The organism is Micromonospora sp. PTRAS2 (genome assembly GCF_054052245.1).
The window spans coordinates 1-115,343 of sequence record NZ_JBSWBU010000014.1 but is presented as its reverse complement, the minus strand read 5'-3'; the positions used below and the strand labels follow the sequence as shown (position 1 = coordinate 115,343).

Annotated in this window: 88 protein-coding genes and 10 pseudogenes; 57 read left to right on the top strand and 41 right to left on the bottom strand. The window is 70.8% G+C overall.

What is annotated here, in order from left to right; genetic code table 11:
* Window positions 1-86: 86 nt before the first annotated feature.
* From ACVMYR_RS28995 to ACVMYR_RS28965, 7 genes are all read left to right on the top strand, one after another.
* On the top strand, window positions 87-1,523 hold the full coding sequence (locus ACVMYR_RS28995) for a sugar ABC transporter substrate-binding protein (RefSeq protein WP_077939324.1): 1,437 nt from the start codon (window positions 87-89) through the stop codon (window positions 1,521-1,523).
* On the top strand, window positions 1,520-2,470 hold the full coding sequence (locus ACVMYR_RS28990; RefSeq protein WP_077939323.1) for a carbohydrate ABC transporter permease: 951 nt from the start codon (window positions 1,520-1,522) through the stop codon (window positions 2,468-2,470). The genes ACVMYR_RS28995 and ACVMYR_RS28990 overlap by 4 nt, the downstream gene beginning before the upstream one ends.
* On the top strand, window positions 2,470-3,381 hold the full coding sequence (locus ACVMYR_RS28985) for a carbohydrate ABC transporter permease (RefSeq protein WP_457123328.1): 912 nt from the start codon (window positions 2,470-2,472) through the stop codon (window positions 3,379-3,381). The genes ACVMYR_RS28990 and ACVMYR_RS28985 overlap by 1 nt, the downstream gene beginning before the upstream one ends.
* Complete coding sequence (locus ACVMYR_RS28980; protein ID WP_457123327.1) at window positions 3,381-4,448, top strand: ABC transporter ATP-binding protein; 1,068 nt, start codon at window positions 3,381-3,383, stop codon at window positions 4,446-4,448. Before ACVMYR_RS28985 ends, ACVMYR_RS28980 begins: the two co-directional genes overlap by 1 nt.
* A complete protein-coding gene (locus tag ACVMYR_RS28975; protein ID WP_457123326.1) occupies window positions 4,448-5,524 on the top strand; it encodes an ABC transporter ATP-binding protein in 1,077 nt (358 codons plus the stop codon). Before ACVMYR_RS28980 ends, ACVMYR_RS28975 begins: the two co-directional genes overlap by 1 nt.
* A gap of 97 nt (window positions 5,525-5,621) precedes the next feature.
* On the top strand, window positions 5,622-7,082 hold the full coding sequence (locus tag ACVMYR_RS28970) for an NAD-dependent succinate-semialdehyde dehydrogenase (protein WP_457123325.1): 1,461 nt from the start codon (window positions 5,622-5,624) through the stop codon (window positions 7,080-7,082).
* A gap of 126 nt (window positions 7,083-7,208) precedes the next feature.
* On the top strand, window positions 7,209-8,438 hold the full coding sequence (locus ACVMYR_RS28965) for an iron-containing alcohol dehydrogenase (protein WP_457123324.1): 1,230 nt from the start codon (window positions 7,209-7,211) through the stop codon (window positions 8,436-8,438).
* A 60-nt stretch (window positions 8,439-8,498) separates the two neighbouring features.
* Here the strand turns inward: ACVMYR_RS28965 and ACVMYR_RS28960 are convergent.
* Together ACVMYR_RS28960 and ACVMYR_RS28955 are read right to left on the bottom strand one after the other, a co-directional pair.
* Window positions 8,499-9,331, bottom strand: a pseudogene (locus ACVMYR_RS28960) (IS5 family transposase).
* A gap of 220 nt (window positions 9,332-9,551) precedes the next feature.
* Complete coding sequence (locus ACVMYR_RS28955; protein ID WP_457123323.1) at window positions 9,552-9,857, bottom strand: response regulator transcription factor; 306 nt, start codon at window positions 9,855-9,857, stop codon at window positions 9,552-9,554.
* Between the two features lie 26 nt (window positions 9,858-9,883).
* Between ACVMYR_RS28955 and ACVMYR_RS28950 the strand changes: the two are divergent.
* The 14 genes and pseudogenes from ACVMYR_RS28950 to ACVMYR_RS28885 form a co-directional block, all read left to right on the top strand.
* Window positions 9,884-10,360 (top strand): annotated as a pseudogene (locus tag ACVMYR_RS28950) (MMPL family transporter); the annotation flags it as partial.
* A gap of 121 nt (window positions 10,361-10,481) precedes the next feature.
* Window positions 10,482-10,727, top strand: a complete 246-nt coding sequence (locus ACVMYR_RS28945; RefSeq protein WP_457123322.1) for a hypothetical protein — start codon at window positions 10,482-10,484, stop codon at window positions 10,725-10,727.
* A gap of 103 nt (window positions 10,728-10,830) precedes the next feature.
* A complete protein-coding gene (locus tag ACVMYR_RS28940) occupies window positions 10,831-11,232 on the top strand; it encodes an alpha/beta fold hydrolase (protein WP_457123321.1) in 402 nt (133 codons plus the stop codon).
* A gap of 421 nt (window positions 11,233-11,653) precedes the next feature.
* On the top strand, window positions 11,654-12,619 hold the full coding sequence (locus tag ACVMYR_RS28935) for a hypothetical protein (RefSeq protein ID WP_457123320.1): 966 nt from the start codon (window positions 11,654-11,656) through the stop codon (window positions 12,617-12,619).
* 28 nt (window positions 12,620-12,647) lie between these two features.
* Window positions 12,648-14,057, top strand: a complete 1,410-nt coding sequence (locus ACVMYR_RS28930) for an NDP-hexose 2,3-dehydratase family protein (RefSeq protein WP_457123319.1) — start codon at window positions 12,648-12,650, stop codon at window positions 14,055-14,057.
* Window positions 14,047-15,033, top strand: a complete 987-nt coding sequence (locus ACVMYR_RS28925; RefSeq protein WP_457123318.1) for a Gfo/Idh/MocA family protein — start codon at window positions 14,047-14,049, stop codon at window positions 15,031-15,033. The genes ACVMYR_RS28930 and ACVMYR_RS28925 overlap by 11 nt, the downstream gene beginning before the upstream one ends.
* Before the next feature lie 21 nt (window positions 15,034-15,054).
* The gene (locus ACVMYR_RS28920; RefSeq protein WP_457123317.1) at window positions 15,055-15,822 is read left to right on the top strand and encodes an NAD-dependent epimerase/dehydratase family protein; all 768 of its coding nucleotides are present in this window, start codon (window positions 15,055-15,057) and stop codon (window positions 15,820-15,822) included.
* A gap of 62 nt (window positions 15,823-15,884) precedes the next feature.
* Window positions 15,885-16,127, top strand: coding sequence for an acyl carrier protein (locus ACVMYR_RS28915; RefSeq protein ID WP_457123316.1), 243 nt, complete (start codon window positions 15,885-15,887; stop codon window positions 16,125-16,127).
* 7 nt (window positions 16,128-16,134) lie between these two features.
* Window positions 16,135-18,213 carry a carboxyl transferase domain-containing protein gene (locus ACVMYR_RS28910; protein WP_457123315.1) on the top strand — a complete coding sequence of 693 codons (2,079 nt, stop codon included), beginning with the start codon at window positions 16,135-16,137 and terminating at the stop codon, window positions 18,211-18,213.
* 7 nt (window positions 18,214-18,220) lie between these two features.
* Window positions 18,221-19,628: pseudogene (locus tag ACVMYR_RS28905) on the top strand (acetyl-CoA carboxylase biotin carboxylase subunit).
* A complete protein-coding gene (locus tag ACVMYR_RS28900) occupies window positions 19,619-20,380 on the top strand; it encodes an SDR family oxidoreductase (RefSeq protein ID WP_457123314.1) in 762 nt (253 codons plus the stop codon). The pseudogene ACVMYR_RS28905 and the gene ACVMYR_RS28900 overlap by 10 nt, the downstream one beginning before the upstream one ends.
* A 3-nt stretch (window positions 20,381-20,383) precedes the next feature.
* Window positions 20,384-21,640, top strand: a complete 1,257-nt coding sequence (locus ACVMYR_RS28895; RefSeq protein WP_457123313.1) for an FAD-dependent monooxygenase — start codon at window positions 20,384-20,386, stop codon at window positions 21,638-21,640.
* Window positions 21,637-22,440, top strand: a complete 804-nt coding sequence (locus ACVMYR_RS28890; protein WP_457123312.1) for a cyclase family protein — start codon at window positions 21,637-21,639, stop codon at window positions 22,438-22,440. The genes ACVMYR_RS28895 and ACVMYR_RS28890 overlap by 4 nt, the downstream gene beginning before the upstream one ends.
* A complete protein-coding gene (locus ACVMYR_RS28885) occupies window positions 22,440-22,877 on the top strand; it encodes a nuclear transport factor 2 family protein (RefSeq protein WP_457123311.1) in 438 nt (145 codons plus the stop codon). The genes ACVMYR_RS28890 and ACVMYR_RS28885 overlap by 1 nt, the downstream gene beginning before the upstream one ends.
* A 74-nt stretch (window positions 22,878-22,951) precedes the next feature.
* On the opposite strand, the pseudogene ACVMYR_RS28880 reads toward ACVMYR_RS28885, so the two are convergent.
* The 4 genes and pseudogenes from ACVMYR_RS28880 to ACVMYR_RS28865 form a co-directional block, all read right to left on the bottom strand.
* Window positions 22,952-24,049, bottom strand: a pseudogene (locus tag ACVMYR_RS28880) (IS630 family transposase).
* Window positions 24,050-24,212: 163 nt separating this feature from the next.
* Window positions 24,213-25,745 (bottom strand): annotated as a pseudogene (locus ACVMYR_RS28875) (ISL3 family transposase).
* Between the two features lie 135 nt (window positions 25,746-25,880).
* Entirely contained in the window at window positions 25,881-27,092 is a 1,212-nt protein-coding gene (locus ACVMYR_RS28870; protein ID WP_457123310.1) for a ketosynthase chain-length factor, read from the bottom strand.
* Entirely contained in the window at window positions 27,089-28,357 is a 1,269-nt protein-coding gene (locus tag ACVMYR_RS28865; RefSeq protein WP_457123309.1) for a beta-ketoacyl-[acyl-carrier-protein] synthase family protein, read from the bottom strand. Before ACVMYR_RS28865 ends, ACVMYR_RS28870 begins: the two co-directional genes overlap by 4 nt.
* Window positions 28,358-28,539: 182 nt before the next feature.
* Here ACVMYR_RS28865 and ACVMYR_RS28860 point away from each other — a divergent pair, with 182 nt between their 5' ends.
* Both ACVMYR_RS28860 and rfbB read left to right on the top strand, forming a co-directional pair.
* A complete protein-coding gene (locus ACVMYR_RS28860) occupies window positions 28,540-29,607 on the top strand; it encodes a glucose-1-phosphate thymidylyltransferase (protein WP_457123308.1) in 1,068 nt (355 codons plus the stop codon).
* A complete protein-coding gene (gene rfbB / locus ACVMYR_RS28855) occupies window positions 29,604-30,572 on the top strand; it encodes a dTDP-glucose 4,6-dehydratase (RefSeq protein ID WP_457123307.1) in 969 nt (322 codons plus the stop codon). The genes ACVMYR_RS28860 and rfbB overlap by 4 nt, the downstream gene beginning before the upstream one ends.
* A gap of 24 nt (window positions 30,573-30,596) precedes the next feature.
* On the opposite strand, the gene ACVMYR_RS28850 is transcribed toward rfbB, so the two are convergent.
* On the bottom strand, window positions 30,597-31,490 hold the full coding sequence (locus ACVMYR_RS28850) for an AfsR/SARP family transcriptional regulator (RefSeq protein ID WP_457123306.1): 894 nt from the start codon (window positions 31,488-31,490) through the stop codon (window positions 30,597-30,599).
* A gap of 654 nt (window positions 31,491-32,144) precedes the next feature.
* Here ACVMYR_RS28850 and ACVMYR_RS28845 point away from each other — a divergent pair.
* From ACVMYR_RS28845 to ACVMYR_RS28825, 5 genes are all read left to right on the top strand, one after another.
* On the top strand, window positions 32,145-33,170 hold the full coding sequence (locus ACVMYR_RS28845) for a methyltransferase (RefSeq protein WP_457123305.1): 1,026 nt from the start codon (window positions 32,145-32,147) through the stop codon (window positions 33,168-33,170).
* 78 nt (window positions 33,171-33,248) lie between these two features.
* The gene (locus ACVMYR_RS28840; RefSeq protein WP_457123304.1) at window positions 33,249-34,292 is read left to right on the top strand and encodes a methyltransferase; all 1,044 of its coding nucleotides are present in this window, start codon (window positions 33,249-33,251) and stop codon (window positions 34,290-34,292) included.
* Window positions 34,293-34,338: 46 nt separating this feature from the next.
* A complete protein-coding gene (locus ACVMYR_RS28835) occupies window positions 34,339-35,478 on the top strand; it encodes a nucleotide disphospho-sugar-binding domain-containing protein (RefSeq protein WP_457123303.1) in 1,140 nt (379 codons plus the stop codon).
* Window positions 35,479-35,507: 29 nt separating this feature from the next.
* Window positions 35,508-36,995 (top strand): FAD-dependent monooxygenase, encoded by a 1,488-nt coding sequence (locus ACVMYR_RS28830; protein ID WP_457123302.1) that lies wholly within the window; start codon window positions 35,508-35,510, stop codon window positions 36,993-36,995.
* Between the two features lie 77 nt (window positions 36,996-37,072).
* Window positions 37,073-38,293: an AMP-binding protein gene (locus ACVMYR_RS28825; protein WP_457123301.1), complete on the top strand. Its 1,221-nt coding sequence runs from the start codon at window positions 37,073-37,075 to the stop codon at window positions 38,291-38,293.
* A gap of 25 nt (window positions 38,294-38,318) precedes the next feature.
* On the opposite strand, the gene ACVMYR_RS28820 is transcribed toward ACVMYR_RS28825, so the two are convergent.
* The 3 genes from ACVMYR_RS28820 to ACVMYR_RS28810 are packed head-to-tail and all read right to left on the bottom strand — an operon-like array spanning window position 38,319 to window position 40,655.
* Complete coding sequence (locus ACVMYR_RS28820) at window positions 38,319-39,080, bottom strand: ABC transporter permease (protein ID WP_457123300.1); 762 nt, start codon at window positions 39,078-39,080, stop codon at window positions 38,319-38,321.
* A gap of 16 nt (window positions 39,081-39,096) precedes the next feature.
* On the bottom strand, window positions 39,097-40,065 hold the full coding sequence (locus tag ACVMYR_RS28815) for an ATP-binding cassette domain-containing protein (protein ID WP_457123299.1): 969 nt from the start codon (window positions 40,063-40,065) through the stop codon (window positions 39,097-39,099).
* Window positions 40,062-40,655, bottom strand: a complete 594-nt coding sequence (locus ACVMYR_RS28810) for a PadR family transcriptional regulator (RefSeq protein WP_457123298.1) — start codon at window positions 40,653-40,655, stop codon at window positions 40,062-40,064. The genes ACVMYR_RS28815 and ACVMYR_RS28810 overlap by 4 nt, the downstream gene beginning before the upstream one ends.
* 83 nt (window positions 40,656-40,738) lie before the next feature.
* On the opposite strand from ACVMYR_RS28810, the gene ACVMYR_RS28805 reads away from it, so the two are divergent.
* Window positions 40,739-43,213: an excinuclease ABC subunit UvrA gene (locus ACVMYR_RS28805; RefSeq protein ID WP_457123297.1), complete on the top strand. Its 2,475-nt coding sequence runs from the start codon at window positions 40,739-40,741 to the stop codon at window positions 43,211-43,213.
* 51 nt (window positions 43,214-43,264) lie between these two features.
* Here ACVMYR_RS28805 and ACVMYR_RS28800 read toward each other — a convergent pair whose 3' ends face one another.
* The 3 genes from ACVMYR_RS28800 to ACVMYR_RS28790 are packed head-to-tail and all read right to left on the bottom strand — an operon-like array spanning window position 43,265 to window position 47,066.
* Window positions 43,265-44,455 (bottom strand): nucleotide disphospho-sugar-binding domain-containing protein, encoded by a 1,191-nt coding sequence (locus tag ACVMYR_RS28800; protein WP_457123296.1) that lies wholly within the window; start codon window positions 44,453-44,455, stop codon window positions 43,265-43,267.
* Between the two features lie 5 nt (window positions 44,456-44,460).
* Window positions 44,461-45,819, bottom strand: a complete 1,359-nt coding sequence (locus ACVMYR_RS28795) for an acyltransferase family protein (RefSeq protein WP_457123295.1) — start codon at window positions 45,817-45,819, stop codon at window positions 44,461-44,463.
* Window positions 45,819-47,066, bottom strand: a complete 1,248-nt coding sequence (locus tag ACVMYR_RS28790; RefSeq protein WP_457123294.1) for a glycosyltransferase — start codon at window positions 47,064-47,066, stop codon at window positions 45,819-45,821. Before ACVMYR_RS28790 ends, ACVMYR_RS28795 begins: the two co-directional genes overlap by 1 nt.
* A 173-nt stretch (window positions 47,067-47,239) precedes the next feature.
* On the opposite strand from ACVMYR_RS28790, the gene ACVMYR_RS28785 reads away from it, so the two are divergent.
* From ACVMYR_RS28785 to ACVMYR_RS28740, 10 genes are all read left to right on the top strand, one after another.
* Complete coding sequence (locus ACVMYR_RS28785) at window positions 47,240-48,373, top strand: nucleotide disphospho-sugar-binding domain-containing protein (protein WP_457123293.1); 1,134 nt, start codon at window positions 47,240-47,242, stop codon at window positions 48,371-48,373.
* Between the two features lie 89 nt (window positions 48,374-48,462).
* Window positions 48,463-49,335 carry a dTDP-4-dehydrorhamnose reductase gene (gene rfbD / locus ACVMYR_RS28780; RefSeq protein ID WP_457123292.1) on the top strand — a complete coding sequence of 291 codons (873 nt, stop codon included), beginning with the start codon at window positions 48,463-48,465 and terminating at the stop codon, window positions 49,333-49,335.
* A gap of 3 nt (window positions 49,336-49,338) precedes the next feature.
* Window positions 49,339-49,995 (top strand): dTDP-4-dehydrorhamnose 3,5-epimerase family protein, encoded by a 657-nt coding sequence (locus ACVMYR_RS28775; RefSeq protein WP_457123291.1) that lies wholly within the window; start codon window positions 49,339-49,341, stop codon window positions 49,993-49,995.
* The gene (locus ACVMYR_RS28770; protein WP_457123290.1) at window positions 49,992-51,593 is read left to right on the top strand and encodes an FAD-dependent monooxygenase; all 1,602 of its coding nucleotides are present in this window, start codon (window positions 49,992-49,994) and stop codon (window positions 51,591-51,593) included. Before ACVMYR_RS28775 ends, ACVMYR_RS28770 begins: the two co-directional genes overlap by 4 nt.
* The gene (locus ACVMYR_RS28765; RefSeq protein ID WP_457123289.1) at window positions 51,574-52,329 is read left to right on the top strand and encodes an SDR family NAD(P)-dependent oxidoreductase; all 756 of its coding nucleotides are present in this window, start codon (window positions 51,574-51,576) and stop codon (window positions 52,327-52,329) included. The genes ACVMYR_RS28770 and ACVMYR_RS28765 overlap by 20 nt, the downstream gene beginning before the upstream one ends.
* 90 nt (window positions 52,330-52,419) lie before the next feature.
* Complete coding sequence (locus ACVMYR_RS28760; RefSeq protein ID WP_457123288.1) at window positions 52,420-53,334, top strand: SRPBCC family protein; 915 nt, start codon at window positions 52,420-52,422, stop codon at window positions 53,332-53,334.
* 172 nt (window positions 53,335-53,506) lie between these two features.
* Complete coding sequence (locus tag ACVMYR_RS28755; protein WP_457123287.1) at window positions 53,507-54,163, top strand: NUDIX hydrolase; 657 nt, start codon at window positions 53,507-53,509, stop codon at window positions 54,161-54,163.
* Between the two features lie 42 nt (window positions 54,164-54,205).
* Complete coding sequence (locus ACVMYR_RS28750) at window positions 54,206-55,750, top strand: class I adenylate-forming enzyme family protein (protein WP_457123286.1); 1,545 nt, start codon at window positions 54,206-54,208, stop codon at window positions 55,748-55,750.
* Between the two features lie 9 nt (window positions 55,751-55,759).
* On the top strand, window positions 55,760-56,056 hold the full coding sequence (locus ACVMYR_RS28745) for an antibiotic biosynthesis monooxygenase family protein (RefSeq protein WP_457123285.1): 297 nt from the start codon (window positions 55,760-55,762) through the stop codon (window positions 56,054-56,056).
* 243 nt (window positions 56,057-56,299) lie between these two features.
* A protein-coding gene (locus tag ACVMYR_RS28740) for an IS5 family transposase (RefSeq protein ID WP_457123341.1) occupies window positions 56,300-57,177 on the top strand; the annotation gives its coding sequence in 2 pieces (ribosomal slippage) (window positions 56,300-56,693 and window positions 56,693-57,177; 879 coding nt in all).
* Between the two features lie 98 nt (window positions 57,178-57,275).
* Here ACVMYR_RS28740 and ACVMYR_RS28735 read toward each other — a convergent pair.
* Window positions 57,276-58,164 (bottom strand): IS5 family transposase gene (locus ACVMYR_RS28735; protein ID WP_457123284.1). Its coding sequence is split into 2 segments (ribosomal slippage): window positions 57,276-57,803 and window positions 57,805-58,164, totalling 888 coding nucleotides; the frame shifts between segments, so codons are not numbered across the junction.
* Between the two features lie 118 nt (window positions 58,165-58,282).
* Here ACVMYR_RS28735 and ACVMYR_RS28730 point away from each other — a divergent pair.
* On the top strand, window positions 58,283-59,524 hold the full coding sequence (locus ACVMYR_RS28730; RefSeq protein ID WP_457123283.1) for an IS701 family transposase: 1,242 nt from the start codon (window positions 58,283-58,285) through the stop codon (window positions 59,522-59,524).
* A 126-nt stretch (window positions 59,525-59,650) separates the two neighbouring features.
* Here ACVMYR_RS28730 and ACVMYR_RS28725 read toward each other — a convergent pair whose 3' ends face one another.
* The 6 genes and pseudogenes from ACVMYR_RS28725 to ACVMYR_RS28700 all read right to left on the bottom strand — a co-directional run.
* The gene (locus ACVMYR_RS28725) at window positions 59,651-60,583 is read right to left on the bottom strand and encodes an alpha/beta hydrolase fold domain-containing protein (RefSeq protein WP_457123282.1); all 933 of its coding nucleotides are present in this window, start codon (window positions 60,581-60,583) and stop codon (window positions 59,651-59,653) included.
* 109 nt (window positions 60,584-60,692) lie between these two features.
* Window positions 60,693-61,487 carry an IS630 family transposase gene (locus ACVMYR_RS28720; protein ID WP_457123340.1) on the bottom strand — a complete coding sequence of 265 codons (795 nt, stop codon included), beginning with the start codon at window positions 61,485-61,487 and terminating at the stop codon, window positions 60,693-60,695.
* 25 nt (window positions 61,488-61,512) lie between these two features.
* The gene (locus tag ACVMYR_RS28715) at window positions 61,513-61,785 is read right to left on the bottom strand and encodes a helix-turn-helix domain-containing protein (protein ID WP_457123281.1); all 273 of its coding nucleotides are present in this window, start codon (window positions 61,783-61,785) and stop codon (window positions 61,513-61,515) included.
* Window positions 61,786-61,970: 185 nt separating this feature from the next.
* Window positions 61,971-63,211: pseudogene (locus ACVMYR_RS28710) on the bottom strand (ISL3 family transposase); the annotation flags it as partial.
* Window positions 63,208-64,123 (bottom strand): IS5 family transposase gene (locus ACVMYR_RS28705; protein ID WP_457123280.1). Its coding sequence is split into 2 segments (ribosomal slippage): window positions 63,208-63,762 and window positions 63,764-64,123, totalling 915 coding nucleotides; the frame shifts between segments, so codons are not numbered across the junction. The pseudogene ACVMYR_RS28710 and the gene ACVMYR_RS28705, both read right to left, overlap by 4 nt.
* 97 nt (window positions 64,124-64,220) lie before the next feature.
* A pseudogene (locus ACVMYR_RS28700) lies at window positions 64,221-64,523 on the bottom strand (transposase family protein); the annotation flags it as partial.
* Between the two features lie 84 nt (window positions 64,524-64,607).
* On the opposite strand from ACVMYR_RS28700, the pseudogene ACVMYR_RS28695 reads away from it, so the two are divergent.
* Both ACVMYR_RS28695 and ACVMYR_RS28690 read left to right on the top strand, forming a co-directional pair.
* Window positions 64,608-64,733: pseudogene (locus tag ACVMYR_RS28695) on the top strand (IS5/IS1182 family transposase); the annotation flags it as partial.
* Between the two features lie 185 nt (window positions 64,734-64,918).
* Window positions 64,919-65,497, top strand: coding sequence for an IS5 family transposase (locus ACVMYR_RS28690; protein ID WP_457123279.1), 579 nt, complete (start codon window positions 64,919-64,921; stop codon window positions 65,495-65,497).
* 416 nt (window positions 65,498-65,913) lie between these two features.
* On the opposite strand, the gene ACVMYR_RS28685 is transcribed toward ACVMYR_RS28690, so the two are convergent.
* Window positions 65,914-66,492, bottom strand: coding sequence for a PadR family transcriptional regulator (locus ACVMYR_RS28685; RefSeq protein ID WP_457123278.1), 579 nt, complete (start codon window positions 66,490-66,492; stop codon window positions 65,914-65,916).
* A gap of 296 nt (window positions 66,493-66,788) precedes the next feature.
* Here ACVMYR_RS28685 and ACVMYR_RS28680 point away from each other — a divergent pair.
* A pseudogene (locus tag ACVMYR_RS28680) lies at window positions 66,789-68,302 on the top strand (ISL3 family transposase).
* 366 nt (window positions 68,303-68,668) lie between these two features.
* Here the strand turns inward: ACVMYR_RS28680 and ACVMYR_RS28675 are convergent.
* The 5 genes from ACVMYR_RS28675 to ACVMYR_RS28655 form a co-directional block, all read right to left on the bottom strand.
* The gene (locus tag ACVMYR_RS28675; RefSeq protein WP_457123277.1) at window positions 68,669-70,261 is read right to left on the bottom strand and encodes a beta-1,3-glucanase family protein; all 1,593 of its coding nucleotides are present in this window, start codon (window positions 70,259-70,261) and stop codon (window positions 68,669-68,671) included.
* A gap of 199 nt (window positions 70,262-70,460) precedes the next feature.
* Entirely contained in the window at window positions 70,461-72,356 is a 1,896-nt protein-coding gene (locus ACVMYR_RS28670) for a CocE/NonD family hydrolase (RefSeq protein WP_457123276.1), read from the bottom strand.
* Window positions 72,357-72,493: 137 nt separating this feature from the next.
* Window positions 72,494-73,405: a sulfotransferase family protein gene (locus ACVMYR_RS28665; protein ID WP_457123275.1), complete on the bottom strand. Its 912-nt coding sequence runs from the start codon at window positions 73,403-73,405 to the stop codon at window positions 72,494-72,496.
* A gap of 3 nt (window positions 73,406-73,408) precedes the next feature.
* Window positions 73,409-74,464 (bottom strand): sulfotransferase family protein, encoded by a 1,056-nt coding sequence (locus ACVMYR_RS28660; RefSeq protein ID WP_457123274.1) that lies wholly within the window; start codon window positions 74,462-74,464, stop codon window positions 73,409-73,411.
* Window positions 74,461-75,705 (bottom strand): glycosyltransferase, encoded by a 1,245-nt coding sequence (locus ACVMYR_RS28655; protein ID WP_176734393.1) that lies wholly within the window; start codon window positions 75,703-75,705, stop codon window positions 74,461-74,463. The genes ACVMYR_RS28660 and ACVMYR_RS28655 overlap by 4 nt, the downstream gene beginning before the upstream one ends.
* Before the next feature lie 239 nt (window positions 75,706-75,944).
* On the opposite strand from ACVMYR_RS28655, the gene ACVMYR_RS28650 reads away from it, so the two are divergent.
* The 3 genes from ACVMYR_RS28650 to ACVMYR_RS28640 are packed head-to-tail and all read left to right on the top strand — an operon-like array spanning window position 75,945 to window position 79,154.
* Window positions 75,945-76,880 (top strand): sulfotransferase family protein, encoded by a 936-nt coding sequence (locus tag ACVMYR_RS28650; protein WP_091284735.1) that lies wholly within the window; start codon window positions 75,945-75,947, stop codon window positions 76,878-76,880.
* Complete coding sequence (locus tag ACVMYR_RS28645; RefSeq protein WP_077939312.1) at window positions 76,873-77,673, top strand: sulfotransferase family protein; 801 nt, start codon at window positions 76,873-76,875, stop codon at window positions 77,671-77,673. The genes ACVMYR_RS28650 and ACVMYR_RS28645 overlap by 8 nt, the downstream gene beginning before the upstream one ends.
* Window positions 77,670-79,154 (top strand): hypothetical protein, encoded by a 1,485-nt coding sequence (locus tag ACVMYR_RS28640; protein WP_457123273.1) that lies wholly within the window; start codon window positions 77,670-77,672, stop codon window positions 79,152-79,154. Before ACVMYR_RS28645 ends, ACVMYR_RS28640 begins: the two co-directional genes overlap by 4 nt.
* 12 nt (window positions 79,155-79,166) lie before the next feature.
* On the opposite strand, the gene ACVMYR_RS28635 is transcribed toward ACVMYR_RS28640, so the two are convergent.
* The 11 genes from ACVMYR_RS28635 to ACVMYR_RS28585 all read right to left on the bottom strand — a co-directional run bounded on the left by ACVMYR_RS28635 (window position 79,167) and on the right by ACVMYR_RS28585 (window position 95,222).
* Window positions 79,167-80,012: a sulfotransferase family protein gene (locus ACVMYR_RS28635; protein ID WP_457123272.1), complete on the bottom strand. Its 846-nt coding sequence runs from the start codon at window positions 80,010-80,012 to the stop codon at window positions 79,167-79,169.
* Complete coding sequence (locus ACVMYR_RS28630; RefSeq protein ID WP_431894912.1) at window positions 80,009-81,577, bottom strand: oligosaccharide flippase family protein; 1,569 nt, start codon at window positions 81,575-81,577, stop codon at window positions 80,009-80,011. Before ACVMYR_RS28630 ends, ACVMYR_RS28635 begins: the two co-directional genes overlap by 4 nt.
* Before the next feature lie 6 nt (window positions 81,578-81,583).
* Window positions 81,584-82,639 carry a Wzz/FepE/Etk N-terminal domain-containing protein gene (locus ACVMYR_RS28625; RefSeq protein ID WP_457123271.1) on the bottom strand — a complete coding sequence of 352 codons (1,056 nt, stop codon included), beginning with the start codon at window positions 82,637-82,639 and terminating at the stop codon, window positions 81,584-81,586.
* 26 nt (window positions 82,640-82,665) lie between these two features.
* Window positions 82,666-84,165: an O-antigen ligase family protein gene (locus tag ACVMYR_RS28620; RefSeq protein WP_077939307.1), complete on the bottom strand. Its 1,500-nt coding sequence runs from the start codon at window positions 84,163-84,165 to the stop codon at window positions 82,666-82,668.
* Window positions 84,166-84,229: 64 nt separating this feature from the next.
* Window positions 84,230-85,456 carry a glycosyltransferase family 4 protein gene (locus tag ACVMYR_RS28615; RefSeq protein ID WP_091284748.1) on the bottom strand — a complete coding sequence of 409 codons (1,227 nt, stop codon included), beginning with the start codon at window positions 85,454-85,456 and terminating at the stop codon, window positions 84,230-84,232.
* A gap of 305 nt (window positions 85,457-85,761) precedes the next feature.
* A complete protein-coding gene (locus tag ACVMYR_RS28610) occupies window positions 85,762-88,980 on the bottom strand; it encodes a ThuA domain-containing protein (protein WP_457123270.1) in 3,219 nt (1,072 codons plus the stop codon).
* Between the two features lie 380 nt (window positions 88,981-89,360).
* A complete protein-coding gene (locus ACVMYR_RS28605; protein ID WP_228986305.1) occupies window positions 89,361-90,473 on the bottom strand; it encodes a sugar phosphate isomerase/epimerase family protein in 1,113 nt (370 codons plus the stop codon).
* A gap of 423 nt (window positions 90,474-90,896) precedes the next feature.
* On the bottom strand, window positions 90,897-91,478 hold the full coding sequence (locus ACVMYR_RS28600) for a TlpA family protein disulfide reductase (protein WP_052503910.1): 582 nt from the start codon (window positions 91,476-91,478) through the stop codon (window positions 90,897-90,899).
* Window positions 91,475-91,927, bottom strand: a complete 453-nt coding sequence (locus tag ACVMYR_RS28595) for a hypothetical protein (protein WP_457123269.1) — start codon at window positions 91,925-91,927, stop codon at window positions 91,475-91,477. The genes ACVMYR_RS28600 and ACVMYR_RS28595 overlap by 4 nt, the downstream gene beginning before the upstream one ends.
* Before the next feature lie 77 nt (window positions 91,928-92,004).
* Complete coding sequence (locus ACVMYR_RS28590; RefSeq protein WP_077939302.1) at window positions 92,005-94,050, bottom strand: M6 family metalloprotease domain-containing protein; 2,046 nt, start codon at window positions 94,048-94,050, stop codon at window positions 92,005-92,007.
* A 254-nt stretch (window positions 94,051-94,304) separates the two neighbouring features.
* Window positions 94,305-95,222 (bottom strand): dihydrodipicolinate synthase family protein, encoded by a 918-nt coding sequence (locus ACVMYR_RS28585; protein ID WP_457123268.1) that lies wholly within the window; start codon window positions 95,220-95,222, stop codon window positions 94,305-94,307.
* A gap of 221 nt (window positions 95,223-95,443) precedes the next feature.
* Between ACVMYR_RS28585 and ACVMYR_RS28580 the strand changes: the two genes are divergently transcribed.
* From ACVMYR_RS28580 to ACVMYR_RS28565, 4 genes are all read left to right on the top strand, one after another.
* Window positions 95,444-96,676 (top strand): PucR family transcriptional regulator, encoded by a 1,233-nt coding sequence (locus ACVMYR_RS28580; protein WP_396788036.1) that lies wholly within the window; start codon window positions 95,444-95,446, stop codon window positions 96,674-96,676.
* A gap of 382 nt (window positions 96,677-97,058) precedes the next feature.
* Window positions 97,059-99,494 carry a M14 family metallopeptidase gene (locus ACVMYR_RS28575; protein ID WP_396788035.1) on the top strand — a complete coding sequence of 812 codons (2,436 nt, stop codon included), beginning with the start codon at window positions 97,059-97,061 and terminating at the stop codon, window positions 99,492-99,494.
* 428 nt (window positions 99,495-99,922) lie between these two features.
* Window positions 99,923-101,422 carry a SulP family inorganic anion transporter gene (locus ACVMYR_RS28570; protein ID WP_457123267.1) on the top strand — a complete coding sequence of 500 codons (1,500 nt, stop codon included), beginning with the start codon at window positions 99,923-99,925 and terminating at the stop codon, window positions 101,420-101,422.
* Entirely contained in the window at window positions 101,422-101,874 is a 453-nt protein-coding gene (locus ACVMYR_RS28565) for a MerR family transcriptional regulator (RefSeq protein ID WP_457123266.1), read from the top strand. The genes ACVMYR_RS28570 and ACVMYR_RS28565 overlap by 1 nt, the downstream gene beginning before the upstream one ends.
* Window positions 101,875-101,938: 64 nt before the next feature.
* Here ACVMYR_RS28565 and ACVMYR_RS28560 read toward each other — a convergent pair.
* A pseudogene (locus tag ACVMYR_RS28560) lies at window positions 101,939-102,052 on the bottom strand (IS982 family transposase); the annotation flags it as partial.
* Here ACVMYR_RS28560 and ACVMYR_RS28555 point away from each other — a divergent pair.
* Window positions 102,051-102,305, top strand: coding sequence for a hypothetical protein (locus ACVMYR_RS28555; RefSeq protein WP_457123265.1), 255 nt, complete (start codon window positions 102,051-102,053; stop codon window positions 102,303-102,305). The pseudogene ACVMYR_RS28560 and the gene ACVMYR_RS28555 overlap by 2 nt on opposite strands.
* Window positions 102,302-103,657: a S8 family peptidase gene (locus ACVMYR_RS28550; RefSeq protein ID WP_457123264.1), complete on the top strand. Its 1,356-nt coding sequence runs from the start codon at window positions 102,302-102,304 to the stop codon at window positions 103,655-103,657. The genes ACVMYR_RS28555 and ACVMYR_RS28550 overlap by 4 nt, the downstream gene beginning before the upstream one ends.
* Here the strand turns inward: ACVMYR_RS28550 and ACVMYR_RS28545 are convergent.
* Complete coding sequence (locus ACVMYR_RS28545; protein ID WP_457123263.1) at window positions 103,636-104,514, bottom strand: alpha/beta fold hydrolase; 879 nt, start codon at window positions 104,512-104,514, stop codon at window positions 103,636-103,638. The genes ACVMYR_RS28550 and ACVMYR_RS28545 overlap by 22 nt on opposite strands.
* Before the next feature lie 303 nt (window positions 104,515-104,817).
* On the opposite strand from ACVMYR_RS28545, the gene ACVMYR_RS28540 reads away from it, so the two are divergent.
* Window positions 104,818-107,658, top strand: coding sequence for a PQQ-dependent sugar dehydrogenase (locus tag ACVMYR_RS28540; RefSeq protein WP_457123262.1), 2,841 nt, complete (start codon window positions 104,818-104,820; stop codon window positions 107,656-107,658).
* Between the two features lie 65 nt (window positions 107,659-107,723).
* Window positions 107,724-109,841, top strand: a complete 2,118-nt coding sequence (locus tag ACVMYR_RS28535) for a ThuA domain-containing protein (protein WP_457123261.1) — start codon at window positions 107,724-107,726, stop codon at window positions 109,839-109,841.
* A gap of 169 nt (window positions 109,842-110,010) precedes the next feature.
* Here ACVMYR_RS28535 and ACVMYR_RS28530 read toward each other — a convergent pair whose 3' ends face one another.
* Window positions 110,011-111,864: a serine hydrolase domain-containing protein gene (locus tag ACVMYR_RS28530; RefSeq protein ID WP_457123260.1), complete on the bottom strand. Its 1,854-nt coding sequence runs from the start codon at window positions 111,862-111,864 to the stop codon at window positions 110,011-110,013.
* Between the two features lie 258 nt (window positions 111,865-112,122).
* On the opposite strand from ACVMYR_RS28530, the gene ACVMYR_RS28525 reads away from it, so the two are divergent.
* The 3 genes from ACVMYR_RS28525 (at window position 112,123) to ACVMYR_RS28515 (ending at window position 114,855) form a co-directional block, all read left to right on the top strand.
* Window positions 112,123-113,280, top strand: a complete 1,158-nt coding sequence (locus ACVMYR_RS28525; protein WP_431893769.1) for a sensor histidine kinase — start codon at window positions 112,123-112,125, stop codon at window positions 113,278-113,280.
* Window positions 113,196-113,930, top strand: coding sequence for a response regulator (locus ACVMYR_RS28520; protein ID WP_431893771.1), 735 nt, complete (start codon window positions 113,196-113,198; stop codon window positions 113,928-113,930). Before ACVMYR_RS28525 ends, ACVMYR_RS28520 begins: the two co-directional genes overlap by 85 nt.
* Before the next feature lie 433 nt (window positions 113,931-114,363).
* A complete protein-coding gene (locus ACVMYR_RS28515; protein ID WP_457123259.1) occupies window positions 114,364-114,855 on the top strand; it encodes a hypothetical protein in 492 nt (163 codons plus the stop codon).
* A 43-nt stretch (window positions 114,856-114,898) separates the two neighbouring features.
* Here the strand turns inward: ACVMYR_RS28515 and ACVMYR_RS28510 are convergent.
* Window positions 114,899-115,343 (bottom strand): ThuA domain-containing protein (locus tag ACVMYR_RS28510; RefSeq protein ID WP_457123258.1); only part of this gene is annotated, 445 nt, incomplete at its 5' end.

The window sequence follows — 115,343 nt, the reverse complement described above, 5'->3', positions numbered from 1 at the left end:
CCCGGCAACACGCCTGAACGACCCGGCACCTGCTCGGCGAAGCACCTAGCGAGGCTCCACACCCCCACCAGAAAGCAGGCCAGAAGATGCGGCATCCGAAGCTGACAGGACGATTGTCCGTTCCCGGGCGAAAGGCGCGGCTGGCGACGGCGGCCATGCTGCTGGTCGCCACGACCATGGCGGCCTGCGGCGACGGCCAGGACGACGGCGACGCGAAGGCGGGCGCCCCCAAGGCACCGGCGACCATCCCGGAGCTCACCAAGGACCCGCTGACCCTCAGCTTCATCTGGTTCGACTGGCCCCCCGCTCACGCCCTGGAAGACTTCGCGAACGCGGAGTACAAGAAGGAGCGGCCGAACGCGACCATCAAGGTCAACACCGTGCCGAACGCGAACTGGCACGACGCGATGTTCACCCAGTTCGCCGCGCACAAGACCGACTTCGACATCGCGATCCTGGACTCGCAACACATCGGCGAGGCCGTGACGAACGGCAACATCCTCGACCTCACCGACTTCGTCAAGAACAACATCGACGTCAAGGCCTACAACCCCTACCTCCTGGCGGCCTACGGCCAGTTCCCCCAGGCGGAGACCGGCAAGCGCGACGAGAACGCCAGCCTGTACGGGCTGCCGCTGCTCGGCGACACCTGGACGATGATCTACCGCAAGGACCTGATCGGCGACAAGCCGCCGCAGACCTGGGACGAGATGATCTCGGTCGCCGGTAAGTGCCAGGCGGACAACCCCGGCGTCAGCGGGCTGGCGTTCCACCAGGCCAACGGCTCCGACGCCGCGGCCGTCACCTACAACACGGTCAACGGCATCTACGGCGGCAACCTCTGGGACCCCAAGACGCGCAAGATCGACGGCGTCCTCAACGACGCCGCGGGCCAGGAGGCGATGGACGTCCTGGTCAACAAGATGAAGCCGCTGACCGCCAAGGGCTCCGGCAACTGGTTCATCGACGAGGTGAACGCGGCGGTCGCCCAGGGCAAGGCATGCATCGCGTTCAACTGGATCGCCGCGAGCGGCGGCCTGCTCGACCCGAAGCAGTCGACGCTCGGCACCACGCGGGAGCAGATCCTCGACAAGCTGGGCTTCGCCACCCTGCCGAGCCAGAAGACGAACCTCGTCCCCCTCGGCGGCATGGGGATGCACGTGTCGGCCTACTCCCCCGCGGCGAACCAGGCGGAGGCGCTGAACTTCATGAAGTGGTTCGAGCGGCCCGACATCCAGAAGAAGTGGGCCGCAGCCGGTGGCGTGCCGGCGCGTACGGACGCCCTGGAGTCGCCCGAGTTCCTCAACGCCGGGCCGTTCAACAAGGTGTACGCCGACTCGGTTCCCCGGATGCGGGACATGTGGAACGTGCCCGAGTACGCGCGCCTGGTCGACATCGAGAACACCAACGTGAACGCGGCCCTCAACGGCGCGAAGAAGCCGAAGGACGCGCTCGACGACATCGCCCGGGAGCAGCAGAGCGTGCTCGACTCGAGCGGTCGCAAGGGCGGCGGCGGACTGTGAGTGAGCCCGTCCCTCTGACGACCGACGGCCCCGGGCAGGTGGCGTCCGCGACACCGCCTGCCCGGGGCCGGTCCCCCCGGCTGGGCGACCGCGGGCTCGCCGTGGCCTTCATCTCCCCCGCGCTGCTGCTGTTGCTCGCGATGTCGGTGTTCCCGTTGCTGTGGGCGTTGTACCTGTCGTTCACCGACTACTCGGCCACCCGCGGCGGGCCCGCCAACTTCGTCGGGTTCGGCAACTACACCGCCATCCTGACGTCGGCGCAGGTCCACACGAGGGCCCTGACGACGTTGATCTACGTGGTCGGCGCGGTCTCCCTGCAGACCGTGCTCGGCTTCACCATCGCCTACCTGATCTCCCGGCGTACGCACGGGCGAGGACTGCTGACCACACTGTTCCTGGTCCCGATGATGCTGTCGCCGGTCGTGGTCGGGCTGTTCTGGCGATTCATGCTCGACGCGCAGTTCGGCGTGGTCAACAGCATGCTCGGCTCGATCGGCCTGGAGCAGGTGGAGTGGCTCACCCGGCAGCGGACGGCACTGGTCTCCCTGATCGTGGTCGACACCTGGCAGTGGACGCCCTTCATCATGCTCATCGCACTCGCGGGCCTCACCGCGGTGCCCAGGTATCTGTACGAGGCCGCCTCGATCGACCGGGCGTCCGAGTGGTTCCGGTTCCGCACCATCACCCTTCCGCTGGTGTGGCCGCTGCTCCTCATCGCCGTGTTGTTCCGGGCCATCGAGGCGTTCCGGCTGTTCGACCTCGTCTACATCCTCACCAACGGGGGCCCGGGGGTCTCCACCGAGACGTTGTCGTTCCACGTATACAAGGTCGCGTTCCTGGGCTTCAACACCGGCACCGCCTCGGCGTACGGAATCCTCATGGTCCTCGTCGTCGTCGTCCTCACGCAGCTCTACCTGCGCTACCTGAACAAGCTCAAGGAGGGCTGATGGCCGTCTCCGTCGACGAGGCCGTGTCCGCAGCTCCTACCCGGGATCACACGCCCCCCGCGCGCCGCTTCGGCGGCCGGGGCCGCCCCGCGCTGGAGGTCGTGCTGCTGACCGTGCTGGCCGTCGTGATGCTCTTCCCGGTGCTGTGGATGATCGAGACGTCCATCAAGGACAACCGGGACGTCTACGCCATCCCGGCGAAGTTCTTCGACTTCAACGTCACCCTGGATCACTTCAAGGACGTGTTCGTCGCCCCCGACGGCGGTCGCTCGGCCCTGTCCGTCTCGTTCCTCAACTCCGTGGTGGTCGCCGGGGTCTCCACGGTGCTGGCCACCGTGCTGGGGGTCCCGGCGGCCTGGGCCTACTCACGGTTCACGCTGAAGGCCAAGAAGGACCAGCTGTTCTTCATCCTGTCCACCCGCTTTATGCCGCCCGTGGTGGTCGTGATCCCGATCTTCCTCATGTACCGCCAGGTCGGGCTCATCGACAGCAAGCTCGGCCTGATCCTCATCTACGCCGCGTTCAACGTCCCGTTCACGATCTGGATGATGAAGGGGTTCGTCGACGAGGTGCCCGCGGAGTACGAGGACGCCGCGATGCTCGACGGCTACACCCGTCTGCAGGCGTTCTGGAAGTTCACCCTCCCCCTGCTCGTGCCCGGCATCGCCGCGACGGCGGTCTTCGCCCTCATCTTCTCCTGGAACGAGTTCGTGTTCGCCATCTTCCTCACCTCCAGCGACGAGGTCCGCACGGCCCCACCCGCCATCGCCGGCCTCATCGGCGGCACCACCGTGGACTGGGGTCTGGTGGCCGCCGCCTCCGTCGTGTTCGCCCTGCCGGTGCTCGTCTTCGCCTATCTGGTGCGCAAGCACCTCGTCGCCGGCGTGACGCTCGGGGCGGTGCGACGCTGATGGCCGGCATCGAGGTGACCGCCCTGCACAAGCGCTACCCGGACGGAACGGTCGCGGTCGAACACGTGGACCTGTCCATCGGCGACGGCGAGCTGTTCGTGATGCTCGGCCCTTCGGGCTGCGGCAAGACGACCACGCTGCGGGCCATCGCCGGCCTGGAGCGGCAGACGACGGGCGACATCCGCATCGGCGACACGCTGGTCAACGACCTGCCGCCCGCCGAGCGCGACATCGCCATGGTGTTCCAGTTCTACGCGCTCTACCCGCACCTGAAGACCCGCGACAACCTGGCGTTCCCCCTGCGCGCCGAGGGGCTGCCCAAGCCGGAGGTGCAGGCGCGGGTCGCCGAGGCCGCCCGGCTGATGCGGCTCGATCCGCTGCTGGACCGGCGACCGCGCCAGCTGTCCGGCGGGGAGCAGCAGCGCGTGGCGCTGGCCCGCGCCCTGGTGCGACGACCACGCGCCTTCCTCATGGACGAACCTCTCACCAACCTGGACGCGGAGCTGAGGGCGGACATGCGTACGGAGATCAAGCACCTGCAGGGGGAACTGGGGGCGACGATGGTCTACGTCACCCACGACCAGGTCGAGGCGATGTCGCTCGGTCATCGGATCGCCATCCTCAACAAGGGCCGCGTCGAGCAGGTCGGCACTCCGCTGGAGGTCTACGACCGTCCGGCGAGCCTCTTCTGCGCCGCGTTCATCGGCTCCCCGCCGATCAACCTGATCGAGGTGGAGGTGGCCGACGGGAGCCTGCGCGGTCAGGGCGGCCTGGCCCTCACGCCACCGTCGGGCCTGCCGCGCGACCGTCGCCTGGTCGCCGGCGTCCGGCCGGAGGCGCTGGAGGTCACCGCGCCCGGGGCGGAACGTTCGATCCCGGCCCGCGTGGTCTCGGCCGAGTGGCTGGGCGACGAGATCATCTACGTGGTCGACCACGGCGGCCAGCGCGACGTGCGGGTTCGGATGCCACCGACCGTCCGGTTCGCCGCTGACGCACCGGTCGGGCTGCGGCACACCGGCGGAACCCCGGCGGTCTACGACGTTCGCACGGAAGAGCTGGTGGCCTGATGGGTACCGTGGCAGTGGACGGGCTGCGCAAGTCCTTCGGCAAGGTCCAGGCCCTCGACGGGGTGACGCTGGACGTGCCGGACGGTTCGTTCTTCGTCGTGCTCGGGCCCTCCGGGGCAGGCAAGACGACGACCCTGCGGGCGATCGCCGGCCTCGACAAGCTCGACGCAGGGTCGGTGCACCTGGACGGCAGGGACGCGACCGGTGACGCCCCGGCCGCACGCGACCTGGCCATGGTCTTCCAGAACTACGCCCTCTACCCGCGACGCACGGCGTACGAGAACATCGCCTCGCCGCTGCGGGCCCGCCGCTGTTCCGCGAGCGAGATCGCCGCTGCCGTCGAGCGGATGTCGAGCCTGCTGCACATCGAACGTCTGCTGCAGCGTCGTCCCGCGCAGTTGTCGGGCGGTGAGATGCAGCGGGTCGCCCTGGCCCGGGCGCTGGTGCGTAGCCCGCGCGCGTTCCTCATGGACGAGCCGCTGACGAACCTCGACCTCAAGCTCCGCGTCGAGATGCGCACCGAGCTCACCCGCATCCACCGCAGCCTCGGAGCGACCTTCGTCTACGTGACCAACGACCAGGTCGAGGCCCTGTCCATGGCCGACCAGGTCGCGGTCCTCAAGGAGGGGAAGGTGCAACAGGTCGGCACGCCGACCGAGGTGTACGAGCGGCCGGCCAACCAGTGGGTCGCCGGTTTCGTCGGGAGCCCGCCGATCAGCCTGCTCGCCTGCCGGGCGGAGGGAGATCGTCTGATCGGTGCGGGAGGCTGGACGCTGCCCCGGCCCCGCTGGACCACGGCGCAGGACGGTCGTGCGCTGCTGCTGGGCCTGCGCGCGGAGGACCTGTCCATCGAACAGCGCGGGGACGCGTCGTTGTCGGGGGAACTCTACGGACTTGAGCCGCTCGGTGACCGGACGGTGGTCGACGTCCTCGTGGGGACGGAGGTCCTCAAGGTCAAGGCACGACCCACCGTCACCGGCACGCCGGGCGAGCGGCTGCAGGTCACGGTCGACCTGGACCGTGCGCACCTGTTCGACGCGGAGACCGGGCTGTCGCTGTCCGCGGCCGGACGGTAGCCGCGCGGCCGACGGGGGCGGGCGGCCCGTCCGGTGCGCGCACGGCGCGATCGCCGGGACGCCGGACATCACCAAGATCATCACAGGAGGCGACGCAGTGAGTGACCCGACGAACGTCCTGGCCCCCGAGCACCGGCGGCTGCGGATCGGCGACACCTGGCGCGACGCCGCAAGCGGAGCCACCTTCGCCGTCGAGGACCCGGCCACCGGCCAGACCATCGCCGAGGTGGCGGACGCCGGTGTCGCCGACGGGCTCGCCGCGCTGGACGCGGCGAGCACGGCGATGGCGCAGTGGGCGGCGACCCCGCCGCGGAAGCGGTCGGAGCTGTTGACCGCGACGCACCGGGCACTGACCGGGCGATCCGAGGAGGTCGCCCGGCTGATCACGCTCGAGATGGGCAAGCCGCTCGCCGAGGCTCGGGCAGAGGTGGCCTACGGCGCCGAGTTCTTCCGTTGGTTCGCCGAGGAGGCGGTGCGCGTCGAGGGGCGCTACAGCACCGCGCCCGCGGGTGGCTACCGCATCCTCACCGTGCCGAAGCCGGTCGGACCGTGCGTCTTCGTGACGCCCTGGAACTTCCCGTTGGCCATGGGCGCCCGCAAGATCGCCCCCGCGCTGGCCGCCGGCTGCACGACGATCACCAAGCCGGCAGCCCAGACGCCGCTCACCATGCTGCTGCTGGCCCGCATCATGGAGGAGGTCGGCGTTCCCCCGGGCGTCGTCAACGTGGTGACCACCAAGCGCTCCGGCGAGGTGGTCTCCGCGCTGCTGGCCGACGGTCGGACCCGCAAGCTCTCCTTCACCGGGTCGACCGAGGTCGGGCGCGTGCTGCTCCGGCAGGCTGCGGACAACGTGCTGCGTACCTCCATGGAGCTGGGCGGCAACGCGGCCCTGATCGTGTGTGCGGACGCCGACCTGGACGTCGCGCTCGACGGTGCCATGGTCGCCAAGATGCGCAACATCGGGGAGTCCTGCATCGCGGCCAACCGGATCTACGTCGAGGAGCCGGTGCGCGAGGAGTTCACGGCGCGCTTCGCCGAGCGGATGGGCGCGCTCTCAGTGGGCCATGGCCTCGACGACGGCGTGGACGTCGGGGCGTTGATCGACGACGCCTCGGTCACCACGATCGACAAGCTCGTCGCCGACGCGGTCGAGCGCGGTGCCCGGGTCCTGGTGGGCGGCGAGCGCCCGGACGGGCCGGGCCACTTCTACCCGCCCACGGTCCTCGTCGACGTGCCCGAGGACGCGCGGATGCTGAGGGAGGAGATCTTCGGCCCGGTGGCGCCGATCATCCCGTTCACGTCCGACGACGAGGTGCTGGCGAAGGCCAACGACACCGAGCACGGCCTCGTCGGCTACGTCTTCACCCGTGACCTGCAGCGGGCGATCCGGTTCGCCGAGGGGCTGGAGACGGGGATGGTCGGCATCAACCGTGGCCTGATCTCGGACCCGTCGGCCCCGTTCGGAGGCGTGAAGCAGTCCGGGATCGGCAAGGAGGGGTCGCACGAGGGCATCCTCGAATACCTCGACCTCACCTACGCGGCGATCGACCTGCCGTGACCGGCCTCCACCCGGGGGCGCCTGGGCCACCCGGGCGACCCGACCCGGCCGACGCCGTCCCGGTCCCGCAGGTGACCCGGACGCCCGCCCAGCACATCGCCGCCGACGTTCCGGAGAGGCACCGACATGCTTGAGACCGTCCGCGGACCACGCCAGCTGATCGTGGGCGAAGGGGTCGCGCAGAACATCCCACGAGTGGTGGCCGAGAGCGGCTCGCGGGTCCTGATCGTGACCGACCGGATTCTCCTGGGGCAGCCGGGCGTGGCCGAGATCGTGGCCGCCGTGCGGGAGAAGGTCGAGGCCGTCGCGGTGTTCTCCGACGCGACCCCGGACGTGCCACTCACCGATGTCGACCTGGCCGTCTCGGCCGCCGCCGAGGTGGACGCCGACGTCATCCTCGCCATCGGCGGCGGCACGGTGATCGACCTCGCCAAGATCGTCGGCGTCATCCGGCGCCACGGTGGGACGCCACGCGACTTCTACGGTGAGTCGAAGGTGCCGGGGCCGACGTTTCCTCTCGTCGCGGTCCCGACGACGTCCGGCACCGGCTCCGAGCTCACCCCCGTCTCGGTGTTGACCGACCCGGACCGCGCGCTGAAGGTGGGGGTCTCCAGCGTCCACATCGTGCCCGACTTCGCCATCGTCGACCCCGAACTCACCTACACCTGCCCCGCGACCGTCACCGCCCACTCCGGCATCGACGCGTTCTGCCACGCGGTGGAGAGCTACACCGCGCGGCCCCGGGCCCACGCACCACGCGACCCGGTGGAGCAGGTGTTCCTCGGCCGCAACCCGGTCACCGACCACTACGCGCTCCGGGCCGCCGAGCGGATCGCCCGCAGCCTGCGTCGTGCCGTCCGGGACGGCGGCGACACGGACGCGCGCGCGGACATGTCCTACGGGTCCATGCTCGCCGGGCTCGCCTTCTCCCACGCGGGCAACGCGGCCCCGCACGCTCTCCAGTACCCCATCGGCGCGGCCACCCACACGCCGCACGGCCTGGGCGTCGGGCTGCTGCTGCCGTACGCGCTGGACGCGGCCAGGGATGCCATCGTCGACCGGCTGGCCGTCCTCGCCGGTGCGTGCGGGCTCGACGTGGCCGACGCCTCGGACGCTGAGGCCGCGGACGCGTTCCTCACCTGGCTCGACGGCCTCCTCGCCGACATCGGCATCCCTGCCACCCTGGCGGACATCGGCGTGGCCCGCGCCGACCTCCCGCGCTTCGCCGAGATGGCCGGTGGCGTCACCCGCCTGATCCAGAACCATCCGGGCCCGACCGACACCGCCAGCCTGACCGCGATCCTCGAAGCGGCCTGGGCCGGGGACCGGACCCGACACGTCCGGAGTCCGGGCTGAGTCGCCGCGTACGTGTCCTCAGAGGACGTCTGATTCACGTATTTTGCGTGTGTTGTGGTTTTAGTCGTCTCGCCAGGTTGGGGTGGTTTCGGTGGTGAGCCGTTCGGCGAGTTTGTCGATCATGGCGATGGTGATCATGCTGGCGGAGTTGTCGGGTCGGGTCTCGTAGTCGCGCACGAGCCGACGGTGGCGCATCAGCCAGCCCAGCGTGCGTTCGACGACCCATCTGCGTTTGACCACGCTGAAGCCTTTGACGTACGGGTCTTTGGTGACGATCTCGACGTCAACGCCGAGGGCGGCGCCGTGTTCGACGACGCGGTTCTTGAATCCGGCGTCGACCCAGGTCTTGGCCAGGGCGGGGCAGGCGGCGGTGGCCTGGTCGAGCAGGTTGATGCCGATGGTGTTGTCGCTGGCGCTGCGGTGACGATGACGGCGAGGAGGAGGCCGAGGGTGTCGTTGATGATGCCGCGTTTGCGGCCGACGATCTTCTTCCCGGCGTCGGTGCCCTGGGTGGACAGTGGGACGTTGGTGGAGGTCTTCACGCTCTGGCCGTCCATGATGGAGGCGATGGGTGTGATGGTGCGGCCGTGGTGGTCGCGGACGAGGCCGGTGAGCTGGTAGTTGAGTTCGGTGAAGATGCCTTCTTTGCTCCAGGCGGCGAAGTAGCCGTAGACGGTGCGATACGGCGGGAAGTCGTGGGGCAGGTAGCGCCAGGCGATGCCGGTGCGGTTGACGTACAGGATGGCGTCGAAGATGTCGCGAAGGTCGTGGGTGGGGGTGTGGCCGCTGACTCCGGCGTCGGTGCGGGCCTGTCGCCAGGCGGTCAGCCGGGGTGCGATCAGTGCGCACCGGGCGTCGGACGGGTCAGAGGGATAGGGTCGCCGTTCGGTCATGCAGCAGGCGTACGGCGTCTGGGGGTCGGATCGACGGACCTCATGTACGTCGATGTCGGTTGAAAGTGAATCAGACACGATCGCGGGCTGAAATGCCTGATTCTGGTCAACGTGGAGCTGGCGACGATGTGCGCTTTCCAGGTCAGGTCCGGCATATTACCCTGACGAGGTCGAGGCGTGAATCGGTCTCTACTGACCTGAACACGAAGCAAACGTCCAGTCAGTTGTCGGGCAGGGTGTCGCCGGGCCTGACCATGTGGTGCTGGTAGGCGAAGACCACCAGTTGGGCCCGGTCACGCGCGCGCAACTTGATCATCGTGCGGTTGATGTGCGTCTTGACCGTCAGCGGAGGCAGGTGGAGCCGTCGGGCGATGGCGTCGTTGGACAGCCTGTTCGCGACCAGGAGCAGGATCTCCTTTTCCCGACCGGTGACCAGCTCGAGCTCCGGCTGATTCCTCGTCGGTGGCTGGATGTGATGGATCAGCCGGCTGATCAACCCGCTGGTGGCCCGCGGGTGAGCGGGCACAGAAGCTTGCCTCCGGTCTCGATGGCGTGGTGCTCGTCACCGCGGCGACGCCGAACCAGGCCGGCGACACTGCCACCCTCACCGTCGTTCCCCGCAGCGGCCCCACCAGCGAAGGGACCAGGAAGCTCGTGCACGACCTGCGGGCCCAGCAGGCGGACTTCACTGCGGCCACCGGCGGCGCGACCCTGGCCGTCAGCGGCCGCACCGCGGCCGACATCGACGTGTCGGAGAAGATCAACGACGCGCTGCTGCCGTACCTGTCCATCGTGGTCGGCCTCGCATTCATCTTGCTGATAGTGGTGGTGGTGGTGTTCCGCAGCGTTCTGGTGCCGATCAAGGCGACGGTGGGGCTCCTGTTGTCGGTGGCCGCCTCGTTCGGCGCCCTGGTCTTCATCTTCCAGCAGGGCGACCTGGCCGGCGTCCTCGGCGTCGCGTCGACCGGCCCGATCTTCAGCTTCATCCCGATCTTCCTGATCGGCATCCTGTTCGGCCTGGCCATGGACTCCGGGTTATTCCTGATCATCCAGACCCGGGAGGAGTTCGTGCACGGGCACCGCCCCGGACGAGGCCATCGTGGTCGGCCTGAGACACGGCGCGCGGGTCGTCACCGCCGCAGCGCTGATCATGATGAGCGTCGTCGCGGGCTTCCTCCTCGCCGAGGACATCGTCATCAGGTCGCTCGGGTTCGCCCTCGCGTTCAGCATCGCCGTCGATGCCCTGCTGGTCCGCATGACCATCGTGTCCCGGCTGTGCTGTCGTTGCTCGGCAGGTCCGCGTGGTCGCTGCCGAGATGGCTGGACAGATATCCTGCCGAACATCGACGTCCAAGGTTCGCGGCTGGCTGAGCAACTCGCCAGGGGCGAGCACTGACCAGACCCGAAGAGGCGAGGAATGGGAGTACGCCTTGCCTTTCGTACGCTCGAGCTCCGTCGACCGCTCCTATGAGACACTCGCAGATCCCACAGACCCGCCGATGCTGCTCGTCATGGGCCTGAGCGAACAGATGATCACCTGGCCCGACGGGTTCTGCGCGGCCCTCGCCGCCCGCAGCTTCCACGTGATCCGGTTCGACAACCGCGACATCGGCCTCTCGATCTGGCTGGACCACCTCGGCGACGTCAACGTGCCCGCGTTGTTCACCGGTGACATGTCGTCCGGGCGGTACGGACTGTCCGACATGGCCGCCGACACCGCCGGGCTGATCGAGGCCCTCGGCGTGCGCCGGGCGCACCTGGTCGGCGTCTCGATGGGCGGCACGACCGCCCAACTGGTCGCGCCGAGCGGCCCGACCTCGTCGCCAGTCTCGCCTCAATCTCGTCGACCACCGGCGACCGCGCGGTCAGGCAGGCCACCCTCGACGACGTCTTTGTCTTGATGCCCCGGCCTGACGCCGACAGCGAGCCGCGATCGCCGCGGGCGTCTCCCTCTACCGCCTGATCAGCTCGTCCGGCCACGAGATCAGCTAGGACGACCGGGTCGGCAGCGCCGCCGCGAAGGTCCGCCACGCCTACCATCCGGCCGGCACGGCCCGGCAGTTCGCAGCGATCGTCACGGCTGCGGACTGCGCCCGAGCCTGCGCATGCTGAAGGTGCCCACCGTGGTCATCCACAGCGAGGCCGACCGTCTGGTCGATGTGAGCGGCGGGCGCGCAACGGCCGCCGCCGTCCCCGGCGCCAACGTTCGTGGTCGCAGCACTAGAGATCGTCCCCTGAAGCTGGAGGCGAACTTGAGGATCCTTCGAGACGGCGTCGCCATGCTCGGTCGTGGCATATCCGCACGGACACCCGAGGAGACAGATGCGTACACGTCCCTTGCTCGAAGCCGTCATCGCCACTGGTTTCGCGCTGACCCTGCTGACCGCACCGGCGGACCCCGCGCACGCCACGCCGGACGGGCCCGGTGGCGCCCGGTTGTCGGTGACCGCCGTCGGCGGGACGATCGCTGCCGACTCACCCGGCAAGGCGATGACCGTCAAGGTACGCAACAGCAGCGCAGTGCCCGTACCGGATCTGCAGGTCACCTACGACCTCAGCGGGCTGACCGCACTGATCCCCGCCGCCGCACCGCTCGACCAGATCGGCCAGCCCCGGCCCTGCACCAGTACGCCGGACCGCAAGCTGATCTGCAGCTACGCCGACCATGTGGTGCAGCCCTGGGAGAACTTCGACTTCGGGCTCACCGCCACGAACAGCCGGACCGGCAGCGGGGACGGCGGGGTGGTGCGGATCTCTGTCTCCTCCGCCCTGGACACCACACCGGCCGACAACAGCACCAGGCTGGCGCTGCGCGTCGGCGGGCACGGCGGTGACCTGCTCGTCCTGGCCGACGACGTGTTTGCTGCCGACCCCGCGACCGGCTACAACAACGGCAGCCCGCTGGCGCCCGGTGAGACGTCGTCGCTGTGGCTCGGCTTGTTCAACCAGGGCGACCGCCGCCTGACCGGCTTCGGGTACACGCTGCGGCTGCCCGAGCACGTCACGTTCGTCAGTGCCACGGACGGCTGCTCCCTCTCCGCCGACCGGCGCCTGATGAACTGCGCGTTCCCCGACCGCGTGCTGGTGCCGCTGATCGAGGCCGACGGTCAGAACGTTCCCGGATTCAACCTACGCTTCCTGGTCACCGCCGATGCCCGGTCGTCGGGCTCCGGGCTGCGTCCCACCGGATGGTCCGTAGCCTGGCCGCAGCCCACACGCCCGGCGCAGAGCCTGGTGGAGCCGGCCGACGACATCGACACCTTTGCCGTCCACGTCACCCATGGGTGATGCCGCGCCCCATCAAGGAGGACCTGGCATGAGGTCGTACATCAGCGCGGTCCGGCTCGACCCCGGCTCGACCCCGACCCAGCAGGACGACCAGTGGCGACGGTGGTGGGAACGCCGCACCGCCGCCCACCGGTTCTCGGTGCGCCGTATCCCGTTCTCCGGGCTCGACCAGTGGTACTTCGACGACGCCGGCGACCTGCGCCACCGTAGCGGAAGGTTCTTCGCCATCCACGGTGTCGATGTCCGCAGCGACGGCCCGGTGCCGCACTGGCAGCAGCCGATCATCTCGCAGCCGGAGGTCGGCGTCCTGGGCGTGCTGATGACCATGATCGACGGGACACCGCACTGTCTGCTGCAAGCCAAGATGGAACCGGGCAACCACAACCTCCTGCAGCTCTCACCGACCGTGCAGGCCACCCGCAGCAACTTTACCGGCGTGCACGGGGGAAGCCGGGTGCCGTACCTGGAGAACTTCACCGGAGCGACACCCGACCAGATCGTCGTTGACGCCCTGCACTCCGAGCAGGGTGTGTGGTTCCTGCACAAGCAGAACCGCAACATGGTCGTGCACCTCGACGAGCCCGTGCCGGAGCGGCCGGACTATCGCTGGTTCCCGCTGGAGCAGGTACGCCGGCTGCTGCACGAGGACGACCTAGTCAACATGGACACCCGGGTAGTGCTCGGCTGCCTGCCGGTGCCCGAGGGCGACGAGCCGCCGGCCGGTGACACCTCGCTGCGGGCCGCCCTGCGCCGCTCGGTCCGGCCCAGCCGCGGCATGTGGGGCGACGGGCAGGTGCTGAGCTGGCTCACCGGGCGCCGGGCCGAGCAGCAGATGACCGTACGTCCCATCGGGCTCGCCGCGGTCGCCGGCTGGCACCGCGACGAACATGCGATCCAGCGCCCGGACGGCCGGTACTTTAAGGTGATTGCCGTCGACGTGGCGGCCTCGAGCCGTGAGGTCGGCGGGTGGACCCAGCCTCTGATCGAACCCACCGGACGCGGACTCGTCGTGCTGTTCGTCAAGAGCTTCGACGGCGTGGCCCACGTGTTGCTACACGCGCGCCCTGAGCCCGGGCTGCGCAGTCATCTCGAGCTGGCGCCCTCGGTACAGGCCGATCCGGCGGTCCACGACGGGCAGCCGTTCCGGGCGCGCTACCTCGATCATGCTCTGGCTCTCGATCGGCGCCAGATCCTGTTCGACGCCGTGCACTCCGAGGAGGGCGGACGGTTCTTACACGCCCGCAACCGTTACGTCATCGCTTACCCCGGGGCCGAGATCGGCCGGGAGGTGCCCGACGACTACGCGTGGCTGACGCTGCACCAGTTGCAGAACCTGACGCGGCATTCCGGCTATCTCAACGTCCAGGCCCGCAGCATCCTTGCCTGCCTACACTCGCTCCTGGACGGCGGCACCGGGCAGGCGGGCCATGACGGCTGAGCCGGCGGTGCTGGGCGTCGGCGTGCTGAGCGCCGCCGCCATCGCGCGACGGCGCACCCTGCCCGCGATCGCCACCTGCCCGCAACTGCGTCTGCGGGCGGTGGCCAGCCGCGACGCCAGTCGTGCAGCCGCGCTAGCCGGGCCGTACGACGCCACGCCGCTCGGGGACTACGACCAGTTGCTGCGCCACCCCGGCGTCGATGCGGTGTACCTGCCGCTTCCCGCCGGTCTGCGTGCGCCGTGGGTACGCCGGGCCCTGTCTGCAGGCAAGCACGTGCTGGCCGAGAAGCCGCTGACCACCAGCGCCGCGCAGACCGCGGACCTGGTCCGGCTCGCCCGGGAGCGCGGCCTGGTTCTGATGGAGAACTTCGCCTTCCTGCACCACCGCCGGCAGCAGACGGTGCGGGAACTCCTGGCCGGCGGTGCCATCGGCGAGCTGCGCACCTTCACCGCTGCCTTCGGCATCCCGCGGCTGCCGGCGGACGACATCCGTTACCAGCCCCGGCTGGGCGGCGGAGCCCTGCTGGACGTCGGCGTCTATCCGCTGCGCGCGGCGGCGCACTTCTTGTCCGGACCGCTGTCCGTGCTGGCCGCGGCCCGCTGGGGTGCCCCCGGGCTACGGGTCGACGCTGGCGGGCACGTCCTGCTGCGCGATGTCGCCGGGGTCACCGCCGAGCTCAGCTACGGGCTCGACCACGCCTATCGCGCCGACTACACGTTCTGGGGCTCGGCGGGCACGCTCAGCGTAGCCCGCGCCTATGCCGCACCACCGGACCTGCCGACCACCGTGGTCGTGCAGCGCGGCACCGGCACGTCGGTCCACGACATCGGTCCGGACGACCAGTTCGCGGTCATGCTGCGCGCGTTCGCCGCCGCGGTGCACGACCCGCTCGCCCGTGCCCAGCAGTACCGGCACGCCGTGGATCAGGCCGAGCTGGTCGACCGCACCGCCGCCGCCAGCGACCCCGGCCGCTGAGCAGTACCCGAGAGGTGAGGCATGGAGATCGTTGGACGCGGCTTCCTGGCGCAGGCCGCCGCCGCCATCGCACACCGGCATCCCGACGTCACGATGTTCGCCGCCGGGATCTCCAGCGGCGACGGCGTGGCGGTGCCCGAGTTCGACCGCGAGGCGGGGCTGCTGGCTGCGGCCGTCGAGCGGTGCCGGCGGGCGCACCGGCGGCTGCTGTACTTCTCCACGTCATCGGTCGGCATGTACGGGACCCGCCGGGCGTCCGCCTGCGAGGACGACCCGGTCGAGCCCTGTTCCCCGTACGGGCGGCACAAGCGCGCCATGGAGATGCTAATCACCGGTTCCGGGACCCGACATCTGATCCTGCGGCTCGCCTATCCGGTGGGTGCCGGGCAGCGGGCCCACCAGTTCGTGCCGTCGCTGGTGGACCAGGTCCGCTCGGGGGTCGTCCAGATCAAGCGCGGAGCGCGCCGGGACCTGATCGACATTGGCGACGTCGTCACGCTGGTCGACAGCCTGCTCGGCGCGGGCAACGGCGACCACGTCGTCAACGTCGCCAGCGGCACCGGGGTCCCGGTCGAGCGCATCGTCGAGCACATCGAGCAGCGCCTCGGCGCCGTGACGGACAAGACCTTCCTGGACGTCGCGGAGGAGCCGCAGATCTGCATCCATCACCTGCGCCGGCTCGTACCCGGCGTCCGGGCCCTGAACTTCGGCCCGTACTACTACCAGCGCGTGCTCGATCGCTACCTGCGTACGCGGGTCAAGTCGAGAACGTCCTCCAGTGGCTCTTGAGCCCCTCTCCACACCGGTGCCGGACCATCGGCGCAAGGCTCGCACAGCGAAAGGAAGCCCTCATGGCTCACCTGACCATTCCCATGCTCCTGCGGATCCTCGACGAGGTGGCGGGCGCCGACAGCCGCGTCGACTTCGACCGTGACGTCACCGACGTGCCGTTCGAGGAGCTGGGCTACGACTCCCTGGCGCTACTCGAGGCCTCCGCCCGCATCCGCCAGGAGACCGGCATCGATCTCGGAGACAAGGTGGCGCTCGTGGCGACGCCCCGGGAGTTGCTCGGGCTCGCCCAGACCGCGGTGTGACCCAGCCATGACCGCTGTCATCTCCGCGCCGGCCGCCCCCGAGTGGACGCTCTGCCCCGGGTGCCATTCCATGCTCTGCGCCAAGGTGCTCAGCCGGCCTCTGCAGGTCTGCCCCCAATGTGGCCGGCACGGATGGCTCAGCGCCCTGGAGCGGCTCGCGCACCTCGCGGACGACGGGTCGCTGCGCGAGCTCGACTTCCCGGTCACGGACGCCGACACACTGGGCTTCGTGGACCGCAAGCCATATCCCCGGCGCCGCGACGAGGCCCGGGCGGCGACCGGGTTGCGCGAAGCGATGCTCTGCGCCCGGCTCACCATCAAGGGGCAGTCTCTCGTGGCGGCCGTCATGGACTTCGGGTTCCTCGGGGGTAGCCTCGGCCGGGCGGTCGGCGACCTGCTGGCCCAGGCGGCCCGGTGTGCCGTCGCCGACCGCGTGCCGCTGGCGGTGGTGACCGCGTCCGGCGGGGCCCACATGCAAAAGGGCACCGTCGCCCTCGTGCAGATGGCCCGGACCGCCATGGCGGTGCGGTCGGTGCAGGACGCCGGTCTGCTGACGGTGTGCCTGATCACCGATCCCACGTACGGAGGGGCGGCGGCGTCCTTCGCCACGCTCAGGCAGGTGATCGTCGCCGAGCCGGGCGCCCGGCTGGGTTTCGCTGGCCCCCGTGTGGTCGCGCAGACCATCGGTGAGCGCCTGCCGGACGGGTTTCAGAGCGCGGAGTTCCTGCTGGAACGGGACTTCATCGACGCGATCTATCCCCGCGATGAGCTGCGGGACCTACTCGGCCGGCTGCTGCGGGCTGTCGCCCCAGCCGTGCGGGGCGACGTGGTTGCGGACGGCGCGGCGCCGACCCGACCCAACATCGACGACTACCTATACCTGACCGTCGATGACTTCCAGAAGCTCCGCAGTGACCGGCTGGGCGGGGACTGCCCGCCCGTGGTCGGGGAAATCGGGCGGTGGGCGGGCCGGCCGGTCATGGTGATCGGACATCGCAAGGGGCACACCGGTGCGGAGATGGTGCGGCGCAACTACGGCATGGCCGGCCCCGACGGATACCGCAAGGCCGGCCGGCTCATGCGCTTGGCGGGCCGGCTCGGCATCCCCGTCGTCACGCTGGTCGACACCTCCGGCGCCTATCCCGACATCAGCGCGGAGAAGAACGGGCAGGCGTTCGCCATCGCTGAGAACCTCGCACTGATGGGGTCGCTGCCCGTGCTGATCATCGCGGTGGTCACCGGCGAGGGCGGCAGCGGAGGCGCCCTCGCCCTGGCGGTCGCGGGCCGGGTACTGATGCTCGCCGACGCGGTCTACTCGGTCATCAGCCCGGAGGGGCGCGCCGCGATCCTCTGGGCCGGCGGCGAGAACGCGACGGCGACCGCGGCCGCCTCGTTGCGGGCGGACGCCCGCTCCCTACTCGCGCTGAGGATCGTCAACGGCGTGATCCCGGTCCCGCCGGGCGGACCCGGCGACGATCCAGACGAGCCTGCACGGCGGCTGCGGACCTCCGTGACGCATCACCTCGACGAGCTGTGCGACACGCCGCGGACCAGCTGCCGGCCCGCCGTCGGGAGAGGTTCGACGCCGTGCCAACGGAGGGACTCCACTCATGAACGTCTCGCACCACGAGCAGCTCCCGGCCCTGGTCGACGTGCTCGATGCCGCAGTGACCACCGCGCGCAAGCTGGGGGGACGGCCGGTCCCCCGCAGTCGCTGCACGTGCAACGCGGTGATACGTCCGTCCGTTTGGAGTGGCCCAGCGCCACGGCCCAGGGCGCGGCGCCACCGACCGGCGCCGCGATGGCCACAGCCACGACCCCGGCGACGGTCATGCCGGCCAAGGAGTTCGTGCAGGCCCCGATTCTGGGCACCTTCTACCGCCCTGCCGAGCCCGGCGCCGGCCCGTACCTGAAGGAGGGCCAGACAGTCAGCGCCGGCCAGCAGGTCGGTGTGATTGAGGCGATGAAGCTCCTGGTGCCCGTGGAGGCGCCCCGGTCGGGGCGCATCGCGGCGGTGCTGGTCAAGGACGCCGAGCCCGTGCAGTACGGGGAGGCGTTGTTCGCCCTCGCCCCCGGCGACGAGTAGGCCGGCCGTGTTCGACACCATTCTCATCGCCAATCACGGGGAGGTCGCCCGGCGCGTCGTGCGCTGCTGCCAGGAGATGGGCATCCGCGCCGTGGTCGTGCACTCAACCCAGGACGCGGACTCCGCCGGAGTCGCGGCCGCCGACCGGGCCCTGTGCATCGGTCCGGCGCCCGCCCGGCAGAGCTATCTCAACATGCCCGCCATCATTGAGGCCGCCCAGCAGACCGGGGCGCAGGCTGTAGACCCCGGTTACGGCTTCCTCTTTGAGAACACGAGCTTCGCCGAGGCCTGTCTCGATCACGGGCTGGCGTTCATCGGGTCCCCGCCGGGGATCATCTCCCTGCTCGGCCACAAGGCCCAGGCCCGGCACAGCATGCAGCAGGTCGGGATACCGATGCTGCCGGGCAGCACCGAGCCCCTGGCCACCGCGGGCGCTGCAGCCGCCTACGCCGGCCAGGTCGGTTATCCGGTCATCATCAAGGCCGTCGCCGGCGGCGGGCTCCGGATGCACGTCGTCGAGGATCCGGAGGACTTCGCGTACCTCTACCGCGAGACCCGGGGCAAGGCGCGGGCGCTTTTCGGCGACGACCGTGTCTATCTCGAGAATTACCTGCCGTCCGCGCGGCACGTCGAGATCCAGGTGCTGTGCGACCAGTTCGGCACCGATGTGGCCCTGGGCGCCCGGGACTGCTCGGTGCAGCGGCGGCACCAGAAGATCGTCGAGGAGACGCCTGCGCCGGGCCTCGACGCCGGCATGCTGGTTGCGATGCAGGACATCCCGCTGCGCAGCGTGCTGTCGGTCGGCTTCGTGGGCGCCGGCACGGTCGAGTTCCTGGTCAGCGACGGCTCGTTCCGCTTCATAGAGATCAGCACCCGGATCCAGGTCGAGCACCCAGTCACAGAGATGGTCGCCGGCATCGATTTCACTCGGGAGCAGATCCGCATCGCCGCCGGGGAGCCGCTGCGGCTGGGCCCGGATGAGGCCACGGGCCGAGGGTGGTCAACGGAGTGCCGGGTGACGGCCGAGGACCCGGACTGCGGATTCCTGCCCACGGCGGGTCCCCCTCGAACTCATCGATTTGCCGTCCGGGCCGTTCGTGCGGGTGGACAGCGATCTGCGTACGGGTGCCCGGGTCCCCGCCGCCTACGATCTCCTGCTCGCCAAGATGATCGTCTGGGCCCCCGAACGCGACCATGCCCTCCGCCGAATGAGCCGGGCGCTGAGCGAGATCCGGATCGCCGGGCCCAGCGTCCGCACCAGCGTCGGCTTCCTGCAGCGGGCGATGGCGAACCCCGGATTCCGCGCCGGACGCTACGACACCTCCCTGGCGGCCGCTCTGCTCGCCCAGGTCGCCCCTGCCACCCCCACTTCCGGTCCCGCCCCGACGACGTTGAAGGACCCGACATGTCCCTGACTCCACCCGCCGACCTCGGCCTGGCCGGCCGGGTCGCGCTGATCACCGGCGGCACCAGCGGCATCGGCGAGGCCACGGCCCGCCGTTTGTGCGCGGCCGGCTGCCACGTGTACCTCAACTACGCCCACGATCACGACCGCGCCAAGGACGCCGCCGCGAACCTGCAGCACCTGCCCGGCACGGCCACCACGCTGTACGGCGACGCCCGACGCCCGGGGGTATTGGACGAGTTGGTCGGCCGGATCCGCGACGAGCGCGGCGCCCTGGACATCTACGTGCACAGCATCTCGATGCTACGCCCGGCGGCGCCGCAGGAAGCTACCACCGGTGACCTGACCGCCGCCCTGCGCACCGCCCTGGCGCCGCTGCTGCATGGCGGAGCCGCGCTCGCCTCCGCCATGGGGGTCAGGGGCCGCATCGTCGTAATCTCCAGCGCGGGGGCCCACCGGGTCGTGCCCGGATACGTGTCCGCGGGCGTCGCCAAGGCGGCGCTGGAGAGTCAGGTCCGGTACCTGGCCGTCCAGCTCGCCGACCGTGGCATCGCCGTCAACATCGTCTCGACCGCCAAGGTGGACAAGGGCGCGGGTCCCGGCGACTCAGCCCTGGCCCGGATCGCCGCCCGGACACCGGCCGGCCGGGCCACCCGTCCCGTCGACGTAGCCGGTGCGGTGGCGTTGCTGTGCACCGACGACGCCGGTTGGATCAACGGTCAGACGATCACGGCCGACGGCGGCCTAAGTCTGCGGGCCTGAGCGATGCCCGGAACCGAGAACGATCCGTCCGTCAGCACCGCCGACGTCTGCATCGTCGGTGGCGGTCCGGCCGGTCTCACGCTGGCCCTGCTGCTGCTGCGCAGCGGCTTGCGCGTGACCGTCGCCGAGAGCAGCACCTCCTGGCACCGTGAGTACCGCGGCGAGATCCTGCAGCCCGGTGGTCAGCTCGTACTCGACGACCTGGGCGTCCTGGAGGGCGCCCGAGGCCGTGGCAGCCACCGGTTGCGGCGCTTCCGGCTCGCCAATCAGGGCCGCACGTTGCTGGACATCGACTACTCTCGCCTGCCACCGCCGTTCGACCACATGCTCAGCATGCCACAGGAGCACCTGCTCCGGGAGTTGCTCGATGCCTGCCAGGCACAGCCGGGGTTCACCTATCGCGACGGGCACCGCGTGCATGGGCTGGTCCGGGGCAACGACGGCACGGTGCGCGGCGCTGTCCTGCGCCGGGGCACCGTCGCGCACACCGTGCGAGCGGTGTGCGTGGTGGGCGCAGACGGCCGCCACTCCAAGACCCGCCGGCTCGCGGGGCTGGAGGAGGGCGAGCGGGAGCGCTTCTCCTTCGACGTGCTCTGGTTGAAGATCCGGGCCACCGGGGACGAGCCGGCCGAGGTCACCATCGCCCGAGGCCCCGCCGGTCCCGTGCTGAGCTACCCGTCGCATCCCGACCGGCTGCAGATCGGCTGGGCCCTGCCACGCGGCAGCTACCCCGCCCTCGCCGCCGGCGGCGTCACGGCCGTGCGCGACGCCCTCTGCCGGGTGGCCCCCGGTCACGCCGCCCAGATCCACGACGAGGTGCACCGGCTGTCCGACCTGAGTCTGCTCGACGTCTTCGCCGCCCGCACCGCGCGGTGGAGCAAACCCGGCGTCGTGCTGATCGGCGACGCGGCACACACGCACAGCCCGCTCGGCGCCCAGGGCATCAACCTGGCTGTCCAGGACGCGGCCCTGCTACATCCCACACTCGTCGCGGCCGTCGCCGCCGGGGAGGTCACCCCGCGGCGGCTGCGCTCCTTCGAGGAGCCGAGGACCGCCGACATCACCGCCGTCATGCGATTCCAGCGGATACAGGCCGGTGCCATGATGTCCGGCGGCGGGCTCGCCGCAGTGCTGCGCCCCCGCATAGCCGGACTGGTACAACGGACACCGGTCGGCACCAAGATCACCCGCCGGATCGCCTTCGGCAACCCGGCGGCCCGGGTCCGCCCGGTCGTTTCGTCCCTGGAGAGTGACCGATGATTATCGACTTGTCCACGCCCATCGACGCCGGCGGTTGGGAACCGGAGAGGATTTCCCACAAGATCGTGACGCCAGCCGAGGGTGCCCGGCATATGGCCGAGGAGATGCGCCTGCACTTCGGCATCGATTTCGACCCGGCTGTGCTGCCTGACCAGGAACTGCTGTCCATCGACACGCTGACCCTGACCAGCCACACCGGCACGCACATCGACGCGCCGTCGCACTACGGCTCCACCGCGAGCTACGGCACCCCGCGCACGATCGACCAGATGCCCCTGGACTGGTTCTGGGCCCCCGGCGTGAAGCTGGACCTGACGGGCGTCTCAGAGGGGGCCGTGGACGCCGCCTTCCTTGAGGACGCGTTCGAGCGGATCGGCCACCGGCCGCAGCCGGGCCAGATCGTCCTGCTGCACACCGGGGCAGACCGCCGGTCCGGCACCCCCGCCTACTTCACCGACTTCATTGGCCTGGACGACGCGGCGACGAACCTGCTGCTCGACCTCGGCGTAAAGGTGATCGGCACCGACGCGTTCAGCCTCGACGCCCCGTTCCGTCACATGATAGACCGGTACCACGCAACCGGCGACCGGTCGGTGCTGTGGCCGGCCCACTTCACCGGCCGCCGCCGGGAGTTCTGCCAGATCGAACGGCTTGCCGGCCTGGACCGGCTGCCCGCCATCGGCTTCACCGTCTCCTGCTTCCCGGTCAAGATCACCGGCGCGGGGGCCGGCTGGTGCCGGGCGGTGGCTCTGCTCGACGACCCCTCGACCCCAGGCACCACCGGATCGGAAGGACAGTGATGACCGACCTGCTCACCACCACCGCCACCAGCGGCCTCTACCTCGAGGTCCAGCAGTTCTACGCCCGGCACATGCACCTGCTCGACGACGGTGACGCGGCGGGATGGGCCGCCACCTTCGCGCCCGACGGCGTCTTCGAGCCGCCCGGCGGGGAGCCGGTGACCGGGCGCGAGGCGCTCACCGCGGCTGTGACCAAGGGCCACGCCACGCTGGCCGGGCAGGGGGTCCGGCACCGGCACTGGCACGGCATGGTCGACGTGCGCCCAATCGACGAGGCTCACGCCGAGGTGCGCTGCTATGCGCTCGTCGTCGCGACCGAGATCGGCGGTGCGACGACGGTCCACCGGGCCTGCGTCTGCACGGATCTACTGGTGCGCGGTCCGCAAGGACAGTGGCTGGTGGAGCACCGCAGGGTCACCCGCGACGACCTGCCCTGACCGTGAGCCTGGTGGGTCGGTTCAGCAGTGGTGAGCTGCTAGTGCTCTGACCATGAACGTTGGCGGTGTTGGGGTCAGGCTGCGCGGGTAGCGGGTTGGCCCCAGCGTCGTTGGCGCTCGCGGCGGATGCGGGCGCGTTCGCGGCGTTGGGCGGTCAGGACGTCGGGGTGGGGGCGTTGGCGTTGCACCAGCGCAGGTAGGTCTGCAGGCGTCGGGTCAGCGGGGGGTGGTTGGAGCCGGCGATGACGAAGGTGCGTAGCGGCCCGAACTGGGCCTCGATCGGGTTGGCCCAGGAGGCGTAGGTCGGGGTGAAGCGCGGCTCGAACTTGTTCCGGGCCGCCCACGACCGGATCTTCAGCCCTTGTACGCGGACAGGTTGCACAGAATGACGTAGATCGGTGCCCCGTCCGGCCGGGCGGCCCGGATCGACCTCAAGGCGGCGAGGGTGTTCGCGGTGCTCTTGCGGCGGCGCACGACGTCCCAGAGTTGGTCGTCGCCGCTGCTGTAACAGCCATGGAACTGCCGGACGCCGTGCAGCTTATGGCAGTTCGCGGGCAACCGGCGTGGGTGCCCGGGCCGGCGCCCAACTCGCCCCTGGATCACCAGGGGCCCGAACTCGTCGAACGCGAACACCCACTGTGGGAAATAACTACTCACGTACCCGATCCGGGCGAGCTTGGCGTCCCGGTCAGGGTCGGTGGGCTCCTTCCACGTCTTCGACCGCTGGAAGGTAATCCGGTGCCGGTGCAGGATCTGCCGCAGCCGTTCCCGCCCCACCCGAACCCGCCTGGCGGTATGAACCTGCAGGTGATCGGTGAGCTTGTGGATGCTCCAGCGGATGAACGGTCGCCCCAGCTTCTCGGGGCGGGTGGTGGCCGTCTCGACGATGAACTGTTCCTCGTCAGGACTGATCTGGTGGGAACCTCACCCGCCTACCGAGGGTCCAGGCTGGCCATCCCCATCTCGTTAAACCGGTGGGTGGCCTGCCGGATCGTGTTCTCGTCGGCCTGAAGCAGGCGGGCGATCGCCGGCACCGTGTTCCCACCGGCAGACGCGAGCACGACCATCGCCCGCCTCAACCGGATCGGCGAGCCGGTATCCCTACGAGTGATCCTCAGCAACTGCTGACCCTCATGGTCACTGAGCCACCGAACGCGAACGGGTTCTGCCACCGCCACAGCCTGACCGCAACGACGACCCCCGGCCGACAGGCTGTCATCCAACACCGCGAACGTTCGGGGTCAAGGCACTAGCTGGCAAGGGACTGCGTAGTTTTCGGCTCTGTCTCACAACATTCGGCTCTGTCTCACATTCGGTGGTGACGGAGGGTGGTGGTTAGCCGAGCAGGATCCGGTGTCGTAGGAGGGTGAAGCCCGCACGTCCGTACATCTGTCGTTTGATCAGTTTGGTCTTGGTGTTGACGCCTTCGGTGCCGCCGTTGTGGATCGGGTGGGTCAGGGCGGCGTTGACGGCGTCGCGGTCGAGGCCGAGGCCGCAGGTGAACGTGTGCAGGTAGGGCAGGTCCCTGGCCTTCACCGCGGCGATCCACTCGGTGAGACGGTCGTCGTTGCCGGCTGTGGGGGTGAGTAGCGCGGCGAACGAGCCGATGAAGCCGGCCAGCGCGGTCATCTGCGGGCAGGCACGGGTGAGAGCGTCGACAAGCGTCCGCTGATGCTCTGTGAGCTGGTCGGGTCTGGTCAGGAGGTAGCGGGTCAGACGCCTGGGCGACAGAGCTGGGCGGTCGGCTTCGACCCGGCCTTGGGTGATGTAGCGGTAGAGCAGGTTCAGGCTGCCGGTATAGCCCAGTTCCCTGATCTCGGCCAGGAGTTGGGTGGCGCCGACGGTGGGGTCTTGTTGGCGGCGTCGGCGTAGGTGGTCGCGGTAGGGGTCGACGAGGGTGGGTCGGTACTGGGGTGCCCGGACGAGGCGTTGCGGTTCGCTGATGCGGGCGTAGCGTTTGATGGTGTTGAGGCCAAGGTGGAGCCGGCGGGCGCATTCGAGAAGGCCGACGCCTTTGTCGAGCAGGTCGTGGACCTGCTGCCACCGCTGCCGGGTGGTCACGGCCCGGATGCCTTCCTGTGGCGGTAGGCCGGCGGTGGCCCAGCACGTGCTGTGGGCGGTGACTTCTTTGCGGACGGCCTCGGCGAGGTTGTGCCACAGATGCCAGCGGTCGGCGACCTGCACCGCTGCGGGCAGGGCGCGGCGGATCGCCTCGGCGTAGGCGCCAGAGGAGCCCGGCACACCACCTCGACACCGGGATGCTCCCGCAGCCACGTCTGCAACGTGTGGGCCTTGCGGTCGGGCAGCACGTCGACGCGCTGACGGGTGACCGCGTCGATCAGGACGGTGGCGTAACGGCGACGCCGGCACAGGGCCGAAGTCGTCCACCCCGAGCACCCGGGGCACCCGCCGCTCGGGCAGCGGAATGCGCAACAGCGCCCGCAGGGCGGTGTGCCGGGACACGATCACCGCCAGCGCCGACAACACCCGCGCGCCAGTACGGCCGGCCACCTGCCGCACCACTACACCCACCTGGGAGACCAGCCGAGGCGTGCGGCGCTGGTAGCGGCTCAGCACCCCGGGCAGTTGTTCCCGGAACGTGCGACGACAGCCCCGGGTCGGGCACACCAGACGACGTATACGTACCCGGAGCACCACCGGCCGTGCATCGACCGGCACGTCCGCGAGAGTCCGCTGGTGATACCCGTGCACTCGACCCGACAACGCCCTGCAGCCCGGACACGCCACCGGCCTCTGCGGAGTCCGAGCCCACACCAGGATCCGCTCGCCCTCATCCGTCACGTCGTCGATCACCAGCGGAGACAGCCCCGAGAACGCCACCCTCGAAAGATCATCAATCTCGCACACACGGTCTCAACGACATCAACTACCTTCCGTCACCACCGAATGTTAGACAGAGCCGAAAACAAGCACCTACGCAGTCCCTCTCGCCACGAGCCGGCCCCCTCACGTGCGGGCGAGAGGCAGACTCGTGTCGTGCGGTCAGGCGGCGGAGAGCACCACGGCGGCGTTGAAGCCGCCGATGCCCCGCGCCAGGATCAGCGCGTGCCGCATCAGCACCGGCCGGGCCACACCGGTGACTAGGTCTAGGTCGTAATCGGGCCGGGCCCGGACGTGGGCAGTCGGGGGGACGCACTGTTCCCGCAGTGCGTAGAGGGCGGCGACGACATCGAGCGGGCCAGCTCCGGCGCCGAGTCGGCCGGTCAGTGTCTTGGGCGCTGTGACCGGCACGCCTCCGGGGCCAAAGACAGCGCGGAGGGCCGAGGCCTCCACCTCGTCGGCGGCGGGGACCCCCGCCGCGTCGGCGAACACCACGCCGATGTCCGACGGCGCGAGCCCGGCGTCGTCCAAGGCGGCCTCGACCGCACGCCGCAACGTCGGCGGCCGGCCCCGCCCGGCGGGCGGGTCGAACGTAGCGGCGTAGCCGGACAGGACCCCGTGGATCGCCGGGGCCCGCCGGGCCCGGGCCCGGTCCTCGTGCTCTAGGACCAGCAGCGCCCCGCCCTCGCCCGGCACCCAGCCCCCGGCCCGCCGGTCGAACGGCAGGTACGCCGTCGTGGGGTCCTCCGCGGTGCTCAGCTGACCGGAGGCCAGCTGACCGGCCCACCCCCACGGGCACAGCGAGCCGTCCACGGCCCCCGCGACCACCATCGCGCTGTCGCGCCTCAGCCGCCGCCGGGCCTCCCCCAGCGCGTCGAGCCCACCGGCGTGATCGGCGACCAGCACCCCGCTGGAGCCCCGCATGCCGTGCCGGATCGAGATCTGGCCGGTGTTGACGGCATAAAACCAGGCGAACGACTGGTACGCGCTGACGTGTTCCCCGCCGAGGCTCCACAGCTTCTGCAGCTCGCGCTGACCGAACTCGAAGCCCCCGGCGGTGCTCGCGGTGACGACGCCGGCCCGGGCGCTGTCGTAGTCCTCCGCCGTGACCGCGCCGTCGGCGACCGCCTGTGCGGCCACGGCCAGCGACAGCCGGGTGACGTGGTCAGTCTGGGTCAGCAGCCTGTTCGGCAGGTGGGCCTGCGGGTCGAAGTCACGGATCTCCCCGGCCAACCGGGCCGGGTAGCGCGCCGGATCGAAACGCTCGAGGCGCCCGATGCCGTTAAGCCCGTCCAGGCTCGCCTTCCAGTATCCCGGCGCGTCGACGGCGTTGGGCGCGATGGCGCCCATGCCCGTGATGACGACCCGGTTCACCGCTCGTTCCGTCCGGGCCGGGTGAGCACCATCGCGCTCTGGAAGCCGCCGAACCCACTGCCGACGCTGAGGACCACGTCGAGGCGGCGGTCGCGGGCCTCGCGCGGTACGTAGTCCAGGTCGCACTCAGGGTCGGGCTCGTACAGGTTCGCCGTCGGGGGGACCACGCCGTGCCTGATTGCCAGCGCGCTCGCGGCGATCTCGATGGAGCCGATGGCGCCGAGCGAGTGGCCGACCATGGACTTGATGGAGCTCATGGGCACCAGGTACGCGTGCTCGCCAAGGGCCCGCTTGACCGCGGCGGTCTCGTGCCGGTCGTTCTGCTTGGTGCCCGAGCCATGCGCGTTGACGTAGTCTACGGCGTCCGCGTCGAGCCGCGCCTCGCCGAGGGCGCCCTCGATGGCCAGCGCCATCTCCGCCCCGTCCGCCCGCAGCCCTGTCATGTGGAACGCGTTGCACCGCGACGCGAAGCCGCTGACCTCGGCGTACATATGGGCCCCGCGGACCCGGGCCGCGTCGAGCTCCTCAAGCACGAAGACCGCCGAGCCCTCGCCGAGGACGAATCCGTTGCGGCTGGCGTCGAAGGGCCGGGAGGCGGTCGCTGGCTCGTCGTTGCGCGGTGTCGTCGCCTTGATGGCGTCGAAGCAGGCCACGGTGATCGGGGAGATGGGCGCGTCGCCGGCCCCGGCGATCATCACGTCCGCGCCGCCGTCCCGGATAATCTCGACGGCGTGCGCCACGGCGTCGAGGCCCGACGTGCAGCCCGTGGAGATAACGGCGGCCGGGCCCTCCGCGCCGACGTGATGGGCGACCTCGACGGCGAACGACGACGGCACCAGGTAGTCGTAGAGGTGAGGCATGATGTAAGCTGGGTCCACTTGCCACTGCCGGCCCGAGTCGCTCACGACGGCGTACTCGCGCTCCAGGCTCGTCGTGGCACCAACCGCGCTGCCGATGCTGACGCCGACCCGGCTGGGATCCAGCCCGTCCCAGGCGATCCCGGAGTCGGCCACCGCCTCGGTCGTGGCGGCGACGGTCAGTTGGGCCGCCCGGTCCATGCGGCGGATCTGGCGTGGGGTCAGCCCGGCAGCCTCGGCGTCGAAGTCGCACTCCGCGGCGATCCGCGACCGGAACGGCGCCGCGTCGAAGAAGGTGATGGCCCGGGTGGCGGTACGCCCGGAGGTCAGCAGGTCCCAGAAAGCCTTGACGCCGATGCCGCCCGGCGCGACGACTCCGATGCCGGTGATGACCACACGTCGGGTCATGGTGTCCTCTCAGGGTGTGTGTGCGCTGGCGGTCGGCCAACGCTGCGGCCACCATGGCACGCCTTCCTGGAACGGCACTCGAAACTGGCTGGACCTTCGTATTCGAGCCGAACTCCACCTGAAGACAGGCGGCGCCGCATACAAAAGGCGCAAGCAACGTGGACAACTGACAGGAGAACGGCATGAGGGCACTGGTTCTCGCCGGAGGAATGGGCACCCGCCTACGCCCGCTGACACATGCGATGCCGAAACAGCTTGTCCCGGTCGCCGGTCGACCGATTCTGCACCATTGCCTGGAGACCATCCGTGAACTGGGCGTCGTCGAGGTGGGCATCATCGTCGGCGACTGGGCGCGGGAGATCGAGGAGGCCCTCGGCGACGGGTCGGCGCTCGGCCTCGAGCTCACCTACATCACCCAGGAGGCACCGTTCGGACTCGCCCATTGCGTGTTCATTGCGCGCGATTTCCTGGGCGACGAGGACTTCGTGATGGTGCTCGGCGACAATGTCGTCGTCGGCGACCTGCAGGCCCCGGCGGCCGAGTTCCGGCAGCGCCGGCCGGCCGCGCAACTGGTCGCCACCCGGGTGAGCAATCCCGCCGAGTACGGCGTCGTCGCGACGGACTCGCGCGGCCGGGCGGTGCAACTGCAGGAGAAGCCCGCTGATCCGTGCAGCGACCTGGCGCTGATGGGCATCTACTTCTTCTCCCCGGCCGTGCATAACGCCGTGCGGCAGATCTCGCCGAGCGCCCGAAACGAGTGGGAGATCACGGACGCCATCTCGTGGCTGGTGGCCGAGGGGCGGGAGGTCGGGGTCAGCGTATTCACTGGGCATTGGAAGGACACCGGCCGGGTGGACGACCTGCTGGAGTGCAATGATCTGCTGCTGCGCGGCCTCGGCACGAGCATCTCGGGCTCGGTCGACGCGGCGTCGACGATCGAGGGCCCGGTCGTGATCGGGCCCGGGGCGGTGGTCACCGACTCCTACCTGCGTGGGCCGCTGATCATCGGCGCCTCGAGCCGGATCACCCGCAGCAGCATCGGTCCCGGCACGTCCCTCGGTCAGCGCTGCGATCTAGGCGACTGCTCGATTTCCGGCTCCATAGTGCTCGACGACGTGTCGATCCAGTCGGTGCGAGGCATCCGCGACTCGGTCATCGGACGCTCCGCGCAGGTCACCCTGGCCCAGCCGGCGCAGGGGACGCACCGCATGGTGCTCGGCGACCACACCACCGTGGAGGTGACGGCATGAAGATCCTGGTGACCGGCGGTGCCGGGTTCATCGGCTCGCACTACGTGCGCAGCCTGCTCGCCGGCCGCTACCCCGGCTTTGAGCACGCCGAGGTGACCGTTCTCGACAAGCTGACGTACGCCGGCAACCTGCGCAACCTGCCCGCCGAGCACCCGCGTCTGACCTTCGTCCGCGGCGACATCTGCGACCGCAACCTGCTGGCGCTCGTGGTGCCCGGCCACGACGCGGTGGTGCACTTCGCGGCCGAGTCTCATGTCGACCGTTCCCTACGGGACGCTGGCGCCTTCATGCTGACCAACGTGGTCGGCACCGAGCGGCTGCTGGACGCGTGCCGGGCCGCCTGCGTTCCCAGGGTCGTGCATGTCTCCACCGACGAGGTCTACGGCTCCGTCGCCGAGGGCAGCTGGACGGAGTCGTCGCCGCTGGAGCCCAATTCGCCGTACTCGGCCTCCAAGGCGAGCTCGGACCTGATCGCCCGGGCCTACCACCGCAGTCACGGGCTGCCCGTCTCGATCACCCGGTGCTGCAACAACTACGGCCCCTACCAGTTCCTCGAGAAGGTGGTGCCACTGTTCGTGACGCATCTGCTCGACGGTCGCGACGTGCCGCTCTACGGCGACGGCACGAACCAGCGGGAATGGATCCACGTCGACGACCACTGCCGTGCGGTGCAGTCCGTCCTCACCGGCGGCCGGGCCGGGGAGATCTACAACATCGGCGGGGATCAGCTGTCCAACTTGCAGCTCACTGAGCAGCTGCTGCGGCTGTGCGAAGCTGGGTGGGAGCGCGTCGCCCGCGTCGCCGACCGGGCCGGCCACGACTGGCGATACTCGGTCGACGACACGAAGCTCCACACCGAGCTGGGTTTTTCGAGGGCCACCGGGCTCCAGGAGGGACTCACCGCGACAGTGCGGTGGTACAGAGCGAACCGGTGGTGGTGGGAGGAATTCGCCGCCGTTGGATGACGAAGGACGGTGCCGGTGCGCGGCTCAGAACGCCCGCACCGGCTCGTTGCGGCGCAGCGGGGACAAGGTGGACGCACGCATGGCGCCCACGGTGGAATCGATGCCGGCGAACCGGTCGAGGAGCATGCCGTCGCCACGAATCGGCTCTTCCAGCATCGGATCTGACGAGAGGATGAACTGGTGCAGGCGCTGCAAGCGGACGGATGGCTCGAGACCGAGCTCCTCGACCAGGGTGCGGCGCAGGCGCTGGAATACCCCGAGCGCATCGGTGCGGCGGCCCGCCCGGTGCAGGGCGAGCATGTACTGGGCGTTCAGGTTCTCGTGCAGGGGGTGCTGAAAGGCGAGCGCGGTCAGCTCGCTGAGCACCTCCTGATGGTGGTTGAGCCGCAGCTCCACGTCGATGCGCTGCTGCAGCACGGTCAGCTTGCTCTCCTCAAGCCGACGCACCTCCACCTCGATCAGTGGCCCGGCCTTGACGTCCACCAGGGCGGGCCCCTGCCAGAGGGCGAGGGCCCGGGTGAGCAGGACCGCCGCTCGGCAGTCCTCATCCGCGACCGCGGCGTGCCTGCCCTCGGCGCTGAGCCGCTCGAACTCGTGCAGATCGAGGCTGCCGTGCGGCAGCTTGAGCATGTATCCGCCGTTGCGGGTGATGAGCACGTCGCGGCCGACCTCGGCCCCGCTGCGCTGCAACAGACACGCGAGCGACTTGCGGATCTGCAGAACGTAGGTCTGCAGGGTCGTCATGGCGCTTCCGGGCGGGGCGGTGTCCCATAGCTCGGTCATCAGCGCCGAGACTGGGACGACCCGGTTCGCGTTGAGCAGCAGCAGAGCGAGCACCTTGCGCGGTTTGGCGGCACTGATCTGGGCAGACCGGTCACCCTCAGTGAGAAGCATCTGGCCAAGAATTCGGACCTTCATCAAATCCCCGTTTTCTCGCAATGAAGTATAGGAATACCTAATCCGCATTTCACGGATTGGCCCCTACCGAACCGAAGGAGCCTTCCTTTCGCTTCAATATACTTTCCGAACGGACTGAGGCGAGCTTAAGCCTGACCTCCGTAGAGGAGCAACCAGGAGTAGCGGAAATACCCGGCAGAACCCTCCCAGTCCAGCACAGTGTGTAAGTGCAGCAATGCTTTGGATTGATCATCATCCACCCAAGCGCCGACCGCGCCACCAGCACCTTCGGATGGCCACCGAAGCGGATGTCGACCGTCGCACGACGCAAGATGCTCACTTTAAGTGATGGAACAGTTGCGAAAAGTCCACGCCCCGCGAGATCTCGGCTCGACCGAGACTTGAGATGGCGACCCTCCGGACTGCCCCATTAGCACACTTTGCGATAGTTACGGGTGATGCGAAGTACTCGTCTATTAAGGCATCGGATTCTATCTTGTCACGCCCTTAAACCTTTTAACGGACATAACGCCGAGCCGAGTTGGCACGTGCACTCTTACGGACGGTCCGTAAGTGCCGACGCCCCCGCCCGTCGCCCTCCAGCGCTATTCGAGCCGCCCTCGACGCCGCGCTTGAATCGTCGATCGCGAAGCATCGCCGAGGACAGGAGGAACAATGGATACCAGCGCCCGGGAGAACATCAACCGTCAACAACTACTGGGGTGGATGACGGCTGTTCGCAAGACCGCGATTCTGCGCGCCGCCGTTGAACTGGACGTCTTCGCCGCACTGGCCACGGGGACGCACGACAGCGCCAGCGTCGCCGTGCGGATCGGTGCGGATCCGCGCGGCACCCGGATTCTGCTCGACGCACTCGCCGCGATCGGCCTGGTCGAGCGCACCGCCGAGCGTTACCACCTGACCGCGCCAGCGGCGGACCTGCTCGTGCCGGGCCGCCCGGGCTATTTCGGCGATGCTGTGCACCTGGCCAGCAGCACGCCCGAGTGGGCCGCCCTGCAGCGCCTCGCCCAAGCCGTGCGCAAGGGCGGCACGGTCCTGGACGAGAACGCGGAGACCCCCGACTTCCCCTACTGGCAGAGCTTTGCGAACGCCGGCACCCGGAACACCCAGCCGGTGGCGGACCTCGTTGCCGACCATATCGCCGCCGAGCTCGGCGATCGCGACCTGCGCGTGCTCGACACCGCCTGCGGGCACGGGCTTTACGGGCTCACGTTAGCCGCCCGGTTGCCGCGGGCCCAGGTAACGCTACTGGACTGGCCGAGCGTGCTGACGATCACCGAGCGCAACGCGGCCGCGCGAGGTCTGACCGGACGGACCCGGCTGCTGCCGGGCGACATGTTCACCACCGAGCTCGACGGCCCATACGACGTCGCCCTGATCACCAACGTGCTGCACCACTTCTCCCCCGGCACGGCCCAGGACCTGCTGCGACGGCTTCGCGACACCGTCCGGCCCGGCGGACTCGTCGTGGTCGTGGCCGTCGCGACCGACGATCGGCCCCCCGCCGAGGACCCGATCCCGCACCTCTTTTCCGTGCTGATGCTCGGCTGGACCCGGCAGGGCGAGGTCCACACCGCGGCGGCGTACCGCGACCTGTTCACCGGCCTGGGCCTAAAGGAGCCGCGCGTCATGGAGCTCCCGCACAACCCCCTGCGCGTCATCGCCGCCCGCCGGGCCTGACTTGAGCGCAGGTCGACCCAGCCGCGAGACGAGCCAGACACCTTGTACAGGACACCATCCGCCAGACAGGAGATCTCCATGCTCACCAGTGAAACCCATCTCGACCCCGTCACCGACGCGCAGTCGCTGCTCCGGCTCAACACCGCGTACTTCAAGGCCAAGGTCCTGCAGAGCGCCGTGGAACTGGACCTGTTCGGACTACTCGCGAGCGGGCCGGCCACCGCCAGCGAGATCTTCGACCGGCTCCGGCTCGCCTCGCGGCTGAGCACCGACTTCCTCGACGCACTGGTGGGCCTGGGCCTGCTCGAGCGCGAGGACGGGCGGTACTGCAACTCCGAGCTCAGCTCCCGGTACCTGGTGCCGACCCATCCCGACTACCTGGGCGGCAGCATCGCGCAGCACTCCCGCCTGCACTTCCACGCCTGGGGCAAGCTGACCGAAGCCCTGCGCGACGGCAAGGCCACCTCCGGTCTCGACGTCGCCGGGCGGCACGGCTTCTCCCGGCACTACACCGACCTCGACCGAGCCCGCCGGCTGATGGACCACATGGACACCTTCAACAGCTTCGTCGCCGCCGGGCTCGGGGAAGCAGTGGACTGGAACGGCTGGACCAGCGTGTCGGACATCGGCGGGGCCCGGGGTAACGTCCTGGCCAGCTTGATCCGCAAGCACCCGCACCTGTGCGGTGTCGTGTTCGACCTGCCCGGGCTGCGCCCACTGTTCGACGAGCACATGGTCGCCACCGGCACGGCGGAACAGATCTCCTTCAGCGGGGGCGACTTCTTCGACGATCCCCTGCCACGTACCGATGTGATGATCATCGGTCACGTCCTGCACGACTGGCCCGCCGAGGCCCGCCGGCGGCTCGTGGCGCGCACGTTCGACGCGGTAAACCCCGGCGGCGCCCTGATGATCTACGACGCGATGCTCGACGACGACCGGCGTGACGCCGACAGCCTGCTGCAGAGCCTCAACTGCGGCATCATCCGCGACGGCGGGTCGGAATACACAGTCGGCGAGGCTTCCGCCTATGTGCGCGACGCCGGGTACACCAGCGTCGAGATCAGGCGGCTGCACACGCTGACCAGCGACCGCGTATTGATCGCCGGCAAGCCGCGCTGACGACATGCGTGTCCTGTTCGCCACGGCCGCGTGGCCGTCCCACTACATGTTCATGGTGCCGACGGCATGGGCATTCCATACCGCCGGGCACGACGTCCGGGTGGCCTGCCAGCCGCACGTCCAAGACGTCGTCACCGGGTCCGGGCTCAACGCAGTCATCGTCGGGCCTGCGGTCGACTTCGCCGCTCAGCACCGTGCCCTGGTTGACCGGACCAGCGGTCTGACCACCTACAAGCGCCGCGACGCCGTGGTGGACCTGTTCCACCGCAACGCCGAGATCATGGTCGACGACCTGGTCGGCACGGTACAGGCCTGGCAGCCAGACCTGATCGTACGGGACCCCGTGGCATTCGCGGCCGCCCCGGCGGCGGCCGTGACCGGCACCCCAATCGTGCGGCACGCCTGGGGACCGGACCTGTACGCCACTGATCCCGGCATCTGGCTGGCCCACCTCGTGCGCGAACGGCTCGACGCGACCTGCCGCCGCTACAGCGCGGAAGTGCCCGACCGATTTGCCGCGCCCGTGATCGACCCGTCGCCGCCGAGCCTGCGGATAGCCGGCGCCGATCCCTGCGTACCAATGCAGTACGTGCCCTACAACGGCGCAGCGGTGCTCCCGGACTGGATCTGGGCGGACCGTACGCGGCCTCGGGTGTGTGTCAGCTGGGGGACGTTCATGTCGGCAGCCGACGACGAGCACGACATGTTCAAGCTGCCGGACGTGGTCCGTGCCCTGACCGGGCTCGACGTCGACATCGTCGTCGCCGTTACCCGGGACGACCTCGGGCTGGCGCCGGATGAGCGGGCCGGTGTCCACGTGGTCGGCGGGCTGCCGCTGCACGTCCTGCTGCCCACCTGCGCGGCCATCGTGCATCATGGCGGAGCGACGACCATGCTCACCGCCGCCCGGGCCGGTATCCCGCAGATCGTCATCCCGCAGATGTTCGAGCAGCATCTCAACACCGGCCTGCTTCTCAAGACGGGAGCCGCCGTCTCGGTGCCGAGCGACGCGGCCGACCCGGAGAGCGTCCGCACCGCCGTCAGCGCGGTGCTGGCCGACCCCGCGCGCCGCTCGGCCGCCCAGGATCTGCGCGCGGAGATCCTGGCCACGCCGACACCCGCCGAGGCGATCCACGACGTCGTGGCGCTCGCGTCGCGGCACCGGCAACCCAGCCCCGTGAGCTGACCAGGCGCGTGAGAGAAACGGATCCACACATGGAACATGACGTCATCATCGTCGGCAGCGGTCCCGTGGGGCTGTTACTGGCCTGCGAGCTGCGCCTGGCCGGCGTCCGCACCCTGGTCCTGGACCAGCTCCTCGAGCCGGCCGGGCAGGATCGGGCCGGCGTCCTGCACACCCGGTCGGTCGAGTGCCTGGCCATCCGCGGGCTCTTGGAGACCTTCGAGCAGGGCATGGGAGTCTCCCGCGGCCTGCCCTTCGCCGGCATCTTCACCCACGGTCTCGACCACGCGCTGGTTGACAGCCGTCATCAGTTCAGCCTGCTCGTCCCGCAGTCGCGCACGGAGCGGCTGCTGCACGCCCGGGCGGTCGAGCTAGGCGCGGACATCCGGCGCGGCCATCGCGTGCGCGGGCTGAGCCGGCGGGAGGACAGCGCCACTGTCACGGTCACCGCACCGGACGGCAGCTACGAGGCCACCGCGCCCTACGTGGTCGGGTGTGACGGTGGCCGCAGCACGGTCCGCCGCCTCGCCGGCATCGACTTTCCCGGGGTCGACGCCAAGGTCGCCGCGCTCATCGGCTATGTGAGCCTGCCGGTCGAGAACGTGCCCCGCCGCTGGATGCGGACACCACGTGGCATCGTCGTCCTGAACTTCCCGCCCGAGGGGGGCATCGGGCGGGTCGTGATCGTCGAGTACGACCGGGAGGCGCCGGCGCGGGAGGAGCCGGTAACGCTTCCGGAGCTGCGCTCGGCGGTGGCGCGGGTCTACGGCGAAGAGCTGCCGCTGCAGGAGCCGGTGCAATGGATGTCCCGGTTCAGCGACATGACCCGGCAGGCAGCGCAGTACCGCTCCGGGCGGGTGCTGCTGGCCGGCGACGCCGCGCACATCCACTTCCCGATCGGGGGCCAGGGGCTCAGCTGCGGGCTGCAGGACGCGCTCAACCTCGGCTGGAAGCTGGGTGCGGTGGTGCGCGGCGAGGCACCAGAGTCGCTGCTGGACACCTACCACGACGAGCGGCGGCCGGTGGCGGTACGCATCGGCATGAACACCCGGGCCCAGCTGGCTCTGATGAACCCCGACCAGCAGCACATCGACGCCCTGCGCACGCTCTTCGAGGAGCTGCTCCTGGTCCCGGAGGCCAACCGCCACCTCACCGAAATGATCAACGCCCTGGACACCCGGTACGAGATGGACGACGGGGGTGATCCCACCTGGGCCGGCCGGTTCGTGCCGGACCTCGACCTCAAGACCTCCGAGGGCACGACCCGGGTATCCACGTTGCTGCACGACGGGCGTCCGGTGCTGCTCGACCTGGCCGGGCGTACGGATCTGACCGGGGTCGCGGCGCCGTGGCGAGACCGGGTGCCGATCGTGCACGCCACCACCGACCGGCCCGCGCCCGACGTCGTCCTTGTCCGTCCCGACGGCTACGTCGCCTGGGCAGACGACGGCGGGAAGGAGGCCCCGGCCGGGTTGCGCGCCTCGCTGGCCCGGTGGTTCGGGCCACCATCCGGCACCTGATGCCCCCATCCCACTGCGGGAGGCCGCGAACCACACCGGTGGCGCGGCCTCCCGTTTCTCTCCTCGACGGAGGACAGATGATGATCAGCGCACCAGCGGTCTATCCCCGGCGGTTGCTCGACGCCTTCGACAAGTGGCAGGACCGCGTCGCGGTGTGCGAAGGCGACCAGACGGTCACCTTCGGCGCACTTCGCGACGAAGCCTACCGGTTCTGCCGGGTACTGCTGGACGGGGGCCTGGGTCCGGGCGACGGGGTCGCCGTGATCTGCGGGAACCGCAGCGAGGCCTTCGCCCTGCGCTTGGCCTGCCATCTGCTCGGCTGCCGGCTCGTCACCGTGCCGGCCCGGCCCGGCGTAGGCAGTGCCGCCTACCGCGCCGTGCTGCTGGACGCCCAGCCGCGACTCGTGGTGGTCGACCCGCGCCAGGGGTGCCGGGCGGCCTCGCACGCCGCCCGCGGCATCGCACCCGTGCTCACCCTCGGCGACGCCGTGGAAGGCAGAGATCTGTTGCGGGCGGCGGCGACGCGGTCGGCCGAGCCGGTGGCACCGGCCGCCGGCGAAGACGACATCGCGCTCGTGTCCTACTCGGCCCGGGCGGTGGTCCGCCCGCGCGGCGCGTGCTATCCCTTCCACCGCCTCGGGGCAGTGTGGGAGCCCTCGGGCGGCGCGCTGCCGGACTTCCCCGAGGGCGTCAAGGTGCTCGTGGCCGACTCAGTGCTGCGTACCGGCGGCGAGGTGGCGCTGATGATGATGCAGGTCGGCTGCACAGTCGTGCTGCTGCCCGGCTTCGAGCCTGAGCAGCTGTCCGCGGCGGTGGAGCGAGTCCGTCCCAAGAGCGTCTACCTGCGCGCGGACCAGCTCGCCCGCTGGGTGTCCGGGCCGGCCATCACCCGTTACGACATAAGCAGCCTGCGCTACGTCCCGTACGGCAACGGGCCGATCCGCGCGGACGACCTGCGGCTCGCTCTGCGGCGGCTGGGCCCGGTGCTGGCACAGAACTATCAGACCAGTGAGATCGTCTCGGGCATCACGCTGCTGTCGCAGGACGACCACCGGCGGGCCGCGGGCGGCGATGAGCGGCTGCTGCACTCGGCGGGTCGGGCGCTGCCCGGGGTGGAGATAGAGATTAGGGACGCGCCGGACGGGCGTGTCGGAGAGGTATGGGTGCGGGCCGGGCACCTAGCGACCGGGTACTGGACCGGCGCAGCCCCGCGGCCGCTGGCGCGCGACGGCTGGTTCCGGACCGGTGACCACGGCCGGATCGACGACGAAGGACTGCTGTACCTGTCCGCGCTCTGACCCGCGGACAGGTACAGCGGGTCCGTCAGGCGTTCTCGCGTGCGAAGGTCCGCGTACCGATGGTGATGCAGATGACGGCCAGCGCTACCGCCGCCGCCGCGCCGTAGAGCAGCGTGGCGGCCGACCACGAGTCACTGAAAACGGCGCGGATGGCGTCCACGACGTAGCGCAGCGGGTTGAAGTGCGACACAATGTCCAGCCAGCGCGGCGCCAGCTGCATCGGCAGCAGGATCCCGGAGAGCAGCAGCACCGGCAGCGTCGCGGAGGTAATCAGCGGCGCGAACTGGTCCTCGGCCTTGAGCATTAGGCCGAGGGCCAGGGACAGCGCCGACAGCCCGGCGCCCAGCACGAGCATGATGACCAGGCCGAGAATCAGGCCGCCCGGTGAGGTGCGCAGCCCGAGCGCGAAGCCGACCACGCAGATGATCACCGACTGCACCAGCAGCGTGGTGAGGTCGCGCAGCACCCGGCCGAGAAGCAGTGCCAGCCGGCTCACCGGCGTCACCCGCATGCGCTCGATGACGCCGAACCGCGCGTCGGCGATGACGCTGAAGCCGGCGAAGCCGGGACCGAACAGGGCCAGGTAGACCAGCATTCCCGGCACAAAGGTCTGCCAGCTGCTGTCGTCACTGAGACCGGGCGAGCCGGACAGCTTGCTCAGCAGCGGTCCGAACAGGAGCAGGTAGAGCATCGGCTGTACGAGCCCGAAGATGATGCCGACCTTGTGGCGCAGCTGGTACTTCAGCTGCTCGCGGTAGATGAGGATGGTATCGGTGACGGTGTTCATGAAGTTCCTCCCGTGCTCAGGCGGCGGCGGTGACGCGGACGGCGGCCGTGCCGGTCATGGCGGCGAAGACGTCGTCGAGGCTGGGTCGCTCCACCCGCACCGACACGACCTTGACCTCGGCGGCGTCGAGCAGCCGCATGAAGGCCATCAGTGACTGGTCCCCGTGTTCGAGCCCGACGCGCAGCGTCGCACCGTCGACGGTGACGTCGCGGATGTCATCGCGCGGGGCCAGCGTGGCCAGCGCGACCGGGACCTGCGTCTCGTCGGCCGTCTCGATCACGAGGATGTCCCCGGCGACCCGCTGCTTGAGGTCCTCCGGGCTGTCCTCGGCGACGATGCGACCCTTGTCGATGATCAGCACGCGGTCGCAGAGCGCGTCGGCTTCGTCGAGGTAGTGCGTGCTAAGGAAGATCGTGGTCCCGAGGTCGTCGCGCAACCGGCGGATGTAGGACCAGATGTTGTTGCGGCTCGTGGGGTCGAGTCCCACGGTCGGCTCGTCGAGGAAGATCAGCCGTGGCCGGTGCACCAGACCGAGGGCTACGTCGAGCCGGCGCCGCTGGCCACCGGACAGGGTCGCGGTGAAGCGGTCCTTCAGCTCACCGAGGTCGACGAAGTCGGCGACCTGCTCGGCCCGCCGCACGGCTTCGGCGCGGCCGATCCGGTAGAGCCGCGCCTGCAGGACGAGCTCCTCCATCACGGTGTCTGCCGGATGCGAGCCACCGCCCTGCGCGACGTAGCCGATCTCGCGGCGGACGCCGAGCGGGTCGCGCAGCAGGTCGTGCCCGGCGACCACGGCCCGGCCCGAGGTCGGGCGCAGCAAGGTGGTCAGCATTCGCATCGTGGTGGTCTTGCCCGCCCCATTGGGGCCCAGGAAGCCGACGATCTCGCCGTCCTGGACGTCGAAGCTCACTCCTTGCACCGCGTCGACGGCACCCTGCTTGCTGGCGTAGGTCCGTTTTAGGTCACGTGCCTCGATCATGGTCATGATGGGTCCTCCTCGGTGGTATTCGTCGGTGCTGCCGGTAATTCCTTGCCGTCGTCCCCGATGTCGGGCAGCAGTCGCGCGATGTACTCCTCAAGCTCGTCCAGCCACTGCAGCTCCTGGCTGAGCTGCCCCTGGCGGCGGCGGAAGAGCACCACGTCGAGCTCGGAGATGATGCCTCCGTCGAACAGGGTGCGGCTCTCGGAGGCGATGGCGTCGCGTGTCTCGGTCAGCGCTCGTCGTCGCTCGGTCAGCAGCGGGACGAGCTGCCCCGGTCCCGATGTGCGGCCGAAGAGCAGAGCGACGCCGAACGCATCGGTGCCGAAGCGGATGTCGCAGATCGCCTGGGCGCGCAACCGCTCGAGCTGCTGCGTGCCGTCGCCGGTGATCTCGTAGACCGTGCGCGCCGGACGGTTGCCGACCTTTTCAGTGCGGACTGCTTTGACCAGCTGCTCCTCCTCCATGGTGCGCAGTTCCCGATAGATCGCACCGACGCTGACGCCACCCCAGTTGCTGACATTCGTAAGTTCCGCATCGCGTCGGATCTGGTGACCGTGCCGCGGGCCGGCGCTGGCGAGCAGGCCCAGCACCATCAGCCGTGTTAGATTCACGGTATTAGTATCATGTTTCTAATCGCAAACGTCAAACGCCACCCCCAGCCGAGCGAGGAGACGCTATGCCGGCCCACACCGACCTGCCCACAACCACGGAACGCATCGAGGTACGTGGTGCGCGGACGCACAATCTGCGCGACATCAACGTCACCATCCCTCGCAACCGCATCGTCGCGTTCACGGGCGTGAGCGGCAGCGGCAAGACGTCGCTGGCCATCGACACTGTGCATGCCGAGGCGCAACTGCGTTACCTGGAGGGCATCACGCCGTTCGTCCGGCAGTTCATCACCCCGAAGGACCGCCCGATCGTCGATGAGATCACCGGTCTGGGCGCCACGCTCGCCGTCGACCAGCGCCGCCTCAACCGCAGCGCGCGGTCCAGCGTCGGCACGCTCACCGGGCTCGACAACTACCTCTCGCTGCTCTACTCCCGGCTGCCGGGCCTGGCGGCGGGCAGCGATGCGGGGCTGCGGGCACTCACGCCGGCCCACTTTGACCGCTTCGCCCCGGAGGGACACTGTCCTGTCTGCAAGGGCGCCGGAGCCACGTACAGGCCGACAGCAGAGGTGCTGTTTCCCCACCCCGGACTGCCGCTGTACGAGGGGGCGTCGCCCTGGTTCGCCAAGGCATACACGGGCGAGTTCACGTCGGTCCGGGCGCTGGCGGAGCGCGACGGCGTCGACCTGGACCGGCCGTGGCAGGACCTGCCCGTCTCCTTCCGCGACGCAGTCCTGCACGGCACCGGCGACGCGCCGGTCGAGGTCCTGATCACCGGCAGCACCAAGAAGTCGGGCGCGGCGCTCACGATCCGGCGCAACGACCCCCTGCGCGGGGCGATCGCCGAGGTGCAACGCTTGTTCGACGCGGCCGGCACCGAGGGGGCCCGCGAGCGCTACCTGCCGTTCCTTGAGCGCACCCCCTGCCCGGACTGCGCCGGCAGCGGCTACGGGCCGGTGGCCAACGAGGTGCGCCTCGCCGGACTGTCCTTCCCCGAGGTCACCACGGCCCGGATCCGGGTTCTGACCGCCTGGGCGCAAAAGCTGGGCACCGAGCTCACCGGCGCGCAGCACGATGCCGCCCAGACCTTGCTGCCCGGCCTGGTCAACCGGCTCGACCTGCTCGACCAGCTCGGCCTGGGTCACCTGCAGCTCGAGCGCACGGCCGTCACGATGTCCGGCGGAGAGCTGCAACGCACCCGCGTGGCCGCTCAGCTGAGCACGCCGCTGTCTGGCATCATCTTCGTGCTCGACGAGCCCAGCTCGGGGCTGCACCCCGCGGACAAAGCGCCGCTGCTGGCGATCATCGAGCGGCTGCGCGACGCTGGCAACACGGTGCTGCTCATCGAGCACGATCCGGAGCTGATCGGCGCCGCGGACTGGATCATCGATCTCGGGCCCGCCGCGGGCCGCGACGGCGGCCGGGTGGTCGCCGCCGGCCCGCCCGCCGCCGTTGCGGCCAACCCGGACTCGGTCACCGGCCGCTACCTGGCCCGGCGCGGGCCCCGGCTGACCCGCACCACGACCCGGCCGGTCGGTGCCGCCACCGACTGGCTGACACTCAGCGGCGTCGCGGTCCACAACGTCCGCGTCGAGCAGGCCCGCATCCCCCTGCGCGCGCTCACCTGCATCACGGGCGTCAGCGGCAGCGGCAAGAGCAGCCTGTTGCACGCCGCCCTGGCCGTCGGGGTCGCGGCTGCGCTGGAGGACCGCCCGGCCAGCGCCGTCCGCGAGATCACCGGCACGTCCGCGCTGACCTCGGTGACGGTCGTCAACCAGGATCCGATCGGCCGCACCCCCCGGTCCAACCCGGCGACCTACACCAAGGCGTTCGACGTCATCCGGGCCCTGTTCGCGGCGACCCCCGCCGCGAAGAACCGCAAGTTGACCGCCGGGACGTTTTCCCCCAACTCCGCCGGCGGCCGCTGCGAAGCGTGCACCGGCTACGGTAAACGCCTGGTCGACATGCAGTTCCTGCCGAACACGTGGGTCACCTGCGAGGTATGCCAGGGCCGCCGGTTCACCGAAGAGGTGCTGCGGGTCACGTACCAAGGGCTCGCGCTCGACGAAGTGCTCAACCTGACCGTCGAGGAGTCGTACGACTTCTTCCACGAGTCGCGACAGCTGCGCCAGACCTTCGATGCGATGCGCCGCGCCGGTCTGGGCTATCTGCGTCTCGGTCAGCCGGCCGTCGAACTCTCCGGCGGTGAGGCCCAGCGACTCAAACTGGCCAACGCCCTGCTGCGCAGCGGCAAAGGCAGCGGCGCCGGGCTGGTGGTGCTCGACGAGCCGGTGACAGGTCTGCATCCATCGGACATCCAGCGCATCGTGGATGCGATCGACGCGTTGCTCGCTGGCGGCAACACCGTCGTCGTCGCGGAGCACGACTTGCACCTTGCCGCCGTGGCCGACCATGTCGTCGACATGGGCCCCGGCGGGGGCGAGGACGGTGGCCGGATCGTCAACGAGGGCACGCCCGCACAGGTCGCGGGCGGGAGCGGACCCACCGCGCATCATCTGGGCCTCCTGCTGCAGCAATGAGAGAGCCGTCCGGTGCCGCTGGTCGCAGCGGCACCGGACGGCGCGGGTGGGTCAGCGGCGCGTGACACCGACCGACTGGGCCAGAGCGGCCAGGTCCGCGATCACCTCGGCGGGGGCCGGCTGCGCGTGGATCTCGTCGCGCAGCGCGAGTGCCGCGGTCCGGAACCGTTCCGCGCCGAGGACGCTGCCGACGGCCTCGTCCACGCGCTCCTGGTCCGCCTTCTCGGCGGGGACCTGGGTGGCCACGCCGGTGCCGACCAGAGCGCCGGCGTCCTTCACCTGCTCGGGCAGGTAGGGGAACGCCACCTGCGGCACACCGTGGTAGCCGGCTGTCAGCATGGTGCTCGCCCCGCCCTGGTGCACCACGAGGTCACAGGTGTCCATGAAACGGTGCAGGGGCGCTCCCTGCACCATCCGCACGTTCTCCCGGGACTCGACGAGGTGCCGCTCGGCCTCGGTCACCGCGGCGACGACCTCGACGTCGAGCCTGCCCAGCGCGGTGAGGATGCGCGGCAACAGCATCGCCGCTGTGTCCGCCGTGCCCGTGGTCGAGGTGCCCCAGGTAACCAGTACCCGGCGCTTGCGGCGGGGCTCGAAGAGCCAGGACGGGGCTATGCCGATGCCGTTGTAGGGCACCCAGCGCAGCTGCCGCCGGTTGACCGGGGGCGGCTGCATGCTGGGCGGGCACGGGTCAACGGTCAGCGTCGCCGGGTCACCGTCGATGTGCAGGCCACGTTGCTCGTACGGCTCGTAGAATCCCGGCAGCACCGACATGATCCGCGCGCCGAGCGTCGAGCCGAGGATGTCCGGCGCCCACAGGTGCCGCACGCCCGGCACCCCGAACGTGCGCGCGGCGACCAGCCCGGCTGGGGACATCGTGTCGGAGACGATGAGATCGGGCCGCCATTGCCCGGCGAAGGCGATCACGTCGTCGACATTGGACAGCGTCGCCGCCTGGAAGGCGTCGAACACCGGGGTCATCTTGCCGCTGGACAGGTTCGGTCCCTCCGCTGGCGGGCCCCCCTGCGCCAGTTCGGCCGCGATGGTTCCCCTCCGGATGGCCAGAAAGTCGACATCAGGACCCATCGGCACGGCCGCCATCCCGGAGGACTGCACGACCGGCACCATCGACGGCTGACAGGCGACGCGGACCTCGTGGCCGGCGCTGCGGGCGGCCCAGGCCAGCGGCACCACTGCAAAGTAGTGGGTCGGCCAGGCTGAGGTAGTGAACAGCACGCGCATCGCGGTCACCGCCCCGCCGCCGGGGCGGACGGCTCCTGCGCCAAGATGCCGCCGGCGTTCGCAAGCACCTGCGCCGCGGCACTGTCACCGTCCGGCGGCACGGGCGCCGCCGGGGCCAGCTCTCCCTCGGGTGCCGACCGCAGCCGCCGGCCGTCCCGCGGGCGCAGCAACCGCATCATCGGCACCTCGATCGTGCGGTATAGCACCCAGGCGACGCCGAGGGCAACCGCGAACTGCAGGAACCACATGCCCAAGACGCCGTACCACGGCCAGACGATGTCGCCGGGCAGCAGGCCCCACTTGTTGCCGTAGACCCAGATGCGGGTGCCGAGCTGTTCGACGACCAACTGGTGGGTAGCGTAGAACGAGAAGGACACCTCACCGAACCAGACCATGGCCCGGCCCCGCAACGGCGACCAGCGCAGATAGGCCGGGGACGGCGTGTCGGAGGCGGCCGCGCGGTCGGCGATAATCAGCGCGCTGACCAGTAGGGCCAGCGGGATCATCATGACGGCGTGAGTGTTGAGGTAATTGTCGACCTTCATGTTGAGCGCCCACGCCACCAGGCACAGCACGATCGCCGCAGGGGCGCCGATAGAGAACCACTTGCCCCGGCGGATGAGGATGGCGAACGCGATGCCGATGACGAACTCAGGCAGGCGTGCCGGCGGGAAGACGTAGGCGAACCAGTACTGCAGCGGCCCTCCCCACGCCTCGGTCGGCACCATCTCGAACTGCGGCGGGCTGGCCAGGGCGAAGGTCTTGCCGACGAGCGCCGGCAGGCCGATGGAGACGACCGTGCACACGGCGATGGTGATGTAGACGCCACGCGTAGTCATCCGCGCGATCGCGGGTACCAGGAACGGCCAGCACAGGTAGAAGAACGCCTCGCAGGCCAGCGACCAGCTCACCCCGTTGAGCCCGAAGTAGGAGAACTGGTCGGGGAACCAGGTCTGGACCAGAAACACGTGCCGGGTGACGACCTGCCAGCCCGGGACGGCGTAGGTCCACGCGACCAGGAAGATCGCGATCACGGTGGTCACGAAGTGGACCGGATAAATCTTGGCGAACCGGCGCTGGTAGAACGTGCGCGCCCGTTCGTCGGGCTTGCTGATCCAGGTCAGCACGAAGCCGCTGAGCATGAAGAAGGCGCTGACCGCCCAGCCGCTGCGGGAGAACAGCCACTCAAGGACATGGTGGGTGGGTGACTGGTACGGCGAGGTCTCGTCGAAGGTCAGGCCTAGGCCGATGAAGTGGGTGCCGAAGACGATCACGGCGAGCAAACCCCGCAGACCGGTGAGGGACGGCAGATACCCCTCCCCCCGGCGCATGGCGCGGATACGGGTCATCGTGTCAGCGGGCATTACCTAGATCCTCCAGAGGGTGAGTAGCGCTCGACCAACTCCTCCAGCGCGGGCACCACCGCGGCGGGGCTGGGCTGAGCGGCGATCGCAGCCGCCAGGTCACGGGCGGCGGCGAGGTGCCCGGAGGTGCCGAGCAGCGCGGCGATGTGGTCCCGCAGCAGCTCGGTGCCGGCCGGGCCGTCGGGCACTTCGTCGTAGGTCAGGTGCCGGCCGGCGCCGGTGCGGGCTAGTCGGCTGCCGTTGAGGGTGGGCTCGGGCCGGCGGGTGATGATCAGCTGCGGGCAGCCGTGCACAGCAGCGGTCATGGTCGAACCCGCGCCGCCGTGGTGCACGATCGCCGCGCAGGAGGGCAGCAGCTGGTGCAGCGGCACGGACTCAAGCACCCGCACCCCGTCGGGCAGGTCCCCGAGCAGGGCCCGCTGCTCGGCGGTCGTGGCGACCACGACCTCGGTGCCCGGCACGGCGACGGCGGCGTCGACCGACATCCGGAACAACCCGGCCATCGCGCCGCCCATCAGCTTGGCAGTGGTGGCGCCCCAGGTCACGCACACCCGGCGCGGGTGGTGGGCGGCCAGGCCGGCGGGCAGGACGCCGTTGCCGTTGTACGGCACGTAGCGCACTTGCAGGTGCCCGGCCGCGTCGACCGGCAGGGCCAGGGGCGCCGGGCACGGATCCAGCCAACCGGTCGGCCACGTCCGCACCGCGACGTCGTACCTGTCGAACAGGGCGACGTAGCTGTCCTCGGGCTTGTCGCCGAGCTCGGCCATCTCCAGCCGCTGCAGTCCCGGACTGCCCCACAGGTGACTGATGTTGGGCACTCCGCGCACTGCGGCGACGACGGGGCCGGCATAGCTGACCGCGTCGTGCACAACGACGTCGGGGCGGAAGTCGCGGGCCACACCGAGCAGTCCGTGCAGCATGGATTCGGCGGTCAGGACCTGGCGGCGGCCCAGGTTGGCCAGCAGGGCGAGCTGATCCGCGTCGAGCTCGCCGGGGCGCAGCGGCCAGTCCTCGGGCCAGCGGCTCTGCTCGTGCCAGCCAGCCAGGCGGGGGTTGTGGATGGTCTCGGTGTGGTCGCGGTCGCGGCCGGTCTCCGCCATGGCGATGCCGGTACCGCGCATCGCTGGTACGAGCTCCGTGGTGCTGGCGACCAGCACCTCATGACCAGCGGCCCGGCACGCCCACATGGCCGGGACCATGGGATAGAGGTGCGACGGTGACGGAAAGGTCGTGAAGAGCAGGCGCATCGCTTCTCCTCAATGGGTCGTCCCCGGCGGCGGGGAACGACCGACCCTGCCGGGGGTGGGCCCGCTCATTGGAGTCCCTGCGGGCGGCAGGATCGCTCAAGTGCCGGTGGAGCGGCCGTCGAGGCAGGCGGCGAGCCGTTTCGCCCGGCCGAGGACGGCCCTACGGTCGGCGCATGCGAATACTGTTCACCACCGCCCCGATGTACGGTCACCTCCTCCCCTTGGTCCCGTTGGCGCGAGCGGCCCGGGCCGCTGGCCACGACGTACTGTTCGCCGCTCCCGCGGACTTCGCCGCCGTGGCCGCCGGTCTGGGGCTCAATGCCGCTGCTTCGGCCCCTCCCGTACCGATGGGCCGCATGATGGGCTTCGACCGCGCCGGTGCGCCCATCGGCTGGCCCACGGACCCGGAGCAAAAGCTCGAGCGCAGTGGCCGCGGGTTCGCCCGGCTGGCCGCGACTGTGCTCGACCGGCTGGGCACGCTGGTACGGCAGTACCGGCCGGACCTGATCGTGAGCGAGCCGACGGAGTACGCCGGGCGGATCCTGGCCGCCCGCCACAGCATCCCGTGGGTGGAGCACCAGTGGGGCCTAGCGACGTCTCGGGCGTACCCGAGGGCCGCACAGGACGAGCTGCGGCCCGAGCTGGCGGCGTACGGCGTGGCGGGTCTGCCCGGTCCCGACGCGGTCATCGACGTCTGCCCGGCCAGCCTGCAACTGTCGGATGCGCCACCGGCCCTGCCGATGCGTTACGTGCCCGTTGGCGGGGCCGGCTTGGTCCCGGGCTGGCTGAGCGCCCCCCGGACCCGGCCCCGGGTGTGCGTCACGTTCGGCACCGTCTTCGCTGCTCAGCTGACCGCGCTGGTCACCAGGGTCGTCCGCGCGGTGGCCGAGCTGGACGTCGAGATCGTGCTCGCCGCAGGGTCGGAGGTGGTCTCCGAGCTGGAGCCGCGGCCCGCGCGCGTGCGCGCTGCGGCGTGGCTGCCCTTGGACGTCCTGCTGGCCGGCTGCGACCTCACCGTGCACCACGGCGGGCCGGGCACCGCGCTGACCTCCGTGGTGCACGGCGTGCCGCAGCTGATCTTACCGCAGGCCAGTGACACCGCCGTCTATGCCGAGCAGCTGGCAGCGGCCGGGGTGGCCCGGTCGGTCGGGTCCGGTGCCGGTCCCGCCGAGATCGCCCAGGCCGTCACCGAGCTGCTGACCGGCGGCGGGTTCCGGCAAGCCGCAGCGGCCCTCGCCCGGGAAGCGGCCGGGCGTCCCGCACCGAGCGCCGTCCTGCCGGCGCTGGAGGCGCTCGCCGCCGGGTGAGGAAGCCTTGAGCCGCTTTCGAGTCCGCGCAGCCACGATGGCAAGCGCCGGCCGCCCCGGCGCACCGACGAGAAGAAGGCGAGGCCCGGATGACAAAGTGGTTGGTCACCGGCGCGACCGGCATGCTCGGCACCGAGCTGGTGCGCGCGCTGCGGGGCCAGGACGTCACAGCGGCCGGGCACGCCGACCTCGACATCACCGATCAGCGGGCGACCCGCGCGGCCGTTGCTGGTCACGACGTCGTCGTCAACTGCGCGGCGTGGACCGACGTCGACGGTGCGGAACGGGACCCGGCACCGGCGTTCGCAGTCAACGGGCTCGGGCCGGCGTTGCTCGCCGACGCGTGTCGGGCCGGATCGGCGACGCTCGTGCACGTCTCGACCGACTACGTGTTCGACGGCCGGGCGAGCAGTCCCTATCCGCACGACGCCGGCACGACGCCGCTGTCGGCGTACGGCAGGAGCAAGCTCGCCGGGGAATGGGCTGTCCGGGCCGCCCTGGGCGAGCGCGCGCACATCGTCCGCACCGCCTGGCTCTACGGCATCCGTCAGCGCGGGTTCGTGCAGGCCATCCTGACCGGCCTGCGCGAGCGCGACCAGCTCGAGGTGATCGACGACGTCGTGGGGCAGCCCACCTGGTCACGGGACCTGGCCCGCTGGCTGATCGCCCTCGTCGACAGCGGCGCTCCCGGCGGTGTGCACCACGCGGTCAGCGCCGGGAGCGCCAGCTGGTACGACTTCGCCCGCGCCCTCGCCCGGCTCGCCGGTGCCGATCCCGGCCGGGTCCGGCCGGTCCCCGCGTCCGCCGTGACCCGCCCCGCCGCGCGTCCCCGGTACTCGGTGCTCCGGCCAGACGGGCCCGCTGCGGCGGGTCGCATCCGGGACTGGCACACCGCGCTAGAAGACGCGTTTCCGTCGCTCGCGCAAGCGCACGCGTACCCGCTCACCCCTCTCGGAAGGTGAAAGATGCGACCCCTTCGCGTCCAGGACGCCTGGCATTTACCGCTGGAACCGCACCATGACGACCGCGGCACCTTCGTCGAGTGGTACCGCGCCGAGCCGGTCGAGGAAGCGAGCGGACGCCGACTGCCGCTGGCCCAGGCCAACTGCTCGGTGTCGCGCCGGGGCGTGGTGCGCGGCGTGCACTTCGTCGACGTGCCGCCCGGTCAGGCGAAATACGTGACCTGTGTGGCCGGCACCGTGCTCGACGTCGTCGTGGACGTGCGGGTCGGCTCCCCGACCTACGGCCAGTGGGACAGCGTCCTGCTCGGCGACGGCCGGTGGGACGCCGTGTACCTGCCCGAAGGCCTGGGCCACGCGTTCATGGCACTCAGCGACAGCGCGACGGTGATGTACCTGTGCTCTACGCCCTACGTCGCTGGCCGCGAGCGGGCGGTCGACCCCTTCGACCCCGAGCTGCGCCTGCCGTGGCCCGAGGACGTCCCGGCCGTCGTGTCCGCCAAGGACACCAACGCACCCTCCCTCGAGCAGGCCCGCCGGGCGGGGTTGCTGCCGATCTACAGCGACAGCGCCACGGCAGCGGGCCGGGCGCCGGGCACCCCGGCCCGGGACCCCGTCACCACCTCCACGTATTCCGTCGAACGGCAAAGGAGCAGGACATGACGGACGTCCTCGTCGCAGGCGCCGGCCCGGTGGGGCTCACCGTCACCCACGAACTGAGCCGGTACGGCGTCCAGGTGCGCCTGGTCGACGCAGCTGCGGGCCCGGCGACGACCAGCCGGGCGCTGGCAATCCACGCGCGGACCTTGGAGATCTGCGACCAGATGGGGGTGCTGAAGGATCTGCGGCAGCGGGCACGCAGCATCCAGAACTTCACCATGCATCACCGCGGGCGGCAGCTGGCCCGTTTCGGGCCCAACTATTCGGCCGTCCCGACGCGCTTCCCCCGAACCTTAATGCTCGGGCAGATGACGACCGAGGAAGTGCTGCGCGACGCAGTGCACGAGCGGGGCGTCGACGTCGAGTGGGGCACCCAACTGGTGGCGTCGGAGGAACGCGACGGTCAGGTCCACGCGACGCTGCGGCGCCCCGACGGCGGCGAGGAGCGGGTGACCGTACCGTGGCTGGTGGGTTGTGACGGCGGGCACAGCACCGTGCGCAAGCACCTGGGTCTGCCGCTGCTCGGCGACTCCACCGAGACGTGGCTCATCGCCGACTGCGACGTCGACATGGACCTGCCGCAGGACAGCATCCACTGGATCAAGGCGGGCGAGGGCACGGTCATGGCGATCCCCTTCCCCGAGACCGGTCGCTGGCGGTTGCTGGACACCGTGGACGTCTCCTACGACGGCGATCCCGACCGGGTGGCTGAGCGCTTCGCCGGCAAGCTGCGGACCGCGCTGCGCCGCGGGGTCACCGTACACCGGCCGCACTGGGTGTCGGTGTTCAGCATCCAGCAGCGCATGGTGCCAGCGATGCAGGCCGGGCGCCGGTTCGTGGCCGGTGACGCCGCCCACGTGCACAGCCCCGCGTCGGGCCAAGGCATGAACACCGGCATTCAGGACGCCTTCAACCTGGCCTGGAAGCTCGCGCTGGTCGTGCACGGGCACGCCGCAGCCGGCCTGCTGGAAACGTACTCGGCCGAGCGGGTGCCCGTCGGCCGGGCCCTGCTCGGCTCGACGCGCAAGGCCACCCAGCTGGTGGCTCTGCGCAACACCATGGCGGGCATCGGCCTCCCGATCGCTTTCGCGGTCATCCGCGCCGCGGGGCCGCTGCGCCGGCGGATCGAGTCCTCGATCATCGCGAACATGTCCGCGCTGAACCTGCGCTACCGGGACGGCTCCCTGATCGGCCCGGACGCCGGGGCCGGACCCGCTGCCGGTGAGCGCGTTACCGGCGTGGATCCCGGACGCGCCGCGGAGCCCGGCTGGCGCGACTTCCTGCACCGGCTGCGGACGCCCGGATGGCACCTAGTCGTGGCCCGCGACGACGAGCGCTGGGCGAAGCTGGCCGCGCTGCACAGGCCGTGGCTGCAGGTCTCGGCCACGACCACCGGCGGGGACGGGGTGACGGCACTCGACGACCGGACCGGAGCCCTGCGCAGCGATCTAGGCATCCCGGCGAACGGGTGGGTGCTGGTGCGTCCGGACGGCTATCTGGCGGCGCGGGGCGACACCACCGACGACGCCGCGGTCGCCCTGATCAACACCGTGACTCACCGAGCGAACGCCGGAGACGGGCATGCAGCTGGGACTCGCTGACCGGGTGGTGCTCGTCACCGGGGCCGCCTCGGGCATCGGGCGGGCCACCGCCGAAGCCTTCGCCGCGGCCGGTGCCCGGGTCGCCCTGACGTACAACCGCAACGCCGCACAGGCCGAGGCGCTCGCCGCCGAGCTGGGCGGGGCCGGCCGCGCGCTGGCGTTGCCCTACGACATCGCCGCCCCGGACGACGCGCCCCGGCTGGTGCAAGCCGTCACCGGGGCCTGGGGCGGGGTCGACGTACTGGTCGCCAACGCGTTGCGCCGCGGGCGGCGACGTGGCGACGAACTGTTCGAGCAGTTCCCGGCCGCGGAATGGCAGGGACTGCTCAAGGACAACCTGCACGGCACCGTCCGGCTCGTACAGGCGGTGCTCCCGGCCATGCGGTCGCGGCGCTGGGGGCGGATAGCCCTGGTGTCTTCGCATGTCACCGTGCACGGCCAGCGCGGCCAGGAGATCTATGCGGCGGGTAAGAGCGCGCTGCACGGGCTGGCCCGCAGCCTGGCCTGGGACACGGGGCCCCACGGCATCCTCGTCAACGTGCTCAGCCCCGGCCTGACCAGCACCGACGGGGTCCTGGCGAACCTGCCGGAGCCAGTCCGGCTGGCGGAGCGTTCACGCACCGCGACCGGGCGTCTGAGCACGCCGGGCGACGTCGCCGCCGTCGCCGTGTTCCTGTGCTCGGCGGCCAACGGCAACCTCACCGGCGAGAACATCACGGTCAGTGGCGGCCGGTGAATCCACTGGGCCTCGAGCGATTCTGCCACCGCCGGTGACAGGGTCGTTGCAACGCGAGCGATCGCGCAGATCATCCGAAAGGACCATGCGATGTCGTCCACGAAACAGTCCGCCGCCATCCGCCAGCAAGCCGTTGCCGAGGCGCCCGCCGCGACGGTCTTCGACCTCGTCGCCGACGCGACCCGGTGGCCTCAGCTTTTCACCGCCGGGGTGCACGCCAAGGTCCTGCAGACGCATGCGGACGGCGACCTGGTACGGCGCTGGGCGCTCGACGGGACCACCGTGCGTACCTGGACCTCACGCCGCACCCTCGACCGGGACGGCCTGAGCATTCGGGCCCACAACATCGAGGGCGAGCCCGGTGACCGTGACGAGGTCCGGTGGTCGTTCGAGCAGCTCTCTCCGACGAGCACCCGGGTCCGGGTGGAGCACAACACCACGGGCGACCCGGCTGTCGTCGCCGAGCGCTCGCAGCGCCAGCTCGACGAGTTGGTCGCCGTGGCCGGTCGCGCCGCCGAGCTCGAGCAGCTAGTCATCTCGTTCGCCGACCCGCTGTTCATCGCTGGGCGCAAGGAGGACGCCTACGAGTTCCTCTACGCCGCCGACCAGTGGCCCAGCCGCGTGCCGCACGTGTCGAAGCTGACAATGACCGAGGAGGTCAAGAACATCCAGTTCTTCGACATGGACACCGTCACGCCGGACGGCCGTGGGCACACCACTCGCTCGGTGCGCGTCTGCCAGCCCGACCTGATCGTCTACAAGCAGATCGAGCTGCCCGTCCTGCTGGATGCACACACCGGTCACTGGCGGTTCACCGAGACCCCCGAGGGAGTTACGGTGGAGGCTCGGCACACCGCGACCATCAAGCCGTCGGCCCTGAGCGCGCTGGGCGAGGGCACCACCGTGCAGGACGCCCGCAAGTACCTTCGGCGGGTGCTGAGCACCAACTCCCTGCAGACGCTGCGGTACGCGCAAACCTTCGTCGAGGAACGCGCCGCGCACTGACAGCAGGCCCGCAGCGCCGGATCTCACCCGGACCCGGCGCCCCACCGTGGCCGTCCGCCGTGCAACCCATGCCGACGGTCACGGACGGGCCGCCGGGCTGGGCTCACCCGCCCGACCTGGCGGCCCGTCATTAACCGCCATCCCCGAACCGGCGCACCGAAAGGCTCCTCCGATGCTCGGCACCGACGCGATCCGCCGCTACTGGGACCTGCGTGACTGGCTGCCCGAGCTGTTCGGCGAGCCGGCCGACGCCACCGTACGCATCCCCGGCCCGGCCGACACTGCCGCGTACAGCTGCCCCAGCGGCCCAATCGGTGTCCTCGTGACGGATCCGCACCTGGTGGTCGTGCGCGACCCGGTGCGGCTGGACGGGGGCCGGCGGGACACCTATGTGCGGACCTTCACGCCCGGCAACACCCCCGGCGTGGTCATCCTGGCGCGGATCGGCGACGGCTTCGCGCTGGTGCGGCACTTCCGGCACGCGACCCGTCGGTGGCACCTCGAGCTGCCGCGTGGCTTCGGCACCACTGGGTCCACCCCGCAGGAGGACGCCCGCCGGGAGTTGCACGAGGAACTCGGCGCGCACGCCACCGAGCTGCATCACCTCGGCGCGGTCTACTCCGACGCAGGGATGCACGCCACGCCCGCCCACCTGTTCTACGCCGATGCGGTCCGCTGCCACGTACCCGATGACGACGAGGGCATCAGCCACATCGAGGTTCACTCCCCGGCAAAGCTGGGCCGGCTGATCGGCAACGGCATCGACGACGGCTTCACCCTCGCCGCCTGCGCCCGGGCCGCCGCCCGGGGCCTGTTGCACCTGCGCTGACCCGCACCGGCCCCGCCGGTCCCCCACGACGAAAGACGGACCATGACCACCTCGATCACCCGCTCCACGCTCGAGGCCTCCCCCACGGGCGACCTGGGATCGCTGCTACGCCGCGCCGCCCTACGCCACGGCTCGCGAGACGCCGTCGTTACCAGCGACGTCCGGATGACCTACCGTGAACTCGACACTGCCGCGGACCGTGCCGCCGCAGCCTTCACGACCGCTCCAGGGACCACCGTCGGCCTGATGCCTCTGCTGGACCCCCGGTTCGCCGTGGCGTACTTCGGAGCGCTGCGCGCCGGGCGTACGGTTGTGGCCCTGTCACCGTTTCTGACCGGCGAGAGCCTCGCGCACCAGCTGACGGCGGCGGAGATCGGCCTGGCCGTGCTCGACCAGCGGCTGTACGACCTGGCCCCGCCCGGCGCACCCGTGATCTCGTACGCGACCGGCGCGTGCACGTGGGCGGACTTCCTGGCCTCCGCGCCCATCGGCAGCCCGGCGCCCGCCGCACCGCAGCCCGGCGCCGCCGCGTACATCCACTTCACCAGCGGCACCACCGGCACTCCCAAGGGCGTCGTTATGTCGCACGCCAATCTGCTGGCGAACGCGGCGCAGACCGCGGACGCGCACGAACTGGGCACATTCGGCCGCGTGCTGAACCACCTCCCGCTGTTCCACTTCATGCATCTCGGTGCCGCCGTGCACGCCGGTGCCACGCAGACGCTGGCTCCCGGTCGGGACACCGTTGCCGCCTTCGAGCTGGCCGAGGAGTGCGGTGCGCAGATCTTCTACGCGCTGCCCGCCCAGCTAGCCCGGCTCGCCCGGGACCCGCGGGTGCTGCGGTTGCGGGCCCGGTCGGTGCAAGTCGTCCGCACCGGCGGCACCGCACTCGACCCCGAGGTGGCGACGGTATTGTCCGCCCAGCTCGGGGTGCCCGTATTGCAGGGCTACGGCATGGCCGAGACCTCGGCGCTGACGCACTCCGGCATCCGGGCGCGGCCTGTGCCCGAGTCGGTCGGCCCACCGGTTGCCGGCACCGAGTGCCGCATCGTGGACCTGGAGATGGGAGAGCCGCTGCCACCGGGCGTCCGCGGCGAGGTTCAGGTCCGCGGTCCACAGGTCACCAGCGGCTACTGGCACGGCACGCCGCCGGGGCGGGCCGGCGTGGACGGCTGGCTGGCCACCGGCGACACCGGGCTGCAGGACCAGGACGGGCTGCTCTACCTCAAGGACCGCGTGGACGACCTGTTCAAGACCGGCAACCAGCTGGTGGCTCCCGCCGACGTCGAAGCGGTCTTCCGGGCGCATCCCGGCGTCGGGAATTGCGTCGTCGTGCCCTTCCCCGACGAGATCCTGGGCCACGTGCCGGCGCTGGTGGTCGTCCCCACCGCGGGAAGCGGCAACACCGCCGCACTCGCGATCGCCACGGAGGTCAACGCCCAGCTCGGCGAGCCCTTACGCGTACGCCGGGTCGCGGTCGTCGCCGAGATACCCGGCTCGGACTTCGGCAAGATCCGGCGGCGCGAGATCGGCCGCCGTCTGCATGAGGACCCCGGCAGCTCGCAGCCGGTGCCACCCGCCATCTAAAGGAGCGACATGATCACTCTCATCAACAAGGTCACCGTCACCGGCGACGCCGCACGCTTCCAGCAGGTCCATGCCGACCTGGCCGAGCACATGCGGGTGCAGCCCGGCGCCCGGCGCTTCCAGTTGCTGCGCTCCCTACAGGACCCGGCGGTCTTCGTGGAGGTCGCCGAGTGGGAGAGCCGCGAGCACCACAAGGCCGCGCTGGAGGGCCCCGGCTTCCTCGACAAGGCTAAGGCGCTGCGCAAGCTCGCCACCTTCGAACGGGCGATGTACGAGGTCGTGCGGACTGAGGAACCCGCTCGCTGAAAGCTCGTCGGAGCACGGGGCGAGGGCGAGGTGTGCTCGGTGCCGCTGGTCCCCGCTGCCGGCACCGGCACCGGCACCGGGGACCACAATGCACTCAGGGCCTGTGTCGAAGTCGTTGCCAGGGCGTGGGTTGCTGAGTTGAGGATCTTCGTGTGTCGGTAATCGAGGTGTGGCGAGGTCTCCGGTAGATGGTTCAGCGACCAAGCAGAACCGGAAACCGGAGACCTCGTGGACACCCTAGCGGTGACGAGGCGGCATGACCTGGCCGACGTGCAGTGGGCGGCGCTGGAGCCGTTGTTGCTCGTGTCGAAGCGGCCGGGTCGACCGTCGTCATGGACCAGGCGGCAGTTGATCGACGGGATCCGGTGGCGGGTCCGGGTGGGTGCCCCGTGGCGGGACGTGCCACCGCATTACGGGTCCTGGTCGGCGGTGTACGGGTTGTTTCGGCGCTGGCAACGCGATGGGGCCTGGCAGCGGATCCTCACCGCGTTGCAGGTCCTCGCCGACGCGGTCGGGTGGATCACCTGGGACGTGTTCGTGGACTCCACCAGCGCTCGGGCACATCAGCACGCTGCCGGGGCGCGGAAGAGGGGGATCTGCAGGCCGAGGCGCCCGGCGGCGTCAGCGTCGAGCCGGACGACCATGCCCTGGGTCGCTCTCGTGGTGCGTTGACCACGAAGCTGCACTTGGCGTGTGAGCAGGGGCAGAAGCCCTTGGCAATAGTGTTGACGGCTGGTCAGCGTGGGGACAGTCCGCAGTTCATCCCGGTCCTGGACGCTATTCGGGTTCCTCGTGTGGGCGCCGGCCGTACCAGGACCCGACCGGATCGGGTCCTGGCCGACAAGGCGTACAATCGAGGGCCAACCCGCCGTTACCTGCGCCGTCGTGGAATCGCCGCGACCATCCCGTCGAAGGCCGACCAGGACGCCAACCGGCGTCGGAAGGGGTCGAAGGGCGGCCGGCCCCCGGCCTTCGACCCCGAGCGGTGCAAGCAGCGTCATGCCGTGGAGTGCGGCATCAACCGGCTCAAACGCCACCGGGCCGTCGCGACCCGCTTCGACAAGCTCGCCGTGCGCTACCAGACCACCGTGCACATCGCCGCGATCAACGAATGGCTATGACCGACTTAGACACAGGTCCTAGTAGTGCTTTGTTAGGTTGGCGTGTCGCTGGCCGTCGGTAGCGGTTCGGGCTAGGCCGTGTTTCGTAGGGCGCGGAGCTATTGGTTGATGGCGGCGATGGTGAGGGTGGCTTCGTAGCGCACGGCGAGTTTGTCGTACCTGGTGGCCATGGCGCGGTGTTGTTTGAGCTGGTTGATGCCGCACTCCACTGCGTGACGCAAGCGGTAGAGGTCGGGGTCGAACGCGGGTGGACGTCCGCCTTTGGAGCCTTTGGCTTTGCGGTGGGCGTCCTGGTCGGTCTTGCTCGGGATGCACGCGCGGATGCTGCGGGATCGCAGGTGGGATCGGTTGGCCTTGGACGTGTACGCCTTGTCGGCCAGCGCGGTGTCGGGGCGGGTGCGTGGCCGGCCGCCACCGGTGCGGGGGACGCGGATCCTGGCCAGTACGGGGATGAACTGTGGGCTGTCGCCGCGTTGTCCGGCGGTCACCACCACGGCCATCAGTTTGCGGCCTTGTTCGCAGGCCAGATGGGTCTTGGTGGTCCAGCCGCCCCTCGACCGGCCGAGGCCGTGGTCTGCCGGCTCGGTCTGCACACCACCGGGGGGGCTCTTTCTGCGCCTGACCGTCGCGGCGGGCCCCAGCGACGTGGTGATGGGCGCGGCTGATGGTCGAGTCCACACTCACCGTCCAGCCGATCAACCCCGCCGCGTCCGCGCTGGCCTGCAACGAGGTGAGAATCCGAGACCAGACGCCGTCACGCTGCCAGCGCCGAAACCACCGGTACAGGGTCTGCCAGGGCGGGTAGTGCGCGGGCACGTCTCGCCACGGTGATCCGGTCCGGACCCGCCACCGGATGCCGTCGATGATCAGTCTCATGGTCCATCTGCGTGGCCGAGCATGACCCGTTCCCGCAGGCAGCAACGGCTCGAGTACCGCCCACTGCACGTCGGTCAGGTCATGTCGCCTCGCTGCCGCTACGCTCGGCACGAGGTCTCCGGTGTGAAGTTCTAGCTTGGTCGCTGAACCAACTACCGGAGACCTCCTCGATTAGCGACCACCGCCACGCCGTTGACCGCTACGAAACACGGCCTAGTTCGATGTTGGTGTGACCCCTGACGAGCTTTCCGTTGTGCGGCAACGGCTTGAGGCGTTCGCCGCGGATGTGTTCACCCCGCTGGTGCGCTCGGATCAGCGGGCCAAGGGTGAGATGTATCTGCGGGGTTTGTTGTTGGACGGGTGGCGTAAGTCGATGCAGCCGATGGCGGATCAGCTCGGGGTGGATCATCAGGGGTTGCAGCAGTTCGTGCTGACGTCTACGTGGGACACCGCGGCGGTGCGGATACGGCTGGCCCGCCGGGCGGTCGAGGTGGTCAGGCCGGTCGCGTGGGTGGTCGACGACACCGGCTTTCCGAAGGACGGCACGAGTTCGTCGGGCGTGGCCGGGCAGTACTCGGGGACGTTGGGCAAGGTGGCGAACTGTCAGATCTGGGTGAGCGTGCACGCCGTCACCGACACCGCGTCGTGTCCTCTGGACTGGCGGTTGTTCGTGCCGACGTCGTGGGACGACCAAGCCGTTGACGAGGCGGACCGGCCCGTGGTGGCCGCTCGCCGGACCCGCTGTGGGATACCCGAGGACGAGCGTCATCGGCCGAAGTGGGCGCTGGTCGTGGGGATGCTCGACGAACTGGCCGAGCACGGCCTGCGCCCACCGCTGCTGGCGGCGGACGCTGGCTACGGAGACAACAGCCGGTTCCGCAGCGCCTTGGACGAGCGTGGGATCGGCTACAATCATGCAGGTCAAAGGCGACGCCCTCGCTCACAAGCCAGAGGTGCAACCGGTGCGGCGGGTGTGGTCCGGGCGTGGTCGCCCACCCATCCGCACCGAACCGCGCTACCCCAGACGGCGGTCAGCCTGGTCGAACACATCCGCGCCGCCGGCCGCCAGGCTGCGGAGACGATCACCTGGCGGGAAGGCTCGAAAGGCACGATGAGCTCCCAGTTCATCTTCCTGCGAGTCCGTCCGGCTGGGCACCGCGTCGCTCGTGACCCGGACGGTCTCCTGCCCGAGCGGTGGCTGATCGCTCAGTGGCCGGACGACGAGGCCGCGCCGGTCAAGTACTGGATGTCCAGCCTGCCGGCCACCACCAGTCACGCCGATCTTGTCCGCTACGGCAAGATCCGCTGGCGTATCGAACACGACTATCGAGAACTGAAGACCGGCTTCGGCCTGGACCACTTCGAAGGCCGCTCCTGGACCGGCTGGCACCGCCACGTCACCCTGGTTACCGCCGCGCATCTGTTCGTCACCGAACTGCGTCTGGACCTAAAAGCGGATGCTCCGGCCTGACCCTCTATGCGGTCATCCGCGAGCTGCAACGACTCCTCGCGACCTGGACCGGCGCCTGCAGCACCTGCCACCAACCCGTGAAACCGTTACACCGCAACAAACGCCACCGAACCTAACAAAGCACTACTAGCTCCCGGCAGCGCCCAGGACGCCGGCCAGATAGTCCAGCGTCTTGTCCACCTCGCCAAGCGAGGGCGCCCGGTTGAGGAACCCGTGCGGCATGCCGGTGGCCACCCGCACTCCGGCCGGCACACCGGCTTCGCTCAGCTGACGGGCCAGCAACTCGCCCGAGGGGCGCAGGTCATCGCACTCCGCGACGAGGACCTCCGTCCGGGGCAGCCCGGCCAGCGGCGCCAGACCGGCGAACGCGTAGGGCGGCACGTCGTCGACGCTTCCTACATAGCCGGTGACCATCGCCTCCACCGTGGCCGACAGCAGGCGCAGCATCGGCGGCAGCTCCGCCAGCTCCGCCGCCAGCGCGGGATCGAGCGCGGGCACCGGGAAGTGGGCGAGCGGATAGACCAGCGCCAGCAGGTCGGCCTGCGGGCCACCCTCGTCGCGGCTTTGCAGGGCCGAGGTGAGGGCCAGCGTCGCCCCAGCGCTGGCGCCGCCCAACGCGGCGGGCACCTCACAGCGCCGGCTCGCCCACTGCCATACGGCGTGCACGTCATCGCTGGGCACCGGGTAGTGCACGCCGCCGACAGCCAGCCGGTAGCCCACGGACACCACTTCTGCTGTAGCCCGGTGCGCTACCTCGGCCGCCACCATGTGCGCCTCCGGCATCTGCAGGTCCCCGGCCCCGAACCCGCCGCCGTGCGCCCATACCAGGCGCGCCGTCACCTCGGCGCCCGTCGGACGGTAAACCCGGACGGGTACGGGACCGTGCGGACCGTCCACCTCCGCCTCCTCCACCGTCACCCCCTCCGGCATCCTCCACGGCGCAGGGTCGGCGTTGAACTCCATGAACCGGCGCACGACCTCGGCGTCGGAGCCGAAGTTCTCGAACGAGAGATCCTTGACCAGGTGCAGCCGCCGGGCGAGGTACGAGTCGAGAGGCATGAGATCTCCTAGCAGGTCCAAGGACGACAATGCCGCCCTACAGTACGGAAATCAATCTTAGCCGGACCTTTCTTCCACGAAGGACGTCGCCGGACAGACTAGTGCCTCGTCATGCAGCTTTGAACGGGTAATCCGGGCGGCGGATCTTGGAGTTGATCGCGAATCCGGATTTCGGTCGGGCGTGTTGGTTGCGCCAGCGGATGTAGGCGCCGATGGCGGCGTCCTGCTCGGGGTGGCTGCGGTGGTCGGTGCCGTTGAGGGCGAAGTAGCGCACGGCGGCGAACTCGGCCTCGATCCAGTTCAGCCAGGACGCGTAGGTCGGTAGGAACACCAGGTCGACGTGGTTGGCGGCGCACCGGGCGCGGACTTCGGGGTGCTTGTGTGGGGAGAAGTTGTCCAGGATCAGGTGGAGGTGCTGGTTGGGCCAGCGGTGGCGCAGGGTCTTGAGGAGGCTGAGGAACTCGCGCCAGCGTTTGCGGTCGCGGATGCGGTAGTGCAGGCGTCCGGTGGCCAGGTCGAGGGCGGCGATCATGTGCCGCACGCCTTGGTCACGCCGGTAGGTGGCTCGAAGTCGCACGGGTTGTCCGGTGGGTCGCCAGGCGCGGCCGGGTCGGGGTTGCAGGTTCAGGGGCCCGAACTCGTCCACGCAGATCACCCTGCCGTCGGCGGGTGGGTGGTCGTAGAGGTCGAGGATCCGGCGCATCTTCGTGGTGAAGTCCGGATCGGTGCTGGCCTTCCACGTTTTGGTGGCCTGCCAGGACACGCCGCGTTCGTGCAGGACACGGCGCACGGTCTCGACGCTGATCGTGGTGACGTAGCCGGGGTCGATCAGGTAGTCACGCAGCTTGGTCAGGGACCAGCAGGAGAAGGGTCGGCCGAGGAAACGGGGGTCGCACCGGGCGATGACACAGATCCAGTCTCGGGTCTGCTCATCGATCCGTCTCGGTGCGCCCCCGCACCCGTTTTGGGTCGAGCGCGTCGAACCCCCGCTCGTTGAACGCGTGGATCACGTCCCGCACGTAGTCCTCGGTCGCTGTCAGCAGGTGGGCGATGTCCGGGGCCGGCTGTCCTTGGGCGGACATCAGCACCACGATCGCCCCCCGCACTTTCACCGGATCCTTCGCCGTGCGGGTGATCCGCTGCAACCGCTGCCCCTCGGCCATCGACACCTGCCGGACGAACACCTCCGGCCGTCTACCCACCGGCCACCACCTCCCAAGGTCGAACGTTGAGAGACGGCCTGCCCGACAGATCCTCAGAACTGACGGATTACACGATCAACGTTCCAAGACGAGGCACTAGTACGGCAGCTGCCGTTTGAGATGTTCTGGTGGGGTCTGTCAAACGAACGGCCCTGTCTCACATTCGGTGGTGACGGAGGGTGCTGTTATCCGAGGAGGATGCGGTGGCGGAGCAGGGTGAAGCTTGCTCGTCCGTGCATTTGGCGTGCGATCCGCTTGGTCTTGGTGTTGACGCCTTCGGTGGGGCCGTCGCTGTAGGGGAGCGTGAGTGCGGCGTTCACGGCGTCGCGGTCTCGTTCCATTCCTCTGGTGAAGGCGTGCAGGTGAGGTAGATCGACGGCGTGGGCCTGGGTGATCCAGAGGGTGAGATGGTCGGCGTTTCCCGGTTGAGGCGTCAGGAGTTCGGCGAAGCCCCCAACGGCGGCGGCCAGTTGGGTCATCTCGGGGCAGGCTGCGGTGAGCCGTGCCAGTAGATTCTGGTGCTCGGGTTTGAGGTTGGCGGGCCTGGTGAGGATCATCCGGGCGAGGCGGCGTGGGGAGATGTGGCTGCGGTCGGCGTCCGCGCGGCCTTGGTTGATGTACTTGTGCAGGAGGTTGAGGCAGCCGGTGAAGCCGAGGGCCTTGATCTCTTCGAAGAGGTGCTTGACGCCGACGGCGGGGTCCTCGGCTCGACGTTTGCGTAGGTGTTCGCGGTAGGGGTCCACGAGGCCGGCCCGGTATTTGGGGACGCGGAGCATCCGCTCGGGCTGGTCGGCTCGTGCATAGCGTTTGACGGTGTTCAGAGCCAGTTGCAGGCGGCGGGCGCACTCCAGCAGGCCGACGCCCTGGTCGAGCAGGTCATGGACCTGGTGCCAGCGTTCCAGGGTCGTCTGTGCGCGGGGCCCGTTGTAGATGGGTGCGTCCAGTACGGGGCCCAGCAGGTGCTGTGTGCCTTTACTTCGCTGAGAGATGCTTCGCACAAGTTGTGCCATAGGTGCCACCTGTCCGCGACCTGCACCGCGTCGGGCAGGGCACGGCGGATGGCCTCGGCGTAGGTGGCGGAGCCGTCGCGGCACACGACCTCGACGCCGGGATGCGCGCTCAGCCACGCTTCGAGGGTGTCGGCGGTGCGATCGGGTAGTACGTCGATCCGCTCATGGGTCCCGGCGTCGATCACCAAGGTGGCGTAGCGGTGCCGCCGGCGCAGAGCGAAATCGTCCACGCCGATAACCCGGGGCGTCCGCCCGGTGGGCAACGGGATGCGCAGCAGGGCGCGCAGGGCCGTGTGACGGGACAGGCCCATGGTCAGTATCGCCAGCAAACGTGCCCCTGCCCGGCCCGCTAACTCCTTGACCACGGCTTTGATCTGCCTGTTCAGACGGGCCGTGCGGCGTTGGTAACGCTCTAGGCCGTGTTTCGTAGGGCGCGGAGCAATTGGTTGATGGCGGCGATGGTGAGGGTGGCTTCGTAGCGCACGGCGAGTTTGTCGTACCTGGTGGCCATGGCGCGGTGTTGTTTGAGCTGGTTGATGCCGCACTCCACTGCGTGACGCAAGCGGTAGAGGTCGGGGTCGAACGCGGGTGGACGTCCGCCTTTGGAGCCTTTGGCTTTGCGGTGGGCGTCCTGGTCGGTCTTGCTCGGGATGCACGCGCGGATGCTGCGGGATCGCAGGTGGGATCGGTTGGCCTTGGACGTGTACGCCTTGTCGGCCAGCGCGGTGTCGGGGCGGGTGCGTGGCCGGCCGCCACCGGTGCGGGGGACGCGGATCCTGGCCAGTACGGGGATGAACTGTGGGCTGTCGCCGCGTTGTCCGGCGGTCACCACCACGGCCATCAGTTTGCGGCCTTGTTCGCAGGCCAGATGGGTCTTGGTGGTCCAGCCGCCCCTCGACCGGCCGAGGCCGTGGTCTGCCGGCTCGGTCTGCACACCACCGGGGGGGCTCTTTCTGCGCCTGACCGTCGCGGCGGGCCCCAGCGACGTGGTGATGGGCGCGGCTGATGGTCGAGTCCACACTCACCGTCCAGCCGATCAACCCCGCCGCGTCCGCGCTGGCCTGCAACGAGGTGAGAATCCGAGACCAGACGCCGTCACGCTGCCAGCGCCGAAACCACCGGTACAGGGTCTGCCAGGGCGGGTAGTGCGCGGGCACGTCTCGCCACGGTGATCCGGTCCGGACCCGCCACCGGATGCCGTCGATGATCAGTCTCATGGTCCATCTGCGTGGCCGAGCATGACCCGTTCCCGCAGGCAGCAACGGCTCGAGTACCGCCCACTGCACGTCGGTCAGGTCATGTCGCCTCGCTGCCGCTACGCTCGGCACGAGGTCTCCGGTGTGAAGTTCTAGCTTGGTCGCTGAACCAACTACCGGAGACCTCCTCGATTAGCGACCACCGCCACGCCGTTGACCGCTACGAAACACGGCCTAGCACCCCGGGAACCTGCTCGCGGAAGGTGTGGCGGCAGCCGCGCGTGGAGCACACCAGACGCCGTACCCGCACGCGGACCACCACCCGCCGCCCGTCGACCGGAACGTCGGCTACTGTCCGCCAGTGATAGCCGTGGACCCGTCCCGACGAGGCCCCGCACAGCGGGCAGACCGCGGTGTCCTGCGGCGTCCGGGCCCGCACCACGATCCGCTCACCCTCATCGGCCACATCCTCGATGACCAGCGGGGACAGCCCCGAGAACACCGTCTGTACAAGTATGTTGCGCTCATCCACAGAGGAGCAACGACACCTGCTGCCCTCCGTTACTACCGAATGTGATAAAGGGCCGTTCGTTTTACAGTCCCAGATCCGGCGTAGGTCGAACACGCCCTGGCCCGCATGAAGACCTTCAAGATCCTCCGCGACTACCGACGCGCCGCCAGCACATTGACCGACACCGCATCCGGCATCGCCCACCTCCACAACATCATCCTGCTCGGGTGACACCGACACCGTTGACCGGCAACGCCATCACCGAGTTACGAGACATCCTTTAGTCACGGTAGATGTGAGGATGCCTTGTCGACACAGGACGAGGCTCCCGGCAAGAGGGCATTTGGGATGTGTGCTGGTCGGGTGTATCGCACAATGGATGCGATCGATGGACCGGGTTCAGTCGGTAGACGGGTATGGATCGGGTGCGGCGGTACCCGTCTGACCTGACCGATGCGGAGTGGGAGTTCGTTGAGCCGATGCTGCCGTCGCCGCAGTGGATGGGCAGGCCGGAGAAGCATCCTCGTCGGGCGATCGTCGACGGCATCCTGTACGTGGTGTGGACCGGGTGCCCGTGGCGGTATCTGCCGGTGGACTTCCCGCCCTGGCAGACGGTGTGCTCCCATTTCCAGCGGTGGAGCCGGCGGGGTGTGACCGAGCGGATTCTCACCGAGCTGCGGGAGCAGGTCCGTCTGGCCCATGACCGGGCGGCCGAGCCGACAGCGGGGATCATCGACTCCCAGAGCGTGCGGGCTGCCGACACCGTGCAGCGCGACACCCGCGGCTACGACAGCGGGAAGAAGGCCAACGGCCGCAGGCGGTTCATCGTCACCGACACCCTGGGCCTGCTGGTCACCGTGCGGGTTTTGGCCGCCTCCTGGCAGGACCGCGACGGCACGAAGGACGCCATGCTCGCCACGTATGAGGCGACCCCGATCCGGCACGTGTTCGCCGACTCCGGCTTCGCCGACCGCCTGGTCGACTGGGGCCCGTGACATGCTGCGCACCACCCTGGAGATCGTGCGTAAGCCCACCGACCAGCAAGGGTTCGTCGTGCACCGTCGCCGCTGGGTGGTGGAGCGGTTCCGCCACCGAGGGCGGCCCGGGTGGAAAAATTCGTTCTGCCTGACGCATGCGATCCGGGCGGGCAAGAGCGATCGGGCCCGGTGCAATAACCCGGCCGGGCGAGGCGGCGTCGTGCGGTGGGTGACCAGAGCAGGGGAAAGCTTCACTTGGACGGTCGGTTTTGTGCGGTCGGTGATGCGGTCCAGCAACCGGGCGCTGTTCGCGCCTATCTGGTGCCCTGCCTGGTCGACTGCGGTCAGGGCAACGGGTCCGAAGGCGGAAGGTGGTGTCGTACCCGGCCGGTGAGATGTCGGCCGGGGCGGAGAAGCCGGCTTCGCTGGGTGCGTCAAACTTGATCATTTGGGCTCTCCCCCAGCGGTAGGTACGACGCGCTCGACTCGACGAGCTTCGCGACGCGCTCACACCAGCGAATCTCCGCCTCGGACCGTTCGATGGTCAGCTCCCGCATCCAGCTCACGAAGGGCGGCTTGCACTGCGCCCAGTCGGCCTTCATCGCCGCCTGCAACTGCTGGATCCCGGCACTGAGCTGGACTGCGCGGTTACGCAGGGCCGCCGCGGCCTCGGAGCGCGGCAGGGCCGGCAGGAAGGAGAACGCCGCCAGGAAGGGGTCCGGCGGCGTCGCCACCGACCACCAGTTTTCCCGCAGCAACGACTGGAACTCGACAGCCCCCCGTTCGGTGATCTCGTAGGTGGTCCGGGCCGGTCGCGCGCCCACCTGCTCGGTGGCCACCTCCCGCAGCAACTCCTCCTCGGAGAGCTTGCGCAGGGCGTGATAGATCGACCCGGGCTGCACGTTGGCCCACTTGTCGGCACTCCAGCTCAGCAATTCCCGGCGTACGTCGTAACCGTGCACGGGCTGCATCCACTGGACCAGGCCGAGGATCATCATCCGGGTCGCCGACATATCTCACAGGTTAATAGCCAAACTTGACTGAGCGGCGCGCAGGTGTCGGGCCATCCGGCAACTCGCCGAGCAGCTCCAGGCGGTGCAGATGCCGGCGCAGGATGCCGCCGGATGCAACCACCGAGGCACCTCCAGGGAACGCGGAGGCTGGGTGGACCCGGGTCCGAGAGCGAGGCCAGCCACCGGGACTGCGTAGTTGTTTTCGACTCTGTCTCACATTCGGCTCTGTCTCACATTCGGTGGTGACCGAAGGTAGTCGATGTCGTTGAGATCATGTGTGCAAGATTGATGATCTTATGAAGATGGTGTTCTCGGGGTTGTCCCCGCTGGTGATCGATGACGTCACGGACGAGGGCGAGTGGATTCTGGTGTGGGCTCGGACCCCTGGGACGCCTGTGGCCTGTCCGGGCTGCGATGCGGTGACGGGCCGGGTGCACGGGTATCACCAGCGGACTCTCGCGGACGTGTCGGTCGATGCCCGGCCGGTGGTGCTGCGGGTACGCGTGCGCCGTCTGGTCTGCCCGACGCGGGGCTGCCGCCGCACGTTCCGCGAACAGCTTCCGGGTGTTCTGGAGCGTTACCAGCGCCGCACACCCGGACTGATCTCCCAGGTCGCTGCGGTGGTGCGCCATCTGGCCGGCCGGGGCAGCGCTCGCCTGATGTCGGTCCTGGCGATGGTCGTCATGTCCCGACACACCGCCCTGCGGTCGCTGCTACGCATTCCGCTGCCCGAACGGAGAGTGCCCCGCGTGCTCGGGGTTGACGACTTCGCGCTGTGCCGGCGTCGTCGTTACGCCACCGTCCTGATCGACGCGGTCACCCGCCAGCGCGTCGACGTGTTGCCCGACCGCAAGGCCCACACGTTGCAGACGTGGCTGCGGGAGCATCCCGGCGTCGAGGTGGTGTGTCGGGACTCCTGCGGCGCCTACGCCGAGGCGATCCGCCGTGCCCTGCCTGCAGCGGTGCAGGTCGCCGACCGTTGGCATCTGTGGCACAACCTCGCCGAGGCCGTCCGCAAAGAGGTCACCGCGCACAGCATGTGCTGGGCCGCCGCCGGCCTGCCGCCCCAGGAGGGTAAGCGGGCGGTGACCACCCGGCAGCGGTGGCAGCAGGTCCACGACCTGCTCGACAAAAGAGTCGGCCTGCTCGAATGCGCCCGCCGGCTCAACCTTGGCCTCAACACCGTCAAACGCTACGCCCGGATCAGCGAACCCGAAAGCCTGGTCCGCGCACCGCAGTACCGGCCCACCCTCGTCGACCCCTACCGCGAGCACCTACGGCGCCGCCGCCAACAAGATCCCGCCGTCGGCGCCACCCAACTCCTGACCGAGATCAGAGAAATGGGCTACACCGGCAGCCTCAACCTGCTCTACCGCTACATCACCCAAGGCCGGGTTGAAGCCGACCGCCCAGCTCTGTCGCCTAGGCGTCTGACCCGCTACCTCCTCACCGAACCTGACCAGCTCGCAGAACACCAGCGGACGCTCGTCGACGCCCTCACCGCCGCCTGCCCGGAGATGACCGTGCTGACCGGCTTCATCGGCTCGTTCGCCGCGCTCCTCACGCCAGCAGCCGGCAACGACGACCGTCTCGACTCGTGGATCGCCGAGGTCAAGGCCACCGACCTGCCCTACCTGCACACCTTCACCCGCGGCCTCGGCCTGGACCGCGCCGCTGTCAACGCCGCCCTGACCCATCCGTTCCACAACGGCGGCACCGAAGGCGTCAACACCAAACCAAACTGATCAAGCGACAAATGTACGGACGCGCCGGGTTCGACCTTCTGCGACACCGCATCCTGCTCGGCTAACCGGCACTCACCGTCACCACCAAATGTGAGACAGAGCCGAAAACGCCACACTCCCTCTGTGAGAAACCGCTACTGAGCTGCAGTGGGACGGTTCGCAGGCATTTAAGCTGGCTCACCTTGCGCCCGGTTGAGTCCTCTCGGATGGGTCGCCGTGGACAGGCTCGGCATCCACTCCCAGGGCTGCGCCGCTGTCGCCCCGAGCCGGTGGCCGGAGCGGGACCCGCCGAGCCGGCCATCCGGTCAGCGAGGTTGGCAGACAGGCATCCTGCCCGATCCACCGTCGTCGGCGGGGGTTTCGCGGCGCGTCGTCAAGTGCCCTGCCGGGGCGGGGGCGGCTCGCGCCCCCGCCCCCGTCGCATCGGCCGGTCAGCCCGTGCGCCACTTCTGGTTGGCCGTTCCGGCGCAGTCCCAGAGCTGGAGGCGCGCGCCGTCGTTGCCGTTCGCGTCCTTGATGTCGACGCACTTGTTGGCCTGAAGGTTGACCAGGTCTCCGGCCGAGTTCAGGGTGAACTGCTGGGCGCCGGTGCCGTTGCAGGTGTAGAGCTGCACCACCGCTCCGTTCGCTGTGGACCCGGCGTCGATGTCCATGCACTTGTTGTTCTGGCTCTTCAGCGCCGTGCCGCTGAACGTCCACTTCTGCGCGTTGGTGTTGTTGCAGTTCCACATCTGCAACGGCGCGCGGTCGACGAAGTTGGAGCTCGGCACGTCGATGCACTTGTTGTTCCAGGTGCTGACCACGGGCACCCCGGTGGCCGGGTTGCCGCCGGTGCCGCCGGTGAACGGGCTGAGGATCAGCCCGGCCGCACGTGGGTCGCCGTCGTGCACCAGCGACTCGAATCCGCCGACGTCGTCGAAGGCGAACGCGTATGCCCGGCCGTCGGTCATGTTGGCGTGGATCAGGCGGGCGTACTGGTTGGTGGGGCTGTTGCGGTAGAAGTCGGCGGCGTTGGTGGTGGGCTGGGTGTCGATGGTGCCGAGCGTGCCCCGGTTGAGCGCGGCGCAGAGCGTACGCGAGATCGGGCCGACCACCTGGTCGTTCGGCGCGGGCAGGTCGCCGTCGCAGCCCCAGACGCTGGCCGAGGAGGGCCGGTTGAAGGAGGCGACCACCTGGCCGCTGCCGTTGGTGAAGGTCATGGTGTTGCCCGACGTACGGCCGTAGTACCTGATGGCCGGCTGGTCGGCGAAGGGCACCACGGTCAGGGTCTTCGCGGTGTACGCGTTCCACGCGGAGGCGACGTAGGAGTCCAGGTAGGTGGTGCTCAGCAGGCCGGCCGCGGCCGCCTTGCCCGGAGCCAGGACTCGCAGCACGGTCCCGTCGGAGCGGGTGTGGACGGTGTTGGCCCAGCCCGGCTGCGCCCGGATCCCGTCGATGACCGCGTTGCGGCCGTTGGCCACCACGTCGCCGGTGCGCTTGGTGACGCCGTTGGCACCGGTCACGGTGACCGCGTGCGGGATCGCGAACATGTCGACCTGAGAACTGTTGAGCCACAGGCCGGAGTCGTTGTAGGTGAACTCGCTCCAGTCGAAGAGGATGTCGCGGTTCGCGTCACCGGCCGCCCAAGGCGCGGGCTGCACCAGCCCGTCCGGGGTGAGGAAGAACTTCAGCTTCTGCCCGAGGGCGAAGTAGACCCGGCCGGAGAAACCACGGGGGAACTGGAGGGTGATGCTGCCGCCGTTGCCGGGGCCCGGTATGGAGACGTCCGGCGCGGGCGACGGCGGGATCTGGCCGCCGGTCCACGGCGCGAAGGCGCCGCCGGAGGTGACGTAGCCGAGCCGGCCGGTGGACAGCTGGACGCCGATGACATAGAGGTAGACCGCGTCGCTGCGGCCGGTGGTGTTGGTGACGGTGACGGGCAGCAACGCCGGTCCGACCGCGTGGGCGGGCGTGGCGACGACGGCGGCCGCGAGGCCGGCGAGCAGTGCGGACGCGGCGGCAAGCAGCTTTCTTCGGAGACGCATGGCGACACCTCGCTGGAGACGGGACGGGAGAGCGCTCTCTCAGCAGGGTCCGATTGTTAACAATGTTTGTCAATAGGTGCTTGCTTCAGCCCGCCCTCGCCGACGGTCACGTCGTGCGCGACGGCGACCCCCGCACGGGTGACCTGGCCGGGTGGCCGCCGGCGCAGCACCGCTGCGCCGGCGGCCACCCGGGGACCGGTCAGAGACCGGCCGCGTGGGCGGCGGTGGTGCCGCCGACCACCGGAAGAACGATCTTGCTGCTCTTCAGGGCGACGTTGATGTTCGCGGCGGTGGTGTCCGCCTGGCTGGAGTACTGCGGGTAGCTGGCCACGATGATCACGCCGATCCGGTGGCCCGGCTTGAAGACGTAGTCCTCCGGCAGCAGCGGGAAGGTGAAGTTGTACGACTCCCCCACCATCAGCGGCACGGCGGTGCGGATGGACTGCCGGTTCTGGGCGTCCATGATGCCCTTGGTGACCAGCTCGTAGTCGGCCGTGGCGACCCGCTTGGCGGTCTGCTTGTAGCAGCCGTCGTCGGTCGGGCTGTTCAGCCCCCAGCAGTCCTCGGTGGCCAGGGTGATGATGCCCTCGCCGGAGGCCCGGTGCGCCACCCGCTCGTCGGTGCCGTAGTCGACCAGGATCGCCCCGAAGTTGGTGTCGGTCTGGTCGGCCGAGGCCCGCAGCTGCACCGTCGGCGTGCCCGAGATGTGCAGGGGCGCGGTCAGCGGCGCGGACAGGAACGCCAGCCGGTTCGGCTGCACCGTGTCCGGGTTGAGGATCATCGTGTTCTGGCTCTGGGTACGGCTGTCCTGGAATGCGCCGGTCGCCGGCTTGGCGGTCGGCACCAGCTTCAGGCCGCCGGCCCCGGTGGTGCCGGGCTGGAGGAACACCTCGGTGTCGGCCTTGCCGGGGATCGGCCAGTCGGCGTGGGTCTCCCACACGTCGGCGGCCCGCTCCAGGTCGACCCGGGGCTCGTCCATGATCCCGTTGGCCACCCCGTGCAGCCAGAAGTCGAACCACCGGTGCAGGGTGGACACCCAGACCGCGCGGCGCGAGTCGAACGGGTCGACGTGCCCCTCCTGGGAGAGCCACAGCTTGCGCGGGATGTTGTTCTCCGCCAGGGCGTACCAGAACTTGCTGAAGTGGTCCGGGCGGACGTTGTCGTCGTTGAGACCGTGGTAGAGCAGCACGCTGGCGGTCATGTTGGGGACCTTCTTGACGTAGCTGCGCTCGTTCCAGAAGGCGGTGTAGTCGCCGTGCTCGTCGCCGTCGGCGGCGGCCATCGCGTCACGCACCGGCTTGCAGTAGTCCCGCCGCTCCGGGTTGGTGACGGTGTTGGCCAGCGACGCCACGTAGCTGTTGCCCCGGGTGACCACCCCGTTGCTGCGCACGTAGTCGTAGTACTCGGTGGGACCGCTGATCGGCACCACCGTGGTCAGGCCCTTGACGCCGGTCACCGCCGTCGCCATGGCCAGCGAGCCGTCGTACGACTTGCCGATCATGCCCGACTTGCCGTTGTGCCAGTCGGCGGTGACCACCTGGCCGGCCGCGTTGCGCGCGGTGGCCCGGCCGTTGAGCCAGTTGATCGCCTGCTTGGCGCTGAGATTGTCCTGGTTGGCGTTGGTGGTGGGGCAGCCGGTGGAGTTGTTGGTGCCCACCATGTCCAGCAGGATCACCGCGTAGCCGCGCGGCACGAAGTAGTTGTCGTAGAACAGCGGCCACCTGTCGAGCAGGCCGTCGCCGTCCAGGTCGGCCTTGCACTCGGACTCGTTGCCCCGGCAGACCGTCGAGTAGTAGGGGCTGGCGTCCATGATGACCGGCACCTTGAGCCCGTTCGCGGTGGCCGCCGGTCGCATCAGGTCGAACGCGATGATGTCGCGCAGACCGTCGTTGTCGCTGTCGAAGGTGGAGTCGATGAACAGGCGTTCCCGGATGGCGTCGGCGTAGCCGAACACCGGCTGGGTGACCCCGTCCTGGACCACGATCGCCGGTGCGTCCGACGCCGCCACCGCCCGTGGCGCCGCGCCCAGGGCGGCGAGCAGCACCGCGGCCAGTACGGCCGCCCCGGCGCGAAGGGGTGTTCCCGTTGCAGCCATGCAGTCTCCTTGAATGTCCCGAGAACCGCACGCTATGGGCCGACCGACCGGCACCACCACCTGCACCTGTAGGAACTTTGCCCACGCCGCTCCGACGACACCGACGCGACGAGCCCGACGGCGGTGTGCCGCGCCGGTCAGTCCCGGTAGCCCCACTGCCGCAGCGGCTTGTCCAGCACCCGTTCCACGGCGGCGAGCTGCGCGTCGCCCAACTCCTCGTGGTAGGCGGCCTGCCGACCGGCGTGGAACCGGTACCGCCCGAAGCCCTTCTCGAACGTCGGCGACCAGTCCAGGTCGAGGAAGTCGAGCATCCGGGCCACCTCGCCGCGCGGGTCGGCGAGCAGGTCCTCGTAGCGCACGTCGAGCCACTGCGCCTCGGGGTGCGCCGCGCGGGCCTCGGCGAAGGAGTCCATCAGCATCTTCCAGCCCAGCGCGGCGAGCACCGGGAACGACCTGTCGTATTCCTCCCACTCCCGGCGCAGGTCGGCCGGCAGTGGGCCGAGGAACCAGTTGTCCGGCCCTCGCCAGCCGTCCCACCAGCCCATCTGGAGCCAGGAGTTGGTCACCGCCCGGCCGTCGCGGACCACGTTGACCACCCGCAGCTCCGGGTAGCCGGCCCGCAGGAACCCGGTCCTCGGCCAACCGGTCACGTGGTGCAGCAGCAGCCGGCAGCCCTGCCGGGCGATCCGGGCGTCGAAGAAGGCGCGCAGCCGCCGCCGCAGGTACGGGGTGAGATCCTCGGCGGTCAGGTCCCGGCACGGGCGGGAGAACCCGGCAAGCACGTGCCGGTCCAGCAGGTGGTACGCCTCCGACGGGGCGACCCGTAGCCGGCCCTTCTCCAGCAACCGGCGGCTGTGCCGCAGCGAGGTCATCCCCGCCGGGCGGGGCGCGGAGCGCCGGTACAGCGGGCCGTTGAGCCGGCCGGTCAGGTTGAGCCGGGACAGCTTGTCGTCGACACCGGAGACGAACCCGACCCCGGGGTGCCGGGACAGCAGCTCCTGCACCAGGGTCGACCCGCACCGCCCGGTGCCCACCACCACCGCCAACATCGCTCAACCCTCCTCATGCCGGGCCGGCACCGACCGCCCGACGCCCACCGGCCGCCCACCGGCCGCAGCCGGCCCACCCTGCGCGGGCCGCCCGTCGCCCGCCGACCGGTCGGCCCCCGCCGGGCCCGGGGCACCCCGCCGCCACGGGTAGCCGAACCGGCGCAGCCCCGCCGCGGTCAGCACGGTGACCAGCGCGTACGACCAGCGGGACAGGTCGCGCCGCCACTGCACGTCGGCGGTGATCGGCACCGGACCGGTCCGGTGCCGGGACGGGTTGCCGGCCACCGAGTGCGTCGGCGTCAGCCGGACCGTCGCCGGGCCGGTGAACGGGCCCCCGTCGGGGTCGACCCCGGCGAAGTCGGCGATCCGGCGCAGCGTCCCCTCCGGGTCGGCGGTCAGGTCCTCGTAGCGCACCCGCAGGTAGCCCCCAGGGGCACTGTCACCCCACAGCCGGACGGTCACGGTGTTCCACACCAGCCAGAGCAGGGCCGCCTTCCATGCCGGCGGCCGGCTCATCAGCTCCGGATCGGTGTCGCCGTCGAGCCCCCGGCGACGACGCCAGGAGAAGGCGGTGGCCCGGGGGTCGCGGACCAGGTGCAGCACCCGCAGGTCGATGCCGGGCAGCGCGCCGACCAACGCGCCGTACGGGGGCAGCTTCGACGAGTCGACCACCACCCGGGCCCCGGTGTGCCGGGCCACGGCCGCGTACAGGTCGGCCAGCGCCGCGTCGTCGGGATGTGCGGGCACCGGCCGGACCCCCCGCCGGTGGCGACGCAGCAGCGCCGGCAGCCCGCGCATCCGCAGCCGGCCCCGCAGTCCGGCGGCGATCGTGGCGGCCCGCTCCACCGGCAGTTCCCGGGCCACCGCACGCCACAGCGGGCAGTCCCGCAGCGGCCGGCCGCAGCCGCACGGCCGGTTCTCCACCTCGCCGCGCTGCCACAGGTAGCGCAGCTCCCCGGCGGCGAAGGCCCCCGGGTACTGCCCGAGGACGGTGGTGACCAGGGTGCTGCCGCTGCGTCCGCTGCCGGCCAGGTAGAGCACCCGCACCGGCGGGTTCACACCGGCTCCCGCACGGTCCGCGCGGCGGTCGCGTAGACCTCCCGCAACCGGGTCAGGTGCGCCTGCGGGGAGAAGTCCCGCTCCACCCGCGCCCGGCCGGCCCGCCCCATCCGGTACGCCCGCGCCGGGTCGGCGAGCACCCGGGCCAGCCCGGCGGCCAGCGCGACCGGATCGTCGGCGGGCACCACCTCGCCGTCCACCCCGGCGGTGACCAGCTCGGGCAGCCCGCCCAGGTCGGAGGCGACCACCGGCACCCCGCAGCCGTACGCCTCCAGCACCGCCATCGGCTGGTTCTCGTTCCACCGGGACGGCACCGCCACCACCGTGGCCGAGCGGACCAGCTCGTGCAGCCGGGCCTTGTCCAGCCGGCCGTGGAACCGGACCCGGCCGGGGGCCCGCCGCCGGGCCAGCTCGGTCAGCCCGTCGCGGGCCGGGCCGTCCCCGGCCACCTCCAGCACGACGTCGTCGGGCAGTCGGGTGAGCGCCTCGATGAGCACGTCGACGCCCTTCTCCGGGGCCAGCCGGCCGGCGAAGACCACCGGCCCGCCGGGGGCCGCCTTCACCGCCGTCGCGGCGACGTCGACGAAGTGCGACACCACGTGCATCCGGTCGGGGAAGACACCGGCCCGACGCATCACGTCGGCCAGGAACCGGCTGGGGCTGACGAACGCCTGCACCGGCCCGTACGCCCGGGTGGTGCGGTGCAGCCAGGACTCGACGGCCAGCAGCGAGCTGGCCCCGAACGATCCGTCCTTGCAGCGGCGACGGGCCGCGCGCAGCGGACCGCCGGTCACGCAGGCGTCGCAGACCGCCCCCCGGTCGAGCATCTGGTAGCTGGGGCAGGCCAGCTTGTAGTCGTGCAGGGTCATCACCGCCGGCACCCGGGCGGCCCGCACCGCCGCCAGCACCGACGGGGAGAGCTGGTGGTAGATGTTGTGCAGGTGGACCACGTCGGGTCGGAACTCGTCGAGCACCCGGGCCAGGCCACGCCGGCTGGCCGGCGACCAGATCATCCGGGCCGCCACCGCCGCCCGGGGGCCCGCGCCGCGCGGCGCCGGGTCCAGCTCCACCCGGGGCGGGAAGTGCCGGGCGTACGGGGTGGGGGCGTCGTTGTCCGGGTGGGTCATGCCGAAGAAGGCCACCTCGTCGCCGTCGCCCCGTTGCAGCTCGGCGACGTCGAGCAGGTAGCCCTCGGCGCCGCCGCGCCGGTAGAGGAACTTGTTGACATGGAGGACACGCATCGGCCCGCTCCGGGGGTGGCTGCTGCGGTTCGTCGGGGTCCAGGGGTGGGGTGGTCGCCCCGGACGGCAGCGGTGACCAGGGGCCCCACCGTATGCACCAGCCACGTCGTGAGTCCAGCTCATGATCCCCAAGCTGACCACACGGCCCATCGCCGGTCGACCACACGGCCACGTGGCCACCCGTGATGATCTGCCGGTACCGTGTGCCCCACCCCGCCTGACGTGCCCGAGGAGGACCGGTGCCCCACCCCGACGAGCCCTCGGCGCTGGCGTACACCGCCCGACGGGTTCGCCGGCACCTGCGCTGGGCGCGCACCGAGGGCGTCCGGCGGCTGATCGAGGAGGACCGGCTCGACCCGGTCGACCGGGCCCGCACCGCGCTGGCGAAGTGGCGCTGGCGGCGGGCCCATCCCGGGCCGCCCGGCCGGGCCGTCCCGGTCTACCTGGTGGGCCTGCAACGCTCCGGCACCAACATGCTGACCCGGGGGCTGGACGCCGACCCGTCGGTGGAGGTCCGCAACGAGAACGACCGGGCCGTGTTCCACCGCTTCCGGTTGCGCCCCGACCCGGTGCTCGGCGCCGTCATCCGCCGCAGCCGGCACCGGTACGTGCTGGTCAAGCCGCTGTGCGACACGCACCGGGTGGACGAGCTGCTCGGCCTGGCCGGGGTCGCGCCGGGGCGGGCGCTGTGGGCGTACCGGGACGTCGACGACCGGGCCCGCTCCGAGGTGGCGAAGTTCGGCGACGCCAACCTGCGGGCGCTGCGGGCGATCGCCGACGGCACGATCGGGGACCGCTGGCAGGGGCAGCGCCTGGACGCGCCGATGCGGGACCTGGTCGCCGGCTTCGACTACGACCGGATGACCCCGCACACCGCCGCCGCCCTGTTCTGGTACGTGCGCAACTCGTTGTACTTCTCCCTCGGGCTGGCCGACCGTCCGGACACCCTGCTCTGCTCGTACGACCTGCTGGTCGCCGACCCGGCGGGGTCCACCCGGCGGCTGTGCGCCTTCCTCGACCTGCCGTACGACCCGGTGCTGCACGCGCACGTCGGCGCGCGCACCCCGGCGCGGCCCCGGCTGGAGATCGACGCCCGGGTACGGGCGCTCTGCACCACCCTGGCCGGGCGGCTGGACGCGGCGGCCGGCCGGCAGGAGGCGGTGGACCATGGCTGAACCGCACACCCCGGCGGCGCGGGCGGGGGCGGCCCGGGGGCCGATCTTCCTGGTCGGCTGCCAGCGGTCCGGCACCACGATGCTGCGGCTGGTGCTCGACTCGCACTCCCGGGTCAGCTGCGGCCCGGAGACCCGGTTCCTGGCCGACATGCAACGCATCGTCGGGCGGGACTGGGAGCGGCTGGCCCGCTTCGGGTTCCCCCGGGAATACTGGCTGGGCCGCATCGCCGACTTCTTCGGCGGCATCCAGGCCGACTACGCCCGGTCCCGGGGAAAGACCCGCTGGGCCGACAAGACGCCGCTCTACGCGCTGTCCATCGACTTCCTGGCCGAGGTCTTCCCCGACGCGCAGTTCGTGCACGTCGTGCGGGACGGCCGGGACGTGGTGGTGTCGCACCGCAAGCGGTTCGGCTACTGGTCGGCGGTGAAGTGCGTGGTGAAGTGGCCCCGCTACATCCGCATCGCCCGCGCCTCCGGGGCCCGGCTGCCGGCCGACCGCTACCACGAACTGCGCTACGAGGAGACGGTCACCGACCCGGAGAAGGCCATGCGGGGCCTGTTCGAGTTCCTCGGCGAACCCTGGGAGGCGGGCGTGCTCGACTACGACGGCAAACAGCACGACGTGGCGGGCAAGTACACCGCCGAGGCGGATCGTCGGCGGGCCGCCGCCGGCACCGACGCCCCGATCTACGGCTCCCGGGTCGGCACCTACCGCCGGGAACTGGACCCCTTCCTGCGGGTGCTGGTCCGGATCTTCTCCGGTGCCACCCTGCGCGAACTGGGCTACCGGTGAGCCGCCGGACCGGGCGGCGGGTGCTGCTCGCCGGGGTGCTGCTGGCCGCCCTGGTCGCCGGGGCGGCCTGTTCGGACGAGCCCGCCCCCCGCCCGGCCCCGTCGGCGACCGGCCCGTCGGCGGCCACCCCGTCGGCCGGTGCCACCGGCGCGCCACCGGCCGGCGCGACGGCCCGCAACCCGTTCGGCGCGCACTGGGACTGGTCCCGCCACGACCAGTTCGTGCCCTACCTGGAGAAGCTCTCCGGCTCGGCGACCTACCACGAACTGAGCTGGTGCGACATCGAGAAGACCCAGGGCAGCCCGGACTTCTCGGCGGTGGACCGGATCGCCGAGCGCAGCCGGCAGCTCGGCATCACCCTGCACCTGAAGATCCGCACCGGGGTCTGCTGGGCCACCGGCGGGACGGCGAAGTTCACCCGGGGCCAGGCCAACAAGACCGAGTCGGCGATGCCCCGGGACCTCGCCGCCTACCAGGCGTTCGTCCGCGCCCTGGTGCAGCGGTACGCCCCGTACGGGGTCCGCGAGTACGCCATCGAGAACGAGGTCAACGCGCAGCAGTACTGGGCGGGCAGCCCCGAGGACTACCGCCGGCTGGTCACCGCCGCCGCCGAGGCGATCCGGTCGGCCGACCCGCAGGCCACGGTGGTCGACTCGGGCATGAGCAGCGTGGCGTACGGAATGGGGGTGGCCGACCGGCTGCTGCGGGCCGGGCAGCCGGACCAGGCCGTCGCCGCCTACCAGGCGTACTTCCAGCGGCGGATCGGCACCCGGGGGCGGCTGATCCCGGCGGTCGCCGACCCGACGGCGCTGCGCGCGGCGCTGGACAACACGCAGAACTCCCGCAACCTGGCCTACCTGGCGGTCACCGAGAAGCTGCTCGACGACCGGGTGGTCGACGTCCGGCAGCTGCACTTCTACGAGCACTTCTCCGGGGTGCCGGCGCTGCTGGACTACCTGCGCGCGGAGACCCCGCCCGGGGTGCCGGTGCAGGCGTGGGAGGTCGGCCAGTTCTGGAAGGACGGCGCGGACGACGCCGCGGCCCGGGGCGACGAGATGGTCAAGGTGGTCAGTCTGCTGGTCGCCGGCGGCATCCACGAGGTGCTCTGGCTGCCGCTGGCCTACAACCCCGACAACCGGGCCGGCGCGGAGGTCCGCTACGGCCTGCTCGACCCGGACGGCACCCAGCGGCAGGCCGGCGCGATGATGGCCGCCCTGGCGGCGGCGGCCCGGGACGCGACCGTCGAGCCCGTGAACGCCAAGGGGCTGACCGGGGTGGCGTTCCGCCGGGGTGCCGAGAGCACCCTGGTGGTCTGGTCGACCTCCACCGGCACCGTGTCGTTGCCGGCCACGGCCGGGGTGACCGGCGGCCCGGTCGGTGCCGACCCGGCCGCCCGCACCGGCGCGCTGCCGATCGGGCCGAGCCCGGTGCTGCTGCGCGCGAAGGGCGACCCGGCCGACGTCCTCGCCCCGATCCGCTGACGCGGTGGCCGTTCACCAGGTGCGGGGCCAGCCGAGCAGGGCGGCGAGGCGGGCGTTGTGCGGGGCGAAGACGGCACTCAGTTCGGCCCGCAACTCGGCGGTGAGCTGGGACGGGCCGGTGTCCGCCCGGCGGGTGTGCCGGGCGAACTCCGCCGGGGCGTACGGGGCCAGCCCGAGGAACCGCAGCACGCCCGCGTAGGCGGTCGCCGGGTCGGCGTACAGGTCCTCGCTGCGGATCACGTGCAGCCGTTCGGCGGGCAGGTGGGCGTACCAGCGGTCGAGCTGCTCGGCGTAGCGGCCCCGGGCGGCGTAGGAGAAGTTGCGCAGCGCGTCATGGGCCGCCGGGGTGTCCGGCCCGTCGGCCAGCGCTGCGGCCAGCCGCCCCGGCTCGGCGGCGAGCGCCTCGGCGAAGCCCAACGGCTCCAGCCCGTACGAGCGGGTGTGCAGGTAGTGCGAGTAGGCCCGCTCGACCGGGTCGCGCAGCAGCGCCACGAACCGGGCCTCGGGCAGCGTCGCCGCCACCCGGGCCGGCACGCCGGGGTGGAACAGGTAGTAGGGGCTGGCCTCGAAGCTGCGTCGGCCGGGGGCGGCCGGTGGGAAGTGCGCCCGGTACCAGCGCGGCCCCCGACCGTAGTGCAGGCTGAAGAACTGGAGTTCCTTGCCGGTGGCGGCCCGCACGTCGGGGTGCGCGGCGAGGTAGTGGTGCAGCGAGGTGGTGCCGCACCGCTGCCCGCCGATGATCAGGAAATCGGGCAGCGCGCCGACCGGGCCGGGCCGCGCCGCCCGCGCCCAGGCGCGGGTGCCGCGCACCATCCGGCGCAGTCGGTCCACGGTGGCCCGCCGCGGCCCCGCGCTCACCGCGACACCGCCCGGCCGGCCTCGTCGACGGCCGGGGCGGGACCGTCCCCGGCGGCATCGGGCGGGCCGCCGCGACGGCGTCGGCGGGCCAGGGTGCGCAGCACCATCACGTCCTCCCGGCTGAGGCCCAGTGCCAGCACGGTCCCCAGGTAGACGGCCACGATCGCGGTCAGCCCGGCGGCCGGCCGCCCCGGCCAGCCCGGCACCAGCCAGCGCACCAGCAGCCCGGCGAGCAGCGCGGCCACCCCGGCGGCCAGCCCCTTGGCCATCCCGACGGTGAACGGCAGCGCGCCGGTCAGGTGGCGGACCTGCACCACCCGGGCGACGTTGACCACGATCAGCGAGGCGCTCCACGCCGCCGCCGCGCCGACGATCCCGTACGCCGGGATGAGCCACAGGTTGAGCAGCACGTTGAGCAGCAGGGCGGCCAGGTTGTCGGCCATGTTGAGGGCCACCCGGCCGGACATGTTCAGCACCGTGCCACACGGGCCGGTGGCCGCGTTGACCAGCTGGCCGAGGGCGAGGATCACGGTCACCGCCGCGCCGGTGGCGACCTCGCCGCCGAAGACGCGCAGCAGGTCGCCGGGGAGGACCAGCAGCGCCACGAACGCCGGCAGCGACAGCCGGACCACCCAGCCGGTGGCCACCGCGTAGACCCGGCGGACGTCGTCGAGGTCCCCCCGGTGGTGGAGGTGCGCCAGGTACGGCCCGAACGCGGCGTTGACCGGCGCGAGGACGAAGATGGCGACGGTGACCAGCCGGGTGGCGACGTTGTAGACGCCGATGTCCGGGTTGGCGAAGAAGCCGAGCAGCAGGGTGTCGACCCAGATCAGCCCGGTCGACGACAGCGACGACACCCAGCTGACCGTGGAGAAGCGGAACAGCTCCCCCGGCCGGTGCACCGGGCGGGCCGGCGGCACCCGGCGCACCAGCCGGCCCAGCGCCAGCAGGGCGAGCAGGGCGGCCGACCAGCCGGCCACCACCAGCGCCCAGAAGGCCCCGGTCAGCCCCACCCCGGTGCCCAGGGCGAGCGCGGTGAGCAGCAGTCGGGCGCCCGGCTCATAGAGCTGGCCGATGAAGGTGAACGGCCGCTGGGTACGCCAGCCCCGGGTCGCCGCGAGGGCCGCCTCGCAGACCGTCGAGGCGGGCAGGGTGAGCGCGACCAGCCGCAGGCCGGTGACCAGCCCCGGGTCGTGCAGCCGGTCGGCGAGCCAGGGCGCGCCCGCCGCCAGCGCCCCGGCGAGGACGACCGACGAGCCGGCCGAGACGGCCAGTCCCAACCGGATGGTGCCGCGCAGCGCCGGGGCGTCCGCGTCGGCCAGGTGCACCGCCACGAACCGGGTGAGGCCGGCCCGGAACCCGGACAGCGACAGCAGCCCGGCCAGCGACAGCACCGCGTAGCACTGGGCGTACCGGCCGACCTCCCGGATGCCCAGCACCCGCGCCAGCAGCAGCATGATCAGGAAGACCGCCGCCTGGCTGAGCAGGGCGCCGAGCAGGTTGAGCCCGCCGCCCCGGGCCATTCCCCGGACGTGCTGGTCGCCCCGCGCGGACCCTTCCGGCACCCCCGCCTACCGGTGCCGGGAGTTCTGCTCGGCCACGGTCGCCGTGACGGCCGGCAGCACCACCGTGTCGTCGCTGCCGCGCCCCCCACCGGCCGGAGCCGCCCGACCGACGGCCGACGGCTGGCCGGCCCGGCGGCTGCGCGACAGCCACTCCAGCACCGCGACCAGGAGCACGGCCAGCAGCAGGCCGGCGCCGAGCACCGGGAGCACCAGGCCGACCAGTGCCTTCACCCGGGACACCGGCTGCACCTCGCCGACGCTGGTCACCTTCTCCGGGTCGGCGGCCTGGGACTGGGCGCGGGCCTGTTGCAGCCGCTGCCGGGCCGAGGCCAACGCGCTGGCGGCGCTGTCCCGTTGCGCGATCAGCGCCTGGTAGTCGGGCAGCTTCGGGCCGAGCCCGTCGAGCCGCTTCTGCCCGGCGCTGATCGACTCGGCGGCGGCGTCGGCCCCCCGGGAGTTGCCGACCGCCTGCATCTGCAACTGCTGCTGACGCAGGCTGGCGATCTCCTGGAGGGTCGACTGGTAGAGCTTGTCCGGCTGGCTGACCTTGTTGGTCTTCTCCCAGTCGTTGATCGCCCGGGTGGCGGTGGTCAGCTCGTCGGTGGCCGTCTTCACCTCGTCGGTGGCGATGCCGACCTGGCTGGCGAAGAGGAAGGCCAGGGCCCGCTTGCCGGTCGAGGCGAGCACCGGGTCGACCGTGGACCGGTCGGCGGCGGTGTAGGTCACGGTGAGCTGGCTGCTCGCGCCGACCTGCTTGACCGCCAGCCCGCCGCGCAGCGTGTCGGCGGGCACCCCGGTGTCGGCCGCCACCTGGTCGACCACCTGCGGGGAGGTCACCGCCGCGGCGAAGGCCGCCGCGAACTGGTTGGCCGCCTGGGTGCCGGTGTACTGCTGGGCCGCGCTGCCGCCGACCAGGGCGGGCGCGGCGACGTACGAGGTGGCCGCGTACTGCTGCGGGCCGAGCAGGACGACCAGCGCGGCCGCCGCCCCGGCCACCAGCGGAATGCCCACCAGCAGCCAGAGTCGACGCCGCGCGACCCGCAGATAGTCGACGATCTCCACCCTGCCGCTCCCCACTGCTCGTTGCTTCATCGGTTGTGCCACCCGGTGCCCACCGGTCGGGGCGTCGCCACCCGGGTCGGCTCGGCCGGTAGCCCCCGGGCGACCGCGCCGGCTGCCGCGGCGAACGCCGCGAAGTACCACAGGGTCACCACGTTCGAGATCACGTTGGACGCCGCGCTGACCGCGACGAAGGCGACCGCGCAGCCCAGGAAACCGATCGCGATCCCCCGGCCGAGGCTCCCCGGTGGGGCCCGGCGCAGCGCGTTCAGCCCGGTGTGCAGACACAGCGCCAGCATCGCCAGGTACGCCAGCAGCCCGGCCAGCCCGGTCTCCACGTACGCGCGCAGGAAGTCGTTGTGTGGCTTCTTCGCCTCGTCGGCCTCGAACTTGGTCATGTTGGGGCCGATCCCGGTGACCGGGTTGCGGTTGGCCAGCGACACGATCTCCGACCAGTAGCCGACCCGCCAGGCGAGGGTGTTGCCGGTCGGGCCGCCGCCCACTGCGGTGCTGTCGGCGAGCTGCCCGAAGCGGTGCGCCACGCTCGGCAGCAGGGCCACCCCGGCCACCGCGACCAGGCAGAGCGCCACCAGCATCCGCCGGCTGCGGTGCAGCACCGCCACCACCAGCAGGCCCAGTCCCGCGCCGAGGATCGCGCTGCGGGTGTTGGTGAGCAGCAGGAACAGCAGCGACGCGGCGAGCAGCGCGCCGAGGCCGAGCCGGAGCCGGCGGCTCAGGTAGCGGTAGATGCCGAACCCGAAGATCACCATGAACATCAGGTAGCGGCCGAAGGTGGTGGACTGGCCGAACGGCCCGCTGATCCGGGTGAAGCCCCCCTTGACCTCGGCCGGTGGGTGGCCGAGCAGGGACAGCACGACGGTGTAGCCGACCGCCAGCGCCAGCGAGGCGTACGCGGCGAGCAGCACCCGGCGGACCGCCGGCAGGTCCGGCATCAGTTGCTCCAGGACCACGAACATCACCACCACGGTGCCGATCCGCAGCGCCTCCAGGGCGCTGGGCACCGGCTGGGCGGCCCCCGCCGCGCTGACCAGGGAGGTGGCCCCGACCAGCAGCATCGCCACGCCGAGCGGCGAGCCGCGCAGCCGGCCCCGCTGGCGCAGCTGGGCGGCGAGCCAGAGCCCGGCGGCGAGCAGGAACAGGACCGCGAGGATCGTCGACGGATCCATCGCCCGGGTCGCCGCCGCGCCGTCGGCCCGGCCGGCCGTCGGGCCGCTGAGCTTGAACAGGTCGACGCAGGAGCGGACCGCCAGCATCAGCAGCACGTACGCCGCGAACCGGGTCAGCGCGAGCACGCCGACGGCCAGCCCGGCGAGGACCGCCAGGGGCAGCACCGCGCCGACCCGGCCGCCACCGGTGGCGGCCAACCCGACGGCGACCGCCGCCACGGCGCAGAGCAGGGCCGCGCCGACGGTCAGCAGGCGGGCGGTCGGATCACCGGCGGCCCACCGGCGCCGCCCGTCGGCGGGCAGGGCGAGGTCACTCTCCGTGCCGTGTCGCTGTCCGTCCACCGCTCGCCGACCACTCGTTTCCAGGGAACTGTTGCCGGTCGCCGCCGACGGCCGGAAGGACGGCCTAATCTAACGGTCGCCGAGGTCGGGAGACATGGGCCGTTACGCCGACCGTGGGCGACCCAACGTCCGGTTCCCCCCGGCGGGGGGCGCGCAGAGCCAGCGAGAAGTAGAGTTCCTCCAGCTCACGGGCGGCGGCGTCCCAGCTGTACTCGGCGAGCACCCGGTCCCGCAGCAGCGCGGCGCCGGCCCGTTCGGCAGGCAGGTCGGCGGTCACCGTGTGCAACGCGCGGCGCAGGTCGTCGACGTCGCCGTCGCGGAACAGCCGCTGCCCCGGGCCGTCGCGGTCGAGCATCTCGCGGTGGGGTTCGATGTCGCTGGCCACCACCGGCAGGCCGTACGAGGCGGCCTCCAGCACGGTCAGCGGCAGCCCCTCCAGGCGGGACGGCTGCACGAAGGCCGCCGCGTGCGAGTACAGCTCGGCCAGCACGTCGCCGTAGACGAAGTCGGTGAACACGATGCGCGGGTCGTCACCGGCGGCGGCGCGGAGCTGGGCGACGTACCCGTCGGTGAAGGCCGAACCGCCGACGATGGCCAGCCGCAGGTCGGTCGGCAGCTGACGGAACGCCCGCACGAGCAGGTCGGCGGCCTTCTCCGGGACGAGCCGGCCGACCAGCAGCAGATAGTTGCCGGGGCGCAGGCCGAACCGGGACAGTTCCCGGGGCGGCAGGTGGGTGGGGGCGACCACCCCGTTGGGGATGTAGCGGGCGGGCCGGCCGAACCGGCTGGCGTAGTGCGCGGCCAGGCCCCGCGACACGGTCACCCGGGCGTCGGGCAGGTGCCCGCTGAGCCGGTACGCGGTGCCGAGCACGGCCCGCGCCGCCCGGCCCCACTTGTCGCGCTGGTTGTCCAGCCCGTGCACGGTGAGCACCACCCGGGCCCGGGAGGCGTACCGGGCCAGCGGCGCGGTCAGCACCGGGCCGAGGCCGTGGTAATGCACGATGTCGGGGCGCTCGGCCAGCGCCGCCACGGTGGAGGTGGCCGAGTGCACGATGGCGTCGAGGTGCTTGCTGGACACGGTGCGGGCCCGCCGTAACCGGATGCCCCGGTGCCGGGTCTCCTCGACCGCGCCGTAGCTGTCCCGGCAGTAGACGGTCACCTCGTGGCCGAGGCCGGCCAGCCGGCTGGCCATCTCCTCGACGTGCCGTTCGATCCCCCCGTAGGTGGCCGGCACGCCCTTCTGGCCGATCATCGCCACCCGCAGGGGACGCCAGCCCGGCGGGCAGGTCACGCCCGGCCCCGGGCGGTCGGGGCGAGGCTGTCCCCCTCGGTCGGCGGCATCGTTACGGAACGGCACGGTCCCCCCTCGTTTTCGCTGCGTGCCGGGGCGGGGCGTGGCCCCCGGGCGCACGGGACGCTAGATCATCGACGATCGGCCGGCCACTGGCCGGTCAGTCAGACCTGGCCGGCCACCGTCGCCACCGGCCGGTACGGGCACCTGCGGGTGCCGCCCGGCCGGGTGCCGGTGGCCGCCCCGGTGCCGGTGCGACGCCGGGAGGACGGAGTCTCCGTCCTCCCGGCGTCCGGGCGGTGACGTCAGGAGGTCGGGCCGCCGAACTCCACCCAGTTGAGGTTGAACAGGCTGGTCGTGGGTCCGCCGGAGACGGGCTTGAAGACCAGGTAGAGCGCGTGCGTGCCGGCCGCCTGGCTGACCGGGAAGGTCTGGCTGGCCCAGGCGCTGGTGCCGGTGGTCGCGTTGAGCGTCGCGCTGGTCACCAGCTCACCGGTCGGCGAGTCGAGCCGCAGCTCGACGATGCCGCGCGGGGTTCCGGCGGTGGCCGTGGAGCCACCGGCGTACCGGAAGGTGATCGTGTCGATCCCGCCCAGGTTGATCGGGTCGAGCGCGATGTGGTCGCCGTTGTCGATGCCGGCCACGTGCTGGCCGCCACCGGCGTCGGTGGTGTTCGCCAGGGTGACGCCCTGCTGAACCTGGGCGAACTCGGTCTGCTGCCGGAAGGTCTGCAGGACCACCTGGTCGAGGGAGGACAGCGCCGGCTGGCCGTTGGCGCCCTTGTCGGTGTAGGTGGCGCTGATCGCGCCGTACAGGTAGCCACCGGCGTGGTCGGCGCCGTCGGCCGGGGTCTCGAAGGAGCCGGAGCAGCCGTTGGCGTCGCTCATGCCGTGGCCGTGGGTGTCGTGGCCGAGCACGAACGAGACCGTGACCCGGCTGCAGTCGATCGGGCCGTCCTCGGGGTCGGTCACGGTGACCGTCCACGGCACGGTGTCACCCCAGTTGAAGAAGGTGCCCGACAGCGGCGAGGTGACCTTCACGGTGGGCGCGGTGTTGCCCACCGTGATCTCGCGGGTGAGCACCGCCGTCTTGCCGCTGGAGTCGGTGACCGTCAGCTTGGCGGTGAAGACGCCGTTGGTGGTGTAGGTGTGCGACGCGTCCCGCTGGGTCGAGTCGGTGGTGCCGTTGCCGTCGAAGTCCCAGGCGTAGGTGATGGTCTCACCCGGGTCCGCGTCGTAGGAGCCCTCGGCGGAGAACTGCACGGTCAGCGGCGCCTGGCCGGAGGTCGGGCTGGCGTGCAGCTCGGCCACCGGCGCCCGGGTGCCCTTGGCGTAGCGGATCACCGACAGCGCGGCGTCCGGGTTGGCCCGGAAGAAGCCGTCGCCGTACTCCAGCAGGTAGAGGTTGCCGTCCGGGCCGAACTCCATGTCCATCGGGTTGTCGAAGACGAAGCCCGGCAGGAACTGCTCCACCCCGACCAGCTTGCCGCTGCCGTTGGTGCGCATCATGAAGATCTTGTCCCGGGTGAACTCCCCGAAGACCACCGCGTCCTGGTAGTACTCCGGGAACTTGGTCTCGGAGGCCAGCGCCGCGTCGTACTTGTAGACCGGGCCGCCCATCGGGCCGACGCCACCGGTGCCGAGCACCGGCCACTTGAACTCACACGTGCCGGGCGGGGTGGCCAGGTACGCCTCGGCGCAGGTGGTGGTGGCCCGGAAGGTGTAGTTGAGCTGCGGGTCCTGCACCGGCGGGAGGACCCGACGGCCGGTGTTGCGCGGCGAGTCGTTCACCGGCGCGGCGCAGTTGAACGCGCCCTTGGACTGCTTGGTGACGAAGTCGTAGTCGATGTACGGCAGCGTCGGCGAGTAGCAGTACGGCCAGCCGAAGTTGCCGGCCTTGTTGGTGGCGATCCACCGACCGGTGCCCTCCGGTCCCCGGGCCGGGTTCGGCACCTGCGAGTCCGGCGAGTAGTCGCCGATGTAGACGAAGCCGCGGGAGTCCACGTCGAAACGGAACGGGTTGCGCAGACCCATCAGGAAGATCTCCGGGCGGGTCTGGTCGTCGCGGTCCTCGGACTCGGGGAAGAGGTTGCCGGCCGGGATGCTGTACGACCCGTCCGCCTTCACCTTGATCCGCAGCACCTTGCCCCGCAGGTCGTTGGTGTTGCCGGCGGACCGCTGGGCGTCGTAGCCCGGCCCCTGGGTCGGCGACTCGTTGATCGGGGTGAAGCCGTCCGAGCCACCGGCGTTGGTGTCGTCACCGGTGACCAGGTAGAGCAGCCCCTTGCCGTCGAACTTGACCTCACCGGCGACGTGGCAGCAGATGCCCCGGTCGGTGTCGACCTTCATGATCTTCTGCTCGCTGGCCAGGTCCAGGTGCGGGGTCGGCTCCTCCACGAACTTGAACCGGGAGAGCTGGTTGTGGCCCTTGTAGACGTCCCACGCGGTCGGGTCGGCGCTGGTCGCCGGCGCGTCCGTGGTGGGGGTGTCGAGCTTCGGCGCGTAGTAGGCGTACACCCACTTGTCGGTGGCGAAGTCCGGCCCGACGGTGACCGACTGGAGGCCGTCCTCGTCGTGCTGGTAGACGGGGATGGTGGTGATCACCGGGCTGGCGCCGGTCTCCGGGTCGTACAGCCGGATCTCACCGGCCCGGGTGTTGTGCAGCACCCGACCGTCGGGCAGCACCGACAGGGTCATCGGCTCGCCCGGCTCGTCGTTGAGGATGACCTTCTCGTAGTTGGCCTTGACCGTCGCGCCGCAGTCCCCCTCGACCATGCCGGCCGACCACTGGATCGCGCCGAGCAGGTGCTTGCGGAACGCGCCGTTGGCGTACGTGTCGGCGGAGTCGCCGAGCCCGGTGTAGAACGACCGGCCCCCCTGGAAGTCCTTGCACCAGGAGATCGGGTGGTCGTAGCCCATGGTGCCGCCGGTGAACGTCTTCTCGTCCACCGTGGCCAGCACGTGCGCGGTGCCCCGGACGTTGGTGGTGAAGTTGTACCACTGGTCGTTCAGGCTGATCTGCCGGGCGAGCGGCTTGCTCGCCGGGTGCGCCCGGTCGGCCACGTCGATGCTCGCCGGCCCGCTCGACGCGGTGCCGGCGGCGGTGGTGCCGACGATGTCGCGGTAGAACGTCCACGACGGTTCGGCCTCGACCGCGGCGTGCACGCCGAGGTAGCCACCACCGTTGCGGATGTAGCGCTCGAAGGCCGCCTCCTGGCTGCCGTTGAGCACGTCGCCGGTGGTGTTGAGGAAGACCACCGCGCCGTAGCTGGCCAGGTTGTCGTCGGAGAACGCGGTCGAGTTCTGGGTGACGTCGACGGTGAAGCCGTTGCCGTTGCCCAGGGTGCGGATCGCGTTGACGCCCTTGTCGATCGACGGGTGGCGCTCACCGTCGGTCTTGGTGAACACCAGGACGCTGGTCCTGACCTGGGCCGGCTGGGCCAACGCCGGGGCGGTCGCGGCGAGCGGGACGACGATCCCGACCCCTGCGATCGCGGCGAGCCATCGGTGTACCGATCTTGCCATCTGGTTCCTCCGGTGGGGGGACGATGTGCTGCCTGCTCCGGGCGGGACGCCGGGGCCACCCGGGTGGTGTGTGCTGCGTCTGGCTCCCCCATGGGGTACGGGACGACGCCGTCCCGATCCCGTGCGGTTCGCCGACCGGGGAGCTGCGTGCGGCCTGGACCCGTGCCGGGGGCGCGCGGCAGCGCGGCCCGGGGTCACGGGTCGGAAGAGGTGACGGGCTACGGGGGGCGGTGCGCCCGGTCGCCGTCCGGGGCCGCCGGGCGGCGCGGACGGTCGGGGCGGGCCCCGGGAGGTGGCGATCGCGTCGGGGGGACGCGACCGCCACCTGGGTGCCGGCGGCGGTGCGGCCGGGCGGTGCCCAGCTACGGCCGCCGGGCGGGTCAGTCGTTGGTGTAGATGGTCAGGTCGGCCATGTTGGCGTAGCTGAGCCGGGCGAAGTCCAGCGACTGGCCCGGGTTGGCGGTACCGCCGGGGGCGGTGTCCATCTCCCAGTTGGCGTGGTGGAAGTCCGACTCGCCGATGGTCTGGAAGAACTGCTGGAAGTTGATGTCGCCCTCACCGAGCGGGATCATCTCGTAGCCGTTGGGCAGCGCGGTGTTGCGGTTGCCGTCCTTGGCGTGGAACAGCGGGAACCGCTTGGTGCGCCGGGCCACGTTCAAAATCGGGTCGAACAGCGAGGTCTTCTGCTGGCCGGCCGAGTTGGTGTACGTGGTGTGCTTGTGCCGCGCCACGTACGCCCAGTAGATGTCGCACTCGAAGAAGACGTACTTCGGGTCGGTCTTGGCGAAGAAGTACTCCAGCCGGCGCACGCCGGAGGAGCGGGTGGGCTTGCCGTTGGCGTCCAACGGGCCGCTGTCGAGCAGGAACGAGTAGGCCACGTCGTGGTTGTGGGTGTAGAGGCGCATCTTGCGCTCCTTGGCCTGCCGGCCGAGCTCGTTCCACAGGTCGGCCGCGGCGTCCCAGTCGGACTGGTAGGCGCTGTTGGTCGGGTCGCTGCCGGTGCCGATGTTCTTCATGCCGAGTTCCTCGGCGATGTCCAGCTGCTGCTGGAAGGTGTCCGCCCGGATGCTCGTGTGGGTGCCGTTGGCGACCAGCCCGTTGTCGTCCAGGATCTTGCGGATCTCCGTCGGGGTGATCTGCCGGCCCAGGATCGAGGTGTGCTGGTTGTAGCCGGCGAACTCGATCTCCTTGTAGCCCATCTCGGCCAGGCTGGCGAGCACCCGCTCGAAGCCGTAGGGCACGCCGCTGTCGTCCGGGGCGGCGGAGATCCGGTCCCGGACGCTGTAGAGGATGATGCCCCGGTTCTGCGCCGGGATGAGCGGGTCGACCCGCCACTTGCCGTCCGCGCGGGCGGGACCGTTGGTCTGGAGCACCGGCAGGCCGGCCGCGCCGAGCACGGCGGCGGCGCCGGCCGACGCGGCCAGCAGCCGACGGCGGGTGACCTGGGCGCGGTACTGGGGGTCGGAGGCCATACGGCGCTGATCCTCGTTCACAATTTCCACCTTTCGAAAGCGGCCCTGCGGACCGTGGAGACGTGCGAAGTCCTGTTAGGAGGGTCGAAGGACCTGCGCCGCCGAATACGCGTGGCCCGGTAGATGGCTGGTCGATCAAGGGGTGATGTCAACCGTGTTACGTCCGTGAACCGGACACTAACGGCGACCGCCAGCTAAAGATAGACCTCGAACGGAGAAACTTTTGTTCGTGCGAACAGAAGTTCCCGATGGTCGGCGGGGAGCGGCCGGACGGTCGCCCGCACCGGCCTCCCCCGTCGATCCACCGACCCCCACCAGCGCGAACACCGGCCGTGACGGGGATCCGAGGACACGGGCACGCCGCAGGGCGCGGCGTCGACCTCCCGTCGATTCGACGCCGCGCCCGCACGAGCCGGCGGGGACCGGCCGTCACCATCCGGGCGGCTACCCGGAGCCGGCCAGCACCAGTTCCCCGAGCCGCTGCTCCAGCGCCGCCGCGTCCAGCCCGCCGGGCCACCCGCGCAGCAGCGCGCCGCCCTTGGCGACCAGCACGACGGCCGGTGGCTCCCGCACCGCGTACGACCGCCAGATCGTCTGCTGCTCGTCCACGACGACGGGATACTCCACCCGGTGCGCACGCAGGTAGTCCTGCAACTCGTCGGCCTGGTCGGCGCCCGCCACCCCGACGAAGACCACCCGGTCCCGGTAGCGGCGGGCGAGGTCGCTCAGCGCGTCCTGCCGGTCGACGCAGGTGGTGCACCAGGAGCTGAAGAAGGTGAACACCACCGGCCGGTCGGCCCACAGCCGGGCGGCGGTGAGCGGGGTGCCGTCGGTCAGCCCACCGGTGAACGCGGGGGCGGCCGGCGCGGTGCCGGGCGCCGGGCGCAGCGCCAGGTCGGCGGGGACCGGGCCGGGCAACGTCGACGCGCCGCCGGCGAGCGCCGGTGCGGGCTCGGCGGCCGGCCGGGCGGTGCAGCCGGCCAGCACCAGCACCGCCAGCAGCGGCGCGAGCAGCCGCCGCCTCACGCCGGCACCACCGCCACCAGCGCCGGGCCCTCGCTGGTGTCCGGGGTCAGGTCGAGCGCCGGCCGGCCGGCCACCTCCAGCCGGTACCCGGTCCGCTGCGGCACCTGCACCGGCACCGCGAACTCGCAGTAGGTCGGCACCCGCTCCACCTCAAGGTCCTCGGCGAAGGCGGCCACCGCCGTGCCCGCCGGCAGCTTCCCGGTGACCAGGGCCGCCCCGGCGGGGTCGAGCACCCGGAACGGCGCCCGGTGGTGGAAGTAGAGGTACGGTCCGGTGCCGGCGCAGTCCACGCCCTCGGCCCGGATGTTGATGTCGCGGACCAGCACCCGGACGGTGGTCGGGGTGACCGCCTCCGGTTCGGCGTCGGGGCCGCCGCAGCCGGCGGCGCCGGCCAGCAGCAGGGCCGCCAGCGCGCCGACGCCGCGACGGGCGCTCGTGGTCAGCCGCACGTGGTCTCCTCCCCACCCGCGCCGTGGGTCCGTGGCGGCCTGCGCCACCACGGACCCACGGCGTCGGTCGATTCCGGTCAGGACTTCTCCACCCGGCACTGCTTGGTCACCGTCTTCGACGGGTCGCTCTCCGAGGTCGCGGTGAGCTTGACGAAGCCGGTGTCCGCCGCGGCGGCGGTGGCCCCCACCGACACCCGGACTGTGGTGGACTTGCCGAACTGGGCGGTGGCCAGCGGGTTGGGCAGCCAGGTCCGCCAGCCCGTGCCGGCCACCTCCGCCGAGAGCCGGTAGACGTCCGACTTCAGGTACGCGGTCGCGTTCTCCGGGTGCTGCTGCCCACCGGCCGAGTAGACGCCGCTGTTGGTCAGCTCGAACGAGCAGGTCACGCCCCGGTTGGTGGGCTTGCCGGTGCTGGTCACCTCGCCCTTGCCCAGGGTCACGCCGTGCGTGCTCGGCCCCCCGGTGCCGTCCAGCGACCGCACCGCCACCGTGTACGACAGCGAGCCGGCCGCGTCCCGCTTGAGGTCGATGATGTAGAAGTGCAGCCGGTTGGCCTCGTCGACGTACTCGTACTGGCTGCCGGTGTCCGCCCCGGCGTGGAACAGCGCGTCGGAGAGCTGCCGGTAGTCACCCATGGTGATCTTCTGCGGGGTGCCGTCCGGCCGGTAGAAATCGATCATGTCGATGTCCTGCGGGTTGGCGTCCACCACCCACTGGAACGGTGCGCTGTCGGCGTTCTTGGTCTTGCTCAGCAGCACGCCCCGGTCCGGGGTGAACGAGTCCGCGCCCATCCGGTCGACGACCTCGACCGTGTAGTTGTTGAAGCTCCCGCCGTCGCACAGCGGGTTCGTGGCGACCGTGCAGGCCGGCGAGAGGTCCTTGTTCAGGGCGATGTTCACCCCGGTCAGCCCCTTCGGGCCGGCGTCGACCGCACGGGCGGTCACCTGGGCGACGACCAGGCCCGAGGAGGCCAGCGCCTCCCGGGACAGCCGCAGCACGTGCTCCTCACCGAGCAGGCCGATCTTGAGCTTGTCCCGCACCGTGTGCAGCGACCCCATCGAACCGCCGTTGGTCGGCGGGATCTGCCAGCGGGTGTGCGGGCCGCCGGGTCCGTTGAACGAACCGCGCGACATCATGCTCCAGATGCCGGTGTACGCCCTTCGTAACGGCTCGCCGTACGGGTTGTTGTAGTTGTCGCCGATGCCGAGCAGGTGGGTCAGCTCGTGGGCGTACACCCCCATGCCGGAGCTCTCCCCCTGGGTGGAGGAGCCGGAACCGGCGTTGGGCCACAACGTCGCCGCCGCCTTCCAGGAGGTCCACTCCACGTAGCGGGTCTTGGCCCAGTTCGGCAGGTTCGGGTCCGGCGGGCCCCAGGAATCCGGCACGTCCTCCTTGTTCTGGAAGATCATCTGCCCGAACTCCTGCCAGGTGGACGACTCGTCCTGCCCGGCGCTGAGGATGAAGACCAGCTCGTACTGGTTGGCGACCTCGTCACCGACCGCCGCCCGCCAGGCGCCCAGCCCGTCGGTGCGGATGTTCTTGTTGCAGGTGTCCCCGCTCGGGCAGGCGCCGGGGTTGAAGCTGTTGTCCAGCCCGTACTGGTAGGACTTCGCCGGCATCTGGTACGGCCCGAACCCGGCCAGGTCCACGCCGTAGCGCCCGTTGGAGTCCTGCATCCAGTACTCGTGCAGGGTGTGCCCCTTGTTCAGGGTGTTCGGGGTGTTGAGGAAGTCCTGGTAGAACTTCGGCACGTCGGCGCGGGGGATGTTGGCCGCGACGGACTGGGGGTTGCCGAAGACCGTGGAGCGGGCCCGCTGGGAAACCGCGAACGTCTGGTCGGGATAGTCGAGCGCGACCAGGGCGATCTTGAAGTTGCGGATCGAGCCCCGCACGCTCGGATCGGCCCAGTTCTTGCCGGGAACCGCCTGGTAGTCGTCCCAGGTCATGGTGTCGGGGTTCTGCCACGCCTGCGGGTCGAGGACCTGGAACGGCGCGGTGCCGCCGGCCGGATTGGCCGGGGCCGCGGCGGCCTGCGTCGAGGCGGTCGCCACGAGCGTGCCGGCCAGGACCGCGGCCAGCACGCGACGCCGCAGTCGGGGGGTGTTGCGGGGAGCACGGTGCACGGGTTCACCTCTCGTCGGGAGGGACGCGGCCGCCGGTGACCGGTGTCCCGAGGGTGACTGCCGGGACAGCCGTGCACCGGGCCGCGCAGCGAATCTAGGAGGCCGGGCCGGGGCGGGTCACCGTGCAGATGTCGGCAGGTGAACCGGCGGCTTCCGACACCTGAAGGACCGGCAGCCGGTCGTGACCGGCCGGGCCCCGGCCCGGACCGACCGGCCCGGCCCGCCCCGGCACCGCCCGGAGCAGCCCGGACGGCTCAGCGGGGACGGCCGTCGGCAACCGGGTCGACGGTGACGGACAGGGCCCGGACCAGGTCCCGGCGCAGCCGGGCGGCGACCGGCGGCGGCAGCGGGCCGCGCGGCGGGCGGCACCGTCCACCGAACCGCCCGGCACAGTCCATCGCCAGCTTGATCGCCTGCACCGCCTCCGGCCGGGAGCCCCAGCCGAACGCCGGGTGCAGCTCGGCGTAGAGCGGCAACGCGCGGGCCAGGTCACCGGCGGCGCAGAGGTCGTAGAGGCGCAGGGCCTGCCGGGGCAGCGCGTTGGCCAGGCCGGCGACCCAGCCCCGGGCCCCGCACAACACGAGTTCCAGCAGCACGTCGTCCGCGCCGGCCAGCACGTCCACGTGCGGGCAGAGGTCCCTGATCCGGTGCACCCGTCGGACGTCGCCGGAGAACTCCTCGACCGCGACGATCCCGTCGGTCTCCGCGACCCGGGCGAGCAGCTCCGGAGTGAGGTCCACCCGGGTGTCGTACGGGTCGTTGTGGGCCACCACCGGCAGGCCGACGGCGGTCACCTCCCGGTAGTGGGCGACCACGTCGGCGTCGCCGGCAGGGTAGCCGTCCGGGGGTGGGGCGAGCACCCCGTGCGCCCCGGCGGCGGCAGCCTGCTCCGCCCAGCGGCGGGACTGCCGGCTGCCGTACCCGCCGACGCCGGGCAGCACCGCGCAGCCGGGCGGCGCGGCCTGCACCGTCGCCCGCACCACGTCGGCCCGCTCGTCGTCGGACAGCGCCCGGTACTCCCCCACCGACGCGCACGGGGTCACCCCGTGACACCCCGCCTCGGCCAGCCAGCGCACGTGCTCCTGGAGCCGGTCGAAGTCGACGCCGAGGTCGTCGCGGAACGGTGTGGTGATGGCGACCAGCACCCCCCGCCAGGGCCTACCAGCTGTCACTCGGGCGTTCCCTCCTGCGCGCCGGCGGCCCGCTGCCCACCGCACCGGAACCCTACGATCGGCGATCACGGCGGCGCTTCGGACAACTGCCGGAACAGTCGCCATGGGGGCCGTCCTTTTGTCGGTAGATCCCCGGTGGACCTTGCGCCCGGGGCCACCGGCCGCAGATGGTAGGGCACCGGCTGTCGCACCCCTGCCGCGCAGCCAACCAGGGGAGATCCATGCACGGTGAGCTACAACGCATAGTCGATGCCGTCGCCGCCCGGGTGGGGCGTCCCGCCCTCATCGAGGACCGGCGGCAGCGGGTGGTCGTCTACAGCGAACACGACGGGCCGATGGACGAGGTGCGCCGGATGTCGATCCTGCGCCGGCAGACCACCCCCGAGGTGATCGCCTGGTTCCGCCGGATGGGCGTGCTCACCGCCCGTGAGCCGGTGCGCACCCCGGCCGACGTCGACCTCGACCTGCTCCCCCGGGTCTGCGTGCCGATCTGGCACGACGACCTGCTGCTCGGGTTCGTCTGGTTCATCGACGACGACGGGTCGATGACCGACGCCGACATCGCCACCGCGACCAGCGCCTTCACCGACCTGTCGCTGGCCCTCTACCGGGAGAACCTGCTCGGCGAGCTGGCCTCGCAGCGGGAGTCGGAGGCCACCCGGACGCTGCTGGTGGAGAGCCCGCAGGCCCGCGCGCACGCCGTCCGGGCGCTGCTGGAGGAGGGCACGGTCGCCGGTGACGGCCCCACCACCGCCGTGGTGGTCCAGCTCGTCCCCGCCACCGGGCGGCACCCCGACGAAGTGGCCCGGATCGCGCTGGAGCAGGCGCTGGTGGCGACCCGGCGGTGGCTCGGCGTGCGGGAGTCGCTGCACATGGTCTGGCCCGACCACGGGGTGCTGCTGATCTGTGGCGGCCGGATCGCCGGCCAGCCCACCTTGGAGGCCGCCGCCGAGCATCTCGACGAGGCGCTGGGCCAGGCGACCCGGGGGCTGTCCTCGGTGGAGCGGACGGTGACCGGGATCGGCCAGTCCCGCCCGGGGCTGGCCGACGCGGTGCAGTCCTACCGGGAGGCGGTGCAGGCGGCCCGGGTCGGGGTGCAGCTGCCGGCGCTCGGCCGGGTCGTCTCCTGGGCCGGCCTGGGCATCTACCGGGTGCTGTCCCAGCTCGACGGCCGGCACCTCGACATCGCCGGGGTGCACCCCGGGTTGGAGCGGCTACTGCACGACGACGCCCACCAGGTGCTGCTGGAGACCCTGGAGGCGTACCTTGACCTGGCCGGCAACGCCCACGCGACCGCCGAGAAGCTGCGGCTGCACCGGACCACCCTCTACTACCGGCTGCAACGGGTCGAGCAGCTCGCCGACACCGACCTCAAAGACGGCAACGAACGGTTGTGCCTGCACCTGGCGATGAAGCTCGGTCGACTCGCCGGCCACTACCGGTCGGCGTCCTGACCGTCGCCGCCGGACCGGCCGTCCGGAGAGGACACCCGCGCCGCCGCGCTGTGACAGTCCGTGTCCGGCCGGACAGATCATTGACAGATCCGAACAGGCACGGCCAGGATGGGCGCACCGATCGGCAACGCCCCCACGACCTACCGTAACCAGGTACGCCCCCCGCCCGTCACGCAGACCGGATCGGCGCCGGTCCGTCGCCTCCGCGCGTCCGGAGGACACCCCCCGTCTCCCCCGTCGTCGGCGGAGTGGACGTCGTGTTCGGTCGCCCACCGTCGCCCGACTGTCGGCGCCCGACCTCCCCGTTTCGCACACCCGCCCGACGGCGGGCGCTGCCGCGCGCCGTCGGCCGGTCTCGCACCCCCAGGAAAGGTGGCCCGAGATGTCCCGTTCCGCGTTCCCCCGCCGCTGGCGGCGGCTACCCGCCGCCACGGCCGCCGGCGTGGCGTTGCTGCTGCTCGCCGGCCCGGCGACCGCCGGCACCGCCGCCCCGCCCGACCGGGAGGCCGACGCCCCGGTCGCGCTCGAACGCTCCGCCGACGAGCAGGCCGACGTGGTGGAGGTGACGGTCGACGGCACCGCCCAACTCGACGCGCTGGTCGCCACCGGCGTCGACCTCGACCACCACGTCACTCCCACCGAGGCGGGCATCGTGGTGCACGCCGTGGTCACCCCGACCGAGGTCGCCGGGCTGAAGCGGATGGGCTACCGGGTCGGCGCCGTGCTGCACGACGCCGACGACTCCGCGCAACGGATCAGCGAGCGGGACGCCACGATCGCCGCCCATCAGGCCGAGAACCGGGCGTACACGGCGACCCTGGAGCGCAGCGCCGCCGCCTCCGACGTGAAGATCATCCGGGCCGACTACTACACCTCCGGCACCAACCAGGTGCTCTCGGTCGAGGCGAAGTGGGCCCAGGGGCAGACCTCCACCAGCACGCTGACCGTGGCCCGGGACAGCGGCCCCGGCACCGAGATCGGCTCCGGCGGCACCCAGAACATCTCCCGGTTCGTCGACGCCGGGGTCTACCTCTACCACCGGGGCGCCGCCGCCGTCACCGCCCGGCCGGAGCGCATCCAGATCACCAGCCCCACCGGCGACGTGGCGGTCGCCGAGGTCAAGGAGTGGCTGCCGATCCCGGCCGACAGCCCGGAGGGCCCCGGCTACCAGAAGGACTTCGTCACCAGCTACCTCACCCCGACCGAGCTGTACGACCGGATCAAGCGGCTGGCCGACGCCTACCCGCAGCTCGCCGAGGTGGTGAAGCTGCCCTACCAGACCAACGGGTACCGGCGTAAGGCGCAGGTCGTGCTGGGTGGGACCAACGCCACCCGGGTCGCGGTGGACTCGCTCGCCTGGGGGCACGAGGGCGGCAACGACATCACCGTCGAGCTGGCCGCCCCGGGCGCGGCCGACCAGCCGCTTTCGGTCACGGTGACCGGCAAGGCCATCCGGGTCAGCCTGGCCACCGACGCCGCCGGGGCGGTGACCAGCACCGCCGCCCAGGTCGCCGCAGCGCTGACGGCCGAGGCGGGTGCGCTGGTCACCGCGTACACCTATCGGGGGGACGCCGGCGCCGGGGTGGTCGCGCCGGTCGCGCCGACGCCGCTGTCGGACAACCTGAAGGCGCCGGCCGGGGTCTCCCGCGACCCGCACCCGGTGTACGCCATCCGGATCGGCAAGTACCGCGACGGCTCCCGCACCGGGGTCCTCGCGTACGCGCAGGAACACGCGCGGGAGTGGGTGCCGCCGCTGGTGACCATCGAGACCGCTGAGCGACTGCTGCGCAACCACGCCACCGACGAGAACACCAAGCAGCTGCTGCGCACCCTGGACATCTGGATCGTCCCGTCGATCAACCCGGACGGCGGGCACTACTCGTTCTACGACTACGCCTCGCAGCGCCGCAACATGACCAACCACTGTGTGCCGGGCGGTGCCACCGACGCGCTGGCCCGTAACTCGTGGGGCGTGGACAACAACCGCAACTACACCGAGTACAGCCTCTTCGACGGCTACTCGGGGGCGTCGGCGAGCTGCACCAGCGACACCTACGCCGGGCCGAGCGAGCTGTCCGAGCCGGAGAACCGCAACGTCGACTGGCTGGCCCAGCGGCCGAACATGAAGTTCTCGATGAACCTGCACTCCTCCGGCAACTACTTCATGTGGTCGCCGGGCGCGTACGCCACCCCGGGCCGGATCTCCGCGCCCCGGCCGACGCTGGCCGAGGAGTCGTTCTTCTGGGGCGCGTCGTCGCGCATCCTCACCGCGATCAAGCGGCACCGCAACATGGCGGTCACCCCGGCCCGGACCGGCCCGATCTCCGACGTGCTGTACTCGGCGGCCGGCAACTCCGGCGACATGCTCTGGTACAAGTACGGCATCTACGCCTGGAACTTCGAGGTCGGCACCAGCTTCCAGCCCACCTGGGAGGAGGCGCACCAGGAGACCATGGAGTTCAGCAACGGCCTGGTCGAGCTGCTGCGGGTGGCCCGGGACTACGACAAGGACAAGAAGCGCCCGACCAGCACCCTGTCGGTCACGCCGAGCGCCACCGAGGGCGCGGTCAGCGTCCGGTTCGACGTCAGCGAGCCGGCGGCGGTGTTCTACACCCTCGACGGCAGCCGGCCGACGTTCGAGTCCACCCTGTACGCCTCGGCGGGCATCCGGGAGGGGGCCGAGACGCTGACCGTCCCGACCGGCACCAAGATCCACTGGTTCTCGGTGGACGCGGCCGGCAACATCGAACGCAACTACCGACCGGACGAGGACAGCAAGACCTTCAACCGGGGCTGGGCGACGCTGCCCACCGGCTGAGGTCCCCAGCGCACCAGCGGGGGTCCGCGCCGCCGGACCCCCGCTGGTCGACCCGCTCAGGCCGTGGCCCGCCAGCGGATGTCGCCGTGGGACCGCCTCGGCTGCCATCGCTCCATCACGCTTGGCCTGGCGCCGCGCGCGACAGCGACTGCGATCGGCATGCTGCCCACCGCAGTCGCTGTCCCGGCTGTGCCCTGCCGTCGTCGCAGCGTGATGATCACCACCTCGACCCAACTCTCCCCTGACGGAAGGGTAGGTTCTCCGGGGTGGCGTCGAGGTGCGCACGGCCACGGCAAACGCGCCGCGTTCCGACCTGAGAGCCCGGGAAGCTCACCCGACGCATCCAACGCCGGCCGTCCCCGGCCGCCTGCCTTCCTGCGAGGAAGGTTCGCTGCACGCCCCGGGCGCGCCTGAGTGGAAATGGCTGTATGTCTTCTGTGTTGTCCGCGGTCAACCGGCCGCGCCTGCCCCGCCCGTCCTGGCTGTCGCCGAAGGTGTTCCGCACCGAGGTCCTCGCCGGCCTGGTCGTCGCCCTGGCGTTGATCCCGGAGGCGATCTCCTTCTCGATCCTGGCCGGGGTCGACCCGCGGGTGGGGCTGTTCGCCTCGTTCACCATGGCCGTCACCATCGCGATCTGCGGCGGCCGGCCGGCGATGATCTCCGCCGCGACCGGAGCCGTCGCCCTGGTGGTCGCGCCGCTGGCAAAGGAGTACGGCCTGGATCACCTGATCGCGGCGGTGATCCTCGGCGGCGTGATCCAGATCCTGCTGGCGCTGCTCGGGGTGGCGAAGCTGATGCGGTTCATCCCCCGCAGCGTCATGGTCGGCTTCGTCAACGCCCTGGCGATCCTGATCTTCGCCGCCCAGATCCCGCACCTGCTCGGCGTGCCGTGGCTGGTCTACCCACTCGTCGCCGTCGCCCTGGGAATCATGGTCGGGCTGCCCCGGCTCACCCGCGCCGTCCCGGCGCCGCTGGTCGCGATCGTCGTGCTGACCGTCGTCACGGTGGCCGTCGGCGTGGCGGTGCCGACCGTCGGGGACGAGGGCGCCCTGCCGGACAGCCTACCCGCCCTCGGGCTGCCACAGGTCCCCTGGACAGTGGACACCCTCACCCTGATCGCCCCCTACGCCCTGGGCATCGCGCTGGTCGGGCTGATGGAGTCGCTGATGACCGCCAAGCTCGTCGACGACATCACCGACACCCCCTCCAGCAAGACCCGCGAGTCCTGGGGTCAGGGGGTCGCCAACATCGTCACCGGCTTCTTCGGCGGCATGGGCGGCTGCGCCATGATCGGCCAGACGATGATCAACGTGAAGGCCTCGGGTGCCCGCACCCGCCTGTCGACTTTCCTGGCCGGCGTGTTCCTGCTGATCCTGGTCGTGGCGCTCGGTGACGTGGTCGCGGTCATCCCGATGGCCGCCCTGGTCGCCGTGATGATCATCGTGGCGGTGACGACGTTCGACTGGCACTCCGTCGCGCCGAGGACCCTGCAGCGGATGCCGTACGGCGAGACCGTGGTCATGCTCGCCACCGTCGCGACCACCCTGGCCACCCACAACCTCGCCATCGGCGTCGTGGTCGGCGTGCTCACCGCCATGGTGATCTTCGCCCGCCGGGTCGCCCACCTCGTCGAGGTCACCAGCGTCCTCGACCCCGACGGCGGCACCCGCATCTACTCCGTACACGGGGAGTTGTTCTTCGCCTCCAGCAACGACCTCGTGGGCCAGTTCGACTACGCGGGCGACCCCGACACCGTGGTCATCGACATGACCCACGCCCACGTCTGGGACGCCTCCTCCGTCGCCGCGCTCGACGCCATCACCACCAGGTACGCCGCCCGGGGCAAGACCGTCGAGATCATCGAGCTGAACCAGCCCAGCGCCCGCATCCACCATGCCCTCGCCGGCCGCCTCGGCGTCGGCCACTGATGGCCACCACCAGCCGCGGCACCGGGCCGGAGCAGCGCGCCTCCGGCCCGGCCACCGGCCGGCTCATGCAGATCGGCGAGGCCGCGGACCGGGTCGGCCTGAGCGTCCGCACCATCCGCCACTACGAGAAGGCCGGCCTGATCGTCCCCTCCGCCCGCAGCGAGGGCGGCTTCCGCCTCTACACCGAGCCCGACCTCGACCGCCTCGCCGTGGTCAAGCGCATGAAGCCCCTCGGCTTCACCCTCGACGAGATGCGGGACCTGCTCACCGTCCTCGACGCCCTCGACACCGCCACCGGCGCCGACCGGGCAGCCCTGCTCGACCGGCTCGACATGTTCCACGCCGCCGCCACCGTCCGCGTGACCACCCTGCGCGACCAACTCGCCACGGCCGAACGCTTCGCCGGCACGCTGCGCGACAAGCTGGACCACCACCACAGCTCGGAGGGCTGAGCCCGCCCGCCGGTGACTGCTCGGCATCTGCGCACAGCAGTCGAACCGACGAGGCCGCCAGCGGGCGCAGCGTGTCGTTGACCGACTCGATGAGCTGGCGGACAGGCTTGCGTAAGTGCTCGTCGCGGCGTGGGGCGCGGTTGCGGCACAAGGGCCGCAGCAACCACACCCCACGCTTGATCGACGACGAGCAATGCGTGTGGCGGGACCTGCCTAATCACGGCCTTCAACACGGTGCGCATGTCGATCCCGACCACAGGGATCTGCCGGCGCCAAGTGGGTGGGCGAGCGGTCAGCCAGCCGGTGGCTGCGGCGACTGCGAGCCCAGCGAGCCACGTGACAACACTTTGATACATATGAATCAGATTCTTTCGGTCATCGCCAAAACCATCCAAAGCAATGCCTATTCAAATCGAGAGATCACTATTTGACTGCCATTCGCTGTAGAGTCGGCACACCACCGGGTAGGGCCCCGAAATTCGCGGTGTCGTGTCGCAACGAGAAGAAGGAGCTGTCGATGGAATTGCCGCACAGGATCACACTCGTTCGCGCCCGTCGGTCGGGGCGCACCGCCGTCGCGCTCGTCGCTGCCACGCTGGCTGCCGTCATGTTCGTTCAGCCGGCGGCCTGGGCCGCTGGTTCGAGCCCGGCTCCGGGCGCCGTCGGCCACATCCTCGGCGCCGGCGGGACGAATGCGGTGCCGGGTGAATACATCGTGGTGCTCAAGGACAGTGCGGCCGGCGGCCCCGCAGGCAGCCGGCAGTCCGTGGTGACCAGCCTGGCCCGGGCGCTGGCTGGTCGATTCGGCGCCGTGCCGGAACAGGTGTGGGGCGACGCCCTCAACGGCTTCTCGGTGCGGACCTCCGAGTCGGTGGCCCGGCGACTCGCCGCCCATCCGGCGGTGGCCTACGTGGAGCAGAACCAGACCGTCGAGGTGCCCGAGGCCACCATGCAGCCGACCAGCGTCCAGCCGAACGCGCCATGGAACCTGGACCGGATCGATGCTCCGCTCGGACTCGACACCACCTACAACTTCGTCAGCAAGGGCTCCGGGGTCCGGGTCTACGTCATCGGCCCCGGGATCCGCACCACCCACCAGGAGTTCGGCGGCCAGGCCTCCCACGGCTACGCCCAGAGCTGCTTCACGACGCTCGGCACGCATGTGGCCGGCATCATCGGCGGCACGACGTACGGGGTGGCAAAGGACGTCACGTTGGTCTCGGTCGGCCTGCCCAACTGCAACGGCGGCCTCAGCGCGTTGATCGGCGCCGTCGACTGGGTGGTCGCCGACAACACCCCCTGGAGCCCGCCCACCGTCGGAGACTTCGTGCTGGCGGGCGGTCTGAGCACCGCGCTGAACACGGCGGTCGCCAACGCCGTCGTCGACGGCATCGTCATGACGACCTCGGCCGGCGACACGAGCCAGGACGCCTGCCTCGGCTCGCCTGCTTCGGTGCCCACCGTCCTCACCACCGCCTCCATCCAGTCCGATGACGTCCGGGCACCCCACTCCAACTTCGGCCCGTGCGTCGACCTCTTCGCTCCCGGCGTGAACATCGTGTCGGCCTCGCCCGCCTCCAACACCGCCGTCATGTCCCTCGACCTCACCATCCAGGCCTCCGCGCACGTGGCGGGAATGGCCGCCCGCGTGCTGAGCAAGAACCCGACCTGGACGCCGGCGCAGGTGCACTCCTTCCTCGTCGACAACGCCACCCCGGACGTGGTGATCAATCCCGGCATCGACTCACCGAACCGTCTGCTCTACGGTCCGCCCACGCTCTGACGGCGGCCAGCAGCCGGCGGCCCGACCCTGGTCGGGCCGCCGGAGCGGCAGCCGCGCACGTGTCGCTGCGACGGGGGCTCACCTGGTTCTCCGGGTGCACGGGGGGAACCGACGGCGTCACTCGGACAGGAAGGCGTCCACGTGGGCCAGGAACTCACCCCAGGCCGGTTCGGACGCGGTAAGCAGATGGTTAGGGCTGTCGAGCAGGACCAGCCGGCTGTCGGGAATGAGCGCCGCCAGCTCGGTGCCTGCGTGGCCGGGACCCTCCCGTCGTCGCGGGAGTGCAGAATCAGCGTCGGACACGCCACCCGATGGGCGATGGCGGATACGTCGATGTGCGCGAACTCCTCCAGAAACCGAACCCCGTTGGCAGGCAGGTCGACCGGCGCTGGAACGCGATGAACTCCTCCCAATCCTGCCGTGAGCCATCGGGCAGGAACTGGGAGGTGAAGACCTGGAGAAAGCGCGGATCCTGATGGCTCCAACCGACCCGGGCCAGTTCGAGATCGATGTCCGCCGCGCCGCGCTTCATATCGTCGCGGGCCCGAACCCGCCGGCCCCACGCATACGCCCCGGCGAGGATCAACCGGGCTGACCCGCTCGGGGCGCCGTACCGCGTACGCCACCGCCACCGCGCCGCCCTGGGAGACTCCGAGCAGCGGAAACCTGTCGAGTCCGATCGCCTCGACCAGGGATTCCAGGTCGTCCACCCCGTCGTCGAAGGTGAAGCTGGGCACCACCCAGTCCGACAGTCCGCACCCCCGCTCGTCGTAGCGGATCAACCGACGGTTGCGGGCGAGGTCGACAAACCAGTGCGACCACACCGGTGTAGCCCATTCCAGGTCGAGGTGGGTCATCCAGTTCGCCGCCTTCACCCAACGGCGGGCCCGTGCCGACGGAGGCGCAGGCGATCCGGGTGCCGTCTCCGGCCGGGCAGACCCGGGGACTTTTCGTGGCTCAAGCGAAAGTTCGCCGCGGTTGGGCAGAAGGTATGGACAGCGGGATCGAAGCAGCTTAATGTCTTCGCCATCACGAAAGTGTTTCGGCGAGGTGAACCGGCGGCGCGGTGACCCATCGACCGCCCTCCCCCGCTACGGCATCCGGCGCGACGGCGCGCGCCCCGCCCTGGCATTCGAACGTCAGGAAGGGACGGACAGACAGTGTCCAACCACGACGGCGCGCTCGGCCGGCGAACAACGTCGGTCAGCTCCGCACTACTACTGGTGGCCGCCGCCGGGCTGATCGCCCTCGGCAGCCCGGCCCCCGCCCAGGCCCACACCATCAACCCCACCGACTTCCAGCAGGTCACCCTGGCCAAGGGGGTGGCCGAGGTCGGCGAGCCCATGACCATCGCGGTGCTGCCCGACCGGTCGGTGTTGCACACCGCCCGCAACGGCACGCTGCGTCGCACCGACGCGGCCGGCACCACCACCGTGGTCGGCACGATCCCCGTCTACACCCACGACGAGGAGGGCCTCCAAGGCGTCGGGGTGGACCCGAACTTCACCACCAACCGGCACGTCTACCTGTACCACGCCCCGCCGCTGTCCACCCCCGCCGGGGACGCCCCGGCCACCGGCACGGACTTCTCCGCCTGGCAGGGCGTCAACCGGCTGTCCCGGTTCACCCTCAACGCCGACTGGACGCTGAACACGTCCAGCCAGGTCACCATCCTGGACGTGCCAGCCGACCGAGGCATCTGCTGCCACGTCGGCGGGGACATCGACTTCGACGCGGCCGGGAACCTGTACCTGTCGACCGGCGACGACAGCAACCCGTTCGACTCCGCCGGATACGCGCCGATCGACGAGCGGACCAACCGCAACCCCGCGTACGACGCGCAGCGCAGCGCGGCCAACAGCAACGACCTGCGCGGCAAGATCCTGCGGATCAAGGTGAACGCGGACGGGAGCTACTCCATCCCGGCCGGGAACATGTTCGCCCCGGGCACCGCGCGGACCCGTCCGGAGATCTACGCGATGGGGTTCCGTAACCCCTTCCGGATGAGCGTGGACAAGGCCACCGGGGTCGTCTACGTCGGCGACTACGGCCCGGACGCCGGCACCACCAGCACGCGCGGCCCCAGCGGCCAGGTCGAGTTCAACCGGGTGACCGGGCCGGGCAACTACGGCTGGCCGTACTGCACCGGCGCCAACACCGCCACCGAGACGTACGCGGAGTGGGACTTCGCCGCCGGCACCGCAGGCGCCAAGTACGACTGCACCGGCGGCCCGACCAACAACTCGTTCCGCAACACCGGCCTGCCCACCCTGCCCGGGGCGCAACCGGCCTGGATCCGGTACGCCGGTGACGCCGGCAGCCCGCCGGAGTTCGGTGGCGGCTCCGAGTCGCCGATGGCCGGTCCGGTCTACCGCTACAGCGCGTCGAACCCGTCCACCACGAAGTTCCCGCAATCCTTCGACGGCCAGTTCTTCGCCGCCGAGCTGGGCCGGGGCTGGATCAAGCCGATCCACGTGAACGCCGACGGCTCCCGGGGCGCCATCGACGCGTCGTTCCCCTGGAACGGCAAGCAGGTCATGGACTCCGCGTTCGGCCCGGACGGCGCGCTGTACGTCCTCGACTACGGCACCGGCTACTTCAACGGTGACGCCAACTCGGCGCTGTACCGGTACGACTACGTCGCCGGTGGCAACCGCGCGCCGACCGCCGTCGCCGCCGCCGACAAGACCTCCGGGGCGGCCCCGCTGACGGTGAACTTCTCGTCGGCCGGGTCGTCGGACCCGGAGGGCGGGGCGCTGACCTACTCGTGGGCGTTCGGTGACGGCACCACCTCCACGGCGGCCAACCCCAGCAAGACGTTCACCGCCAACGGCACCTACAACGTCACCCTGACCGTCAGGGACCCGCAGGGCGCGACCGGCACCGCCGGCGTGCAGATCGGCGTCGGCAACACCGCCCCGACCGTCACCATCACCGGCCCGGCGAACGGCTCGCTCTTCTCCTACGGCGACGCGGTGCCCTTCAGCATCACCGTCACCGACCCCGAGGACGGCACCATCGACTGCGCCAAGGTCAGGATGACCTACGTGCTCGGCCACGACCAGCACGGCCACCAGATCACCTCGAAGAACGGCTGCTCCGGCTCGATCACCATCCCGGTCGACGGCGAGCACGACGACGCGGCGAACATCTTCGCGATCTTCGACGCCGAGTACACCGACGCCGGTGGGCTGACCACCCACAAGCAGCACACCCTCCAGCCGCGCAAGCGCCAGGCCGAGCACCTGAAGACCTCGTCGGGGGTGACCCTCTACGACAAGGCCGCGGCCGAGGGCGGCCGGACCGTCGGCAGCATCGACAACGGCGACTGGATCGCGTTCGAGCCGTACCGACTCGACAAGGCCACCTCGTTCAGCGCCCGGGTCTCCTCCAACGGCGTCGGCGGCACCCTCCAGGTACGGATGGGTTCGCCCACCGGCACCGTGCTGGGCCAGGCGACCGTCCCGGTCACCGGCGGCTGGGAGACCTTCGCCACCGTCACCGGCACCGTCTCCGGCGCGCCGGCCAGCACCGGCACGCTCTACCTCACCTTCGCCGGGGGCACCGGGGCGCTGTTCGACCTCGACGCGTTCACGTTCGTCACCGGCGGCACCACCCCGGGCACCGGGCCGGTCGTCGGGCTCGGCGGCAAGTGCCTCGACGTACGCAACGCGGCCACCACCGACGGCACCCAGATCCAGATCTACACCTGCAACGGCACCGCCGCACAAACCTGGACGGTCACCCCGAACAGCACCGTCAAAGCACTCGGCAAATGCCTCGACATCTCCGGAGGGGGCTCCGCCGACGGCACGAAGATCCAACTCTGGACGTGCAACGGCAGCGGCGCCCAGAACTGGTCGGCACAGACCGACGGCACCCTCCGCAACCCACAGTCCGGCAAGTGCCTCGACGTGTCGGACAACAACGCCACCGACGGCCAGGCCGTCCACCTGTGGACCTGCCTGTCGGCCGCCAACCAGAAGTGGACCCTGCCGTAACCCGCCTGTCGGGGCGTCCCCGGGGCGCCCCGGCACCACCCTCCACCCCCGTTCGGGAGAGTGACATGCGCAGACTCCTTCGACCCGTCCTCGGCGCGGTGACCGCCGCTGCCGCGGTTCTTGCCGCTACGACGTCGGCGACGCCGGCCAGTGCGGCCGATGCCCCGTACGACGTGCTGGTGTTCTCCAAGACCGCCGGGTTCCGGCACGACTCGATCGCCGTCGGCACCCAGGCGATCCGCGAACTCGGTGCGGCGAACGGTTTCACCGTGACCGCGACCGAGGACTCGTCCCGGTTCACCACCGCGAACCTGGCCCAGTACGAGGCGGTGGTCTTCCTCAACACCACCGGGGACGTCCTGGACGCCGCACAGCAGTCCGCCTTCGAGTCGTACGTCAACGGCGGCGGCGGTTACGTCGGCGTCCACTCCGCCGCCGACACCGAGTACGGCTGGTCGTACTACGGCAGCCTGGTGGGTGGCTACTTCGCCTCGCACCCGGCCATCCAGCAGGCGAACGTCCGCTTCGAGAACCGGGCGCACCCGGCCACCGGGCAGCTGCCGCAGACCTTGACCCGCACCGACGAGTGGTACAACTACCAGACCAACCCGCGCGCGGGCGCCCGGGTCCTCGCCACCCTGGACGAGTCGTCATACTCGGGCGGCTCGATGGGCGGCGACCATCCGATCTCCTGGTGCAAGACCGTCAGCTCCGGCCGGTCGTTCTACACCGGCCTGGGGCACACCCAGGGGTCGTACGCGGAGGCGGCGTTCCGCAGCCACCTGCTCGGCGGCATCCGGTACGCGGCGGGTCGGGCGAAGGCCGACTGCCGCCCGGAGACCGGCTACAGCAACCTCTACAACGGGTCCACCACCGGCTGGTCGCAGGCCGGTCCGGGCAGCTTCAGCAACTCCGACGCCACCCTCACCTCCGTCGGGGGCATGGGCCTGTACTGGTACAGCGCAAAGCAGTTCACCAACTACTCCCTGAAGCTGGACTGGCGGATGTCCGGCGACGACAACTCGGGCGTCTTCATCGGCTTCCCGCCGTCGACCGACCCCTGGTCGGCGGTGGACAACGGGTACGAGATCCAGATCGACGCCACCGACGCGGCCGACCGCACCACCGGCGCGGTCTACACCTTCCAGTCCGCCGACCTGGCCGCCCGGGACGCGGCCCTGAACCCGCCGGGAGAGTGGAACACCTACGAGCTGCTGGTCGAGGGGGAGCGCCTCCAGGTCTTCCTCAACGGGCGGAAGATCAACGACTTCACCAACACCGACCCGGCCCGCTCGCTCGCCGGCCACGTCGGGCTCCAGAACCACGGTACGGGCGACGACGTGTCGTTCCGCAACGTCCGGATCAAGGAGCTGGGCGGCACGCCGCCGGGCGGCGACACCACCGTGCAGGCCGAGGCGTTCAGCTCGGCCAACGGGGTCAGCGCGTTCACCAAGGCCGGGGCAAACGGCGGACAGACCCTCGGCTACGTCGACCCGGGCGACTGGGCCGCGTACCCGGGTCTCGACCTGACCGGGGTCACCTCGCTGCGGGCCCGGGTGGTCTCCGGTGGTCCGGGCGGCACCATCGGCATCCGGACCGGCTCGGCCACCGGCCCGCTGCTCGGCCAGGTGGCGGTGCCCAACACCGGAAGCTGGACCACGTACGCCGATGTCAGCACCGCCCTGGCCGGGGTGCCCGCCGGTGCGCAGACCGTGTACCTGACCTTCACCGGCTCCGGGACCGGCCTGTTCGACGTGGACGACTTCACCCTCGTCCGGGGCGGCGGCAACCCCGGCACCCCGGGCACCGGGCCGATCGTCGGGCTCGGCGGCAAGTGCCTCGACGTACGCAACGCGGCCACCACCGACGGCACCCAGATCCAGATCTACACCTGCAACGGCACCGCCGCGCAGACCTGGTCGGTCACCCCGAACAGCACGGTGAAGGCGCTGGGCAAATGCCTGGACGTCTCGGGTGGGGCCTCCACCGACGGCACGAAGATCCAACTCTGGACGTGCAACGGCAGCGGCGCCCAGAACTGGTCCGCACAAGCCGACGGCACCCTCCGCAACCCCCAGTCCGGCAAGTGCCTCGACGTGTCGGACAACAACGCCACCGACGGCCAGGCCGTCCACCTGTGGACCTGCCTGTCGGCCGCCAACCAGAAGTGGACCCTGCCGTGATCCGGTAGGCGGGCAGCCCGTGCCCCCGCTGTCGGACCGGCAGCGGGGGCACGTCCGGTCCTTCCGGGTCGGGCCTTCCCAACCGGCGTCAGCAGTCCTGGGCGGGCAGCCGAAGCCGTCATTCGCGGCCGGCGACCGGCGGGTATCAGCCGGCCGCTGCGGCGACTCCTCAGCCGAACTGCCAGCCGATCAGGTTCCACTGCCAGCAGAACCAGGCCAGAGCACCGACCCCGGCCAGCAGCACCCCCTGGTGGACGCGTGCCGCGACGGGTGCCTCACGCCAGCCGGTGATCGCGGTGCCGGCGGCACCGAGCCCCAACGCGAACACCACGATCGGTACGACGAGCAGGGCGCGCAGGCCCACCGGCACGCCGGGCAAAAACGTGCTCGTGCTGCCGGACAGGGCGATTGCCAGCCCGGCCAGGAACCCGAGCCCCAGCACCATCGCCAGGGCCGCCAACCCGCGCGACAGCCGCCACGAACGTGCGTCGTCGGCACGGCCACGTACCCGGCGTACTACCGCGGCACCTGGCACCACCAGCGCACTGAGCGCCACGACCACGAATCCGGCAAGCACCGCGAGGTTGACCGGCAACGTCTGCGCGCCACTGATCCGCTCGAACGCGGCTCCGTCGGTCATCACGTACCGGCCCCCGTCCACGACCACCAGACGGTCGTCGCCGGCCCGGTAGGAACCGTCACCCTGGGGCGTCCACCTCTTGTCTCTGAACCGGAGCGCTCCGGCGTCGGTCACCGTCAAACGCGCCGGATCGAGCAATGTGAGCAGTTTCTCGACGCCGGTGACGTTACGCCGGGCCGGGGCGTAGAAGCCCGCCTGCGGCACCACGGCGCGCTGCGACCCGGACACCGCTGGCGGCGATCCGGGCGCGAACCGGTCGAGGAACCCGTGGACGACCTCGTTCAGCGCGCCGGCCCCCTCCAGCGAGTTGAACGACAGGAAGAGCCCCAGCCGGCAGTCCGGCACCAGCACCAGCACGCTTTCAAACCCCTCCCAGTCGCCGCCGTGCATGAGCACCCGATGCCCGTTGAGCACCCGGTCCATGAAGCCGTGCGCGTACCCACCGACCCGGGGATCCGCCGGGAACGACCGGGTCCGCATGAGCGCGGCTGTCTGCGGCTTCAGGATGCCTTCGCCCCGGCCGAGCTGCGCGATCATGAACTTCGCCAGGTCCGACGCCGTCGCGCTGATCGAGCCGTCCGGCGTGAGCTGGTCGAACATGAACGGAACCGGCGCGCCACCCTCGCCGTAGCTCTTAGCGAGGTCGGGGGCCAGCGCCGCGGGCAACGGCTCGGACGCGGTGCTGTTCGTCATGCCCAGCGGCGTCAGCAGATGCCGCTGCACGTAGGCGTCCCACGGCTCACCGCTGACCTGCGTCACGAGATAACCGGCCAGTGCCGCCCCGTAGTTCGAATACGCCGGCACCACTGCGGGCGGCCGGATCCGCGCCGGGACGTTCTTCGCCAGGTACTCGCCCAGCGGCACGACGCCGTCGGCGGTGCGGGCGCCGGTGCCGATGAGGCGATCCTCGAAACCCGCGGTGTGGTCGATCAGGTCGCGCAGCCGGATCGGCTGCGGGTAGGTCTGCGGGATCTGGAACGTGGTGAGGTACGAGTTCACGTCCGCGTCTAGGTCCAGTCGACCGGCTTCGACCTGCTGCATTACCGCCGTCGCCGTGAACAGCTTCGTGATCGACGCGATACGTACGAGGGTGCGCGCCGGATCCATCCCGGTGCCGGCGGCCACGTCGGCGTGACCGAAGCCGTGGGCGTATGCGAGGTCTGTACCGGAGACCACCGATACGACCGCTCCCGGCGTCCCCGTCCTACGCAACTGTTCCGGCATCACGGACTCGAAGTACGCGGAGGCCGCGCTCGTGGTCGGTGCGGCACAACGGTGCGGGGCGGCGTACGCGGGGTCGGCTCCCACGACGCCCGCCATCAACGCCAGCCCCACGGCCGCCACCAACCCCAGCCCTACGCCCGCCGCCAGCGACTGCACCATGCCGGCACCGCCCTGCGGTCTTCGCCGGGCCGGCTGTTGCCGCCGGGGGAGTGTTCCGCCAGGCGCGGACGGTGGGGTCGAGTCGCTTCGAAGACGCACAGGTCCTCCTTCTCCGGGGGCAGGGCTCAGCCAGTGTCGCGGTCGGCCCGAGCCGGGCGCATCGCCGCGCGGTCGAGGCCGGACCGCGATCAAAGTCGGAGTACGGCCTAGACCTGAGGGGCAGGTGACGCGGGGCGCGGCATGCCTATGCTGCGACCCATGCGGCTGACGTCCTGGCGAACGACACGATCCTGGTTCGGCCGCCAGCGGGTGGGTGACGCGCTGATCGTGGCCGCCTGCCTGGTCCTCACCACGCTGGCGGTCACGACGCCGTGGTCGCCGCTTCCCTTGCCGGTCGTCGGGGCCGCGGGCACGCTGGCCGCACTCGCCACGTGGTGGCGCCGGAGCCATCCGTACGCCGTCGTGGTGATCGCAGCGCTGGGTTACGCGCTGTCGGGCAACGAGGGGCCGCTGCTGGTCGGACTGTTCGCCGCCGGGCTCTACGCATCCCGCCGCCACGTCTGGTGGCTGGTGGTGGTCGGCTGGGCCGGGGCGAGCGGCCTGAACTCGGTGAAGGCCGGGCGTCTGGACTGGTGGGACGCCGAGTTCGCCGCCGTCGTGGCCGCCGCGACCGTCGGGCTCGGCGTCCATTTGGGCACCCGCCGGGCACTGCGGGAGGCGTGGCGCGAGCGGGCCGAGCGGGCCGACGCCGACTTGGCGGTACGCGAGGAACGTGCCCGTATCGTGGAGCGCAACCGCATCGCCAGGGAGATGCACGACGTGCTGGCGCACAAGGTTTCGCTGATCGCCCTGCACGCCGGGGCGCTGGAACTGACCGTGGACGGTGGCGTCGAACGCGTCCGGGAAGGCGCCGGGCTGATCCGGGTGACCGCCCGCGAGGCGCTCGTCGAGCTGCGTAGCGTGCTCGGTGTTCTGCGGGCCGACGCGCAGCCGTACGCGGACCTGAACTCCGTGGTCGCCGACGCCCGGTCGGCCGGGCAGCGCGTGGTGGTGCGCGACAGTGCGGGGCCGTTGCCGGCGCCGGCGGCGCGGGTGGTGCAGCGGGTCGTGCAGGAGGGGTTGACGAACGCGCGGAAGCACGCGCCCGGTGCGGAGGTGACCGTGACCGTCGTACGGTCGGTCGACGCGGTGACGGTGACCGTGGCCAACCCGGTGAGCGAGGCGGCGCTGGACCTGCCGGGTTCCGGGGCGGGGTTGGTGGGGTTGGCGGAACGCGTGCGACTGGCCGGTGGAACGCTGACGGCCGGCCCGGCCGGGACCGGGTGGCGGCTGTGGGCGCAGCTGCCGGTCGTGATGTCCGCCGGGGATTTCGGGGTGCTTCCGGCGGGAGAGCCGCAGGACGTGGAAGCCCGATGATCTCGGTCCTGCTCGTCGACGACGAGGCGCTGGTGCGTGCGGGTCTGCGGCTGATTCTGGAGACCGCGGACGACCTAACCGTCGTCGGCGACGCGCAAGACGGACGCGCCGCGCTGGACGCGGTGACCCGGCTCCGTCCGGATGTCGTCCTGATGGACGTCCGCATGCCTGGGATGGACGGTGTCGCCGCGACGGCGGCGCTCCAGACCCGGACGAACCCGCCGCCGGTGATCATGCTGACTACGTTCGACACCGACGACGACGTGTTCCGGGCCCTGGAGGCCGGTGCCAGCGGTTTCCTGCTGAAGGACACACCGCCGACCGAACTGCTGCGCGCGGTACGCCTGGCCGCGACGGGAGACGGGATGTTGTCACCCAGCGTCACCCGGCAGGTCATCGCACGGATCACCGCGGACGACCGCACCCGCCGCCAGCGCGAGGCCCTGGCCCTGCTGGGCGGCCTCACCGGACGAGAACGCGAGGTCCTGGTCGAGATCGGACGGGGGGCGACCAACGCGCAGATCGCGAGGTGCCTGCGGATGAGCGAGGCGACCGTGAAGAGCCACGTCACGCACCTCTTCGAGAAGCTCGCGGCCGGCAACCGGGTCCAACTGGCGATCACCGCGTTCCGCGCGGGGCTGGTCGACTGAAGGCCCTTGCCGACACGGTGAAGAACACTTCCGCGAAGTAGCCCGGCCGCGGCCAACCCGCCACCGGCGGCCTCCGACCGGGTGCAGGACGGCCACGATGCCACCCACGCCAACTTCAACCCGGAACCGGTACCGGCTCACCGCCGCGTGCTCTGCCATAACCGGATCGACGAACTCCCGGCAGAGCGTTCGGCTCAGATTGCGCGCCAGGTGCCCGGACATCGCCCTCCTTCACTCTCGTGGTCACGGACGTCCGCCGTCCAGCCTGCCGCCGCGGGCCCACCACCACGCGTATACAGGCAGCAGGGACTGTCACCGCTGGCGACCACAATCAGGACGTATCCGTAGTCGGCGACGCACTCGTCAGTGGGGAGCCGTAGAGCAGCGAGCCCCCGTGGCGTGGGTAGGGGGTGGCGCAGGCCGGTGGTCGGCCATGCTCCAATCTCCGCCACCCCTGCACGGCTGCGGCGGCGGGCCCGGCAGGGGATCCGACACGGATTGCCGAATCGGGTCGACGACCATCAACAAGGCGAAGTGGGGTTACACGGGCTCGGAGAACCCGACGCGGGACGACGGCGTCGCCCGGGTAGGCAGGGAGCCGACCGGCGCGGGGACCTTCCGGCCCTTCTTTCGGTTCAACCTGACGAGCCTGTCCGGCAAGGCGATCCGGTCGGTGAAGTTCCTGACCGAGATGACCCATTCGTGGGATTGCGCCAGCACCCCGGTCAACCTGTGGCGGTCGGCTGATCTCGCCACCGCAGGCAAGCAGACGTGGGACGGGCCGAACCTGGCGTTGTGGCTGGATGAGCGGTCGGGACACGCCCACAAGCCTCCGGCCACGCCGAGCTGCCCCAATGACCCGCAGCCGGACCTGCCCATGGAGTTCACCAGCACCAACCTGAGAGGGCAGTCCGCAGTAGCTTGATCTGATCTATGCGTTGAGTCCGTTTGGTGGCCTTCTGGCGGGTTCAACGTGGATAGCGGTAGGCCGATGGGTTGAATGTGAGTTCTGGTCGTACCGTGTGCGGCAGGAAGTTGTCCTCCGCCCCACCGCGACGCTCGCACGGCTCCTTGCCCGGATGGGTCGCGAACTGGCCACCCACCAGGTGCAGGTAATCGGACGACATCCGGAACGAGTCCACGATGCCGCCGTGCCAGCCGGTGAACCCCGTCCCGGCGGCGACCGCCGCGCTGAGGCCCGCGACCTGCTCCTGGGTGATCTGCGACATCGTCACGCACTGCACCACGAGATCGGTGGCGGCCATCTCGGCGGCATCGGCGTAGACGTCCGTCGACTCCTCGATCCGCACCGCGCAGCCGCTGCCTTCGAGGAACGGGATGAACAACTCCGTCGCCCTGACCGGCTCGTGCCCCTCCCATCCGCCCCGAACCACCAGTGCCCTGCGCTGGGCT

Coding starts and splice junctions, on each gene's coding strand:
- ACVMYR_RS28810 (WP_457123298.1), bottom strand. CDS start 40,655: ATGGTGCTGGGCCTGCTCGCCAGCGCCGGCCCGCGGCACGGTCACCAG.
- ACVMYR_RS28805 (WP_457123297.1), top strand. CDS start 40,739: ATGCCGGCCCACACCGACCTGCCCACAACCACGGAACGCATCGAGGTA.
- ACVMYR_RS28525 (WP_431893769.1), top strand. CDS start 112,123: ATGCGGCTGACGTCCTGGCGAACGACACGATCCTGGTTCGGCCGCCAG.
- ACVMYR_RS28945 (WP_457123322.1), top strand. CDS start 10,482: ATGATGAGCGTCGTCGCGGGCTTCCTCCTCGCCGAGGACATCGTCATC.
- ACVMYR_RS28860 (WP_457123308.1), top strand. CDS start 28,540: ATGAGGGCACTGGTTCTCGCCGGAGGAATGGGCACCCGCCTACGCCCG.
- ACVMYR_RS28995 (WP_077939324.1), top strand. CDS start 87: ATGCGGCATCCGAAGCTGACAGGACGATTGTCCGTTCCCGGGCGAAAG.
- ACVMYR_RS28580 (WP_396788036.1), top strand. CDS start 95,444: ATGCACGGTGAGCTACAACGCATAGTCGATGCCGTCGCCGCCCGGGTG.
- ACVMYR_RS28795 (WP_457123295.1), bottom strand. CDS start 45,819: ATGCCCGCTGACACGATGACCCGTATCCGCGCCATGCGCCGGGGGGAG.
- ACVMYR_RS28685 (WP_457123278.1), bottom strand. CDS start 66,492: ATGTCGGCGACCCGGATGATGATCCTCGGCCTGGTCCAGTGGATGCAG.
- ACVMYR_RS28925 (WP_457123318.1), top strand. CDS start 14,047: ATGACGGCTGAGCCGGCGGTGCTGGGCGTCGGCGTGCTGAGCGCCGCC.
- ACVMYR_RS28975 (WP_457123326.1), top strand. CDS start 4,448: ATGGGTACCGTGGCAGTGGACGGGCTGCGCAAGTCCTTCGGCAAGGTC.
- ACVMYR_RS28690 (WP_457123279.1), top strand. CDS start 64,919: ATGGATCGGGTGCGGCGGTACCCGTCTGACCTGACCGATGCGGAGTGG.
- ACVMYR_RS28535 (WP_457123261.1), top strand. CDS start 107,724: ATGCGCAGACTCCTTCGACCCGTCCTCGGCGCGGTGACCGCCGCTGCC.
- ACVMYR_RS28940 (WP_457123321.1), top strand. CDS start 10,831: ATGCTGCTCGTCATGGGCCTGAGCGAACAGATGATCACCTGGCCCGAC.
- ACVMYR_RS28770 (WP_457123290.1), top strand. CDS start 49,992: ATGACGGACGTCCTCGTCGCAGGCGCCGGCCCGGTGGGGCTCACCGTC.
- rfbD (WP_457123292.1), top strand. CDS start 48,463: ATGACAAAGTGGTTGGTCACCGGCGCGACCGGCATGCTCGGCACCGAG.
- ACVMYR_RS28760 (WP_457123288.1), top strand. CDS start 52,420: ATGTCGTCCACGAAACAGTCCGCCGCCATCCGCCAGCAAGCCGTTGCC.
- ACVMYR_RS28670 (WP_457123276.1), bottom strand. CDS start 72,356: ATGGCTGCAACGGGAACACCCCTTCGCGCCGGGGCGGCCGTACTGGCC.
- ACVMYR_RS28575 (WP_396788035.1), top strand. CDS start 97,059: ATGTCCCGTTCCGCGTTCCCCCGCCGCTGGCGGCGGCTACCCGCCGCC.
- ACVMYR_RS28910 (WP_457123315.1), top strand. CDS start 16,135: ATGACCGCTGTCATCTCCGCGCCGGCCGCCCCCGAGTGGACGCTCTGC.
- ACVMYR_RS28655 (WP_176734393.1), bottom strand. CDS start 75,705: ATGCGTGTCCTCCATGTCAACAAGTTCCTCTACCGGCGCGGCGGCGCC.
- ACVMYR_RS28565 (WP_457123266.1), top strand. CDS start 101,422: ATGGCCACCACCAGCCGCGGCACCGGGCCGGAGCAGCGCGCCTCCGGC.
- ACVMYR_RS28830 (WP_457123302.1), top strand. CDS start 35,508: ATGGAACATGACGTCATCATCGTCGGCAGCGGTCCCGTGGGGCTGTTA.
- ACVMYR_RS28745 (WP_457123285.1), top strand. CDS start 55,760: ATGATCACTCTCATCAACAAGGTCACCGTCACCGGCGACGCCGCACGC.
- ACVMYR_RS28570 (WP_457123267.1), top strand. CDS start 99,923: ATGTCTTCTGTGTTGTCCGCGGTCAACCGGCCGCGCCTGCCCCGCCCG.
- ACVMYR_RS28765 (WP_457123289.1), top strand. CDS start 51,574: ATGCAGCTGGGACTCGCTGACCGGGTGGTGCTCGTCACCGGGGCCGCC.
- ACVMYR_RS28920 (WP_457123317.1), top strand. CDS start 15,055: ATGGAGATCGTTGGACGCGGCTTCCTGGCGCAGGCCGCCGCCGCCATC.
- ACVMYR_RS28835 (WP_457123303.1), top strand. CDS start 34,339: ATGTTCATGGTGCCGACGGCATGGGCATTCCATACCGCCGGGCACGAC.
- ACVMYR_RS28675 (WP_457123277.1), bottom strand. CDS start 70,261: ATGCGTCTCCGAAGAAAGCTGCTTGCCGCCGCGTCCGCACTGCTCGCC.
- ACVMYR_RS28845 (WP_457123305.1), top strand. CDS start 32,145: ATGGATACCAGCGCCCGGGAGAACATCAACCGTCAACAACTACTGGGG.
- ACVMYR_RS28840 (WP_457123304.1), top strand. CDS start 33,249: ATGCTCACCAGTGAAACCCATCTCGACCCCGTCACCGACGCGCAGTCG.
- ACVMYR_RS28610 (WP_457123270.1), bottom strand. CDS start 88,980: ATGGCAAGATCGGTACACCGATGGCTCGCCGCGATCGCAGGGGTCGGG.
- ACVMYR_RS28820 (WP_457123300.1), bottom strand. CDS start 39,080: ATGAACACCGTCACCGATACCATCCTCATCTACCGCGAGCAGCTGAAG.
- ACVMYR_RS28790 (WP_457123294.1), bottom strand. CDS start 47,066: ATGCGCCTGCTCTTCACGACCTTTCCGTCACCGTCGCACCTCTATCCC.
- ACVMYR_RS28825 (WP_457123301.1), top strand. CDS start 37,073: ATGATGATCAGCGCACCAGCGGTCTATCCCCGGCGGTTGCTCGACGCC.
- ACVMYR_RS28530 (WP_457123260.1), bottom strand. CDS start 111,864: ATGGTGCAGTCGCTGGCGGCGGGCGTAGGGCTGGGGTTGGTGGCGGCC.
- ACVMYR_RS28900 (WP_457123314.1), top strand. CDS start 19,619: ATGTCCCTGACTCCACCCGCCGACCTCGGCCTGGCCGGCCGGGTCGCG.
- ACVMYR_RS28915 (WP_457123316.1), top strand. CDS start 15,885: ATGGCTCACCTGACCATTCCCATGCTCCTGCGGATCCTCGACGAGGTG.
- ACVMYR_RS28785 (WP_457123293.1), top strand. CDS start 47,240: ATGCGAATACTGTTCACCACCGCCCCGATGTACGGTCACCTCCTCCCC.
- ACVMYR_RS28985 (WP_457123328.1), top strand. CDS start 2,470: ATGGCCGTCTCCGTCGACGAGGCCGTGTCCGCAGCTCCTACCCGGGAT.
- ACVMYR_RS28800 (WP_457123296.1), bottom strand. CDS start 44,455: ATGCGCGTGCTGTTCACTACCTCAGCCTGGCCGACCCACTACTTTGCA.
- ACVMYR_RS28885 (WP_457123311.1), top strand. CDS start 22,440: ATGACCGACCTGCTCACCACCACCGCCACCAGCGGCCTCTACCTCGAG.
- ACVMYR_RS28645 (WP_077939312.1), top strand. CDS start 76,873: ATGGCTGAACCGCACACCCCGGCGGCGCGGGCGGGGGCGGCCCGGGGG.
- ACVMYR_RS28965 (WP_457123324.1), top strand. CDS start 7,209: ATGCTTGAGACCGTCCGCGGACCACGCCAGCTGATCGTGGGCGAAGGG.
- ACVMYR_RS28980 (WP_457123327.1), top strand. CDS start 3,381: ATGGCCGGCATCGAGGTGACCGCCCTGCACAAGCGCTACCCGGACGGA.
- ACVMYR_RS28775 (WP_457123291.1), top strand. CDS start 49,339: ATGCGACCCCTTCGCGTCCAGGACGCCTGGCATTTACCGCTGGAACCG.
- ACVMYR_RS28755 (WP_457123287.1), top strand. CDS start 53,507: ATGCTCGGCACCGACGCGATCCGCCGCTACTGGGACCTGCGTGACTGG.
- ACVMYR_RS28815 (WP_457123299.1), bottom strand. CDS start 40,065: ATGACCATGATCGAGGCACGTGACCTAAAACGGACCTACGCCAGCAAG.
- ACVMYR_RS28515 (WP_457123259.1), top strand. CDS start 114,364: ATGCTCCAATCTCCGCCACCCCTGCACGGCTGCGGCGGCGGGCCCGGC.
- ACVMYR_RS28865 (WP_457123309.1), bottom strand. CDS start 28,357: ATGACCCGACGTGTGGTCATCACCGGCATCGGAGTCGTCGCGCCGGGC.
- ACVMYR_RS28750 (WP_457123286.1), top strand. CDS start 54,206: ATGACCACCTCGATCACCCGCTCCACGCTCGAGGCCTCCCCCACGGGC.
- ACVMYR_RS28895 (WP_457123313.1), top strand. CDS start 20,384: ATGCCCGGAACCGAGAACGATCCGTCCGTCAGCACCGCCGACGTCTGC.
- ACVMYR_RS28935 (WP_457123320.1), top strand. CDS start 11,654: ATGCGTACACGTCCCTTGCTCGAAGCCGTCATCGCCACTGGTTTCGCG.
- ACVMYR_RS28545 (WP_457123263.1), bottom strand. CDS start 104,514: ATGACCCACCTCGACCTGGAATGGGCTACACCGGTGTGGTCGCACTGG.
- ACVMYR_RS28930 (WP_457123319.1), top strand. CDS start 12,648: ATGAGGTCGTACATCAGCGCGGTCCGGCTCGACCCCGGCTCGACCCCG.
- ACVMYR_RS28725 (WP_457123282.1), bottom strand. CDS start 60,583: ATGCCTCTCGACTCGTACCTCGCCCGGCGGCTGCACCTGGTCAAGGAT.
- ACVMYR_RS28665 (WP_457123275.1), bottom strand. CDS start 73,405: ATGTTGGCGGTGGTGGTGGGCACCGGGCGGTGCGGGTCGACCCTGGTG.
- rfbB (WP_457123307.1), top strand. CDS start 29,604: ATGAAGATCCTGGTGACCGGCGGTGCCGGGTTCATCGGCTCGCACTAC.
- ACVMYR_RS28890 (WP_457123312.1), top strand. CDS start 21,637: ATGATTATCGACTTGTCCACGCCCATCGACGCCGGCGGTTGGGAACCG.
- ACVMYR_RS28850 (WP_457123306.1), bottom strand. CDS start 31,490: ATGAAGGTCCGAATTCTTGGCCAGATGCTTCTCACTGAGGGTGACCGG.